At 71.5% G+C, this 112336-nt stretch carries 107 protein-coding genes, 3 tRNA genes and 1 pseudogene (2 of these 111 cut by a window edge); 47 read left to right on the forward strand and 64 right to left on the reverse strand.

Annotated elements, in window-relative coordinates; genetic code table 11:
• Positions 1-2336, forward strand: the 3' portion of a protein-coding gene (locus tag ACF07S_RS07605; RefSeq protein WP_391973671.1) for a S41 family peptidase. Its footprint begins 1081 nt before the window's first position; the window shows 2336 of its 3417 coding nt (coding positions 1082-3417); the start codon falls outside the window, past its left edge; the stop codon is at positions 2334-2336.
• 85 nt (positions 2337-2421) lie between these two features.
• Here ACF07S_RS07605 and ACF07S_RS07610 read toward each other — a convergent pair whose 3' ends face one another.
• The 4 genes from ACF07S_RS07610 to ACF07S_RS07625 form a co-directional block, all read right to left on the reverse strand.
• Positions 2422-2601, reverse strand: a complete 180-nt coding sequence (locus ACF07S_RS07610; RefSeq protein ID WP_391963622.1) for a hypothetical protein — start codon at positions 2599-2601, stop codon at positions 2422-2424.
• A gap of 76 nt (positions 2602-2677) precedes the next feature.
• Positions 2678-3562 (reverse strand): SDR family oxidoreductase, encoded by an 885-nt coding sequence (locus ACF07S_RS07615; RefSeq protein WP_391973672.1) that lies wholly within the window; start codon positions 3560-3562, stop codon positions 2678-2680.
• Positions 3559-4497, reverse strand: a complete 939-nt coding sequence (locus tag ACF07S_RS07620; protein ID WP_391963624.1) for an alpha/beta fold hydrolase — start codon at positions 4495-4497, stop codon at positions 3559-3561. The genes ACF07S_RS07615 and ACF07S_RS07620 overlap by 4 nt, the downstream gene beginning before the upstream one ends.
• Positions 4494-6059, reverse strand: a complete 1566-nt coding sequence (locus ACF07S_RS07625; RefSeq protein WP_391963625.1) for a flavin-containing monooxygenase — start codon at positions 6057-6059, stop codon at positions 4494-4496. Before ACF07S_RS07625 ends, ACF07S_RS07620 begins: the two co-directional genes overlap by 4 nt.
• A 132-nt stretch (positions 6060-6191) precedes the next feature.
• On the opposite strand from ACF07S_RS07625, the gene ACF07S_RS07630 reads away from it, so the two are divergent.
• Positions 6192-6866 carry a MerR family transcriptional regulator gene (locus tag ACF07S_RS07630; RefSeq protein ID WP_391963626.1) on the forward strand — a complete coding sequence of 225 codons (675 nt, stop codon included), beginning with the start codon at positions 6192-6194 and terminating at the stop codon, positions 6864-6866.
• Here ACF07S_RS07630 and ACF07S_RS07635 read toward each other — a convergent pair.
• On the reverse strand, positions 6863-7687 hold the full coding sequence (locus ACF07S_RS07635) for an exodeoxyribonuclease III (RefSeq protein ID WP_391973673.1): 825 nt from the start codon (positions 7685-7687) through the stop codon (positions 6863-6865). The genes ACF07S_RS07630 and ACF07S_RS07635 overlap by 4 nt on opposite strands.
• Positions 7688-7737: 50 nt before the next feature.
• On the opposite strand from ACF07S_RS07635, the gene ACF07S_RS07640 reads away from it, so the two are divergent.
• Positions 7738-8238 carry a GNAT family N-acetyltransferase gene (locus tag ACF07S_RS07640; RefSeq protein ID WP_391963628.1) on the forward strand — a complete coding sequence of 167 codons (501 nt, stop codon included), beginning with the start codon at positions 7738-7740 and terminating at the stop codon, positions 8236-8238.
• 33 nt (positions 8239-8271) lie between these two features.
• Here ACF07S_RS07640 and ACF07S_RS07645 read toward each other — a convergent pair whose 3' ends face one another.
• Complete coding sequence (locus tag ACF07S_RS07645; protein WP_391963629.1) at positions 8272-8868, reverse strand: hypothetical protein; 597 nt, start codon at positions 8866-8868, stop codon at positions 8272-8274.
• 394 nt (positions 8869-9262) lie between these two features.
• On the opposite strand from ACF07S_RS07645, the gene ACF07S_RS07650 reads away from it, so the two are divergent.
• The 4 genes from ACF07S_RS07650 (at position 9263) to ACF07S_RS07665 (ending at position 13003) form a co-directional block, all read left to right on the forward strand.
• Complete coding sequence (locus ACF07S_RS07650; protein WP_391973674.1) at positions 9263-9706, forward strand: hypothetical protein; 444 nt, start codon at positions 9263-9265, stop codon at positions 9704-9706.
• Between the two features lie 9 nt (positions 9707-9715).
• The gene (locus ACF07S_RS07655; RefSeq protein ID WP_391973675.1) at positions 9716-11512 is read left to right on the forward strand and encodes an alpha/beta hydrolase; all 1797 of its coding nucleotides are present in this window, start codon (positions 9716-9718) and stop codon (positions 11510-11512) included.
• A gap of 104 nt (positions 11513-11616) precedes the next feature.
• On the forward strand, positions 11617-12078 hold the full coding sequence (locus tag ACF07S_RS07660; protein ID WP_391973676.1) for a hypothetical protein: 462 nt from the start codon (positions 11617-11619) through the stop codon (positions 12076-12078).
• Between the two features lie 535 nt (positions 12079-12613).
• Positions 12614-13003 carry a hypothetical protein gene (locus tag ACF07S_RS07665; RefSeq protein ID WP_391973807.1) on the forward strand — a complete coding sequence of 130 codons (390 nt, stop codon included), beginning with the start codon at positions 12614-12616 and terminating at the stop codon, positions 13001-13003.
• Between the two features lie 466 nt (positions 13004-13469).
• Here ACF07S_RS07665 and ACF07S_RS07670 read toward each other — a convergent pair whose 3' ends face one another.
• Complete coding sequence (locus ACF07S_RS07670) at positions 13470-14321, reverse strand: LysR family transcriptional regulator (RefSeq protein WP_391963630.1); 852 nt, start codon at positions 14319-14321, stop codon at positions 13470-13472.
• Between the two features lie 81 nt (positions 14322-14402).
• Between ACF07S_RS07670 and ACF07S_RS07675 the strand changes: the two genes are divergently transcribed.
• Both ACF07S_RS07675 and ACF07S_RS07680 read left to right on the forward strand, forming a co-directional pair.
• A complete protein-coding gene (locus ACF07S_RS07675; RefSeq protein ID WP_391963631.1) occupies positions 14403-14909 on the forward strand; it encodes a cupin domain-containing protein in 507 nt (168 codons plus the stop codon).
• Between the two features lie 175 nt (positions 14910-15084).
• Complete coding sequence (locus ACF07S_RS07680) at positions 15085-15444, forward strand: DoxX family protein (protein ID WP_391963632.1); 360 nt, start codon at positions 15085-15087, stop codon at positions 15442-15444.
• 190 nt (positions 15445-15634) lie between these two features.
• Here ACF07S_RS07680 and ACF07S_RS07685 read toward each other — a convergent pair.
• The 7 genes from ACF07S_RS07685 to galU all read right to left on the reverse strand — a co-directional run bounded on the left by ACF07S_RS07685 (position 15635) and on the right by galU (position 21211).
• A tRNA-Ala gene (locus ACF07S_RS07685) sits at positions 15635-15708 on the reverse strand.
• A gap of 69 nt (positions 15709-15777) precedes the next feature.
• A complete protein-coding gene (glpR, locus tag ACF07S_RS07690) occupies positions 15778-16989 on the reverse strand; it encodes a gephyrin-like molybdotransferase receptor GlpR (protein ID WP_391973677.1) in 1212 nt (403 codons plus the stop codon).
• A 212-nt stretch (positions 16990-17201) separates the two neighbouring features.
• A complete protein-coding gene (locus ACF07S_RS07695; protein WP_391963634.1) occupies positions 17202-17816 on the reverse strand; it encodes a GNAT family N-acetyltransferase in 615 nt (204 codons plus the stop codon).
• Between the two features lie 26 nt (positions 17817-17842).
• Positions 17843-18385, reverse strand: a complete 543-nt coding sequence (locus tag ACF07S_RS07700; RefSeq protein WP_391963635.1) for a molybdenum cofactor biosynthesis protein B — start codon at positions 18383-18385, stop codon at positions 17843-17845.
• Positions 18382-18894: a cyclic pyranopterin monophosphate synthase MoaC gene (gene moaC, locus ACF07S_RS07705; RefSeq protein WP_391973678.1), complete on the reverse strand. Its 513-nt coding sequence runs from the start codon at positions 18892-18894 to the stop codon at positions 18382-18384. Before moaC ends, ACF07S_RS07700 begins: the two co-directional genes overlap by 4 nt.
• 86 nt (positions 18895-18980) lie before the next feature.
• Entirely contained in the window at positions 18981-20303 is a 1323-nt protein-coding gene (glp, locus tag ACF07S_RS07710; RefSeq protein WP_391963637.1) for a gephyrin-like molybdotransferase Glp, read from the reverse strand.
• Positions 20300-21211 (reverse strand): UTP--glucose-1-phosphate uridylyltransferase GalU, encoded by a 912-nt coding sequence (galU, locus tag ACF07S_RS07715; RefSeq protein WP_391963638.1) that lies wholly within the window; start codon positions 21209-21211, stop codon positions 20300-20302. Before galU ends, glp begins: the two co-directional genes overlap by 4 nt.
• A gap of 92 nt (positions 21212-21303) precedes the next feature.
• Between galU and ACF07S_RS07720 the strand changes: the two genes are divergently transcribed.
• Positions 21304-21942 (forward strand): 5-formyltetrahydrofolate cyclo-ligase, encoded by a 639-nt coding sequence (locus tag ACF07S_RS07720; protein WP_391963639.1) that lies wholly within the window; start codon positions 21304-21306, stop codon positions 21940-21942.
• Positions 21943-22102: 160 nt separating this feature from the next.
• Here ACF07S_RS07720 and ACF07S_RS07725 read toward each other — a convergent pair whose 3' ends face one another.
• On the reverse strand, positions 22103-24934 hold the full coding sequence (locus tag ACF07S_RS07725) for a penicillin acylase family protein (protein ID WP_391973679.1): 2832 nt from the start codon (positions 24932-24934) through the stop codon (positions 22103-22105).
• A 237-nt stretch (positions 24935-25171) separates the two neighbouring features.
• Here ACF07S_RS07725 and ACF07S_RS07730 point away from each other — a divergent pair, with 237 nt between their 5' ends.
• The 6 genes from ACF07S_RS07730 to ACF07S_RS07755 all read left to right on the forward strand — a co-directional run bounded on the left by ACF07S_RS07730 (position 25172) and on the right by ACF07S_RS07755 (position 31158).
• The gene (locus tag ACF07S_RS07730) at positions 25172-26713 is read left to right on the forward strand and encodes a potassium/proton antiporter (RefSeq protein WP_391963641.1); all 1542 of its coding nucleotides are present in this window, start codon (positions 25172-25174) and stop codon (positions 26711-26713) included.
• A gap of 292 nt (positions 26714-27005) precedes the next feature.
• Positions 27006-28292 carry an MFS transporter gene (locus tag ACF07S_RS07735; RefSeq protein ID WP_391973680.1) on the forward strand — a complete coding sequence of 429 codons (1287 nt, stop codon included), beginning with the start codon at positions 27006-27008 and terminating at the stop codon, positions 28290-28292.
• A gap of 67 nt (positions 28293-28359) precedes the next feature.
• Positions 28360-28704, forward strand: a complete 345-nt coding sequence (locus ACF07S_RS07740) for an FmdB family zinc ribbon protein (RefSeq protein ID WP_391963643.1) — start codon at positions 28360-28362, stop codon at positions 28702-28704.
• A gap of 138 nt (positions 28705-28842) precedes the next feature.
• Positions 28843-29685, forward strand: a complete 843-nt coding sequence (locus ACF07S_RS07745; RefSeq protein WP_391973681.1) for an S-methyl-5'-thioadenosine phosphorylase — start codon at positions 28843-28845, stop codon at positions 29683-29685.
• A gap of 222 nt (positions 29686-29907) precedes the next feature.
• Positions 29908-30495, forward strand: a complete 588-nt coding sequence (locus ACF07S_RS07750) for a hypothetical protein (protein WP_391963645.1) — start codon at positions 29908-29910, stop codon at positions 30493-30495.
• A gap of 195 nt (positions 30496-30690) precedes the next feature.
• A complete protein-coding gene (locus tag ACF07S_RS07755; RefSeq protein WP_391963646.1) occupies positions 30691-31158 on the forward strand; it encodes an MscL family protein in 468 nt (155 codons plus the stop codon).
• 22 nt (positions 31159-31180) lie between these two features.
• Here ACF07S_RS07755 and ACF07S_RS07760 read toward each other — a convergent pair whose 3' ends face one another.
• Positions 31181-31357: a hypothetical protein gene (locus tag ACF07S_RS07760; RefSeq protein ID WP_391973682.1), complete on the reverse strand. Its 177-nt coding sequence runs from the start codon at positions 31355-31357 to the stop codon at positions 31181-31183.
• A gap of 42 nt (positions 31358-31399) precedes the next feature.
• On the opposite strand from ACF07S_RS07760, the gene ACF07S_RS07765 reads away from it, so the two are divergent.
• Complete coding sequence (locus ACF07S_RS07765) at positions 31400-32428, forward strand: P1 family peptidase (RefSeq protein WP_391963647.1); 1029 nt, start codon at positions 31400-31402, stop codon at positions 32426-32428.
• Between the two features lie 160 nt (positions 32429-32588).
• Complete coding sequence (locus tag ACF07S_RS07770; RefSeq protein WP_391963648.1) at positions 32589-33335, forward strand: DUF6227 family protein; 747 nt, start codon at positions 32589-32591, stop codon at positions 33333-33335.
• Positions 33336-33355: 20 nt separating this feature from the next.
• Here the strand turns inward: ACF07S_RS07770 and ACF07S_RS07775 are convergent, their stop codons facing one another.
• The 5 genes from ACF07S_RS07775 to ACF07S_RS07795 form a co-directional block, all read right to left on the reverse strand.
• Positions 33356-33640 carry a hypothetical protein gene (locus ACF07S_RS07775; RefSeq protein WP_391963649.1) on the reverse strand — a complete coding sequence of 95 codons (285 nt, stop codon included), beginning with the start codon at positions 33638-33640 and terminating at the stop codon, positions 33356-33358.
• A 115-nt stretch (positions 33641-33755) separates the two neighbouring features.
• Positions 33756-35957, reverse strand: a complete 2202-nt coding sequence (locus ACF07S_RS07780; protein ID WP_391973683.1) for a fructose-specific PTS transporter subunit EIIC — start codon at positions 35955-35957, stop codon at positions 33756-33758.
• A gap of 132 nt (positions 35958-36089) precedes the next feature.
• Entirely contained in the window at positions 36090-37037 is a 948-nt protein-coding gene (gene pfkB, locus ACF07S_RS07785; protein WP_391963651.1) for a 1-phosphofructokinase, read from the reverse strand.
• Positions 37034-37795, reverse strand: coding sequence for a DeoR/GlpR family DNA-binding transcription regulator (locus ACF07S_RS07790; protein ID WP_391973808.1), 762 nt, complete (start codon positions 37793-37795; stop codon positions 37034-37036). Before ACF07S_RS07790 ends, pfkB begins: the two co-directional genes overlap by 4 nt.
• Positions 37796-38053: 258 nt before the next feature.
• The gene (locus ACF07S_RS07795) at positions 38054-39598 is read right to left on the reverse strand and encodes an MFS transporter (RefSeq protein ID WP_391973684.1); all 1545 of its coding nucleotides are present in this window, start codon (positions 39596-39598) and stop codon (positions 38054-38056) included.
• Between the two features lie 63 nt (positions 39599-39661).
• On the opposite strand from ACF07S_RS07795, the gene ACF07S_RS07800 reads away from it, so the two are divergent.
• The gene (locus ACF07S_RS07800) at positions 39662-40633 is read left to right on the forward strand and encodes a helix-turn-helix transcriptional regulator (protein ID WP_391963654.1); all 972 of its coding nucleotides are present in this window, start codon (positions 39662-39664) and stop codon (positions 40631-40633) included.
• A 175-nt stretch (positions 40634-40808) separates the two neighbouring features.
• Here ACF07S_RS07800 and ACF07S_RS07805 read toward each other — a convergent pair whose 3' ends face one another.
• On the reverse strand, positions 40809-41438 hold the full coding sequence (locus ACF07S_RS07805) for a TetR/AcrR family transcriptional regulator (RefSeq protein ID WP_391973809.1): 630 nt from the start codon (positions 41436-41438) through the stop codon (positions 40809-40811).
• 671 nt (positions 41439-42109) lie between these two features.
• Positions 42110-43108, reverse strand: coding sequence for an RNA polymerase sigma factor RpoD/SigA (locus tag ACF07S_RS07810; protein ID WP_391963655.1), 999 nt, complete (start codon positions 43106-43108; stop codon positions 42110-42112).
• 193 nt (positions 43109-43301) lie between these two features.
• Here ACF07S_RS07810 and ACF07S_RS07815 point away from each other — a divergent pair, with 193 nt between their 5' ends.
• Positions 43302-43820 carry a GNAT family N-acetyltransferase gene (locus ACF07S_RS07815; protein WP_391973685.1) on the forward strand — a complete coding sequence of 173 codons (519 nt, stop codon included), beginning with the start codon at positions 43302-43304 and terminating at the stop codon, positions 43818-43820.
• Positions 43821-43866: 46 nt separating this feature from the next.
• On the opposite strand, the gene ACF07S_RS07820 is transcribed toward ACF07S_RS07815, so the two are convergent.
• Positions 43867-44628 carry a dioxygenase gene (locus tag ACF07S_RS07820; protein ID WP_391973810.1) on the reverse strand — a complete coding sequence of 254 codons (762 nt, stop codon included), beginning with the start codon at positions 44626-44628 and terminating at the stop codon, positions 43867-43869.
• A 154-nt stretch (positions 44629-44782) separates the two neighbouring features.
• On the opposite strand from ACF07S_RS07820, the gene ACF07S_RS07825 reads away from it, so the two are divergent.
• Positions 44783-45298, forward strand: a complete 516-nt coding sequence (locus tag ACF07S_RS07825; RefSeq protein WP_391963657.1) for a MarR family winged helix-turn-helix transcriptional regulator — start codon at positions 44783-44785, stop codon at positions 45296-45298.
• Positions 45299-45557: 259 nt separating this feature from the next.
• On the opposite strand, the gene ACF07S_RS07830 is transcribed toward ACF07S_RS07825, so the two are convergent.
• Together ACF07S_RS07830 and ACF07S_RS07835 are read right to left on the reverse strand one after the other, a co-directional pair.
• Positions 45558-47102 carry an MFS transporter gene (locus ACF07S_RS07830; protein WP_391973686.1) on the reverse strand — a complete coding sequence of 515 codons (1545 nt, stop codon included), beginning with the start codon at positions 47100-47102 and terminating at the stop codon, positions 45558-45560.
• Positions 47103-47324: 222 nt separating this feature from the next.
• Positions 47325-47966, reverse strand: a complete 642-nt coding sequence (locus ACF07S_RS07835; protein ID WP_391963659.1) for a TetR/AcrR family transcriptional regulator — start codon at positions 47964-47966, stop codon at positions 47325-47327.
• A gap of 275 nt (positions 47967-48241) precedes the next feature.
• Between ACF07S_RS07835 and ACF07S_RS07840 the strand changes: the two genes are divergently transcribed.
• Together ACF07S_RS07840 and ACF07S_RS07845 are read left to right on the forward strand one after the other, a co-directional pair.
• Complete coding sequence (locus ACF07S_RS07840; protein WP_391973687.1) at positions 48242-49528, forward strand: M6 family metalloprotease domain-containing protein; 1287 nt, start codon at positions 48242-48244, stop codon at positions 49526-49528.
• A 211-nt stretch (positions 49529-49739) separates the two neighbouring features.
• Positions 49740-49812 (forward strand) — tRNA-Arg (locus ACF07S_RS07845).
• A 108-nt stretch (positions 49813-49920) separates the two neighbouring features.
• Here ACF07S_RS07845 and ACF07S_RS07850 read toward each other — a convergent pair.
• Positions 49921-50272: pseudogene (locus tag ACF07S_RS07850) on the reverse strand (tyrosine-type recombinase/integrase); the annotation flags it as partial.
• Positions 50273-50508: 236 nt separating this feature from the next.
• Between ACF07S_RS07850 and ACF07S_RS07855 the strand changes: the two are divergent.
• Complete coding sequence (locus ACF07S_RS07855; RefSeq protein WP_391973688.1) at positions 50509-51027, forward strand: hypothetical protein; 519 nt, start codon at positions 50509-50511, stop codon at positions 51025-51027.
• 265 nt (positions 51028-51292) lie between these two features.
• Here the strand turns inward: ACF07S_RS07855 and ACF07S_RS07860 are convergent, their stop codons facing one another.
• The 14 genes from ACF07S_RS07860 to ACF07S_RS07925 form a co-directional block, all read right to left on the reverse strand.
• Positions 51293-52423: a tyrosine-type recombinase/integrase gene (locus ACF07S_RS07860; RefSeq protein ID WP_391973689.1), complete on the reverse strand. Its 1131-nt coding sequence runs from the start codon at positions 52421-52423 to the stop codon at positions 51293-51295.
• On the reverse strand, positions 52423-52635 hold the full coding sequence (locus ACF07S_RS07865; RefSeq protein WP_037640101.1) for a helix-turn-helix domain-containing protein: 213 nt from the start codon (positions 52633-52635) through the stop codon (positions 52423-52425). The genes ACF07S_RS07860 and ACF07S_RS07865 overlap by 1 nt, the downstream gene beginning before the upstream one ends.
• The gene (locus ACF07S_RS07870; RefSeq protein WP_391973811.1) at positions 52628-53923 is read right to left on the reverse strand and encodes a replication initiator; all 1296 of its coding nucleotides are present in this window, start codon (positions 53921-53923) and stop codon (positions 52628-52630) included. Before ACF07S_RS07870 ends, ACF07S_RS07865 begins: the two co-directional genes overlap by 8 nt.
• A 152-nt stretch (positions 53924-54075) precedes the next feature.
• Positions 54076-54315: a SpdD protein gene (locus ACF07S_RS07875; RefSeq protein ID WP_391973690.1), complete on the reverse strand. Its 240-nt coding sequence runs from the start codon at positions 54313-54315 to the stop codon at positions 54076-54078.
• 14 nt (positions 54316-54329) lie between these two features.
• Positions 54330-54524 (reverse strand): hypothetical protein, encoded by a 195-nt coding sequence (locus tag ACF07S_RS07880; protein ID WP_391973691.1) that lies wholly within the window; start codon positions 54522-54524, stop codon positions 54330-54332.
• A gap of 10 nt (positions 54525-54534) precedes the next feature.
• Entirely contained in the window at positions 54535-54726 is a 192-nt protein-coding gene (locus tag ACF07S_RS07885) for a mobile element transfer protein (RefSeq protein ID WP_391963664.1), read from the reverse strand.
• On the reverse strand, positions 54726-54926 hold the full coding sequence (locus ACF07S_RS07890; RefSeq protein WP_391963665.1) for a hypothetical protein: 201 nt from the start codon (positions 54924-54926) through the stop codon (positions 54726-54728). Before ACF07S_RS07890 ends, ACF07S_RS07885 begins: the two co-directional genes overlap by 1 nt.
• A gap of 20 nt (positions 54927-54946) precedes the next feature.
• Positions 54947-55570: a DUF2637 domain-containing protein gene (locus tag ACF07S_RS07895; RefSeq protein ID WP_391963666.1), complete on the reverse strand. Its 624-nt coding sequence runs from the start codon at positions 55568-55570 to the stop codon at positions 54947-54949.
• Positions 55570-55740, reverse strand: a complete 171-nt coding sequence (locus ACF07S_RS07900; protein ID WP_391973692.1) for a hypothetical protein — start codon at positions 55738-55740, stop codon at positions 55570-55572. The genes ACF07S_RS07895 and ACF07S_RS07900 overlap by 1 nt, the downstream gene beginning before the upstream one ends.
• Before the next feature lie 114 nt (positions 55741-55854).
• Positions 55855-57186 (reverse strand): FtsK/SpoIIIE domain-containing protein, encoded by a 1332-nt coding sequence (locus ACF07S_RS07905; protein WP_391973693.1) that lies wholly within the window; start codon positions 57184-57186, stop codon positions 55855-55857.
• A gap of 5 nt (positions 57187-57191) precedes the next feature.
• On the reverse strand, positions 57192-57542 hold the full coding sequence (locus ACF07S_RS07910) for a hypothetical protein (protein ID WP_391973694.1): 351 nt from the start codon (positions 57540-57542) through the stop codon (positions 57192-57194).
• Between the two features lie 121 nt (positions 57543-57663).
• Positions 57664-58392, reverse strand: a complete 729-nt coding sequence (locus tag ACF07S_RS07915; protein ID WP_391973695.1) for a GntR family transcriptional regulator — start codon at positions 58390-58392, stop codon at positions 57664-57666.
• Positions 58393-58481: 89 nt separating this feature from the next.
• Complete coding sequence (locus tag ACF07S_RS07920; protein WP_391963671.1) at positions 58482-58919, reverse strand: ATP-binding protein; 438 nt, start codon at positions 58917-58919, stop codon at positions 58482-58484.
• 280 nt (positions 58920-59199) lie between these two features.
• On the reverse strand, positions 59200-59940 hold the full coding sequence (locus tag ACF07S_RS07925) for a GntR family transcriptional regulator (protein ID WP_391963672.1): 741 nt from the start codon (positions 59938-59940) through the stop codon (positions 59200-59202).
• Between the two features lie 81 nt (positions 59941-60021).
• Between ACF07S_RS07925 and ACF07S_RS07930 the strand changes: the two genes are divergently transcribed.
• The gene (locus ACF07S_RS07930) at positions 60022-61116 is read left to right on the forward strand and encodes a DUF1152 domain-containing protein (protein WP_391973696.1); all 1095 of its coding nucleotides are present in this window, start codon (positions 60022-60024) and stop codon (positions 61114-61116) included.
• Between the two features lie 165 nt (positions 61117-61281).
• On the opposite strand, the gene ACF07S_RS07935 is transcribed toward ACF07S_RS07930, so the two are convergent.
• Positions 61282-62334, reverse strand: a complete 1053-nt coding sequence (locus ACF07S_RS07935; RefSeq protein WP_391973697.1) for a hypothetical protein — start codon at positions 62332-62334, stop codon at positions 61282-61284.
• A gap of 482 nt (positions 62335-62816) precedes the next feature.
• The gene (locus tag ACF07S_RS07940) at positions 62817-63131 is read right to left on the reverse strand and encodes a hypothetical protein (protein ID WP_391973698.1); all 315 of its coding nucleotides are present in this window, start codon (positions 63129-63131) and stop codon (positions 62817-62819) included.
• A 65-nt stretch (positions 63132-63196) separates the two neighbouring features.
• Between ACF07S_RS07940 and ACF07S_RS07945 the strand changes: the two genes are divergently transcribed.
• Positions 63197-63385 (forward strand): hypothetical protein, encoded by a 189-nt coding sequence (locus ACF07S_RS07945; RefSeq protein ID WP_391973699.1) that lies wholly within the window; start codon positions 63197-63199, stop codon positions 63383-63385.
• Positions 63386-63609: 224 nt separating this feature from the next.
• Here the strand turns inward: ACF07S_RS07945 and ACF07S_RS07950 are convergent, their stop codons facing one another.
• From ACF07S_RS07950 to ACF07S_RS07965, 4 genes are all read right to left on the reverse strand, one after another.
• A complete protein-coding gene (locus ACF07S_RS07950) occupies positions 63610-64005 on the reverse strand; it encodes a DUF5958 family protein (RefSeq protein WP_391973700.1) in 396 nt (131 codons plus the stop codon).
• Between the two features lie 66 nt (positions 64006-64071).
• A complete protein-coding gene (locus ACF07S_RS07955) occupies positions 64072-64401 on the reverse strand; it encodes a hypothetical protein (protein WP_391973701.1) in 330 nt (109 codons plus the stop codon).
• A gap of 598 nt (positions 64402-64999) precedes the next feature.
• A complete protein-coding gene (locus tag ACF07S_RS07960) occupies positions 65000-65416 on the reverse strand; it encodes a hypothetical protein (RefSeq protein WP_391973702.1) in 417 nt (138 codons plus the stop codon).
• A 302-nt stretch (positions 65417-65718) separates the two neighbouring features.
• Entirely contained in the window at positions 65719-66465 is a 747-nt protein-coding gene (locus ACF07S_RS07965) for a hypothetical protein (protein ID WP_391973703.1), read from the reverse strand.
• A 375-nt stretch (positions 66466-66840) separates the two neighbouring features.
• On the opposite strand from ACF07S_RS07965, the gene ACF07S_RS07970 reads away from it, so the two are divergent.
• Positions 66841-67437 (forward strand): class I SAM-dependent methyltransferase, encoded by a 597-nt coding sequence (locus ACF07S_RS07970; protein WP_391973704.1) that lies wholly within the window; start codon positions 66841-66843, stop codon positions 67435-67437.
• Entirely contained in the window at positions 67437-68450 is a 1014-nt protein-coding gene (locus ACF07S_RS07975; protein ID WP_391973705.1) for an HNH endonuclease, read from the forward strand. Before ACF07S_RS07970 ends, ACF07S_RS07975 begins: the two co-directional genes overlap by 1 nt.
• Before the next feature lie 457 nt (positions 68451-68907).
• Here ACF07S_RS07975 and ACF07S_RS07980 read toward each other — a convergent pair whose 3' ends face one another.
• A complete protein-coding gene (locus tag ACF07S_RS07980; protein ID WP_391973706.1) occupies positions 68908-71976 on the reverse strand; it encodes an FG-GAP-like repeat-containing protein in 3069 nt (1022 codons plus the stop codon).
• A 227-nt stretch (positions 71977-72203) separates the two neighbouring features.
• On the opposite strand from ACF07S_RS07980, the gene ACF07S_RS07985 reads away from it, so the two are divergent.
• A complete protein-coding gene (locus ACF07S_RS07985) occupies positions 72204-72428 on the forward strand; it encodes a cold-shock protein (RefSeq protein ID WP_391973707.1) in 225 nt (74 codons plus the stop codon).
• Between the two features lie 267 nt (positions 72429-72695).
• On the opposite strand, the gene ACF07S_RS07990 is transcribed toward ACF07S_RS07985, so the two are convergent.
• Positions 72696-73163: a type II toxin-antitoxin system VapC family toxin gene (locus ACF07S_RS07990; RefSeq protein WP_391963693.1), complete on the reverse strand. Its 468-nt coding sequence runs from the start codon at positions 73161-73163 to the stop codon at positions 72696-72698.
• Complete coding sequence (locus ACF07S_RS07995; RefSeq protein WP_391973708.1) at positions 73153-73422, reverse strand: type II toxin-antitoxin system Phd/YefM family antitoxin; 270 nt, start codon at positions 73420-73422, stop codon at positions 73153-73155. Before ACF07S_RS07995 ends, ACF07S_RS07990 begins: the two co-directional genes overlap by 11 nt.
• A 343-nt stretch (positions 73423-73765) precedes the next feature.
• On the opposite strand from ACF07S_RS07995, the gene ACF07S_RS08000 reads away from it, so the two are divergent.
• The 5 genes from ACF07S_RS08000 (at position 73766) to ACF07S_RS08020 (ending at position 76856) form a co-directional block, all read left to right on the forward strand.
• A tRNA-OTHER gene (locus ACF07S_RS08000) sits at positions 73766-73851 on the forward strand.
• A gap of 111 nt (positions 73852-73962) precedes the next feature.
• Positions 73963-74109, forward strand: coding sequence for a hypothetical protein (locus tag ACF07S_RS08005; protein WP_391973709.1), 147 nt, complete (start codon positions 73963-73965; stop codon positions 74107-74109).
• The gene (locus ACF07S_RS08010; RefSeq protein WP_391963696.1) at positions 74106-74441 is read left to right on the forward strand and encodes a hypothetical protein; all 336 of its coding nucleotides are present in this window, start codon (positions 74106-74108) and stop codon (positions 74439-74441) included. The genes ACF07S_RS08005 and ACF07S_RS08010 overlap by 4 nt, the downstream gene beginning before the upstream one ends.
• Positions 74442-74925: 484 nt before the next feature.
• On the forward strand, positions 74926-76023 hold the full coding sequence (locus ACF07S_RS08015; RefSeq protein ID WP_391963697.1) for a Gfo/Idh/MocA family protein: 1098 nt from the start codon (positions 74926-74928) through the stop codon (positions 76021-76023).
• Between the two features lie 320 nt (positions 76024-76343).
• Positions 76344-76856 carry a DUF6584 family protein gene (locus ACF07S_RS08020; RefSeq protein ID WP_391973710.1) on the forward strand — a complete coding sequence of 171 codons (513 nt, stop codon included), beginning with the start codon at positions 76344-76346 and terminating at the stop codon, positions 76854-76856.
• A gap of 325 nt (positions 76857-77181) precedes the next feature.
• Here ACF07S_RS08020 and ACF07S_RS08025 read toward each other — a convergent pair whose 3' ends face one another.
• The 3 genes from ACF07S_RS08025 to ACF07S_RS08035 all read right to left on the reverse strand — a co-directional run bounded on the left by ACF07S_RS08025 (position 77182) and on the right by ACF07S_RS08035 (position 79984).
• Positions 77182-77787: a TetR/AcrR family transcriptional regulator gene (locus tag ACF07S_RS08025; RefSeq protein WP_391973711.1), complete on the reverse strand. Its 606-nt coding sequence runs from the start codon at positions 77785-77787 to the stop codon at positions 77182-77184.
• A 48-nt stretch (positions 77788-77835) separates the two neighbouring features.
• Positions 77836-78300, reverse strand: coding sequence for a nuclear transport factor 2 family protein (locus ACF07S_RS08030; protein ID WP_391963700.1), 465 nt, complete (start codon positions 78298-78300; stop codon positions 77836-77838).
• A 481-nt stretch (positions 78301-78781) separates the two neighbouring features.
• The gene (locus tag ACF07S_RS08035) at positions 78782-79984 is read right to left on the reverse strand and encodes an MFS transporter (RefSeq protein ID WP_391973712.1); all 1203 of its coding nucleotides are present in this window, start codon (positions 79982-79984) and stop codon (positions 78782-78784) included.
• Positions 79985-80365: 381 nt separating this feature from the next.
• Between ACF07S_RS08035 and ACF07S_RS08040 the strand changes: the two genes are divergently transcribed.
• A complete protein-coding gene (locus ACF07S_RS08040; RefSeq protein ID WP_391963702.1) occupies positions 80366-81343 on the forward strand; it encodes a Rieske 2Fe-2S domain-containing protein in 978 nt (325 codons plus the stop codon).
• Positions 81327-81869, forward strand: a complete 543-nt coding sequence (locus ACF07S_RS08045; RefSeq protein ID WP_391963703.1) for a DUF1360 domain-containing protein — start codon at positions 81327-81329, stop codon at positions 81867-81869. The genes ACF07S_RS08040 and ACF07S_RS08045 overlap by 17 nt, the downstream gene beginning before the upstream one ends.
• A 251-nt stretch (positions 81870-82120) precedes the next feature.
• Here ACF07S_RS08045 and ACF07S_RS08050 read toward each other — a convergent pair whose 3' ends face one another.
• The gene (locus tag ACF07S_RS08050; RefSeq protein WP_391973713.1) at positions 82121-82558 is read right to left on the reverse strand and encodes an SPW repeat protein; all 438 of its coding nucleotides are present in this window, start codon (positions 82556-82558) and stop codon (positions 82121-82123) included.
• Positions 82559-83004: 446 nt separating this feature from the next.
• Between ACF07S_RS08050 and ACF07S_RS08055 the strand changes: the two genes are divergently transcribed.
• Together ACF07S_RS08055 and ACF07S_RS08060 are read left to right on the forward strand one after the other, a co-directional pair.
• Positions 83005-83790 carry an SAM-dependent methyltransferase gene (locus ACF07S_RS08055; protein WP_391973812.1) on the forward strand — a complete coding sequence of 262 codons (786 nt, stop codon included), beginning with the start codon at positions 83005-83007 and terminating at the stop codon, positions 83788-83790.
• A 114-nt stretch (positions 83791-83904) separates the two neighbouring features.
• Positions 83905-84417 (forward strand): glutathione peroxidase, encoded by a 513-nt coding sequence (locus ACF07S_RS08060; protein WP_391963705.1) that lies wholly within the window; start codon positions 83905-83907, stop codon positions 84415-84417.
• Between the two features lie 200 nt (positions 84418-84617).
• Here the strand turns inward: ACF07S_RS08060 and ACF07S_RS08065 are convergent, their stop codons facing one another.
• The 3 genes from ACF07S_RS08065 to ACF07S_RS08075 form a co-directional block, all read right to left on the reverse strand.
• Positions 84618-84809 (reverse strand): DUF397 domain-containing protein, encoded by a 192-nt coding sequence (locus ACF07S_RS08065; RefSeq protein WP_391963706.1) that lies wholly within the window; start codon positions 84807-84809, stop codon positions 84618-84620.
• A gap of 225 nt (positions 84810-85034) precedes the next feature.
• On the reverse strand, positions 85035-85892 hold the full coding sequence (locus ACF07S_RS08070) for a helix-turn-helix domain-containing protein (RefSeq protein WP_391973714.1): 858 nt from the start codon (positions 85890-85892) through the stop codon (positions 85035-85037).
• Between the two features lie 293 nt (positions 85893-86185).
• Positions 86186-86944 (reverse strand): GPP34 family phosphoprotein, encoded by a 759-nt coding sequence (locus ACF07S_RS08075; protein ID WP_391963708.1) that lies wholly within the window; start codon positions 86942-86944, stop codon positions 86186-86188.
• 222 nt (positions 86945-87166) lie between these two features.
• Here ACF07S_RS08075 and ACF07S_RS08080 point away from each other — a divergent pair, with 222 nt between their 5' ends.
• The 3 genes from ACF07S_RS08080 (at position 87167) to ACF07S_RS08090 (ending at position 93448) form a co-directional block, all read left to right on the forward strand.
• Entirely contained in the window at positions 87167-89608 is a 2442-nt protein-coding gene (locus tag ACF07S_RS08080; RefSeq protein ID WP_391973715.1) for a D-alanyl-D-alanine carboxypeptidase, read from the forward strand.
• A 151-nt stretch (positions 89609-89759) separates the two neighbouring features.
• Complete coding sequence (locus ACF07S_RS08085) at positions 89760-91646, forward strand: MFS transporter (RefSeq protein ID WP_391973716.1); 1887 nt, start codon at positions 89760-89762, stop codon at positions 91644-91646.
• A gap of 227 nt (positions 91647-91873) precedes the next feature.
• Complete coding sequence (locus tag ACF07S_RS08090; protein WP_391963711.1) at positions 91874-93448, forward strand: sodium:solute symporter family protein; 1575 nt, start codon at positions 91874-91876, stop codon at positions 93446-93448.
• Positions 93449-93518: 70 nt separating this feature from the next.
• Here ACF07S_RS08090 and ACF07S_RS08095 read toward each other — a convergent pair whose 3' ends face one another.
• The gene (locus ACF07S_RS08095) at positions 93519-94637 is read right to left on the reverse strand and encodes an ADP-ribosylglycohydrolase family protein (RefSeq protein ID WP_391973717.1); all 1119 of its coding nucleotides are present in this window, start codon (positions 94635-94637) and stop codon (positions 93519-93521) included.
• Between the two features lie 114 nt (positions 94638-94751).
• Positions 94752-97436: a tetratricopeptide repeat protein gene (locus tag ACF07S_RS08100; RefSeq protein ID WP_391973813.1), complete on the reverse strand. Its 2685-nt coding sequence runs from the start codon at positions 97434-97436 to the stop codon at positions 94752-94754.
• Positions 97437-97547: 111 nt separating this feature from the next.
• On the opposite strand from ACF07S_RS08100, the gene ACF07S_RS08105 reads away from it, so the two are divergent.
• Positions 97548-98060, forward strand: a complete 513-nt coding sequence (locus ACF07S_RS08105) for a DUF2165 domain-containing protein (RefSeq protein WP_391963713.1) — start codon at positions 97548-97550, stop codon at positions 98058-98060.
• A gap of 10 nt (positions 98061-98070) precedes the next feature.
• Here the strand turns inward: ACF07S_RS08105 and ACF07S_RS08110 are convergent, their stop codons facing one another.
• From ACF07S_RS08110 to ACF07S_RS08120, 3 genes are all read right to left on the reverse strand, one after another.
• Entirely contained in the window at positions 98071-98637 is a 567-nt protein-coding gene (locus ACF07S_RS08110) for a hypothetical protein (RefSeq protein WP_391963714.1), read from the reverse strand.
• A gap of 83 nt (positions 98638-98720) precedes the next feature.
• Positions 98721-101309, reverse strand: a complete 2589-nt coding sequence (locus tag ACF07S_RS08115; protein ID WP_391963715.1) for a bifunctional FO biosynthesis protein CofGH — start codon at positions 101307-101309, stop codon at positions 98721-98723.
• Between the two features lie 24 nt (positions 101310-101333).
• Positions 101334-102194 carry an LLM class F420-dependent oxidoreductase gene (locus ACF07S_RS08120; protein ID WP_391973814.1) on the reverse strand — a complete coding sequence of 287 codons (861 nt, stop codon included), beginning with the start codon at positions 102192-102194 and terminating at the stop codon, positions 101334-101336.
• Positions 102195-102443: 249 nt separating this feature from the next.
• Here ACF07S_RS08120 and ACF07S_RS08125 point away from each other — a divergent pair, with 249 nt between their 5' ends.
• From ACF07S_RS08125 to ACF07S_RS08135, 3 genes are all read left to right on the forward strand, one after another.
• Entirely contained in the window at positions 102444-103955 is a 1512-nt protein-coding gene (locus ACF07S_RS08125; protein ID WP_391973718.1) for a CehA/McbA family metallohydrolase, read from the forward strand.
• Between the two features lie 280 nt (positions 103956-104235).
• Positions 104236-107193, forward strand: coding sequence for a BTAD domain-containing putative transcriptional regulator (locus tag ACF07S_RS08130; protein ID WP_391973719.1), 2958 nt, complete (start codon positions 104236-104238; stop codon positions 107191-107193).
• A 213-nt stretch (positions 107194-107406) separates the two neighbouring features.
• On the forward strand, positions 107407-107592 hold the full coding sequence (locus ACF07S_RS08135; RefSeq protein WP_391963718.1) for a hypothetical protein: 186 nt from the start codon (positions 107407-107409) through the stop codon (positions 107590-107592).
• A gap of 310 nt (positions 107593-107902) precedes the next feature.
• On the opposite strand, the gene ACF07S_RS08140 is transcribed toward ACF07S_RS08135, so the two are convergent.
• Together ACF07S_RS08140 and ACF07S_RS08145 are read right to left on the reverse strand one after the other, a co-directional pair.
• Positions 107903-110287 (reverse strand): PQQ-binding-like beta-propeller repeat protein, encoded by a 2385-nt coding sequence (locus ACF07S_RS08140; RefSeq protein ID WP_391973720.1) that lies wholly within the window; start codon positions 110285-110287, stop codon positions 107903-107905.
• A gap of 232 nt (positions 110288-110519) precedes the next feature.
• A complete protein-coding gene (locus ACF07S_RS08145; protein ID WP_391973721.1) occupies positions 110520-111242 on the reverse strand; it encodes a VOC family protein in 723 nt (240 codons plus the stop codon).
• A gap of 134 nt (positions 111243-111376) precedes the next feature.
• Here ACF07S_RS08145 and ACF07S_RS08150 point away from each other — a divergent pair, with 134 nt between their 5' ends.
• Both ACF07S_RS08150 and ACF07S_RS08155 read left to right on the forward strand, forming a co-directional pair.
• The gene (locus ACF07S_RS08150) at positions 111377-112012 is read left to right on the forward strand and encodes a TetR family transcriptional regulator (protein WP_391963939.1); all 636 of its coding nucleotides are present in this window, start codon (positions 111377-111379) and stop codon (positions 112010-112012) included.
• A gap of 233 nt (positions 112013-112245) precedes the next feature.
• Positions 112246-112336 carry the 5' portion of a pyridoxamine 5'-phosphate oxidase family protein gene (locus ACF07S_RS08155; protein ID WP_391963940.1) on the forward strand. Its footprint extends 335 nt past the window's final position, so only the first 91 of its 426 coding nucleotides appear in the window; the start codon lies at positions 112246-112248; the stop codon falls past the right edge of the window.

The raw sequence follows: 112336 nt of genomic DNA on the forward strand, positions 1-112336 counted from the left end.
CCCGGGCGACCGGCCAGCGCGCCCCCCGGCGGCTGGCCTCCGGGAAGCTGGGCCGGGTGCTGGAGATGGTGGCCGACCCGGACGGGGAGCGGCTGGCCGTCGCCGCGCACGACGGCCGGCTGCTGCTGGTCGACACCGACGAGGAGGCGGACGGCTCGCGGGACGGGGTCACCGAGCTGATCCGGTCCGTCAACGGGCCGGTGCGCGACCTCGCCTTCTCCCCCGACGGGGCGTGGCTGACCTGGTCCCACCCCGGGATCGGGCGGTCACTGCGGCAGATCAAGCTCGCCCGGATCGAGGGCCGGCTGGTCATCGACGTCACCAACGGCCGTTTCGAGGACGAGAACCCGGTCTTCACCCGGGACGGCCGCTATCTCGCCTTCCTGTCCTGGCGCGGCTTCGACCCGGTGTACGACGTGCACACCGGTGACCTGTCCTTCCCGCTGGGCTGCCGCCCCTACCTGGTGCCGCTGTCCTCCGCGACCCCCTCCCCGTTCGCCCTGAACCCCGAGGGCCGGCCGGCCGCCGGCGGCCTGGACCCGGTGGAGCGCGAGGACGCCGGGGAGGGCGGCGAGGCGGGCGCGGTGACCGTCGAGGCGGAGGGCCTGGAGAACAGGGTCACCCCCTTCCCGGTCGCCGCCTCCAAGTACTCGGGGCTGCACCCGGTCGCGGGCTGCGGACTGGTCTGGCTGCGCTGGCCGATCTCCGGCGCGCTCGGCGAGACCTTCGCCAACCCCGACGACACCAGCGGCAGGCCCACCCTGGAGCACTTCCACATCGGCAAGGCGAAGAAGTCCGAACTCGTCGGGAACCTGGACTTCTTCGCGGTCAGCGGCGACGGCACCCGGCTGGTCGTGGTCGACGAGGGTGAGCTGCGCGCGGTGCCCTCGGCCGAACCCGGCGACAGCGACTCCACGGTGTGGATCGACGCCCGCCGCATCCTGCACGAGGCCGACCCGGCCGCCGAGTGGCGGCAGGCGTACGCGGAGGCCGGGCGGCTGATCCGCGCCCACTTCTGGGAACCCGGCATGTGCGGCATCGACTGGGACGCGGTGCTGGAGCAGTACCGCCCGCTGGTCGAACGGGTCGCCTCCCCCGACGAGTTCGCCGACCTGCTGCGCGAGGTCCTCGGCGAACTCGGCACCTCCCACGCCTATGTCACCGCCGCCCGCCGCAGCGAGGGCCCCCGGCACTACCAGCGCCGCCAGGGCCTCCTCGGCGCCAACCTCGCACCCCGGGAGGGCGGGTGGACGGTCCGGCGCATCCTGCCCGGCGACTCCTCCGACTCCCGCGCACGCTCCCCGCTGGCCGGCACCGGCATCCGCGAGGGCGCGGTCCTCACCCATGTCGACGGCCGCCCGGTGGACCCGGTCGCCGGCCCCTGTCCGCTGCTCGCGGGCGCGGGCGGTACGACGGTGGAGCTGACGTTCCGCCCGCCCCCCGCCGACCACCACCCCCCGGCGGGAGGCCCTCCGGACCCCACCGGCACCACGGACGGCGAGACCCCGGCCCAGCCCGGCACCACGGACGGCGAGCCCCCGGCCGAACCCGGCACCACACACGGCGAGCCCCCGGCCGAACCCGGCACCACGGACGGCGAAGCCCCGGCCCGGCGTGTCGCAGTCGTTCCGCTGATCGACGAGACGCCGCTGCGCTACCAGGACTGGGTGACCAAACGCCGCGCGGTGGTGCGGGAGTTGAGCGGCGGCCGGTGCGGCTATCTGCACATCCCCGACATGGGCGGCTCCGGCTGGGCCCAGTTCAACCGGGACCTGCGCATGGAGATGTCCCGCCCGGCGCTCATCGTCGACGTGCGCGGCAACGCGGGCGGCCACATCAGCGAGCTCGTCGTCGAGAAGCTGACCCGCACCATCATCGGCTGGGACCTCACCCGCGACGCCCAGCCGGTGTCGTACGCCTCCAACGCCCCGCGGGGACCGGTGGTGGCGCTCGCGGACGAGGCGACGAGCTCCGACGGCGACATGATCACGGCGGCGTTCAAGCTGCTCGGGCTGGGCCCGGTCGTGGGCCAGCGCACCTGGGGCGGCGTGGTCGGCATGACCGGCCGGCACCGGCTCGGGGACGGCACGGTGATCACGGTGCCGATGAACGCGGCCTGGTTCGACGCGTACGGCTGGTCCGTGGAGAACGAGGGCGTCGCCCCCGACCTGGAGGCGCTGCGCACCCCGCTGGACTGGGCCGAGGGCCGCTACGCCCAACTCGACGACGCCGTGCGGCTCGCCCTGGACCTGCTGGAGACCGACCCCGCGGCGACTCCCCCGACTTACCGGGACGTCCCCGACCGTTCCCGCCCGGAGCTGCCGCCCAGGACGTGACGGCGGGGCGCCGAGGAGACGGGGAGGCGGGAGCGCGGGAAGGGGTGCCCCTCGACGGGGCACCCCTTCCGCTCGGCGCGCCGGGTCAGGCGTCGTAGTCCTGGTCGATCCGCTCCTCGGACTCGCGTCCGCGCTGCGACTCGTCCATGTCCTCGTCCCGGCGGCGGCCGCGGTTCTGCAGCTGCTCCTTGCCCTGCTGTGCGCGCTGCTTGGCCTGCTGCTGGAACTGCTCGGACTTCTCCTGGAACTGGTCCTTCATACCCATGTGGGTTCACTCCCGTGGTGGGGTGGGGGAACTTGCCCGACCAGATTCACACGGCCCGTCACGCCACGCATGTCGATCAGTCACGGACCGTAGCGCGATGCTGCTCGTCGGCGTTCCCACCGGCCCCGACCAGTCCCGTGCGGATACCGGTGAGCCGGTCCGCGAACCGCCGCATCTCCCGCTGTCCCACGGTCCCGATCACCGCCGGCAGGTAGCCGCGCACGCCCTGCATCCCGCGCAGCCACCACTGCCCGTACACATGGCCGGCGCGCCGCTCGATCCCGGCCACGAGCCGGTCCACCGCGGGCCCCAGCGGATAGGTCTTGTTGGACGGCCAGGGCAGCCGCTGCCGCAACTCCCGCATCACGTCGTCCTGGTCGGCCCCGCGCACCATGTCGGTGTCGGTCCACGACAGATACCCGACGCCCACCTTCACACCCCGGTGGCCGACCTCGGCCCGCAGACTGTGCGCGTACGCCTCCACACCGGACTTGGAGGCGCAGTACGCGGTCATCATCGGCGCGGGGGTGAGCGCGGCGAGGGAGGCGATCTGGAGCAGGTAGCCGCGGCTCCCGGCGAGCAGCGGCAGGAACGCCCGCGCGGTGACCGCCGACCCGATGAGGTTCACCTCGATCACCCGCCGCCAGGACTCCGGATCGGAGTCGGCGAACGGACCGCCCGTCGCCACACCGGCGTTGGCGACCACTATGTCGACCCTGCCGAACCGCTCCTCGACCTCCTCGGCGACCCGGGCCATCGCCTCGTGGTCGGTGACGTCCGCGTACCAGTGGTCGCTGTCGCTGTGCAGCCGCGCGGAGACCTCCTTGAGGGCGTCCGGCTCCAGCCCGACGAGCGCCACCCGCACCCCGCGCGCGGAGAGCTTGCGGGCCAGCAACTCCCCGACCCCGCGCGCCGCTCCGGTGACGACGGCGACCTTTCCTTCGAGACTGACCCTGCTCATGCGCTCTCCTCGGCGGGTACGGCGTGGGTGTGGGCGCTCACCTGCGCCGCGACGAGTGCCCGGATCCTCCCGGTGACCGGGCCGGGCGCCTCGACCGGCGTCATGTGGCCGATCCCGGGCAGCTCGGTGACGCCGAGGCAGTTGGGCAGCGCGGCGGCGAGCGACCGGGCGTGCACGGGCGGGGTGAGCCGGTCGGCGGTCCCGACGACGATCTCGACCGGTATGCGCAACTCCCGTACGCCGTGGTCGAGATCGAGCGTGTCGAGCACGCCCGACCAGGTGTGGCGCACCGCGCGCGGGCAGGCGTGCACGATGCGGGCGCACGCCTCGACCATGTGCGGAGCCGACGCCGGGCCCATGGTCCCGTACCTGAGGATCCGGCGGGCGAGCGGCGTGACGGGTCCGAGCGGTGCGCGGGAGCCGAGGATGTGCCGGGTCAGCCGGGTCCGCAGCCGCCCGGGCCGGAGCGGCAGCACGGTCGACTCGGCGACCAGCCGCGAACTGCCCGTGCTGCACAGCAGGACGGCGGCCGCGTGCTCGCGGAAAGCGGGCCGGCCGGACGCGGCCATCACCGTCATCCCGCCCATGGAGTGCCCGGCGATCACGGCCCGTTCACCGGGGGCGAGGGTGGCGGCGAGCACGGCCTCCAGGTCGTCGGCGAGCGTGTCGGCGCTGCACGCCGGGCTCGCGGGGGACCGTCCGTGGCCGCGCTGGTCGTAGGCGACGACCCGGTGGTCGGCGGCCAGTTCGCGGATCTGCGCCGCCCAGAAGGCGGTCGAGCAGGTCCAGCCGTGGGCGAGGACGACCGCGGGCGCCCCCTCGGGGCCGTGCACCTCGACGTGCAGCCGGGCGCCGTCGGCGGAGCGGACGGTCAGTTCGCGGGCGGCGACGGGCGGGGCGTACGGGCCCGAGGTGACGTGGGCGAGGCGGCTCACGCGGTCGCCCCGGTGTCGACCCGGGCGCCGTCCCGCGCGGCCGGGGTGCTGCGCAGTACGGCGTACTCGGCGAGGTCCACGCGGCGCGTCTCCCGCCGGAACTCGGCCGTCGTGCCGGGCCAGATGGTGGTGTTGCGCCCGCTCTCGTCCATGTACCAGCTGGTGCAGCCGCCGGTGTTCCACACCGTGCGCTTCATCCGCTCCTGCACCCGGTGGTTCCAGGCGCGTACGGCGCCGGGGCGGGCGTCGAGGGCGACCCGGCCTCCCCCAGTGCCTTCAGGGCCTGGGGGGACCCCCAGGACGTCGAGCTGGCGGAGGTAGTCGGCCAGGTAGTTCAGCTGGGACTCGATCATCAGGATCATGGAGGAGTTCCCGAGGCCGGTGTTGGGCCCGATGACCGTCATCCAGTTGGGGAACCCGGCGGCCGAGGCACCGCGCAGTGCCTGCATCCCGTCCGCCCAGGTCTCCGCGAGGGTCCTGCCCTCCGCCCCGACGACCCGCTCGGCGATGGGCATGTCGGTGACGTGGAACCCGGTCCCGAACACGATCGCGTCGACCTCGGCCTCGGTCCCGTCGGCGGCCACGAGGGTCGATCCGCGCACCTCGCTCAGCCCGCTCGCGACGACCTCGGCGTTGGGCTGCGCGAGCGCCGGATAGTAGGTGCTCGACAGCAGGATCCGCTTGCAGCCGATGCGGTAGTCGGGGGTGAGCTTGGCGCGCAGGGCCGGGTCCTTGACGGCGCGGGCCATGTTCCGCTTGGCCAGCTGCTCGACGAAGCCGAGCTGGCCCGGGTGCCTGGTGAACGCCTGGACCTGCAACTCCCGTACGCCCCAGAGCAGTCCGCGGCGCAGCTTGGTGGTGAAGGGCAGCGCGCGGTGCAGTGCGCGCTCGGCGCCGCCGATGGCGCGGTCCATGCGGGGCAGCACCCAGGCGGGCGTGCGCTGGAAGAGGGTCAGCCGCGACACCAGCGGCTGGATGGAGGGCACGATCTGGATCGCCGACGCCCCGGTCCCGACCACGGCGACCCGCTTGCCCCGCAGGTCGTAGTCGTGGTCCCAGCGGGCGGAGTGGAACACCTTGCCGGGGAAGGTGTCGAGCCCCGGTACCTCGGGCAGCCTGGGCTCGGACAGCGGTCCGGTCGCGGACACGACCACGTCCGCGCTGAGGCTGCCGCTGCTCGTCTCGATCTCCCACCGCAGCAGTTCGCCGTCCCACACCATCCGCTTCACCTCCGAGTCGAGGCGGAGGTGCGGGCGCAGCCCGAAGACGTCGGTGACGTGCTCGAGGTAGGCGCGGATGTGCTGCTGGCCGGAGAAGGAGCGGGGCCAGTCGGGGTTGGGCGCGAAGGAGAACGAGTACAGGTGCGACGGCACGTCGCACGCGCACCCGGGGTAGCTGTTGTCGCGCCAGGTGCCGCCGACGCTGCCCGCCCGTTCCAGGACGACGAAGTCGGTGATCCCCTCGCGCCGCAGTCGCACGGCGGCTCCGAGCCCGCCGAACCCGGACCCGATCACCGCCACCCGTACATGCTCGTGCTCACGTTCGTGCTCGTGCTCGGCCATCCCGAAGCCTCCACGCATCGCTCTGAACCATGCCAGTGAACACTGGCGCAATGGGGAGAGTAGAGCAGCGCCGTACTGATGGGTAGGGGTCGTGCGAGGAAAGTTACCGCCGGTACGTCCTAGGCTTCAGACGTGGCAGACGACAGCGGTGAATCCCTGGAACGGCGCGAGTACCGCGTGGAGGAGCTGGCCCGCCTGGCCGGCATCACGGTGCGCACCCTGCGCTTCTACCGCGAGCGCAAGCTGATCCCGCCACCCCGCCGCGAGGGCCGCATCGCCTGGTACGACGACCACCACCTGGCCCGCCTGCGCACGATCACGGCGCTGCTGGAGCGCGGCCACACCCTGAACGGCATAGCGGAACTCGCCGAGGCCTTCGACCACGGCCGTGACGTCGGTGAACTCCTCGGCATGGAGGCCCCCACCGAGGAGACCCCGGTCCGTCTCACCCCCGAGGAACTCGCCGACCGCTTCGCCGGCGAGGTCACCCCCGAGAACCTGGCCGCCGCGCTGGACCTCGGCTACCTCGGCACCGACGGCGAGGAGATCGTCCACATCAGCCACCGCCTGCTGGACGTGTCGTCCGCGCTGGTCCGCGAGGGCATCCCGCTCGCGGAGGTGCTCCGCACCGGCGCCGAGGTCCGCACCCACGCCGACGCCCTGGCCGGCCTCTTCGCCACCCTGATCCTCCGCCACGCCCCGGAGGAGGCCGTCCACCGCCTGCGCCCCCTGGCCCGCAGCGTGGTCGACGCGGAACTCTCCCTGGCCCTGGACCGCCGCCTGAGCAGGCAGCCGGACGAGGGCTAACCGGCAGCGGCCGGCGGCCGGTGCCCGTAGACCACGGTCACCGGGGCGTGGTCCGACCACCGCTCGGCATGCGTGGCCGCGCGCTCGACGTGCGCCTTCACCGCGCGCCCCGCCAGCCCCGGCGTCGCCACCTGGTAGTCGATCCTCCACCCCGTGTCGTTGTCGAAGGCCCGCCCCCGGTACGACCACCACGAGTACGGCCCCTCCACGTCCGGATGCAGCGCCCGCACGACGTCGACGTACCCGCCGTCCGCCGGATCGAGGACCCGGGACAGCCACTCCCGCTCCTCCGGCAGGAAGCCCGAGTTCCTGGTGTTCCCCCGCCAGTTCCTCAGGTCGGCCTTCTCGTGCGCGATGTTCCAGTCCCCGCACACCAGGACCTCCCGCCCGCCGGCGGCGGCCCGCTCCCGCAGCTCCTTGAGGTAGGCGAGGAACTCCCCCATGAAGCGGACCTTCTCCTCCTGCCGCTCCGTGCCGACCTCACCGGAGGGCAGGTAGAGCGAGGCGACCGTCACACCCGGCAGATCCGCTTCCACGTACCGCCCGCTCCCGTCGAACTCGGCCGAACCGAACCCGATCCGCACCCGCTCGGGCTCACGCCGGGTGTACAGCGAGACCCCCGCGCGCCCTTTCGCCGCGGCGGGCGCGTGCACCACGTGCCACCCCTCGGGCGCGCGGACGTCCTCCGGCAGCTGCTTCGCCTCCGCCCGCACCTCCTGCAGGCACAGCACATCGGCGGCGGTCCCGGCCAGCCACTCCACGAAACCCTTTTTGGCGGCGGCACGCAGTCCATTGACGTTGACGGAGGTCACAGTGAGCATCAGGGCACGATACGACACCCCATGCACGGACATGTTCTACGGTATCCAGCATGGACATCCGCCGGGTCCCCTACGACCACCCCGACGCCGTGAAACTGGACGCCGAGGTCCAGGCCGAGTACCACGTCCGCTACGGCGACGGCGGCGACTCCACCCCCATGCGCCCGGCGGACTTCGCGCCTCCGAACGGCATCTACCTGATGGCGTACGACGAGTCCGGTGTCCCCGTCGCCTCCGGCGGCTGGCGCGTCCAGGACGCCAACGGCGAGGGCAACCTCGACGGCGACGCCGAGCTGAAGCGCATGTACGTGATCGAGCAGATGCGCGGCCGGGGCCTGGCCCGCCGCATCCTGGCCGCCCTGGAGGAGGACGCCCGCGCCGCCGGGCGCGTCCGCATGGTCCTGGAGACCGGTACGAAGCAGCCGGAGGCCATAGCCCTGTACACCTCCAGCGGCTACGAGCCCTGCGAGAAGTTCGGCTACTACCGCTTCCACGAGGAGAGCCGCTGCTACGCCAAGGCACTGCGGGAACCCGCTCCGGCCACCGGCTGACACCCCCGCCCCCGGGCCCACGGGGCAGCGCGATCAGTCCAAGGTGACCTGGAAGTACGCCGTCTCGCGGTAGCCGTCGTCCGGCGGGATGACCTCCACGGTGACCGGCGTCCCCCGCTTGTCCGGCCTGACCCGGACCGTGACCTCGCGCGTCTCGTCCTCGCCGAGCGGCGGTGTGAGGGCGAAGGCGCACTCCCGCCAGTTCATCCACGTCAGGTAGTGGCCGACGGCGTGGTCGTCGAGGGGCTCGCCCTCACGGACGGTGAGCGCGGCGCCGACCGCGTCCCCGAGCGTCTCGCCGCCCAGCGACACCTCCTCGTCGGTGTCGTTCTCGTAGGTGACCGTCAAGTCGTACGTGCCGTCGGCCTCCCGGCGAGGAGGACTGACCGTGATCTCCAGGCCGTCCTCGTACCGGGCGGTCGCACCGGGACCGAGGGGGTCCACCACGCTTCCGGACGCGCCGGTCCGCTCCAGCTGCCCGTCCCCGTCCAGCCCCTTCTCGAACTCCTCCAGCGCCCAGGCTCCCAGGGCGATCAGTACCGTCAGCAACAGCATCGCCACCGCGCAGCCGATGAAGCATCCCGGGTTCTCCGCGGTCGGGGCGTCGGTGGGGGCCGGGTCCGTGTCCATGCAGGCATATTGCAACCGGCTCCCCGCACGGTCATGAGCGCGCGTACTCAACATCCGGCCGGGCGGTGTGCCCGGCCACGCGCGTGCGAGAAGAAGGCGCCGGTCGCCTTCCGGCAGCCTCCGCTCACCCACCCCGCCGTCTTTCGGACCACCGATCGCCCAGGTCGGCCCCGGAGGAATGACGATCGGCGCTCCCGTTTCGGTGTCCTGGGCAAGGACGCGCCGCCCCCACCCGGCTCGATGACCGGATTCCGCCTGAGTACGCGTACTCGAACGGCATGGTGGCCGTGACGGATGGATCGGGCTTCAAAGCCTCGCTACCGTGCGAGTCGATCACCACGGCGTCGCGGTCGTACGCCGACGACCGCTCGAAAACGCACGACGGGGGGCACGCATGGCGTGGGACGAGTGGGAGCAACTGAAGACGGCAGCGGCCGAGCAGCACACCGCGCACATGCGGCTGAACCAGCTGCCGGCCGACCAGGGCGGCGGCACGGCCGACCTCATCTCGAACAAGCCCGTCTGGACGAGGGCCGGCACGGACATCGGCTCGCTGCGTGAGGACATCAGCAAGGCGGCGGCAAAGCTGAAGGACGGTCAGACTGGCCTCGGCAGCGACACCGGCTGCCTGACCGCTGCCGCCCAGAAAGATGTCCACGCCTCATGGGAGACCTACGTCAAGAACGTCAGCGGGCGCTGCGAGAAGCTCTCCGGCCTCCTGGTGAAGGCGGGCAACGACCAGGTCCGGACGGACGAGTCGGTCGAGGACGAAATCAAGAAGCTCGACGTGGCGTACGCGGACACGCCGGCCGTCGGCGGCCAGGACAAGGGACGATAACGAGACACCATGGACCTCGCGACGCTCAAGGCCCTCAAGCCGACCGAGTACTCCGAAGCGGCCGACGGATATCGCAGCACCTCCGACATGGCGAGCGCGGTCAAGGACCGCATCGAGAACCAGATCGCCGCGGCCATGAGGAACCACCTGAAGGGCAAGGCATCGACGGCGGCAGGCAAGCAGCTGGCGTCGCTGGGCCAGAACTTCCACTACATCCAGACACAGTGCGGTCTCATCAGTACCGCTCTCGAAGCCTTCTCCTACGAGATGGAAGCGGCCAAGAGGAAACTCGACACCGCCCTCGAGAACGCCAGAGCGGCGAACCTCACCGTGAACACCGACGGCTCGGTCACCTACCCGCCGGGCGGGGAGAAGAGCAAGGACGGCAAGACCCCCGGAGGGGGCACGGTGAGCGGCCTGACGGACGGCACGGCCTCCGCCGTCGGCCGCCAAGCGGCCAACCTCGACCCCAACCCCCACCACCGGCTCGCTCAGGACTGCGCCGACCTGATCGCCACCGCCCTCAAGGAGGCGACCGAAGCCGACGAGAAATGGGCACCCAAACTGCGCGCCCTCAAGGCGGACGACGACCTCAGCGTCTCCGACGCGGACTGGGCCGACACGTCCTCGGACACCAAGGGCGTGACCGACGCCGGCGGGCAGTACCTCAACTCACTGCCACAGCCGCCCAAGGACGGCAGCCCGAAGGAGAACGCGCAGTGGTGGAAGGGTCTCAGTGCGGAGGAGCAGGCCGCATGGGCTGCCATGCGACCCGGCACCGTGGGCGCACTCGACGGACTGCCCTCCACGGTTCGGGACGAGGCCAACCGCATCCTGTTCGACACGACGCGGGGCAGCATGCAGATGGAGCTGAACTCGATCCCGGCGCCACCCGCCAATGAATGGACCTGGATCACCGTTGGGGGCTACCCGTCCAAGGTCCACACCGACGAATGGATGCAGTGGCACAACAAGTACAGCGACCGTTACGACCAGCTCAACAGATCCCTTAAAGGCATGCAGGCGATCCAGAACCGCTTCGACTCGACCGGGAGGAACGGGCTGCCGGAGGCGTACCTGCTGGGATTCGACGCGGAGAAGGACGGCCGCGCGATCGTCGCCAACGGAAATCCCGACACCGCGGATCACACGGCGGTCTATGTGCCGGGCACGGAGTCGGACCTGGAGGGCATCAAGGGAAACATCAACCGGATGGCGAATGTCTGGCGCAAAGCCAATGACGAAGCCGATGGAGAATCCGTTTCCACGATCACGTGGCTCGGTTACGATGCGCCGGACGGCGTCGTGAAGGACGCACCCTTCGAGCACTACGCGTACGACGGCGCACCGGCGTTCCGTAATTTCATGGACGGACTCGACGCATCACGCTCCGGCGATTCACCGGGGCACACCACCGTGATCGCCCACTCGTACGGGACGACTCTTGTCGGCGCGGCGGCACAGACAGGTCATCTCAACGCCGATGAGGTCATCCTCGCGGGCAGCCCTGGCGTCAAGGTGTCCGATGCGGAGGAGCTGGACGTCCCCAAGGGGCACGTGTGGAACGCGGAGGCCGACGGAGACGTTGTTCCGGACATCGGTCGGTGGGGTCACGGCGGGGACGGCTTCGTCATCCCCAGCGACCCGAGCTTCGGCGCCAATCAAATGACCACGGACACCGAAGGGCACAGCGCTTACTGGGAGGAGACGACACAGAGTCTGGCGAACCAGGCCCTGGTCGTCGTCGGCAGAGGGGACGAGGTATCGCTGAAGGCGCCGCCCGACCCGTGGGCGCACGTGAAGTAGACCGCACCCAGTACGACGGAGTAAGGCTCCCTGACGTGAAAATCAAAATGAGCGCTCTTGCGCTCACCATTCCTCTCGTCTTCACTACTCTCACCGGATGCAGCATGACTGACAACAAATCCGAGGGTGTTCCGTCCGCCGGCACGAGCACTTCGCGTGAGGCCTCGGACGCCATGGAGAAGATTTCCAGCGGTATCTACGATCTGATCGGCGTCAAGGGGAAGGCATCCGACAACCGTCCCGGAGTCATGGACTGCTCGGACAAGGACACGGAAACGCACTTTCGAATTTTCCATCCCTGGAGTTTCTACCCGACTTCGGCAAGTGACCTCGAGGTGGCGATGGAACGACTCAAGACAGAGCTGCCGAAGAACGGATGGAAAATCGTCGATTACGGACCGGACACCAGCAAGAACAAGAACATCACCCTGACTGCCGATAACAACGAGAAGAAGGCCGGAATAAAAATCACCCAACGATCAAAGAATGACCCGCCAAAGCTGAGTCTGGACGTCGTGTCCGGTTGTTACAAGATCCCGGACGGCCAAGAGATCGAGCGCTTCTGACGCAGGGCCGAGCATGGGCGGCATATCGGCACGATCACGTCGGCACGTCAGATGCGGCGCCATCACAGTCGGCGCGGCGCAATGGACGGCCGACCGTCAGAATTCGAGCATCCCTACCGAGGAGACCCCGAAGACGAACATGCAGAAAGCCGTCGAACACGCTGACAGAATTCTTGACGACACTTTCGGCACCGGACGGCTGCAACCACCATCTCTCCATAATGCCGGGGCAGCCTCCGCCAAATTTCCGAAGATCACTAGAAATTTGAAGCGGCTGCCCCCTGCGTGGCCAAATCCTCTGCATCAGCGCCGACAACCGACGCAATCGAGCTCAATCACACAGAAAGCTCCCCCCCTGACCCGAACGTGCGCTCCGAGTTCCGGTCGATCAAATCACCGGTTCCCTCCAGGACCTGACTTGGCTAGGCGAACTTGGAAGTTCGTGCGTACTGCCGCCTCCTGCATCCTGCTGGCTGGCTGCTCACAGGGAAGTGAGTCGGCCGATATGAATGTACGCAACGGAGAAACAGTGAAGATGGAGGTCGAACAGGCCTCCAGCCGGATTGGGGAGATAGCGGCTCTCCAGGGGGAGGTGACGGACACCGGCGCCATGACGGTGCGATGCACAAATTATGATTCGGAAGAGAACGTTTACCGCGTACGTCATCCGTGGAGTTTCCACCAGGTTCCTTTAGCGGCCATGGAAGAGGCCATGGAGCGCCTCCGCACAGGCCTCCCCGAGGAGGGTTGGAAGATCGTCAAGGACGGCGTGGACGACAGTCCCGCGCAGAGCCCGCAGATCGTCGCCGAGTCCGAGGGGCAGGAATACGCGGTGGATTTGCGTTTGCTCGACGAGAGAAAGTACGGAGACGATCCGTCACTTATCGAGGTAACGGTTGTATCGGCCTGCTATCGGTCCAAGTGAACGTTTCTCGTCATGACTTGGCGACTTGCTCGAAGACGTGGTTCAGGACGAGATACCGGATATGACCCGGTATGAAACGGTTAGGGCTCCTGCCGTCGATCGCGGGAGTGAGATCACCAGCGCAACGACCAGGAGCCCTACCGCGGCCACCCGCCCGGCACGGCCCGGCATTTCCAGGCCGTCGGCCAGTTGCCGGGCCTTCGCCTCATCGGCAAGCCGTGGGACCCGACCGCCCTCGACGTCGTCGACGCGCGGCCCGTGCGCGTGGACGACGGGCCGGCCTCGCGGCTCAGGCCTTCACACACGGGAGGGGCGGCGGTGCAGGCGTGCGACGGCCCGCAACGATGGGGTCGATCGCCCCCGGAGCGGGACGCGGGTCCGCGCTGCAGTCACCGCCGGAACATCCGACGCGGGGGCCGCAGCGTGCGAATTGTTCACGGGATGCGGCAGCACCGGACGCCGGCCCTCAGCGGCGGTACGCGGCTGTCGCGATCTCGACGAAGGATCGGATCAACGGGTTGGTGTCGCCTTCGTTCCACACCACCACCACTCGGCTCGGTGCCATGTCGGTCAGCGGCACCACGGCCAGTTCTGCGGGCAGGTCGTGTCCGAGCGGGGCCAGGCCGACCGTGCCGTTCCACAGCACGGCCTGCAGGCATTCCTGGACGGCGCGCACCACCGGGCCCTCGCGCGGCCGGCCGCCGTTCCAGTACGACTGCCAGATGGGGTCGGTGCCCTGCGGGAACTGGAACCAGCGGCGGTCGCCCAGCTCGGCCGGCCGCAGCCGGTCGCGACGGGCCAGCGGGTCGTCGGCGCGCAGGACCGCGCCGACCGGATCGGTTCGCAGCGTGCGCACCGTCAGGGCGGTCTCGTCGAACGGCGCCCGGGTGAGGGCGACATCGACCAGTCCCGCGCGCAGCCCGCACGTCGGGTCGGTCAGGTCGGTGTCGCGGATGCGGATGTCGATGCCGGGGTGGTTCCGGCGGTAGGCGGCGGCCAGCCTGGACACTCCGGGGTCGGTGCCATCGCCCAGGATGCCGACCGTGATGGCCGCGACGCCGGCCGCCGCGCTCACGCGCAGCCGGACGCGGTCGGCGTGGTCGAGCAGGGCTCGCGCCTCGTCGAGCAGCACCGTGCCCACCGCGGTGAGCGTGACACCGGTGGGTGAGCGGGCGAAGAGCGGGGCCCCGGCATCGGCCTCCAACTGCCTGATCGCCCGGCTCAGCGGCGGCTGGCTCATGTGCAGTCGGGTGGCGGCCCGGCCGAAGTGGAGTTCCTCGGCGACCGCCACGAAGTAGCGCAAGGTCCGTAGCTCCACGCTGCAACGATACCCACGGGGTATCGGCGTTGCGGAACGGGTCTTGGACACGGGCGGGGTCCCGGCGGTGGACTCGTGAGCATGACCGAGGAAACGAAGACCAGCGAGCCGCAGTCCACCCCCGTCGTATCGGTGGTGGGCCCCGGCGACGGTGAGACGATCCTTCTGGGCACCACGCGCATGCGCGTCCTGGAGGACGGCAGCCACACCGGGCACCGCCTTGCGATCGCCGAGTCCGTCCTGGCCCCGCACACCCAGGGACCACCGCAGCACCGCCACGCCCAACACGACGAAGGCTTCTACATTCTCTCCGGCACCGTGCGGTTCACCGTCGGGGACGAGGAGCACGACGCCACCGCGGGCACGCTCGTGATGGTTCCGCCGGGCACCCCGCACACCTTCGCCAACCCGGCCGGCCAACCTGCCGTCATGCTCAGCACGTTCACCCCCGACCTGTACGTGCAGTACTTCCGGGAACTCCAAGAGGTGTTCGCCGACGGCCGGCCGCTGACGCGACAGGCCAACATCGATGCGATGAGCCGCTACGCGACCGAGCCCGCCACCGACCCCGCCGCCGATCCCGCCTGAAACCGACGGGACGGAACGGCCCGGCCGCCCTTCTTCCGGCCGGTGAGGGCGTAGCGCTGCCGCCTTTGCCGTCCGGCTCTCCCGGACGACCGGACCGGGCCTTCTCCAGGGGCCTCCCTGGGAATCGACGCAATCGACGGGGCCTCCGTGAACCGGCGGCCCATGGACGGGAACGATGAACATCGCCTACTGGATCGTGGCCGGACTGCTCGCCCTCTTCTACTGCTACTCAGGCACGCTGAAGGTGATCCGCAGCCGCGATCGGCTCCGCCCGATGATGGCCTGGGTCGACCGCGTACCCCTGCCCGCCCTCAGGGCGCTGGGGGCGGTCGAGGTACTCGGCGCGGCCGGCCTGGTCCTGCCGCCGCTGACCGGCGTCGCGCCCTCGCTGGCGCCGGCCGCGGCCATCGGTTTCGTCCTCCTGCAGACCGGTGCGATCGCCGTGCACCTGACCGGCGGGGACCGCCGGATCGCGCTCAACGTCGGGCTCACCGCCACCGCCGCCGTGACCGTCTGGCTGGCCGTCAGGCTGTGATCGAGCGCAGTCCTCGACCGGAGGATGCGAATCCAGGGCCGGCCGCCCCACGGCCGCCGAGGACCGCCGCCGTCCACCACCCCGAACAGGGTCGAACAGGCTCCGGAAACGACGAAGATCCCGACCGATCATGAAGATCGGTCGGGATCCCGTCGACCACTCCTGAGCCAGCTCAGGAACAGTCGTGCAGTGGACCTGAGGGGATTCGAACCCCTGGCCCCCTCGATGCGAACGAGGTGCGCTACCGGACTGCGCCACAGGCCCTTGCAACGAGTGAAACTTTAGCATCCCGATCGAGGTGCTCGGAAATCCGTTGGCACCACGGGCTACCCGTTACTCGTTGGCGGCCTTCGGACGGTCCCCGTCCTCGTACTGGTCGAAGAGCGGGGTGCGTCCGCGTTCGCGGGAGCGGCGGGCCGAGGCCGCCCTGCGGGCGTCGCAGCGGTCGCCGTCGGCGGGGGCCGGGTCCGGGTCCGCCTCCTCCGCGGGCGCCGGCGCCTCCTCCGCCGGTACGGCGCTGGAGCGGGCCGAGCTCCAGGTGTCCGGCGCGCCGAGGTCCACGTCGCTGGTGGCGCGCGGGGCGACCGGGGCGGTCACGTACGTGGGCAGCGGCACCGGAACCGGGTCCCAGCTGTCGCCGCCCTGGCCGGGGCGGCGCTGCCGCTCGCGCTGCTGGTCGACCCACTCGGCGTGGTCGGTCTGCTCGACGAGCGCGCGCCGGTCCGCGGCGAGCGCGGTCAGGCCCGGGTCGGTGTCGGCTCCCGCTTCCGGTCCCTCCGGTTCGTCGGGGTCGCTCTCGTCGGCGGAGGGACGGCGGCGCGGCTGGCGCTCGCGCTCCCGCAGCCGCTGCGCCGCGACTTCGGCCTGGCGGCGGTCCATCTGGTACGCGAACCGGTGGCGTTCCTGGGAGCGCAGATACGCGATGTACGCGCTCAGCAGCACGGCCGGCACGCCCGGCGCCCACAGGAACGCGAGTCCGCCGACCGCCGCGACGACCGCGCCGAGCGTGAAGGCGACGAACAGCATCGTGGTGGTGCGCCGACGGCGGGCGAGCACCTTCGTGCGCCGGGCGCGCGCCGCGGCGGCCTGCGCCGCCCGGTCCCGCCGGATGTCCGCGGCCCGGCGGGCGGCGGGAACCCGCGCCCGCGCGGCGGCGGAATCGGGGGCCCGCCGGTCCTCGTGTTCGCGAGAGGGCCGGCCGGCCCGGGCGGGTGCCGGTTCCGGCCGCTCCGCGGGGAGGGACGGTACGGGCGCTTGGGCGTGCGGGCGGGTCTGGGACACGGCGAAGGCCCGGACGTCCACCGAGTCGGTGATCGCGTCCGGGTCGTGGACGCCCTGCTCCCCCTCGCCGGTGGAGCGCGCCCGCAGGTCCTTGGCGTACCGGCGCTCCATGCCCGCCCGTCCGGACAGCAATCGGATGGCGGTGCTGAAGCGTTCCGTCGGACGGGCCTCGTTCAGCTCGTCCTGCCTACGGAGCCACATCGGCACCAAGTAGGCGGCCCAGGCCCCGACGATGACTGCGTAGATGAGGCCGCTGCTGCTCACGCCTCACACGGTAGAGGGGTTTACGCGGGGCCATCCGCCAATTGGGCCGGTGTGTCGCACGATCTGGCTGATATTTCGAGCTTTTTTTGTGACCGACACGATCGGGAGGTGACTGGATCCGGGAATTCCGGGTTCGAAGACGGTCATATCCGACTTGAATTCGAACATTTATTCAATTTCCCGGGTCCCGCGGGATTCCCGGGGCGCGTCGTTCACGTTCCGGGCAGCTGGTGGCCGGACCGCTGCTGAGAGCGTGCCCGGTGCCACCGGGCGAGCAAACCGTCGGCGGCCTCCTCCGCGGTGAGCGCGAAGACGAGATGATCGCGCCAGCCACCGTCGATGTGCAGATATCGCGGCCGCAGCCCCTCCTCGCGGAATCCGAGTTTCTCCACGACCCTGCGGCTCGGCCGGTTCTCCGGGCGAATGCAGATCTCGATGCGGTGCAGTCCCACGGTGCGGAAACAGTGGTCCACGACCATCGCCACGGCCGTCGGCACCACCCCGCGGCCGGCCACCGACTCGTCCACCCAGTAGCCGACGTGCCCCGAGCACATCGAGCCCCAGGTGATCCCGGCGACGGTCAACTGGCCGACCAGGCGCCCCCGGTACTCGATGACGAACGGCAGCATCCGGCCCGCGTTCGCCTCGGACCTGAGGTGGCGGACCATCTGGCGGTAGGTCGGCCGGTGGGTGACCGGACCGCTGGGCGTGGGCGGCGGAATGGTCGCTTCCCAGGGGCGCAGCCACTCGCGGTTGCGCCGGTTGACCTCGCGCCACGCCTTCTGGTCGCGCAGCTTTATCGGCCGGAGGACGATGTCGCCGTCCACCAGCTCGACCGGCCAGTGCGGGCTGTTCAGCTCGCACCCCCGGCACCGGCGTCCGCTCCGGCGTGGTCACCGCCGCGCAGCTGGTCGACGGCGTGCCTCAGCAGCGGCTGGAGGACGGCCAGACCGTCCTTCACCCCGCCGCTGGACCCGGGCAGGTTGACGATCAGCGTCCGGCCCGCGACCCCGGCGAGGCCCCGGGAGAGGGCGGCCGTGGGCACCTTGTCCCGGCCGTACGCGCGGATGGCCTCCGCGATGCCGGGAACCTCGTGGTCGATGACCCGGCGGGTCGCCTCGGGGGTGCGGTCGGTGGGCGAGATGCCGGTGCCGCCGGTGGTCACGACGACGTCGTACCCGGCGTCGGCGCCCGCGCGCAGGGCGGCCTCCACGGGGTCGCCGTCGGGGACCACCCGGGGGCCGTCGACGGCGAAGCCGAGGCGCCGCAGACCGTCCGCGATCAGCGGGCCGCCCCTGTCCTCGTAGACCCCGGCGGCGGCCCGGTTGGACGCGGTGACCACGAGCGCCCTGTACGGCGCGGACAGCGCGTCGCCGGCCGGCCCGTCGTGCGTCATGACCGGCTCCAGTCGCCCGACTTGCCGCCCGTCTTCTCCTCGACCCGCACGTCCGTGATGACCGCCTTCCTGTCGACCGCCTTGACCATGTCGATCACGGTGAGGGCGGCGACGGAGACCGCGGTGAGCGCCTCCATCTCGACGCCCGTGCGGTCCGTCGTCCGCACGGTCGCCGTGATCTCCACGGCGTCGTCCGCGACCGACAGGTCCAGTTTCACACCGGACACCGCCAGGGGGTGGCACAGCGGAATCAGATCGGGCGTGCGTTTGGCGCCCATGATGCCCGCGATCCGGGCGGTGGCCAGGGCGTCGCCCTTGGGGACGCCCTCGCCGCGCAGCAGCTCGATCACGCGCGGCGAGACCAGGACGCGCCCGGTGGCGCGCGCGGTGCGGGCGGTGACGTCCTTGCCGGACACGTCGACCATGCGGGCGGCGCCCGCCTCGTCGAGGTGGGACAGACGGGACTGCTCGGAGGGTCCGGGGGTGTCCCCCCGGGATGGCACGGTCATGATCGTGTGGCGCTCCCGGTCCTGGCCCGTCGCGGTGCGGCGCACGGGCCTGCTGTGCGCGACACGGTACCGCCAACCGGCCGCGCTCAGCCGAGCAGGACCACCTCGACCTCGGTGCCGGGCGCGACGGACTCGGCGTCCTCGGGGAGGACGATCAGCGCGTCGGCCTGCGCGAGGGCCGCCACGAGGTGGGATCCGGCGCCGCCGACGGGCGTCACCGTGCCGTCGGCGTACCGGCCGCGCAGGAACTGGCGGCGGCCCGCCGGCGAGATCAGCTCCCGGTCGGCGGCGAGCCGCGCGCGGGCCCTCGGCCGGTGGACGTCCGGCAGGCCCATCAGGGTGCGGATGGCGGGGCGGACGAACAGCTCGAAGGAGACGTAGGAGGAGACCGGGTTGCCGGGCAGGGCCAGCAGCGGGGTGTGGTCGGGGCCGATGGAGCCGAAGCCCTGGGGCTTGCCCGGCTGCATGGCGAGCTTGCGGAACTCCACGCCGCTGCCGGGCTCGTCCTCGTCGCCGGCGTACGACAGCGCCTCCTTGACGACGTCGTACGCGCCGACGCTCACGCCGCCGCTGGTGACCACCAGGTCGGCGCGCACCAGCTGGTCCTCGATGGTGTCCCGCAGGGTGGCGGCGTCGTCGGCGACGGCGCCCACCCGGTAGGCGATCGCGCCGGCGTCCCGCGCGGCGGCGGTGAGGGCGAAGCTGTTGGAGTCGTAGATCTGACCGGAGCGCAGTTCCTCGCCGGGCTGGACGAGTTCGCTGCCGGTGGAGACCACCACCACGCGCGGGCGCGGATGCACCCGGACCGTGCCGCGGCCGATCGCGGCCAGCAGCGAGATCTGCGGCGGGCCGAGGACCGTGCCCGCCCGCAGGGCGCGGTCCCCGGCCCGGACGTCGCTGCCCTCGGCGCGCACGTGGGCGCGGGGCCCGGCCGGGCGGTGGACGTGGACCTGCCCGGTGGCGCCCTCGGGGGCCAGGCTGCGGGCGCGCATCCCGGTGGCCGGACCCGCGCCGAGTCCGCCGTCGGTCCACTCGACGGGGACGACGGTCTCGGCGCCGGGCGGGAGCGGGGCGCCGGTCATGATGCGGGCGGCCTGGCCGGGGCCGACGTGCAGGAGGTCGGCCTGGCCCGCCGCGACGTCCCCGACGACCTCGAGGGCCGCCGGGTACTGCTCGCTCGCGCCCGCGATGTCCGCGACCCGTACCGCGTACCCGTCCATGGAGCTGTTGTCGAACGGGGGCAGGGACACCGGCACCGTGACGTCCTCGACCAGGACGCAGCCCTGGGCGTCGAGGAGGTTCAGCTCGATGGGCTCGAGGGGCCGGACGGTGGCGAGGATGTCGTCCAGGTGCTCGTCCACCGACCAGAGGTGGTCCGGACCTGCGGTGCGGGGCGCGGCGGTGCTCAACGTTGCTGCATCTCCTCGGTGACGTAACGGCGGAGCCAGGTCCGGAAGTCCGGGCCCAGGTCCTCACGTTCGCACGCGAGTCGGACAATGGCACGCAGGTAGTCCCCGCGGTCCCCGGTGTCATAGCGCCGGCCCTGGAAGACGACGCCGTGCACCGGGCCGCCGATCTTCTCGTCCGCCGCGAGCTGCTGGAGGGCGTCGGTGAGCTGGATCTCGCCGCCGCGGCCGGGCTCGGTCTTGCGCAGTATGCCGAAGACGGCGGGGTCGAGGACATAGCGGCCGATGACGGCGTAGTGGGAGGGCGCGTCCTCGGCGGCGGGCTTCTCGACCAGACCGCCGACCTTGACGACGTCGGCGTCCGCGGTGGCCTCGACGGCGGCGGAGCCGTAGAGGTGGATCTGCTCGGGGGCCACCTCCATCAGCGCGATGACGCTGCCGCCGTGCCGCTCCTGGACTTCGATCATGCGCTGGAGCAGGGGGTCGCGCGGGTCGATCAGGTCGTCGCCGAGGAGGACGGCGAAGGGCTCGTTGCCCACGTGCGGGGCGGCGCACAGCACGGCGTGGCCGAGGCCCTTGGGGTCGCCCTGGCGGACGTAGTGCAGGGTGGCGAGGTCACTGGATTCCTGGACCTTGGCCAGGCGCGCGGCGTCGCCCTTCTTCTGCAGGGCCGACTCCAGCTCGTAATTGCGGTCGAAGTGGTCCTCCAGGGGGCGTTTGTTGCGGCCCGTCACCATGAGGACGTCGTCGAGACCGGCGGCGACGGCCTCTTCGACCACGTACTGGATCGCCGGCTTGTCGACGACCGGCAGCATCTCCTTGGGAGTGGCCTTGGTGGCCGGCAGGAACCGGGTGCCCAGGCCCGCTGCGGGGATGACAGCCTTGCTGATCCGAGGGTGTGACTGAGACATGCCCGCCACCCTATCCGGTGCCTTTGCGAGGAATCTGAGGCTCCGGTTATTTGACTCTCATATGAGCCCATTGGAACGGTACGGGAACGCACGTGGAACACGACGAACGCGCACACGATCCTGACAAGCGGGCGTTGCGTCGGGAAATCCTCACGGTGAGGAACGGGTTGACGGCGGATGACGTGCGGGAATCCGCGACCGCGCTGTCCCGGCGGGCCCTCGGGCTGCCCGAACTGGCGCACGCGCGCACGGTGGCGGCGTACGTCTCCGTCGGGAGTGAACCCGGCACGCTCGCGCTGCTGGACGCGCTGCGCGCACGGGGCGTACGCGTACTGCTGCCCGCCCTGCTGCCCGACAACGACCTGGACTGGGGCGCGTACACCGGGGAGGACTCCCTCGCGCGGGTCCGGCACGGCGGACGCATGACCCTCTCGGAGCCCGCCGGGCAGCGGCTCGGGCCGGACGCCGTGACGGGGGCGGACGCCGTACTGCTGCCCGGTCTGGCCGTGGACGCGCGCGGGATGCGGCTGGGGCGCGGCGGAGGCTCCTACGACCGGGTCCTCGCCCGGCTGGAGCGCGCGGGCGCGCATCCGGCGCTGGTGGTGCTGCTGTACGACTCCGAGATCGTCGAGCGGGTTCCCGAGGAGCCGCACGACCGGCCGGTGCACGCGGTGGTGACTCCGTCCGGGGTACGGCGGTTCGGCCGGACCCCCGCCGCGGGGAACGGCTGAAAGCGGCCTCCGGACGTGCGTGGAAGCGGCCCCGCCGGACGCGGAGGCCGTCCCCTCGGACGCGAGGCGCCTCCCTCGTACGCGGAAGCTCCCCCCGGTACGCGGAAGCGGCCTCCGCGCGTGTGCGTGGAGGCCGCTTCCGACGGCGGGCGGGCCGGGGTCAGGGCCTGAGCAGCAGGGTGTCGCTCGTGCTGTCCTCGACCGCCTTGTCCGAGTAGGCCCACGGCAGCAGCTCGCCCTCGGCCCACTTGTCCGTCTGGTCGACGTAGTGGGAGCTGTAGGCGTGCCCGGAGGCGCCGGTGAGGTTGATCCACCGCGACTTGTCGAGGTCGCCGAGGTTGACCACCATCCGCATGGACGGCACCCACACGACTCCGTAGCCGCCGGCGGCGTTCCAGCCGGTCGCGTTGACCGTGGCCTCGCCGCCGCCGAGCTTCCAGGGGCCGCGGTTGAGGATGTACTGCAGGAAGCCGGGACCGTCGGTGCCGAGCGTCTGGTTCTTCAGGAACAGGCGGTGCAGCCGGCCCCAGCTCCAGGTGTCGATGTCCTTGCCGAGCTTGGCGGTCAGCTCCCAGCGGGCGTCGATCATGGCCCGCTTGAACAGCTCGTCACGGTCGTCCGCGGCCGGACGGGTGCCCCTCTTGGGCGTCGTCCACCACTCGCTGTCCTTGTCCTCCATCAGCTTGCGGACCACCTCGAACCAGCGGTCGCCGCCGTTCGGCTGCGCCTGGTCGGCGTCCCGCTGGCCGCACTCGCGGACCTTGTCCGCCTCGTCGGCGGGCCCGGTGGTGTTGACCGGTTCGACCCACAGGCACTGGCCCTTGACGCGCAGCTCCTTGGGCAGCTTGTGGCCGAAGGCGAGCTTGAGGATGTTGCGCCACACCGCGTTGAAGTAGGCGGCGGCGGCCGAGTCGGCGTCCTGGGTGTAGTCCCAGCCCTCCAGCAGCTTCTGCGCCTCGCGCACGTCCTTGTCACCCGTGTCGATCTTGAGCAGGACGGGCACCAGCAGCTTGGCGATGGAGCTGGAGTTGTCGAGCTGCATCTGCCGCATGTCGTCGGTGGAGACCTTGCCGCCGTCCTTGATCTTCGACTTGATCAGGTCGGTGACGCGCCGGCTGCGGGCGCCGTAGCCCCAGTCCGTGGTCAGCGTGTACGGGTAGTCCTTGCCGACGACGGCCTGGTTGGCCGTGACGATGTAGCCGCGCTCGGGGTCGAACTCGTAGGGCAGCGCGTCCTGCTCCATCCAGCCGGTCCACTCGTAGTCGGGGTCCCAGCCGGGGGCGGGGACGGAACCGTCGTGGTTCTCCGCGCGGATGGGGATCCTCCCGGGCAGCGTGTAGCCGATGTGGCCCTCGGTGTCCGCGTAGACGAGGTTCTGCGAGGGCACCTCGAAGAGGGCGGCCGCCTCCCGGAAGTCGTCCCAGTCCTTCGCGCGGTTCATCGCGAAGACGGAGTCCATGGTGCGGCCCGGCTCCAGCGCGGTCCAGCGCAGCGCGACGCCGTAGCCGTCGCCCCGGTCGGGGGCGGCACTGTCGACGGTGGCCTTCCTGCCGGTCTTCACGAGGTCGGAGGAACGGTCGGACAGCAGGGGCCCGTTGTTGGTCTCACGGACGACGATCTTCCGTGCCGTGCCGCCGGCGACCTCGATGGTCTCCTCGCGGGTCTTGAACGGCACCACCTTGCCGTCGTACTGGTAGCCGTCGCCGGTGATCTTCTCCAGGTAGAGGTCGGTCACGTCGACGCCGGAGTTGGTCAGGCCCCAGGCGACGTCCTGGTTGTGGCCGATTATCACGCCGGGCATGCCCGCGAAGGTGTAGCCGGCGACGTCGTACTGGCACTTGGCGGAGACGCTGCGGCAGTGCAGGCCCATCTGGTACCAGACGGACGGCAGCGCGGCCGACAGGTGCGGGTCGTTGGCGAGCAGCGGCTCGCCGGTGATGGTGTGCTCGCCGGCGACCACCCAGGAGTTGGAGCCGATGCCGTCGCCGTTGACGCCGACGGCGGTGGGGAGGTCCTGCATGACCTCCTGGAGGCCCGTCAGCTGGCCCTCCAGGGCGGACCCGGCGGTGCCGGTGCCGGTCTCGGTCCCCGTGCCGGTTCCCGTGCCCGTCTCCGTGCCCGTGCCGGTTCCCGTCTCCGTGCCCGTGCCGGTTCCCGTCTCGGTGCCGGTTCCGATTCCCGTGCCCGTGCCGCCCGTGCTCCCGCCCTGTTCGTACGCGCCGGTGAGCTCGTTGTACTGGCCCTCCTGGATCACCGCCTTGTTCCGGTCGTACGGGTACGACGGGTACAGGTCGGCGATCTGCTTCGGGCCGAGGCGGCTGGTCATCAGCGCGCGGTCGATCTCGTGCTGCATGTTGCCGCGCAGGTCCCAGGCCATCGCCTTCAGCCAGGCCAGGGAGTCGACCGGGGTCCACTGACCGGGCTTGTAGTCGTTGGTGAAGCCCAGCGCGGCGTACTCCAGGGAGATCTCCTTGCCCTCCTTGCCCGCCAGGTAGGCGTTGACCCCCTTGGCGTAGGCCTGGAGGTGCTTCTTCGTGGCGGGGGAGAGCTTCTTGTCGTACTCCTCCTCGGCGACCCGGTCCCAGCCCAGGGTGCGCAGGAACTCGTCGTTGTCGATCTGGCTCTTGCCGAACATCTCCGACAGGCGCCCGGAGGTCATGTGCCGGCGCACGTCCATCTCGTAGAACCGGTCCTGCGCCTGGACGTAGCCCTGCGCCATGAACAGGTCCTCGTCGGAGGAGGCGTAGATCTGCGGGATGCCGTGGCCGTCACGTCTGACGTCGACGGTGCCCGACAGGCCCTGGAGCGTGATCGAGCCCTTGGTCTGCGGGAAGGAGGCACGCACGGTGCTGACGGACCAGTACCCCCCGTAGGCGACACCGCCGATCAGTGCCAGCACCAGGACGAGCACGACCAGTCGGGCTCTACGCCCCTTCTTCCTGCCGGGCTTGCCGGCCTGCTGACCCGTGGAGGCGGTGGTGTCGGTGGGCATCGCTGTCCTTGCTGTCCTAACGCGAGCGGCAGGTCGGGCTGTGCTTTTAACTGAGCGCTGGAGCAACGATAGGCGCAGGGCCCCGCGGCCCTTGACGCGGAGTCGGGAACCAGCCCGGACGGCCGTTCGATCTTGCCTCGATCCGCGTCAAGAAAGCGTCAAGATTTAGGTAAGGTAACGAAGTAGTTTGCCGTGCAAGCGGTGGAACGCATGCGATGTACGTGAGCTCACGCGCGGGTGCGCATGAGTCAGGGAAGGGAACGGCCGCTGACTGTCCACCACCTCAACCAGCTCCTGCTCGTCTGCTCGATCGTCCTGCTCGTCGCCGTCGCAGCGGTCCGGGTCTCCTCGCGCAGCGGGCTCCCCAGCCTGCTCGTCTACCTGGGCATCGGCATCGCGATGGGCCAGGACGGCATCGGCGGCATCCACTTCGACAACGCCGAACTGACCCAGGTCATCGGCTACGCGGCCCTGGTCGTGATCCTGGCCGAGGGCGGTCTGGGCACCAAGTGGACGGAGGTGGGACCGGCCCTGCCCGGCGCGTCCGCGCTCGCGCTGGCCGGCGTCGCGGTGAGCGTCGGGGTCACGGCGTCGGCCGCGCACTTCCTGATCGGGCTGGAGTGGCGGCAGGCGCTCATCATCGGCGCGGTGGTCTCGTCGACCGACGCGGCGGCCGTCTTCTCGGTGCTGCGGAAAATACCGCTCCCCGCGCGGGTGACGGGCACGCTGGAGGCGGAGTCCGGCTTCAACGACGCCCCCGTCGTCATCCTCGTCGTCGCGTTCTCCACGGCCGGTCCCGTCGAGCACTGGTACGTGCTGCTCGGCGAGATAGCGCTGGAGCTGGTCATCGGTGCCGCCATCGGGATCGCGGTGGGCTGGCTGGGCGCCTGGGGGCTGCGGCATGTGGCGCTGCCCGCGTCCGGCCTCTACCCGATCGCCGTCATGGCCATCGCCGTGGCCGCGTACGCGGCGGGCGCCATCGCCCACGGCAGCGGCTTCCTCGCCGTCTACCTCGCCTCGATGGTGCTGGGCAACGCCAGGCTGCCGCACTGGCCCGCCACGCGCGGGTTCGCCGAAGGGCTCGGCTGGATCGCCCAGATCGGCATGTTCGTCCTGCTCGGCCTGCTGGTCACCCCGCACGAGCTGGGTGGCGTCATCGTGCCCGCGCTGGTCATCGGGCTGGTGCTGACCATGGTGGCCCGCCCGCTGAGCGTGGTGCTGTGCCTGCTGCCGTTCCGGGTGCCCTGGCAGGAACAGGCGCTGATGTCGTGGGCGGGGCTGCGCGGCGCCGTGCCCATCATCCTGGCGACCATCCCGATGGTGCAGGGCGTCGAGTCGAGCGAGGAGATCTTCAACATCGTCTTCGTCCTGGTCGTCGTCTACACCCTCGTCCAGGGGCCGACCCTGCCCTGGCTGGCGCGCACGCTGCGGCTGGGCGGGGACGCCGGGGCCGCCGACCTCGGCATCGAGTCGGCGCCGCTGGAGCGGCTGCGCGGGCATCTGCTGTCGGTCGCCATCCCCGCCGGGTCGCGGATGCACGGCGTGGAGGTCGCGGAGCTGCGGCTGCCCGCGGGGGCCGCCGTCACCCTCGTCGTGCGCGGGGGGAAGTCGTTCGTGCCGCTGCCCTCGACGGTGCTGCGGCGCGGGGACGAACTGCTCGTCGTCGCCACGGACCCGGTACGGGACGCCGCCGAGCGGCGCCTGCGCGCGGTGGGCCGCGGCGGCAAGCTGGCCGGCTGGCTGGGCGGCGACGCATCACAGCCCGGACCGGGACGCTGACGGCACGCCCGTCCTGAACAGCCGGTTCGCTCCCCGGCGGCCCGTCGTCGGCGGCGGCGTGCCCCTCTTCACAGGCGCGCGCCTCTTTGGTCCCCGTTGATCCCTGTATGATGCAGACGACCCCCAGATCGGACCAACTCTGCCTGACGCAGGGCTGGCGCGACCGTATGGCGGCCGGGACGCCCTGAGCTGTGGCGCCGGCATCTACCGCAGTCAGCGCAAGAGGACAGCTCTCGGCGCGCCCGCACGACCCGCGCGGACGCCGCTACCAGGCGGCAGAAAGGCACGGGCCGTGGCATCCACGGTCACCACGTCGAAGGACTCGGCCGCCGCTCCCCGCCCGGGATACGGCCGACTGCTGCGCACCCGCGGCGCGTGGACGTTCCTGCTCCCCGGCTTCGCGGCACGTCAGCCGTTCGCGATGCTCACCCTCTCCATCGTGCTGCTGGTGCAGCACACCACCGGCTCGTACGGCGCGGCCGGCGCCGTCGCCGCCGTCACCGGCGTCTCCATGGCCCTGTTCGCGCCCTGCAGCGGCCGTCTCGCCGACCGTCACGGGCAGCGCGCCGTCCTGGTGCCCGGCGTGCTGGTGCACACGGTGTCCGGACTGGGCCTCACCGCGCTGGCGCTGACCGGCGCCCCCCTGTGGGCGCTGTTCGCCGCCGCCGTGCCCACGGGCGCCTCGGTGCCGCAGATCGGGCCCATGGTGCGGGCCCGCTGGGCAGTGAGGCTCAAGGGCTCCCCGCTGATGACCACCGCGGCGGCGTTCGAGTCCGTCACCGACGAGCTCACCTTCGTCGTCGGACCACTGCTGGCCACGGCCCTGTGCACGGCCGTCGACCCGGCCGCCGGACTGGTCACCGAGGCCGCGCTCACCCTGGTCGGCGGGCTGCTGTTCGCCGCCCGGAAGGGAACGCAGCCCGGGGCGGGCCGCGACGGGCACACGCGCGTGGAGCACGGTTCCGCGCTGCGCGTCCCCGGGGTGCGCGTGCTGATCGCGGCCTTCCTGGGCATCGGGGCCGTCTTCGGCGGCATGCAGGTCTCGCTGGCCGCGTTCAGCCAGTCGATCGGCGAGCCCGGCCTGAACGGCGTCCTCTACGGCGTCTTCGCCGCGGGCAACATGCTCTCCGGCATCGTCTGCGGAGCGATCGTCTGGAGGACCACCCCGCAGCGGCGCCTGGTCGTCGGCTACGCGGCGCTCGCGCTCACCGCCTCCGCCCTGTGGACGGCCGAGTCGGCGCTGCTCCTCGCGGGGCTCGGCCTCCTGGTCGGCATGTGCATCGCGCCGGCCCTGATCACCGGCTACACGCTGGTGGACAGCCTGGTCCCGGCCGGTGCCCGCACCGAGGCCTTCACCTGGCTGACCGGCGCCGTCGCGCTCGGCCAGGCCGCGGCCGTCACGGCCGCCGGGCAGCTGGAGGACCGGCTGTGGGCCGGCGCCGGGTTCCTGGTGCCGATGGCCGGTACGGTGCTCGCCCTCGCGACACTGCTGGCGCTGCGTTCACGGCTGGTGCCGGGGCCGCGCGGACGCACCGTCGCACGTGGCGTGGGTCACCGCGAGCCCGCCGCAGTGGACTGAACGCAGGGAATAGGTCAGTATGGAGCGTCGTTAGCACTCATCGAGTGAGAGTGCCAGGAGGAAGACAGTGCCGACCTACCAGTACCAGTGCACCGCGTGCGGCGAGGGCCTCGAGGCGGTGCAGAAGTTCACCGACGACGCTCTTACCGAGTGTCCCGCCTGCAACGGGCGCCTGAAGAAGGTGTTCTCGGCGGTCGGTATCGTCTTCAAGGGCTCCGGTTTCTACCGCAACGACAGCCGCGGCTCCTCGTCGAGCAGCTCCCCGGCGCCGTCGAAGGCCACAGGCTCCTCCGGTTCTTCCGGCTCCTCCGGTTCCTCCTCGACGGGCTCCTCGTCGTCCTCCGGCTCGGGTTCGGGCTCGTCGTCCGGCTCGTCCGGCTCCGGCAGCTCGACCAGCACCACCGCCGCGTAGGACCGAGGACCGAGGTCCGGCCGGCGGTACCGCCGCGGACGCGGCGGGACGCTTCCTCACGGGACCTTCCCCACCAGACCCTGTCGTCCGCCGGCGACGGGGTCTTCGGTGTTTCCGGGTGCCGTTAGGGTGCGGGGCATGGCGAACATGGCGAAGGCCGGGATCGGCGTGATAGGCGGCTCCGGTTTCTACTCCTTCCTAGACGACGTGACCGAAGTCCAGGTGGACACCCCCTACGGGGCGCCCAGCGACTCCCTGTTCCTCGGCGAGGTGGCCGGCCGGCCGGTCGCCTTCCTCCCCCGGCACGGGCGCGGCCACCATCTGCCGCCGCACCGGATCAACTACCGGGCCAATCTGTGGGCGCTCAGGTCGGTAGGGGTGCGCCAGGTGCTCGGGCCGTGCGCGGTGGGCGGTCTGCGGCCCGAGTACGGACCCGGCACGCTGCTGGTTCCGGACCAGCTCGTGGACCGTACGAAGTCCCGGGTGGGCACCTACTTCGACGGGCTGCCGCTGCCCGACGGCACCGTGCCGAACGTGGTCCATGTGTCACTGGCCGACCCCTACTGCCCCACCGGACGGGCGGCCGCGCTGAAGGCGGCGCGCGTGCGGGACTGGGAGGCGGTGGACGGCGGCACGCTGGTCGTGGTGGAGGGGCCGCGCTTCTCCACCCGCGCGGAATCGTCGTGGCACCAGGCGCAGGGCTGGTCGGTGGTGGGCATGACCGGCCATCCCGAGGCGGTGCTCGCCCGCGAGCTGGAGCTCTGCTACACCTCGCTGACGCTGGTCACCGACCTCGACGCCGGCGCCGAGACCGGCGAGGGGGTCTCCCACGACGAGGTGCTGCGGGTGTTCGCCGCCAACGTGGACCGGCTCCGCGGGGTGCTCTTCGAGACGGTGGCGGCGCTGCCGGCGACGGAGGAACGGGACTGCCTGTGCACATCGGCCCTGGGCGGGACGGATCCGGGGTTCGCGCTGCCGTAAGGGCCCGGGTGGGGTGGGGCGGCTGCCGCCCGGAGGGGCCCGGCTGGAAGGAGCGGCCGGCTGGAAGGAGCGGCCGGTCCGGGGGACGGAGCCGCGGAGCGGCTCGTTCGGGTGGCGGAGTTCTCCACAGGGTCCCGGTGCGTCCACAGGGCTCGGCGGGCCCCGGCGGGAGGCCTCATCGTGGGGGTCGCAAGCCGGTCCCTCGTCACAGGTGGTGGTCCCGTGTCCCGTCCTCCCTCCGCGCTCCGTTCCCCCTCCCCCGCGGGTCCTCGTCCGCCCGCCGCCGACGTCCCCGCCCCGTGCGGGGTGCCGCCCTTCGCCCCGGTGCGGGTGCGCGGCGGTCTGCCGCTGCCGGGCCGGCTCGTCCGGCACCGGAGGCGGGCCGTGGCGGCCGGCCTCGCGGTCACGGCGGCGGCGCTCGTGGCGGCGGGACCACGGGACGCGGACCGCTCCCGCGGCCATCCCGACGGGTCCCCGGCCGCCCGGGCCGCCCCCGCGTCCCCCGGGGCCCCTCCCCTGCGGTCACGGCGGCCGGGCGCGACGGTCACGGCGGCGGTGCGGATCGCCGACGCGGCGACGGTACGGCTGCTGCGGCCGGGCGACCGGGTGGACGTGATCGCCGCCGAGGAGACGGTGTCCGGGGGTGAGGCCCGGGTGGTCGCTCGCGGGGCCCGGGTGACCGAGGTGCCGGACCCGGCGGACGGCGCGCACGACGGCGGGGCCCTGCTGGTGCTGTCGGTACCGCGCGCCACCGCGTCCGGCCTGGCGGGCGCGAGCACCACGGCACGGCTGGCGGTGACCATGTGGTGACCGGTGCGGTGGGGAACGGCACCGCGGGGAACGGTGCGGTGGGGAACGGCACCGCGGGGAACGGCGCGATTTCGAGCTCCGCCCGCACGTCGGGGCCCTCTTTCGAGCGACCCGGCTGGACACGCCGGCACGGCGCTGGCATAGGTTGCGGAGCGTTCGGTTCCGTGCACGGCGCATCTGAGATGGGGGCTCGACTTGAGCGAGAAGAAGGAATCCGTACTGGCGGGCTTCAAGGCCTTCCTGACGCGTGGGAACGTCGTCGAGCTGGCCGTGGCGGTGGTCATCGGCGCCGCCTTCACCAACATCGTGAACGCGGTGGTGAAGGGCGTCATCAACCCGCTGGTGGGTGCGTTCGGCACGAGGAACCTGGACAGCTACAGCTCGTGCCTGAAGGGCCCCTGCGAGGGCACCGGGGACGCCGCGACCGGCGTCCGGATCCTGTGGGGCTCCGTGCTCGGCGCGACCCTCCAGTTCCTGATCACCGCGGCGGTCGTCTACTTCCTGATGGTGCTGCCCATGGCGAAGTACCTGGCCCGGGTGGAGGCCCGCCGGAAGGCGAAGGAGAGCACGCAGGAGGTCGTCGGGGTCACCGAGCTGGAGGTGCTCAAGGAGATCCGCGACACCCTCGTCGCGCAGCGCGGCACGGGCCACGGCGGACGGTAGGGCGCCCCGTGGGCGGAGGGGTTCAGATGTGGTGGGGCGGCTTCTCGTCCAGGAAGCGTTTCAGATCGGACGCGCTGTCGCCGGACGGGCGCTCGCCCCAGCCGCGGTCCGTGTCGTCCGGGGACTGCTGGTCCAGCGGGTCGTCGAAGACCAGCGCGGGCTTCGGCTCGCGCGGCCGGGGGTCGGGGGCGGTGCTCATACGCCCAGGGTACGGCCCCTCCCGGCGGGCAGGACTGATCCCATGACAGCTGACGCTCTGACGGATGTGGCCGGCCTGCGCGTGGGGCACGCGACGCGCACCGGTGACGGCTGGCTCACGGGCACCACCGTCGTGCTCGCGCCCGAGGGCGGGGCCGTGGCCGCGGTGGACGTGCGCGGGGGCGGCCCCGGCACGAAGGAGACCGACGCGCTCGATCCGCGCAACCTGGTGCAGCGGGCCGAGGCGATCGTGCTGACCGGGGGCAGCGCCTACGGGCTGGACGCGGCGTCCGGGGTGATGGCCTGGCTGGAGGAACGGGGGCGCGGGGTGCGGGTCGGCCCGGATCCCGCGCATGTGGTGCCGGTGGTGCCGGCCGCCTGCGTCTTCGACCTGGGCCGGGGCGGCGACTTCCGGGCCCGGCCGGACGCGGCCACCGGTCGTGCCGCGGTCGAGGCCGCGGCGGCGAGCGAGCCGGGCGCACCCGTGCCGCAAGGCTGCGTCGGCGCCGGTACGGGCGCGGTGGCCGGTCAGTTGAAGGGCGGGATCGGCACCGCGAGCACGGTGCTGGAGTCGGGCGTCACGGTGGCCGCGCTGGTGGTGGCCAACGCCGCGGGTTCGGTGGTCGACGGGGAGACGGGGGTGCTCTACGGGGAGTTGTTCCAGGGCCGGGTGCGCTACCCGGACGCGGAGGTGCACCGGGCGGCGCTGCGCCGGCTCGCGCAGGCGGCCGGGCGGAACGCGCCTCCCCCGCTGAACACCACGCTCGCGGTGGTCGCCACCGACGCCGGCCTGTCCAAGGCGCAGGCGCAGAAACTCGCCGGCACCGCCCACGACGGCATCGCGCGGGCGGTGCGGCCGGTGCATCTGCTCAGCGACGGGGACACGGTGTTCACCCTGGCCACCGGGCAGCGCCCGCTCGACGCGGCGGACCCCCTCGCCCTGAACGAGGTGCTCGCCGCGGGCGCGGACCTGGTGACCCGCGCGATCGTGCGAGCGGTGCGCGCCGCGGGACCGGTGGACGGACCGGGCGGATCATGGCCGTCCTACGGGGAGTTGTACGGGGAACGGTGAAGAAGCCGAGCGGTGGCGGCGCCTTCGGACGGCCCGGGAATTTCTCCGGCGGCCCGCCCGTTTTCCAGCCATCTGTTTTCTCGGTTCCTGGACATGACGTCCGACCGAGGAGCTACGGTATGCACCCACAAGGTGACATGCAGCAACGCCGGGAGAAGCCTTGAGCGTTCCGTACGAGACGGCAGCGTACGAACCACCCGACTCACCCGAGTCTCCGGAGGAGTACCTCGCGCGCCTGCTCGGCCGCGCCCTGAACTCCTTCGAACTGCCGGACGAGACGGTCCGGCGGCTGGACTGCGCGCTGGCGCACGACGGTTCGCTGCACTCCGCGCACCACAGCGCGGGGCTGCACCGGGAGACGTACCGGCACACCTGGCTGCTCGCCGACGGCTCGGCGCTCACGCTCTGGGAGCTCGTCCACAACACCGCACCGGGCGCGGAGCCGCAGCACGAGGTGTACGTGGACGAGGAGGAACTGCGCACGGCCACGGCCCGGTTGCCGTTACCGCCGGACGCCCCGGACTTCGAGCTGCCGGTGACGGTGACGTTGTCCCCGGCCCCCGCGCTGGGGCACGTCTACATCGCGGACGGTTCCGCGGACCACGCCCGCCGGCTACTGCGCCGGGCGGAGAACACGGACCGGCCGGGTGCCGAGACGGCCGCGCTGCTGACCACGGCGCACGCGCACCGGATCACCCAGGCTTTCGGCCGGCCGTCCCGCGTGGGGCGTCCGGGACTGTGCTTCTCGCTCTACGAGCACGCGTTCCTGCTGGGCGACGGCGCGGAGTTGTCCCTGTGGGAGGTCGAGCACACGGCGACGCCCGACGGACGGCACATGTGCGAGGTGTACGTCAGCGAGGACGCGGCGCGGGACGCGATGGAACGCCGGGCGGCGCAGGTCTTCTGAGGTCACGGTGGGGGCGGGAGTCAGCCTCCTTCACCGAAGCGCCGTACCAGCCCGGCGAACGCGTCGCGCTCCTCGGCGGTGAGATGTACCGCTTCCGCCCGTGGGCCCGTCCGCCGCTGCCGGGGAATGGCGGCGACACCGTGGGGCGTGTGCCGCCGGACGGCCCCCAAGTGCCCCTGGGCGCCTTCGCGCAGCCGTCCGCGCCGACGCCGCAGGATGCCGGTCAGACCCGCCGCGCAGGCCACGGCCACCAGGGCGAGGACGGTGACGTCCGTCATCCGCGAGATTGCCTCGTGCTCACGCATGCGCCCCAGTACACACCACGGCCCGGGGATTCGACCCCCGGACCGTGATGATCGTGATCTATCTCGCACTAGGCATGAACCACCCACACCTACCCAAACGGACGCATCGCTCGCACTAGGCGGCCACCGGCTGCCTGGCCTCCGCGGAGGGCACCGGGGTGCTCCCTCCGGCCCCCGCGGCGCCCGGGACCGGCTTGCGCAGGCCCTTGAGGATGATCACCAGGGCGGCGGTGACGCAGACGCCCGCGGCGATGGCGACGAGGTAGGGCAACGGGTTGCCGATCAGCGGGACCACGAAGATGCCGCCGTGCGGGGCGCGCAGGGTGGCGCCGAACGCCATGGACAGGGCGCCGGTGACCGCGCCGCCCGCCATCGAGGCGGGGATCACCCGCAGCGGGTCGGCGGCGGCGAACGGGATCGCACCCTCGGAGATGAAGGAGGCGCCCAGGACCCAGGCGGCCTTGCCGTTCTCCCGTTCGGTCCGGTCGAAGAGCTTGCCGCGGACCGTGGTGGCCAGGGCCATCGCCAGCGGCGGCACCATTCCGGCGGCCATCACCGCGGCCATGATCTTCATCGCGGAGTCGCCGGGGCTCGCGACGGCGATGCCGGCGGTGGCGAAGGTGTAGGCGACCTTGTTGACCGGTCCACCGAGGTCGAAGCACATCATCAGGCCGAGCAGGGCGCCGAGCAGCACGGCGTTGGTGCCGGTGAGGCCGTTCAGCCAGTCGGTCATGCCCTTCTGCGCCTCGGCGATGGGCTTGCCGATGACGACGAACATCAGGAAGCCCACGACCGCCGAGGAGATCAGCGGGATCACCACCACCGGCATGATGCCGCGCAGCGCGGTGGGAATGCGCACCTTCTGGATCGCGATGACCACACCACCGGCGATCAGACCGGCGGCGAGGCCGCCGAGGAACCCGGCGTTGACGGTGAGCGAGATCGCGCCGCCGACGAATCCGGGCACGAGGCCGGGCCGGTCCGCCATGCCGTAGGCAATGTAGCCGGCCAGGACCGGGACGAGGAACCCGAAGGCGACGCCGCCGGTCTGGAAGAGCAGGGCGCCCCAGCTGTCCGCCTGCGTCCACACGAAGTGGTCCATCACCGACGGCGCCTTGTTGATCTCGTAGCCGCCGATCGCGAAGCCGAGGGCGATGAGCAGACCGCCCGCCGCGACGAACGGCACCATGTAACTGACGCCGGACATCAGCCACTTGCGCAGCTTGGTGCCGTACCCCTCACCGCTGTCGCCGGTGCGCTCGACGGGCGTAGCGCCGGACGCGTCGGCCGCCCCGGTGACCTCGCCCCGTTCGGCCTTGCCGCGGACCTCGGTGATCAGTGCGGCGGGGCGGTTGACGGCCGCCTTGACGCCGGTGTCGACGGTGGGCTTGCCGGCGAAGCGCTCCTTCTCCCGCACGGGGACGTCGTGGGCGAAGATCACGCCGTCCGCCGCCGCGATCACGGCCGGGTCGAGCCGGGTGAAACCGGCCGAGCCCTGCGTCTCGACGACGACCTCGACGCCCGCCGCCCGGCCGGCGTTCTCCAGCGACTCGGCCGCCATGTAGGTGTGGGCGATGCCGGTGGGGCAGGAGGTGACGGCGACGACGCGGAACGGGCGGTCGCCGGAGGTTCCGGAGGCGGACGACGCGTCGGATGTCCCGGCGGTTCCGGAGGTCTCGGAGGCCTCGGAGGTCTCGGGGGTGCCGGGGGTGCCGGATGTCCCGGCTGTCTCAGAGGTTCCGGAGGTCTCGGCGGTCCCGGCGGTCTCGGGCGTTTCAGGGGTCCCGGCGGTGGCCGTGACCGTGGCGGCTCCGGCGGAGGCCGCCACCGGAGCCGCCACGGGGTCCGCGGGGCCGCTCGCGCCGGCCGTCGGCGGCTCGTCGCCGCGGATGAGCGCCGCCGCTGCCGCCGCGTCGCCCACCGACCGGAGCGCGGTGGTGAACTCGGCGTTCATCAGCTGCCGGGCCAGCGACGACAGGATCGTCAGATGGGCGTCGTCGGCGCCGGCCGGGGCGGCGATCAGGAAGACCAGGTCGGCGGACCCGTCCGCCGCGCCGAAGTCGATCCCGGCGGCGCTGCGTCCGAAGGCCAGCGTCGGTTCGGTGACATGCGTACTGCGGCAGTGCGGGATGCCGATACCGCCGTCGAGGCCGGTCGGCATCTGCGCCTCGCGGGCGGCGACGTCGGCGAGGAAGCCGTCCAGGTCGGTCACCCGGCCCAGGGCCACCATGCGCTCGGCGAGGGCGCGTGCCGCCGCTTCCTTGGTGTCGGCGGACAGGTCGAGATCGACCAGGTCCGCGGTGATCATGTCACTCATCGCGGGCTCCTTCGCACGCGTATCGCCCGTGCGGTGGGGTGGGCGGAAAGGGGGACGGGGGTGAGGGGAGGAAGGGGGAAGGAAGAGGGAGGGGGAGGACCGGGGAGGGCGGAGCCGGTGGCCGTGGGGGACTCATGACGCCGGCTCCCGCAGTGGGCGGTCGACGGGCACCTCGGCCGTGACGGTCACCGCGGCGGGGTCCAGGTCGCCGGGTGCCGGCATCACGCTGCCGGGCAGCTGGACGGCCGCCGCACCGTGCGCGACGGCGGAGGCGAGCGCCCGGGGTCCGCGCCCGCCGGCGACGAGGAAGCCGGCGAGGGAGGAGTCGCCCGCGCCCACGTTGCTGCGGACGGCGGCCACCGGGGCGCTGCCGAACCAGGTGCCGTCGTCGTCCACGAGCAGCTGTCCGTCGGCGCCGAGGCTCGCGAGGACGGTCCGGGCGCCCGTCTCCCGCAGTTCCTCGGCCGCCTTCAGCGCGTCGCCGACGGTGGTCAGGGAACGGCCCACGGCCTGGGCCAGTTCCCCGGCGTTGGGCTTCACCACGTCCGGCCGCTCGCGCAGGGCCGCGAGCAGGGCGGGGCCGGAGGTGTCCAGGGCGATGCGTACGCCGGCGGCGTGCGCCCGGGCGACCAGTTCGGCGTACCAGGAGGGAGCGAGTCCGCGCGGGAGGCTGCCGCAGCAGGCGATCCAGTCGGCGTCCCGGGACTGCCGTCGCACCGTGTCGAGGAGCAGTTCCCGCTCGGCCGCGGTCAGTTCGGGGCCCGGCGCGTTGATCTTCGTCAGGACGCCGTCCGCCTCGGCGAGCGCGATGTTGGAGCGGGTGGCACCGGCGACCGGCACCGGGGCGACCTGGATGCCCTGCGCGTCGAGCAGGTCGGCGACCAGGGCGCCCGGTGCGCCGCCCAGGGGCAGCACGGCCACCGTGCGCCGGCCGGCCGCGGCAACGGCGCGGGAGACGTTGACTCCCTTGCCGCCGGGGTCGACGCGTTCGCCGGTGGCCCGGACGACCTCGCCGCGGTCCAGCGAGGGGACCTCGTAGGTGCGGTCCAGGGAGGGGTTGGGGGTGACGGTGAGGATCATGCGCGTACTACTTCCGTGCCGCCGCGCTCGATGACGGCGGCGTCCTGCGGGCTCAGTCCGGTGTCGGTGATCAGCAGGTCGACGTCGCCCAGGTCACCGAAGCGGGCGAAGTGTTCCTGACCGTGCTTGGAGGAGTCGGCGAGCAGCACCACGCGGCGGGCCGCCGCCACGGCCGCGCGCTTGACGGCGGCCTCGGCGAGGTCGGGGGTGGTCAGACCGTGTTCGGCGGAGAAGCCGTTGGCGGCCACGAACAGGACGTCCGCACGGATCTCGGCGTACGCGCGCAGCGCCCAGGCGTCCACGGCGGCCCGCGTACGGTGCCGTACCCGGCCCCCGACCAGGTGCAGCTGGATGCCGGGGTGGTCGGCAAGGCGGGTCGCGACGGGCAGGCTGTGGGTGACGACGGTGAGGGAGAGCTCCACCGGCAGGAGTCCGGCGAGCCGCGCGGCCGTCGAACCGGCGTCGACGATCACGGCGCCGTCGCCGGGGAGTTCCGCGAGGGCGGCCTGCGCGATGCGGTCCTTCTCGTCGGCCGCGGTCGTCTCCCGCTCGGCGAGGTCCGGCTCGAAGCCGAGGCGTCCGGCGGGGATGGCCCCGCCGTGCACCCTGCGGACCAGACCCGCGCGGTCGAGAGCCTTGAGGTCCCGGCGGATGGTCTCGGCGGTCACCTGGAACTCCTCGGCCAGCGAGACCACGTCCACCCGGCCGCCGTCGCGGGCGAGCCGCAGGATCTCCTGCTGCCGTTCCGGTGCGTACATCGTCCGCCCGCCTCCGCGTCCACTCATGCCCGAACATGTGGTTTCGCTCGGAGATTACGCCCGCACACCAGGGAAGTAAACAGTTATGGGCACGATCGGGCATGGCCGGGTTTCTGTTTGTGCCCGTTTCTCCGGTCGGTGAGAGGTGGCCGGCCGGCCCGTCCGGGAGGAACGGGAGGCCCGGCCGCCCGAAGGCACGGGAAGGGTCCGGCACCCGTGGGTGCCGGACCCTTCCCGTCGGCCCGGAGGCGTGTCCGCTCAGGACACGAGTTCCGGCTCCTTCGTCACGGCGGGCGCGTCCTCGGCCCCCGTCCCCTCCACATGCCCGGCCGGGTGCTTCGGCAGGGCGAACATCAGCAGGAAGATCACGCCCAGCACCGCGGCCACCCAGCCCAGCGCGTGCCGGAAACCGTCCGCGAAGGCCGGCCCCACCTCGGCGGGCGCGAGCCGCTCGTCGATCACGCCGAAGAACACCACCGACACCAGACCGAGCCCCAGCGCGTTGCCCATCTGCTGCACGGTGTTGATCAGCCCCGAGGCCGACCCGGCGTGCTCCCGCGGCACCTCGGACAGCACCGCGTCGGTGAGCGGGGCCACGATCAGACCCATACCGACGCCCATGACCGTCAGCGGGAGCGCCATCTGCCAGGGGGAGATGGACTGGCCGTACCGCGCGGCCTCCCAGATGTAGACCAGCACCCCGGCCGCCATCACCAGCGCGCCCGCCTGGAGCACCTTGCGGCCGTAGCGCGGGACCAGCAACTGCACCGACATCCCGGCCGCCGCCGAGACGGCGAGGGAGAAGGGCACACCGGTCAGCCCCGCCCGCAGCAGACTCCAGCCGAGACCGATCTGCATGTACAGCGTCCACACCAGGAAGAAGACGCCGAGGACGACGCCGAACACGGTCTGCACCGCGACGCCCGCCGCGAAGCTCTTCACCCGGAACAGCGACAGCTCGATCAGCGGGGACCCGTCCCGCGCGCCCTTGTGCCGCTCGTACGCCACCAGTGCCGCGAAGACCACCAGCGCGCCGGCCATCGACACGTACCCCCACACCGGCCAGTCCAGCTCGCGGCCGCGGGTGAGCGGGTAGAGCAGCATCAGCAGGCCCAGCGTCACCAGAGCGACCCCCACGAGGTCCAGTTTCAGGGCGCGCGGCGCCTTCGACTCGCTGATGAAGCGGCTGCCGAGGATCAGTCCGGCGATGCCGACGGGCAGGTTGATCAGGAAGATCGGGCGCCATTCCAGGCCGAACAGGTTCCACTCCGTCAGCAGCGCGCCGAGCAGCGGCCCGGACACCGCGCCCAGGCCGACGATCGCGCCGAACAGCCCGAACACCTTGCCGCGTTCGTGCGCGGGGAAGGTCGCGTGCACGATCGACAGCACCTGCGGCACCATCAGCGCCGCCATGGCGCCCTGCAGGATGCGGGAGGCGACCAGCATCTCGGGGTTCACGGCGAGGCCGCACAGCGCGGAGGCGAGGGTGAAGCCGCCGATACCGATGAGGAAGATCCGCTTACGGCCGTGGATGTCACCGAGCCGGCCGCCGGTGACGAGCCCCGCGGCGAAGGCCAGGGCGTAGCCGGCGGTGATCCACTGGATCTGGCTGAAGGTGGCGCCCTCGTCGCGCTGGATCGACGGGATCGCGATGTTGACGATCGTGACGTCGACGAGGTCCATGAAGGCCGCGGTCATCACGATCGCCAGGGCGAACCAGCGGCGGCGGTCGCCCACCGCGGGCTGCGGGGGACACGGGGGATGTGAGGGATGCGGGGGAAGCGGGGTGCCGGTGGAGGTCATGTCGCCGAAGCTATGACCGCAGTAGGTCGGATGGTGTCCTAGATCTGCGGCACCCTGGTTCCCATGACGACGGACACGCCGGCCCGGCTTCTGACGCTCCTCTCCCTCCTCCAGACACCCCGCGAGTGGCCCGGCGGCGAGCTGGCCGAGCGGCTCGGGGTCTCCCGGCGCACGATCCGGCGGGACATCGACCGGCTGCGGGAGCTCGGCTATCCCGTGCGGGCGACCCTGGGCGCGGACGGCGGCTACCGGCTGGTCGCCGGCAAGGCGATGCCGCCCCTGGTCCTCGACGACGAGGAGGCGGTGGCCATCGCGGTCGGGCTGCGGGCCGGCGCCGGGCACGCCCTGGAGGGCGTGGACGAGGCATCGGTGCGGGCACTGGCCAAACTGGAGCAGGTGCTGCCCGGCAGGCTGCGCCACCGCGTCAGCACGCTCCAGGCCGCGACCACCCCGTTGACCAGCGGCGACGGTCCGACGATCGCTCCCGAGACGCTGATCGTCATGGCTTCCACGGTGGCCGGCCACGAACGGCTGCGGTTCGCCTACCGCGCGGCCGACGGCACCGGGTCCCGGCGGGTGACGGAGCCGTACCGGCTGGTGTCGACCGGGCGGCGCTGGTACCTCGTGGCCTACGACCTCGACCGCGCCGACTGGCGTACGTTCCGCGTCGACCGGGTGAGCGAACCCTTCGCCACCGGCGCGCGGTTCACCCCGAGGGAGCTGCCGACCGGGAACGCGGCGGAGTATCTGCGCCGGTCCATGCACCGGGCGCAGGAGTCGTACGCGCTCGTCGTCACCTTCGCCGCACCGGCCGAGGTGGTCGCGGCCCGCCTCCCGGCCTGGCTGGGCCCGCCCGAGCCACTGGACGGGGGAAGCTGCCGGCTGCGCGCGACGGTGAGCGACGCCAAGGACTGGATGGCGGTACGGCTGGCGATGCTGGGGCACGAGTTCACCGTGCAGGAGCCCGCGGAACTCGTCGAGGCGGTGAGGGAGTTGGGCGCGCGGATGAGCCGGGCGGCGGGCGCCGTGACGTGAGGGGTGTGAGTGGTGTGAGTGACGTGGTGTCACAGCGCTGCACGGCGCGGCACGACACGACCGGCACCGGCACCAGCACGGCACGACTGGCACGGGACGGCACGGCACGACCGGCACGGAACGGCACCCGCGGGACGGGTCCCTCCCGCCGTACGTCACGTCCTCCCGGTGGCCCTCAGCGTGCGCGAGGCGTGGTGAAGTCCTCCCAGGGGAAGTCCCGTAGTGCCGTCAGGTTGTCCACCGCCAGTTCGGCCGGGCCGTGCGGGCCCTCGGAAGGGCCGTCGCCCGCCGCCCAGCTCTCCACGGCCGTGCGCACGGCCGCGCTCGCGACGGCGGCGGCGAAGCACAGCCGGGCGCGGGCGGCAACGTTGTCGGGGTCGTAACCGACGCGACCGGCTCGACCGGCCGTCAGCCGCTCCGTCAGCGCCTCCGCCAGTTGCCGCTCCGACGCCTGGCACGCCTGCGCCCACACCCTGCGCAGGGCCGGGTTCGCCTCCGCCAGCCGGATCAGGGTGCGGACCCAGTTCCAGGAGGCCGCCGACACTCCGACGCCGGGGGTCAGCGTGTGGCGCACGGCGTCCTCCAGTACCTGCGGCAGCGGCACCCCGGCCGGGGCGGCGCGCACCGCCTCCACCCAGCGCTGGGCGCCGGCCGCGTAGATCGGGCCGACGGCCTCCTCCTTGCTGGCGAAGTACCGGTAGAAGGTGCGCGGGGCGATGCCGGCCGCCTGGGCGATGTCCTCGGCACGGCTGGCCCGCAGGCCCTGCCGGACGAAGAGACCGGCCGCGGCACGGGCGATCTCCATACGGGTCTCGGCCTTGCGCCGCTCGGTCAGGGAGACGGCGGGAGGCGGCGGAGGTGACGTCGGGGTGGTGCTCACGCCCGGCAGGCTATGCCCATGTGGCACAATCTGCCATCTGGTGGGCCACCCCGGGGTTCAGGTTCGGGGTGGCCCACCGCTCGGCCGCGGACAGCGCACGGCGCCCTCGGTCATGAGGAAGCCGGGCCCGGCGCCCGGGGGGAAGGGCGCCGAACCCGGCTCTGGGAAGTCCCGCCGCCGGGGGGGTGTGCGTCGGGACGTGGCTCATGCGTCCGGCGGGGCCCGAGGGCCCCACGGACGGAATTCCTGGGCTTGCCAGTCTTGTTCCCGTGGCCCGGCGGGTTGAAGCGGCGGGGAACGGCCATGTTTTGCGCTGTCTTTCGCCACCCGGCGTACGCGGTCGGGCCCGTTACACCACCGGATCGGACCCGCCCGTCACACCACGGGCCGCCCCTCGCGCCGCGCCACCGCCTCGAAGCCGCAGGTCACGCACCACGCGAGCCAGGGCCTCACGCCACCGCGGGGCAACGGCCTCACACCCACGCGAGGACGGTGGCTTCCCACCCACGCGAGGACGGTGACTTCCCGTCACCGCGGGACGAGAGCCTCACACCCACGCGAGGGCAAGGGCCTCACGCCACCGCCGGGTCAGGACCTCACGCCGCCGCGTCGAACCCGGTGTCGCGGGCCAGCTTCTTCAGCTCCAGCAGCGCGTGCTTCTCGATCTGGCGGATGCGCTCGCGGGTCAGACCGTGCTCCTTGCCGACCTCGGTCAGCGTGCGCTCCCGGCCGTCCTCGATGCCGTAGCGCATCTTGATGATGGAGGCGGTGCGCTGGTCGAGGCGGCCGATCAGGTCGTCCAGCTCCTCGCTGCGCAGCAGCGTCAGCACCGACTGCTCCGGCGACACCGCGGAGGTGTCCTCCAGGAGATCGCCGAACTGGGTCTCGCCCTCGTCGTCCACGGGCATGTTCAGCGAGACCGGGTCGCGGGCCCAGTCGAGCACGTCGGTGACGCGCTCCGGCGTGGAGCCGAGCTCGGCGGCGATCTCCGCGGGCTCCGGCTCACGGCCGTGCTCACGGTTGAACTCGCGCTGCACGCGCCGGATCCGGCCCAGCTCCTCCACCAGGTGGACGGGCAGGCGGATGGTGCGCGACTGGTCGGCTATGGAGCGGGTGATGGCCTGACGGATCCACCAGGTGGCGTACGTCGAGAACTTGAAGCCCTTGCGGTAGTCGAACTTCTCGACCGCGCGCACCAGACCGGCGTTGCCCTCCTGGATCAGGTCGAGCAGCGGCAGGCCGCTGCGCGGGTACCGGCGCGCCACGGCGACGACCAGGCGCAGGTTGGAACGGATGAAGACGTCCTTGGCCCGCTCGCTGGCCTCGACCAGGGCATGCAACTCCTCGGCGGAGGCACCGGCCTTGTTCTCCTCGAGACCGTCGAGGATCTGCCGCGCGAACACACCCGCTTCGATGATCTGGGACAGCTCGACCTCCTTGGCGGCGTCGAGCAGCGGTGTGCGCGCGATCTCGTCGAGGTACATGCCGACCAGGTCGCGATCGGCGATCTCGCCGCCATGGGCGCGAACACTGCTTGCCGAGTCGACCGTCTCGCCGGCGGCGGACTGACGACGGGCGACGGCACGGGTTGCCATGCGTGCTCCCTTGCGATGATGAGGTCAGCGGGTGGCCCTGCGGACGCTCGACACGTTCTTCAGGTCTCTGCGGACTCTGCTCGGGTGCCCTGCATCCGTAGGAAACAACGACTGGAATCCGGACAGAATTCCCCGCCCGCACTCCGATTTTTCTGATCATGCAGTACCCTGTCGGCCCACGCGGGGAGGCGCGATGCCGACGGAGTACGCAGAGGTCCAGGTCAGACCGGGGAACGAAGGCGATCTGACATCCCTCACCGACCTCTACAACCACTACGTGCGTGAGACGCCGATCACATTCGACACGGCGCCGTTCACCCCGGAGGAGCGCCGCCCCTGGCTGCTCTCCCACCCTGAAGACGGCCCGTGCCGTCTGATGGTTGCCACGGACACCGGTTCACAGCGGATCCTGGGGTACGCCACCTCGAGCCCCTTCCGCCCCAAGCCCGCCTACGCGACCTCCGTGGAGACGACGGTCTACGTCGCCCCGGACGCCGGCCGGCGCGGCGTCGGCACACTGCTCTACACGGCCCTCTTCGACGCCCTGGCGGGCGAGGACCTGCACCGCGCCTATGCCGGAATCGCCCAGCCGAACGACGCCTCGACACGGCTGCACGAGCGCTTCGGCTTCCGGCACGTCGGCACGTACCGCGAGGTGGGCCGCAAGTTCGGCCGCTGGTGGGACGTGGCCTGGTACGAGAAACCCCTGTAGGGGCCTCCCCCGAGGCCGTCCGCGGCCGTCAGCCGCGTCAGCCGCGTCAGCCGAACTGCACCGACCGCTTGGCCAGCCCCATCCAGAACCCGTCGATCACGGACTTCTGTTCCCCGAGCTCACCGGAGGCGTCCGCGGCACCCATGGTCACGAAGAGCGGTGCGAAGTGCTCGGTGCGCGGGTGGGCGAGCAGACCCGCCGGCGACTTGCGGGTGAAGTCGAGCAGCGCGTCGACGTCCCCGGAGTCCAGCGCCCGGCGGCCCCAGTCGTCGAACTCCGCCGACCAGGCGGGGATGCCGCCCTGCCGCAGTGCGGCCAGGTTGTGGGTGAAGAACCCGGAGCCGATGATCAGTACGCCCTCGTCGCGCAGCGGCGCGAGCCTGCGCCCGATCTCCATCAGCCTCACCGGGTCCAGCGTCGGCATGGACACCTGGAGCACCGGGATGTCGGCCTCGGGGAACATCTCGACCAGCGGGACGTAGGCGCCGTGGTCCAGGCCCCGGTCGGGGACGTCCTGCACGGGGAGGCCGGGGGCACGCAGCAGCTTGCGCACCGAGTCGGCGAGCGCGGGGGCGCCGGGGGCGCCGTAGGTGACCTGGTAGTAGTGCTCGGGGAAGCCCCAGAAGTCGTAGACGAGAGGGACGGCCCCGGTGGCGCCGAGGGCGAGCGGGGCCTCCTCCCAGTGGGCGGAGACGACCAGGATGGCCGTCGGGCGGGGCAGACCGGCCGACCAGGCGGCCAGCTCGCCGGGCCAGAGGGGGTCGTCGGCCAGGGGCGGGGCACCGTGGCTGAGGTAGAGCGCGGGCATGCGCTCCCGGGTGGAGGCGGTCATGACTGAGGCTCCCTTCGGCAAGGCGGCCGGCAGCCTGCTCACCGACGCTTGCTTGAACTCTCAACTTCTATCGTCAACCGTACGCCCCTTTTGTTTAACCTTCAAGGAGACCGGTCGTACAGTGGAGTACATGAAGACGGCACCCACATCGGCACGCGCCGAGGAACCCCGCTGGCTCACGGACGAGGAGCAGCGCGTCTGGCGCTCGTACATCGAGGCCGCCACCCTCCTGGAAGACCACCTCGACCGCCAGCTCCAGCGTGACGCGGGAATGCCGCACGTCTATTACGGCCTGCTCGTCAAACTCGCCGAGTCCCCCCGCCGGCGGCTGCGCATGACGGAGCTGGCGATGTCCGCGAAGATCACCCGCTCCCGTCTCTCGCACGCCGTCGCCCGTCTGGAGAAGAACGGCTGGGTACGCCGCGAGGACTGCCCCTCCGACAAGCGGGGCCAGTTCGCGGTGCTGACCGACGAGGGGGCCGGGGTGCTGCGCCGGCACGCGCCCGGTCATGTGGACGCCGTGCGCCAGGCTGTCTTCGACCGGCTCAGCCCGGAACAGCAGGAGTCCCTCGGCGAGATCATGCGGATCATCGCCGAGGGACTCCAGCCGAGCGAAGCGGGTGCGGACCTGCCCTGGCTCCGCTGACGCGGAAGCCGGGGCAGGTCCGGGGGAGCCGTACGGACGAGGCGTCCCTTCCCCGTCCGTACGGCTGGTCCGAAGGGGTACGGCGGACCGGGGCCGTCAGCGGTCGACGGCGGCGGCCGGGGCCGTCCAGCGCGCCGAGTCGGGCCGGCCGCCGTCGGGCCCGGCGGCCGGCGCGGGCCGGGCCCCTCGGAGTCACCGGTGACCGGCGCGAACCGAGCCGTCCGTCAGAGCCACCGGTGACCGGCGCGGGTCAGGTCCGTCAGTGCGCCAGCACCGGCACGGGGACCTCGTCCTGGGCGGCCTGTCCGGAGGACCCGACGACCGTGGTACCGCCCGGCCGGCCGGCGTTGATGAAGGTCACGGCGATGGCCGCGGCCACCACCAGGATCCCGACGGCGAACCAGATCGCGCTGGTGTAGCCCTGCACCTGCCCCTGGAGCTGGACCAGCTGCTGCTGGGACCGGCTCGTGGCGCCGCCGATGTGATCGGTGATGTAGGACGTGGTGGCCGAGGCCGCGATCGTGTTCAGCAGGGCCGTGCCGATCGCGCCGCCCACCTGCTGCGAGGTGTTGACCATCGCGGAGGCGACACCGGAGTCCCGGGGCTCGACGCCCTGGGTGGCCAGGGACATGGCCGGCATGAACGCCGTACCCATGCCGAGACCCAGCAGCAGCATCCCCGGCAGCAGCACCGCCGCGTACGAGGAGTCGATCTCCAGCCGGGTCAGCACCAGCATGCCGAGCGCGGCGGCCAGGAAGCCGGGGCCCATCAGCAGCCGGGGCGCGACCCTGGTCATCAGCCGGGTGCCGATCTGGGTGGAACCCGCGATCATGCCCGCGATCATCGGCAGGAACGCGAAGCCGGTCTTGACCGGCGAGTAGTCCTTCACGATCTGCAGGTAGTACGTCAGGAAGAGGAACAGGCCGAACATCGCGATGATCGCCAGGCCCAGCGAGAGGTAGATCCCGCCGCGATTGCGCTCGGTGATCACGCGCAGCGGCAGCAGCGGCGCCTTGACCTTGGCCTCGACGGCCACGAAGGCGGCGAGCAGCACGGCGGAGGCGACGAACATGCCGATCGTCAGGGAGTCGCTCCACCCCTCGGACTCCGCGCGGGTGAAGCCGTAGACCAGCGCGACCAGACCCAGGGTCGACAGCACCACGCCGGGGACGTCCAGCGACGAGCGGTTGCGGCTGCCCCCGGGCTCACGGATGACGAAGTACGCGCCGGCCGCGGCGACGACGGCGAACGGGATGTTCACGAAGAACGTCCAGCGCCAGTCCAGGTACTCGGTGAGGAAACCGCCGAGGATCAGACCGACGGCACCACCGCCGCCGGCGATCGCGCCGTAGATGCCGAACGCCTTGGCGCGCTCCTTGCCGTCGGTGAACATCACCGCGAGCAGGGACAGCGCGGCGGGCGCGAGCAGCGCGCCGAACACGCCCTGCAGGGCGCGGGCGCCGAACATCATGGCCTCGTTGGTGGCCGCGCCGCCGAGCGCGGAGGCCGCGGCGAACCCGCCCAGACCGAGCACGAAGGCCCGCTTGCGCCCCCACAGGTCGGCGATCCGGCCGCCGAACAGCAGCAGCCCGCCGAAGGCGAGGGCGTAGGCGGTGACCACCCACTGGCGGTTGCCGTCCGAGATGCCCAGATCCTGCTGGGCGGAGGGCAGGGCGATGTTCACGATGGTGGCGTCCAGGACGACCATCAGCTGGGCGAGCGCGATGAAGACGAGCGCTTTCCAGCGGTTGGCGTCGGGGACGACGCGGACGGCCTTTCCGGCCGTCGCGGCTGTTTGAGACATGGGGGTACCCACTTCGGAACGTATGACGGAAATCAGGACTGTTTCAGAACTGTTTAAGGAAAAATCGGGCGTGCTCGGGAAACGACCCGTCCCGGGCGGACGGCCGCTGTGATCGGTGCCCGTTGCTCCCCGCGAGGACTGCGGCCGCCGTGACCGCGGTCCCCTCGGCCACGGTCTTCGCGACCGGGTGATCAGGACGGGCGATGGATGGTCAGTGATCGTTCAGCGGCGCAGGTCCTCCACGGTCACGGCCGCGCCCGGCAGGACGGTGGGGGCCGGGGCCCGCATCCCGTCCAGGAACAGCTGGAGATGGCGGTGGACGAACCGGTCGGCGTTCAGGCAGCCGGTACCGGCCGGGGGCCGGCTCAGCTGGGCGACGCCCACCATCAGGTCGCCGTACTCCACGTCGGAACGGAGCTGACCGGCCGCCTTGGCGCGGTCCATCAGCTGGGCGACGAGGCTTTCGGCGCGCCGACGCGCCTCCTCGAGGTCGGGATGGTTCTGGTCGAAGGTGCTGGAGATCATCGGGCACAGCGCGCTGATCCGTTCGTCGGCGGCCGTGTGCGCGAAGCGCTCCAGTGCCTCGAAGGCGTCACCCGTCTCGTTGAGCGCCTGCTCGGCCGCCCGCGCCGTACGGTCCATCACGGAGCAGACGACCTCGCGCACCAGCGCGTCACGATCGGGGAAGTTGCGGTACACCGTGGCGTTGCCGACGCCGGCCCGGCGGGCGATCTCGTCGAGCGGCGCATCGGGCCCGAACTCGACGAACATCTCGCGGGCGGCGGTGACGATCCGCTCCCGGTTGCGCAGGGCGTCGGCGCGGGGCCGGGGCGTCCTGCGCGCTACGGGGGTCGCGGTCTGCACGGTGCACTCCTCGGTTGCGGTGGTTCGGGGCAGGCGATCCGGGGAGCAAATCCCCGTTTCGCTTGGACACAGGTCTAAACGGGGAAACGATCCCCGCTTATTTCCCACCACCGAAGCCTTCTCCTGTGACCTGCCTCACACCCTTCTTTCCCCTCCCCTCGCGGGAGACCCACGATCGGCCCTTCCAGCGAGCGCCCCCACACCCGTCGCCGCAGGGTGATCGGGAGGGTGCAGTCGGAGACCGGCGGCTGCCGTGTGGAACGGAGGTTCCCCGCATGCAGCCGAGCCGCAGCCGGATATCCCCGCGCCGCCTGGCCGCCCTCGCATCCGTGATCGCCCTGACCCTCGCGGTCAGCACCTCGGCCGGCAACGGCCACCTCTCCCCCGGCACCTCCGTCGCCGGCGCCGGGCCGAGCGCCCTGTCCCGCACCTCCGCCCACGGCCCCTGCATGATCGGCGGCGGCCGCGAGGTCCAGATGTCCGAGGGCATCCCCACGAGCCCCGGCTACACCCGCTCCACCGGCACGGTCCGCGCCCTCACCCTGATGATCGACTTCCCCGACGCACCCGGCCGGGGCGACGCCCTCGACCGCTACCGGGAGTTCTTCCCGGAGACCCGCGAGTGGTTCGCCACCAGTTCCTACGGCCGCCTCGACTACCGCCCCGAGATCCCCGTCCCCGACTGGCTGCGCATGCCCAGGTCCTTCCGCGCGTACGGCATAGAGCGCGGCGCGCCCTTCGACCCCGGCTACCGCGAACTGGTCCGCGACATCGTGGCCGAGGCCGATCACGAGGTGGACTTCCAGGCGTACGACCTGCTGAACGTACTGGTGACCCCGAACGCGGGCCCCGCCGCCCTCGACACGGTCCTGTCCGTCACCTTCGCGGGCAACGCGCAGGCCCCGACCGCGGACGGCGTCCCCGTCGCCAACGCGTCCTTCGTCTACTCCCGCCAGGACGACGGCTCCGGCTCCTACGACCGCACCGGCTACCGCGTCCTGCCGCACGAGAACGGCCATGTCTTCGGCCTGCCCGACCTCTACACCGCCGAGGGCGGCGGCGCGGTCGGCCACTGGGACATCATGAGCGAGGACTGGGGCGCCAACAACGACCTCCTCGCCTGGCACAAGTGGAAGCTGGGCTGGCTGGACGCGGACCAGGTCGGCTGCGCGGCGGACGCGGGGACGCGGGAGTACCCGCTGACGCCGCTGGCCCGGGCGGGCGGCCCGAAGCTGGTGTTCGTCCCCCTGGACGGCCACTCCGGGTACGCCGTCGAACTGCGCACCCGCGCCGGCAACGACGAGGCCGTGTGCCGCCCCGGCATCCTGGTCTACCGGGTCGACGCGAACGTGGACACCGGCATGGGCCCGATCACCGTCTACGACGCCCGCCGCGACAGCGGGGGGTGCACCCGCACCCCGAACGTCCACGCGGAACTGTCGGACGCCACCTTCGCACCGGGCCAGAGCTTCGTGGACCGCCGGACGGGCATCCGGATCGCGGTGGTGGCGGGGAAGGACGAGAAGTACCGGGTCCGGGTGACCCGCGCGTCGCAGAGCTGAACCACGGGCACACCGGCGGGCGGCGGCGCTCAACGCACGGCCCACCCGGCCCACCGCGCACTCGACGACCACGCCGACCACCTCTTCCCGCCCTCCGCCACACTGGTCGAAACCGGCCCTCACCCGGCGGCCGCCGCCACCTCCTTCACCCACGCCCCCTGACCTGACCCCCCGCACCCTCACGACCGCCATCCGGTACGCTGACGCCAGCGCCTTCGTAGCTCAGGGGATAGAGCACCGCTCTCCTAAAGCGGGTGTCGCAGGTTCGAATCCTGCCGGGGGCACAGAGCAAAGGGCCAGCTCAGGAGGGGTTTCCTCCCAGGCTGGCCCTTTGTCGTGTCCGAGGTCGTGCCACACGCGTGCCACTAGAGTCCACGCGGAGTCCACATCCCCTAGCCGGAGGCCCCTCCCTCACCGTCTCGGATCATGGCCCCGAGCCGGTCGGCGATGGCCCGGTCCCGGTCGCTGGTCATGTGCTGGTAGATCAACGCGGCCCGGGAGCTACTGTGCCCCATCCTCGTCATCAGCTCCCGCGTGCTGGCCCCGGCCGTCGAGGCTAGCGTGTTGCCCGTGTGCCGAAGATCGTGGAAGTGCAGCTCAGCCGTGACGCCCGCAGCCTTCCGGGCCTTGACCCAGTCGTCGCGGAAGTTGCTGCGCCGCAGCTGCCCGCCCTGCGGCCCGACGAAGACGTGCCCCCAAGGCGGGAGCGTCGAAGTGCTCCGGGTGATGGGTGACCGAATCGATGGAAGATGATGACACGGGGTTTCGAAGTGTGTCAGCTTTGACCCGTTGGGCCTATCCAGTAAGGGGGAGGAATGTCTTCTCAGTCGGTCAGTGAACGAGTGAGTGCGTCTGTTGTAATGCTAATTCTAGGCACGATCGCAGACGTAACTGCAGCCGTACTTTTTTTGGTTTCTTCGGATACAAGGAGCTGGCTGCGTGAACATTACATGGGCCTCACTATTTTTAGCCTACTACTAGTGGCCGCGGTGCTGGCACTTTCGAATGTTCTAGTATCCCAGCGAGCGAGGATTTCCGATCTCGAAGCACGTTTGGCAGAGCCATCCGCCCACGACTCCGACATGTTCCAGGCCTTTAATCAGTACGCCTCCCCTCAGAGCAATCTGCTCACCTGGCTACGAAGTGGCTTTCTAGTGACTTCCTATGAAGCTACTCAGCTCAATCTGCTAGATCAGTTCATCGATTTTTACGACAGAGATCCCAGGGGATTCGATGATGCCGAACTGAATGCGATGCATACGGAATTAATCCAGAGATTTCGCACTCTTCGCGATCGGATCGGCCCAAGAATTTTTCCGGTCCCTAATAGCACCCGATACATGATTCCGCCAGAGTGGCGGGATGAACGCCCTGAACTGCATCGCGAGGCAGTTGAGCAGATCACCACTGCACTTGACGAACTTTTGAAGACATACGACGCCTTCATTATTTCGGCTCAACGCAAGCGATTCAAGAGTCACCTGGAGGCTCGCAACTAGCGTGGTAGCGGGTCCGGGTGCGCACCCGCAGGGTCGACTACGTGCCAACTTCGGTATCGCCGAGGAAGCAGTGAAGTGACGGTGGAAAACCAGTGTCACTATTGGCCAGCAAGACGCTCGGATGATCGATTGCAGTGGGCATCACAGGTTCCAATCCTGCCCGGAGAACAGAAAAAGGGCCGGCGCAGGAGGAGTCTCCTCCCAGGCCGACCCATCACCATGTGCCGCGTTGTTCCACTCAAGTCCGCGCCGGAATTCACATCTCCTAGGTGGAGGCCCCTCCCCCGCCATCGCGGATCATGGCCCCGAGCCGGTCAGCGATGGCCCGGTCACGGTCGCTGGTCATGTGCTGATAGATCAACGCGGCCCGGGAACTGCTGTGCCCCATCCGCGTCATCAGCTCCCGCGTACTCGCGCCGGCCGTCGAGGCCAGCGTGTTACCCGTGTGCCGAAGATCGTGGAAGTGCAGCTCGGCCGTGACACCCGCGGCCTTCCGGGCCTTGACCCAGTCGTCGCGGAAGTTGCTGCGCCGCAGCTGCCCGCCCTGCGGCCCGACGAAGACGTGCCCGTCACGGCTGGGAGCGGCGAAGTGCTCCAGGTGGTGCGTGACCGCGTCGAGCAGTTCGGCGGGGAAGGAGACGGAGCGCACCCCGGCCGCGGATTTCGGCGCCTTGTCGAAGAGCCGGCCGTCCTGCAGTTCGGCCTGAGCGCGGCGCACGGTGACGGTCAGCGCCTCCAGGTCGATGTCCCGGCGCCGCAGGGCCGCCAGCTCCCCGAAGCGCAGGGTGGTGAAGGCCGCCAGGAGCACGAGCAGCCGGTAGCGCGGCGCGATGGAGTCGGCGACGGCGAAGACCTCCGCCACCGTGAGGACCGGCCGCTCGGGCACGTCGTAGCGGTCCGCGCCCTTGATGCGGCACGGGTTGCGCCGGATCAGCTCGTCGTCCACGGCCGTGTTCATCAGGGCGCGCAGCAGTTGGTACGCCTTGACCACCGTCGGCTCACCGACGTCGGCCGCGAGGAGCTTGCCGCGCCAGCCACGCACCCGGGCTGTCGTCACGTCGGCCACGCTCCCGGTCCCGAAGGTGGGCAGGATGTGCAGCCGTATCACCGACTCGTTCCGCTCGCGGGTGCGGTCTGCGAGCTTCCGGTCCCGCAGCCACGCGGTGGCGTACTCCTTGAAGTTCACCGCCCCGGCGTCCGGGTCCGACCACTGCCCGCGCGCGATGTCCGACTCGATGTGTGTCAGGGCGACTTGGGCATCGGTCTTGGTCGCGTACGTCTTCTCCGCCGGACGCAGTTGCCCCGTCTCCGGGTCTCGGTAGCGGACCTGCCAACGGCCGGACGGAAGCTGTCGGACCGAGCCGAAGTCCCGGCGCCTCCCCTTCTTGTTCGCCATCAGGCAGCCCTCCGCAGGGAGCTACGGCGGTCGCCGATCGGCTGCACCGTGTTGGCGTCGATGAAGGCGTTCAGTGCGCTCTCCGGGATACGGACGTGTCGGCCGACCTTGACGAACACGATGCGTCGCTCGGCGATCAGGCGGCGCGGAAAGCGTTCCGTGGTGCCGAGGAGTTCGGCCACCTGCGCCACGGTCAGGTAGCGGTCAGCCATGGGTGGGTTCTCCTTCCGTTCCGGGAGCGGGTTCGAGGGTTTCGGTGAGCCAGGCTTCGGCGTCGGTGAGGCCGGTTCCGGCGTAGACCCAGTGCGCGAGGACGAGGGTCGTGTCCGGGTCGGTCTCGGCCGCTTCCAGGGCCTGGGCGCGGCGCCATTCGGCGCGGGCGTCGCGGAGGGCGCCGAGGGTGGTGGAGTAGCGGCGGGACTTGGTGGAGAAGTGGCCGCGGAAGCCGAGCATGTGGGCCCAGGCACGCAGGCGGAGGTGTTCGAGGTCCTTGCGGGCGCCGAGGGTCCATGCGGTGCGAATGAGTCGGCGGGCGTGGTCGCTGATGTCGAGCTGGGCGAGTTCCGCGAGGAACCTCAGCGGCCGGTCCAGAGCTCCCGTCGCGGTCTCGGCGCCCTTGGTGGCGTATTTGGCGATGTACGCGGCGACGGCCCGTTCGGTCAACTCCTGGCCGCCGTCGAAGTCGGCCGAGCGGATGGTGCGCACGTCGAGTTGACGGCCGAAGGCGAAGGCATGGGCCCGGCCGTCGATGGTCGGGCCGTCCACGCGGGCGGCGGTGGCGGCGGCGCGGATGGCGTCGGTCAGTAGTTCGGCGGTGGCCCAGGCGGGTGGTGGGGTGTCGCCGCCCTCGGGGCCGTCGATGCGGATGACGGCGTGGAAGTGGACGGCGCCGCGCTTCTGGTACTCGGCGACCTTGGCGAAGGACACCCGGGCGTACTCGCGGAAGGCCCGCTGGGTGAGGCCGGCGCGCTTGGCGACCTCCCGTCGCAGGTAGATCGAGAAGCGCCGCCACAGCGGACCGGCGTGCGCGTTCCAGAGCACGGCCGCTTCGTAGTCGTAGGTGTCCGGGTCGAGCGGGGTGCCGAGGGCGGGGTCGTCCTGGTCGTGAAGGGCGCCGCAGCGGCAGCGGCGAACCGAGCCGACCGGGCCGGTGGGGCGGTTGTGGACCGGGCCGAAGCCCGGCGCGGTGAACGTGGCGAAGACGCGTGGGTGTGCGGCAACGCGTTCGGAGACGCCCTTGCCGCCACGCAGGCCCGAGGTGATCAGGTGGAAGGTGTCGCAGCGGTACACCTCGGCGCAGGCCGCGCACCGAGTGGTGCGGCGGTTGTTGCAGCGGACCAGGAGGTGACCGGCCGGGAGGTCGGCGGAGTCGAGGTGGCGGAGGGCGGTGCCGATCTCGCCGGTGCGGGTGTCGACGGCGTACTCGGTGCGGTGGCCGTCGAGGCGGATCGGGTGCGTGCAACCGCCCAGGCCGGACAGTTGGCGGGCCAGCTCGGGCAGGTTACCGAGGGCGGCGAGTTGGGAGAGTTCCGCCAGCGGGGGCGGAGTCTGCCGGGTGATGATGGGAGTTCCTCTCGGCTGTTACGGCGGTTGGGAGGGACGGCCCCGGGGCGGCGGGATGCTTGGCGGCTTGTTGCCGCCCCGGCGGCCGGTCAGTGCCTGGTCGCGCCGGTGACGAGGGAGCGCAGGACCACGCCGGCGATGGCCACGGACACGGCCGTGACGGCGACGGCCGCCAGGAGCGCGGTGAGGACGACGCCGACGACGACCACCGCGGCGACCGGGCCCACGTACGGGGCGAGGGCGCGGCCGGTGGAGGGCACCGGGCTGTGGGCGTGGTGGTCGCTGAGCGCGGTCGGGGTCGGGACGTCGGGCAGCTTGGGACGGAACACGGCGTATCTCCTTGTCAGCCGCGGGTGCCGTTGACGATGCCGACGCCGGAGCGGGCGCCGGAGTCGATGAGCGGGGCGAGGACGGTCCGGGAGAGCAGGAAGCCGAACAGGGCGATCACTACGACGATCCAGACGCGGACTCCGAGGAACCGGACCACGCCCCAGGCAATGAGGCCCAGGACCAGGACGAGCGGCAGTGAGACGGTCATGGGAACTCCCTCAGCGGACGCGGCAGCGGTGGGTGCGGGCGGCGAGTTCGGCGGCGGCGCGGCTGTCGTAGTCGGCGGAGAAGCCGCAGCGCGGGGCGGTGCAGGCCGCGGTGTGCTTCTCGCGGCCCCGGCCGTCGTAGTACGTGGCGACCTGTACGGGGCCGATGCGGACGACGCGGCGGAAGCGCGGGTTGCGGGGCATCAGGGCAGCTCCTTCGGGCCCTCGTGGTTCTCCCCGGTGAAGTCGGCGACGTGGTCGAAAAGCCAGCGCCGGATCTCGTCGCCCTCGTACTCGTCGGCGGTGAGGATCACGGGTTCGGCGATGAGCATCGCTTCGGTGAGTCGGTTCTGACGGGTCAGCTCGGCGGCGCGGTTGAGCGTGCGGAGCGTGGACGGGCGCACGGTCGGAGGTCCTCCGTAGATCAGGTGAGGTGGGTGGCGATGGCTTCGGCGAGCGGCATCGGGACACCGAGCCGGGCACGAAGCGTCGAGGTGTCGATGGCCGCACCGGTCCGAGTCCGGTGCTCGTCGGCGACCTTGCGGGCCAGAGCGACGAGGGCCGGCGGAACGGGCGCGGGGGCGGGGACGGGCGCGGTGTGTGGCTCGGGGGTGTTCGGCGCCTCCGATTCCGTCAGCTCTGGCTCCCCGATCGGCACCGCTTCCGGTGCTTCCGGTGCCGGTCGGGCTCCGTGAGCGAGGAGGGTGCCGCCGAGGAAGGCGACCGCGGGCCAGCCGGCGACGAGGATGCGCAGCCAGGCGGGTACGTCGTGCAGGTCGAGGAGGCCGGCGGTCGCGACGTTGGCGCCGAGCGAGGCGACCAGGGCGACGAGGAACCAGCACCAGGCCGCCGCCTTCGCGGCACCGGTACGGAGTCGGTGCCAGGCCGCGACGAGGAGCAGGTCGACGGAGACCGGGTAGGCCCACGCCTTCCATCCGCTCTGTCCGGCAGCGGCGGCGAGGTCGTGAAGGTGGGCGAAGGACAGGGCCCCGGCGATGACCGCCTGGATCAGGACCGCGTCCGGTCGCACGGCGATGGGGCGGGACATCAGGCCGACTCGCCGGGGAAGAGGCCCGGCGGAGGCTCGGGCAGCGACGCGGCCAGGGCAGAGCCGACAACCCCCACGAAGGTCGCGTCAGCGTCGGGCATCTCGGCGTAGGTGGCCAGATGACCCAGTAGCAGGACGGTACGGGCGAAGTCCTCGCAGTCGGGGCACACGGTGGCTGCTCTCCTTTCTTCGGGCATGGCGGGGTAGGGACTCGGCGCGGGACGGCCGCGCCGGCCGGAGGAGGGGTGCGGGACCGCGGGCGGCGCGGTCACGAGCTGGGGCGACTACGCGGGCGCGGGTGAGGCGGACGGTCGGAAGGGGGCGAGCGCCTCTACGTCGGGCGTGAGGTGAGCCGCAGCGCGGCAGGTGGCCGCCGCGTCGGCGAGGGTCAGGTGCGGCGTGCGGATGCGGGACCAGCCGCCGGAGGTGTCGCCCGCGGCGGCGAGACCGGGCCGTTCGGCGGGGATGGAACAGGCCGCGTAGACGGCTTCCGGGGCGATGTCACCGAGGGCCATCTTGGCGGAGGCTTCGTCATTGACACGGTGGCAGACACGGCCGGTGAGCTGGGCCCGCAGCATGGTCGCACCCTTGCCCAGCTCGGCGCCGAAGCGCTGCCCGCACACCTCCAGGTAGATGCCGGCGGCGCGGCCGAGCTGGGCGAGGCGGATGAGCTGGGTGACCATCTCGTCCCGCCGGTCCTCGTCCTTCCGGCTCGCCACGAGGAAGAGTTCGGCCACCTCGTCGATGAAGAGCACGACAGGAGGCGGACGGTCCTCGTCGGACAGTCCCCAGATGTCCGAGGTGATCAGTTCGTCGGGGGTGCCGGGAGCGATGCCCTGCCGGGCCTTGATCAGGTCATAGCGGGCCTCCATCTCGCCCACGAGGACGGGCAGCAGCTCGGCCGCCTGCCGCTGGTCGACGGCGAGAGCGGAGAACCGGGCCGCGAAGGGCGCCAGCTCCACGCCGCGCTTGCAGTCGATGCCGACCAGGACCACGGGCTGAGCCGCCAGTCCGGCGATCAGGTTGCGCAGGTACATGGACTTGCCGGACAGCGTGGCGCCGAGGACGAGTTCATGCGGTACGGCGCGGTAGTCCCGGACGAACGCGATCGCGTCCTCCCGCAGGGCCACCGGCACGCGCAGCAGTCCGCCGCCGCAGCGGCGAGGCATCCGCACCTTGCGCAGCACGTCGAAGCCGACGAGTCGCAGTTCGACGACTCCGGGCTTGATGTCACGTACGTACACGGCGTGGACACCCCAGGCGTGCCGCAGCCGTTCGGCCGAGGCGGCGACGTCGGCCGGTTCCTGTCCGGGAGCGAGCCGCAGCCGCAGCCGCAGACCGGTCGCGGTGGGCCGGATGACTCCCCGGCGAGGCGGTACCGGCCGGATCTCGCGGCGGGTGGTGGCCTTGACCGCCAAGGCCCGCCAGCGAGGCGGTTCCACGGTCAGGCCGCAGGCGTCCATGGTCGAGGAGTACGAGGCCAGCAGTCGGGCCACCGAGGCCGGGAGCCCGACCGTGGACCAGTACGCGGCGGGGTGGGCGTGCCGGGCGTAGGCCGCGCCGCCTATCGCGGCGAGGGACCCGCCCACCTCGGCCACCGTCATCAGGTCGGTCACGTCGGTCAGCCCGCCTGAGCCATCGGGAAGGCGCCGGCGGCAACGGCGGTGGCGCGGTAGGCGATGCCGTGTCGCTGCTGGCCGTTGAACACGCTTTCCCAGGGACGTGCCACCAGGCCGGGCAGGGAGACGGGCGCACCGACGGTCAGACCGTCCGTGACTCCGCTCTCCGGGATGGTGACCTGGATCAGCGACGACTCGCCCTCGTCGATGTAGACGACGCCGACCGTCATCAGTGCCTCGCCGCTCACGGCGTCCTTGGCGATCTCGCCGGTCTGCCGGTCGCGCACCTTCGGCGCCGGCGGCTCGGTGAGCAGGATCGTGGCGGTCGAGGTGTCGATGCGGATCACACGCACAGAGTTCTCCTTCGGAGTCGGGCAACTTGTTACCTGACAAGTTGACTTAGCAAGTTCGAAGCTAGGGATGACAAGTTGACTTGTCAAGTGGCATTCAAGGTGAACGACTCCCGGACCGGGGTCAGTTCAGCCGGTAGGTGTCTTCCAGTTCCTGCCGGTCGGCCGGCAAGAGGACGTCGGAGACCTGCAACGCCTGCCCGGAGGCGTCACAGGCGATCACGAGCACGCTGAGGACGGGCACCCCGTCCGGCAGGTCCAGCAACTCACGTTCCGCGGCCTCGGGCAGTCGTGCGGAGACGCGTTCCGTCACATGATCGAAGCGCACCTTCTTGCGCGTTTCCAGGTGAGCGCGCGTACCGGACTCCAGCACCTCAGTGCTCGCCAGATCGGTGCCTCCGACCAGACCGGCGGGGAAGTAGGAGGAGACCAGTTCGACGGCTTCCCCGTCCTCCTCGACCAGGAGGCGACGCATCAGAGCCTTGGCACGCCTCGGCAGGCCGAGGGCCGAGGCCACGCGGGCCGGCACCGGCACTTCGGCGACCTCCACGAGCCGCCCGCCCGTCTGCGACTCGTCGCGTGTCAACACGTCACGCCCGCGACCCTCCCTCTCCTCGACGCCCGCGGGACGACCGCGCACGATGGTCCCGTACCCCTGCCGGGACTCCAGCCAGCCGTCACGCTTCAGCAGCTCGAGGGCCCGCACGACCGTGGGCCGGGACATCCCGAACGCCTGCACAAGCTGGTTCTCGCTGGGGACACGGGTGCCGGGCGGGTACGTTCCGTCCTCGATGCGACCTTGGAGGGTCTGCGCGAGGCGCACGTATTTGGGAGCCTCCACCTCATATCCCATGAACGCCACCCATCGAGATTGGCCAAGTCAACTGGTCAACCAGACTAGCGACAATCCACAGACAGGTGTAGAAGCGGGGCACGCCTCCCTCAGGAGGGCCAGGCATCAGCCATCACGAAGGAGACCACCGTCCCGCCGAAGCGACTGGGGCCGGAGTTCCACGACTCGGCGATGGAGTCGACGAGGAACAGTCCACGCCCGTGCGCGTCGCTGGCGTCCGGCCGGCGAAGGCATACGTTCGCCGGGAAACCGGGATTATGCACCTCCACACGCAGCGCGGTCCCCTCCCGGAACCACTCCACGCGTACACACCACTCCTCGTCCGCCCGCCCGTACATGATGGCGTTCGTCACCAGCTCGGAGATCATCAGCGTGCAGTCGTCGACCGAGCAGGCCGGGTTGTACGGGGCGATGAACTTCCGGAACCAGCGTCGAGCCCGGGGGACGGACTCCGGAATCGGATGCAGGACCATTGCCCCGAGCCACAGTGATTCCTCGCTGGGGAAGCGGTTGAACCGATAGGCCATCCGCACTCACTCCTTGCCGCTGCCGTCGCAGTCGAGGCAGCGCCGCTTCGATGCGGCACGGGTGTGGTCGTTGACGGTGGCGAGCGCCATCGACGTACGCGAACCGACGCGCTTCCAACCGCGTCCCCGGCATCCTCGGCATGCTGCGCGCGTGCCCCGATCCGGTCGCCGACCTGTCACACCGTGCCCCCTTCCAGTAAGTGGCCTTAGCCACTTACTGGATAGTGGCATTAGCCACTCGCGCCACGCAAGCACTTCACCCAACTGACGATTCGTCAGATCAGATCAGCGGATAGCCCTGCTCGAACGCCCAACGGTGCGGCGGGTACGTCGCCTCGGCGAACTCCAACGGCCGGTCCTGCATGTCGTAGACGACGTGGTGAACGATGAGTACGGCCGAACCCGGTTGCAGCTTCAGGTCAGCGGCCTCTTCCTCGGTGGCGCTCCGAGCGCACATGCGGTCCTCGGCGTAACTCCCTTGCCGCCCGGTCTTGTTCTCGACGTACATCAGGGTCCCCTCCTGAATCCGCCCGGGGTCCGTGAGCTTGGGCGCCCGCTGCCCGACGTCGGGAGCGAACCACGAGGTCGACAGCGTGATGGGCCCGTCCTGGTTGTTGGTCACACGCCGGCGATGCACGGCCCGGCGGTCCTTCACCAACCCGAGAGCCTCGGCGACGTGGTCCGGCGCGTCCATCCACCCAGCCGAAGTGATCACCGCGTACTCGCCCGGCGTGTAGATCTTCCCGGTCTGCCGAGCCCGGCCGTACAACTCCCGCGCTCGACGGTTGACTTCCAGGCTCCGCACGTAGGTGCCGGACCCCTGCCGCTTCTCGACGAGCCCCTGATGACTCAGCGCCTCCAGGGCGCGGGCCGCAGTCGGGCGGGAAACCTTCCAGTCCGCAGCCAACTGCCGCTCCGACGGCACCTCGTCGCCCGCTCGCAGGTCACCCCGAAGGATTTGATCGCGGATGTGGTGAGCGATCTGGAGATACTTCGGCTGCGCCTCCTCGATCTGCGGCACGTCTACTCCTCGTCCAAGTGGCTATGGCCTCTGGCCACTATAGGGTGAGTGGCCAATACCAGAAGCCGTAATGTTGAGCACATGACGCGGTTGATCGTCGCAGCAGGAGGAGGGGGCGACGCAGTCGCCGCCGCAATGCTTCACGCCGCCCTGTACGGCGACGAGGACCAGGCGGTGATACTCACGTACGCGTGGGACCGCCTGTTGATCGACCCGGTACCGGGCCCCCGCAGCGCCCACGACTTCACCGGCCTCGAAGCCGTCACCCGGTCCGTCCGGTCGGTGCCGGCGACCGCCCGCCCGGTCGCTCCCGCAGGGTCGACCCTTCCCCGCCTCGCAGCCGGGCTTCCCCATACCTTCGCCCTTCTCGATCCACATCAGGGAGTCGAAGGCGTGGCACGCCAGATGGAGGAGCTGGTTGCCCACCTGACGCCGGAGTCAATCGACCTCCTGGACGTTGGCGGAGACATCCTCGCCCGCGGCGACGAACCCACGCTCAAGAGCCCGCTTGCCGATGCACTGACACTCGCGGCGTGCTGCCAGGTGGATGCACCTGTCCGGCTCCTGGTGGCCGGCCCCGGTCTGGACGCCGAGTTGTCGGCGGACGAGCTTCGCCCACTGCTGGGCCCGGTCGTTCACACCTTCACGGCAGAGGACGTAGCCCCGGTCAGTGATGTCCTGAAGTGGCACCCGTCCGAAGCCACGGGCATGCTTGCGGCGACAGCCCGAGGAGTGCGCGGCACATGCGAGGTACGCGACGCCGGCCTGCCCGTGCCGCTCACAGATGAGGGCCCACGCGTGCACACAGTCGACCTGGACGAGGCCCTGAACCGCAACAACCTGGCCCGAGTCATCGCGGCGACGACGACCTTGGACGAGGTCGAGGCCCACAGCCGCGAGGTCTGCGGTTTCTCGGAGATCGACTACGAGCGCAACAAGGCCACCTGGTTGAAGGACCAGGCGCCGATGACACTCGACGCCGAAGCGGTGCTGCACCAGCTCGGCCAGTTCGAGTCAGAGGCCCGCGCCCGCGGAGTCACACACACGACGTTCCGCCACCTCACCGAGGTTCTGAATCTCAGCGGCTCTCAGCGCAGCGACCTGCGTCAACTCCTGGTCGCCAGACGCCCGGAGCAGTACGTAGCTCCACTCTGGCGCATCCCAGACGCCACCTGAGTTACAACCTTCTCTACTGGTTCAAGGCGGCTCGCTCCGCTCCCCGCGCGCTCCCCGGCTTACCGCCGGGGCCGACGCTCCTGCCTTCGGCTCGCTCTGGCCCCGGCTACGCCGGTCGCGCGGCCAGAGCAAGCGCCGCAGCAGGGAGGAACCCGCTCAGCCTACCTACTGGGTAGGCAGTGCCAGCATGTTCGAATTTCGCGGGATCGCGCGATAGACAGCAAACGGAATAAGCGAGAACCCTGGATATTGAGGAAGGTCAACAAACCCCAGACCTCCCAGATGTTTCATAAGTGCATTAATCCCTTCCGCGAAAGCACCTCGATTAACCGCCCCATTCGGACGCATGAAGTCCAGGTCCGGCATGTCCGTGTTTTCTGGGCCATAACTGCCAACACTACCGACCACCGTCCATTCCTGAGGCTCTGTTCCATACCGTGCGAACAAAATATCAGGCTCACTGTCTAGATACTGCCGACCTTCCTGAAGGCGAGAACCAATCAAAACTTCCCCTGACTCAACTGGAGAAAGATTAATGTTTAGCCCAGGAGCGAATACACCTCTCGCGATGCGCGTGATGGCGCGAAGGGAATCCCCGTCTACTCCCCCAGGCCCTATGAAGTCAGGGATTGAGTCTTCCAGTTGGCGTTCCCCTTCCCCTGAGCTACGTTTCGGCGACCGAGCTTTTTGCTGAGCCGGTTTACCTTTTCCTGACGAAGATTTCTGCGAAGAACCCAAATCGACTCCGATCCCCTGAAGCCCGATTGCCACAGAAGAAAATGCAGCAAAAACACTCGCACTATATCGGGTATCGAACAGGGAACCGTTAGCCGTAATACGAACAAGTGACCCCGGCGGAGCAATTGATTTTAGATTTCCCGACGTCCACTCAGAAAGATCCATAGCCTCATTTGAAATATCCCGAAGCAGACCCTCGGATTCCAACGCTTCTTCTAGCGTTGGAAAAATTGCATCACCAAGAGATTTTTGCGTGTACGTCTCACTCCCAGTTAGCTGCAAATGTTGGGCCATGCTCCTCGGGCCGACCGTATTCTTCTTCTGACTGCTATTGGTTTCCCGTGACTCCTCTGGCACACCTCCATCAAGCTGCGCAAGCATCGCCCTAACCTTGTCGGTGTCCACATACAAAAACTCACGCAAAATCAATTTTCTGCTCCCGGAATAGAACGAAGGTGAAGAATATCCGACCTTCTCCATTTTGTCAGTCGGTCGTGAAAAATGGCACTCAGTGTCTACCGGGTACGACACCAGGAGCGCACCAAATAACAAGAACCGTCACGGTCAATGGCCAGCATCTGGCCTGGCACCCCCACCTCAAGGCGAACAATATGCGCAGTTCGGACACACTGCGAAGCGTCAACAGTCGGTGTTTTCCCAAGCTGAGAGCTCAGCAGCACGCGCCGGCGTCGTCGCTTGCTCTGGTCGACGACACTGGCAGCGTGGTGAAGGCCATTGGGGGTGCAGCGAGGCATACGCGTGCGTAGGCGGTCGGCGCGCCCGCCGTCGTGGCTGACTTTCGTCGGCTGAGGTTCGTGCCACTACCGTGCCAGATGCAGGGGTCAGTCACGGTCAACACCGGTGTCCCGCGGTCGAGTACCCGCCCCTTTCCTCGGCCGGCGAAGTCGCAGCTCAGGCACCAGATCGCCCGCCCTCTCTCCTAAAGTGGTTGTTCACCCCTGTCACTGAGCCCACACTCGCTGGAACTCTTCGGCCTGGATGGCTTCCAGCGGGTCCTCTTCCAGGTCGATCGCTTGGTCTGTTAGGAAGCCGTGTTCATCCTCCAGGTGCTTCCAGCTGTACCGGTGGAGTCGGCCGGTTGGAGTCAACTCGGCTTGCCTGATGGCGACCAACTCGCCGCGGTCGAGTACGGCCTCGAAGTACCACAAGCCACCCTCCTCGTCGGCGTGGCGGAAGTGGTGCCGCAGGGTGGCCCTCTCATCGAGTGCTCGGTAGTACGCCATGATCTCTGTCGTAATGTGCCCGAGGTCAGTCACGAGGCCATCGTGCCAGCGCGTGCATACGGAAGCAGGGCAGGAACGATGGCGGGAACCGAGGGACTGTGAGCAGGAGACGTTACGTAGCCCGGGGTGTGCCGGGTGGATACCGGATCTGGGACAACCGAGGACGTCGATGGTGGGGGGACCTCTACGAGCTGTGTCCTGACGATCTCGTGGCCGAGCTGAACGGTCAGGCGGATCCTGCACGGCTCACTGCGCTGATGAAGCGCTACAGGGCGCAGAAGCGGTAGGTACGGCCGAAGCGGGGATGACGGTTGCGTGCACCACAAGCGCAGCGAGGGTGCCGGCCGTCAGTCAGGTGCGGCAGGACTGGGCCGTCTCTGGGCCGTCCGAGGCCGCTCGACAGTGGCCGATGACGACCAACCACGACCACCAGGCGCACGATCCCACCGCCCCTGAACTGCGAAAACCCAGCTCACCAAGATCCCCGGCAAGACTCAGGGCAAGAAGACACCTAGATTGCGTCCCGCCGCGGATCCGACAGGTTGTGCCACTCGTGGCCGCACCCATCGGCACAGTGCAGCATCCGCCTGCGGGTATCCGCGATGCTGAAGAGGGCGATGAGCAGGCGGAACGACTTGGTGAGTTCATAGGCTGGGAGTACTTCCATCCCGAAGCGCCACTTCGTGAGCATCACCGCCGGCGTGTGAGTGGGACGAATGCCAGAACGCGCAATGCTCTCTGGCACATCGTCCTCGCAGGCGCGGGCCTGCCCGCAGAACAGCACCAGTGCGTGCAGGACCTTGCGTTGGTCATCCTCCGCGAGACCCTCGAACCACTCGACACCCTCGGCCGTCGGTCTGAGCCCCTGCGCAAGTTCGTTCAGGACCACCTCGTATGCGTACAACATCGCCACCTCCCCGTAATTTCAGACCGACGGTACGCTCGCCAAAGCCCCGACGATTCCCCGAGCCGTTCAGTGCGAAGGCGTGAAGCCGGCGGACTGGTCGAGATGAAACGCGGAACCCAGAGTCGTCGGAGTCCACCCCTCACCCAGGGCAAGCCGAACAACCGCGGCAACACTGGACGGCCGTACAGGCTCAGCCTCGCGCCCCATCCAGTTGCTCGGATGCGGTTGATCGGTGGTAACCACGAGCGTCGTTCCCGGGGTGTCCGCACGCTCGACCGCGAATGTGCACGGCGACCAGGCCAAGCCCTGGAAGTAGGTCGGCCTGCCTCGAAGCCGCCAGCGGTAGGCCGTGCCGTCGACGACGATCCGTCGTGATCCCTTGCGGACCAGCGCCATGACTCCCCCTTCAACAGCGAAGATGCTAGCGAGCCCAACGCCGTCGTCCGTCTCAATTTCCGTCTCATTCAGCGCCGTTCACGACCGTTCGGACAGGACCGGAGGCGGTAACCGCCCAGACGACCGGCCGTCCATGAACGCAGGTGAACGGCCCTGCACTCGGCCCGGGACAGCACCAACACAGTTGGAAAGCGTGCGCCCCTGAGCAACCGCCTTGGGCCACCGTGCACCGCTGCGCGGAGCAGTGCGCCTTCCACAGAAGACATGTGCCCGGCAATCCTGCACTGGTCCGCACGACGGTCGAGACCGGGGGTGGGAAGCGTGGCTCGTACGCAGTCCAGGTGTGGAGCGCTCACGGAGAAGGGCACTCGATGCCGGCGGCTGGCGATGGTCGGTGCGTCGCGATGCAACCTGCACCGTGGCGAGTGGTCGTCGTACACCATCGAGAAGCGCAAGGAAGCCGAACGCAAGGCGAAGACACGCAAGCGTCGCAAGTGACCCAACCGGTGTGAGGTGACATCCATGGCTGACATCAACGACAGCGGACAGGGGCGGCGTCGCGCCCTCTGACGCGGCAGCGGCAGAGTGTCAGCGGGGATCAGTCCTCGCCTACCTGCAGCAACACCACGGTGAAGGACCCGCCGGTCCCCGCAACGACCCCATCGAAGGTATGTCGGGTGACCGGGTTCCACGCTCGCGCTCCGGGCACGAGTTCAGTGATGTTCGTGTACCAGGCGGCCTCATAGCCCAGCAGACGGACAACACGTTCCGCCGCTCTACGGGCGTGGGCGCGGCCTCGGCGTGCTGGGCCCGGGAACACGAGGTCGTAGGTCGCCAGGTAGGTCAAGAGCTCCACTGCGCGCTCAGCGTCGATCTGCAAGAGTGCGTCGTCGATCTCTACTGGTGTGTCCGGGCCGACTGCACCTTCCACTGCGTACTGCTTCCAAGCCTCTTCAGCCTCGGCGGCCACTTGGCGAACGAGTCCCGAAACGGATCCGCCGACCTGGTCGACCACGCGGCCGAAGACCCCGCCTTCTCGCGACAGAGAGCCAGTAAGAGCGCGCAGTTCCGCAGCTACGTCCACCGTGCCATTCTCTACTGGGCCACCCCCGACCCGGCCACGGCTGTCCCGCATCGTGCGATCCGCGGTGAGTGTCTAACTGCGTGACAACGCCGACGGACAGCGGCGGACAAGCACGGACACCCGCGGATCATCGCCGCAGGTGAGAGGCGCACTCGCTGCAGGTCGAGCCTCCGCCCAAGTTGCTTCGGGACGAAGAGGTCATGGGTTCAAACCTCGCCACCCCGACGCGGTTTTCAGCTAGAACTGGCGATGACCTGCCCGATGACGGAGAGGCGCTGCTCGCATTCCGGGCAGATCGCGTCACCGAAGGCATAAGTCAGGGCGCGCGCGACTTCCTTGTGGCCGTCGGCCAGGGCAAGGTCGTAGAGGCGGCGGCCGAGACCTTCCAGGGCGCGGGGGCCGGCCGGATGGAGAGGGAAGGGTTCAATGTCGTCGGAGAGGGCGTAGTCTTCCGCCGCGCTGAAGAAGCCCCGCTCTCCGATGATCACCCACAGCGACGCGCACCCGTCGGGATTGGGGCACTCAAGTTCGTATTCCTCGTTGACGACGCCCCAGATCAAGTCCTGTGCCCAGTGGATGTCGCCCTCCAGGTTCAGGACGGCCTCAAGCAGGTGGCAGTAGTCGTTCCGGTCGGCGGTGACCTGCCGCCACCGGTTTGCGGCGCCCAGTAGGCGTGCGACTTCCGGCGCGTACTGGTGCCGCAGGTTCCGGGTCTCGTACCGCTGGTCGGCCTGGACGAGAAGGGCGCCGGCCAGGTGGAGGGCCGAAGCTGCCATGTCGGCATGGTCGACCTCCGCCAGGTCGGCCAGCGTGTGCAGCACCAGCGGATCGGCGACATCCAGAGAGCCGTTGTGGTAGAGCTCCGTCCAGAGGTCGCTCCAGGCCTGACTGTCCGGGCCCGTGGCGGCACGTTCCAGCAGGGCCCTCAGGCGCTCGGAATCGGCGTCGTCTGCGCGAGGAACAGGAGAACTCGTCGTCACCTCCGGTATCCAAGCAGACTGCCGCAAGCGCACTTTTGCCGACCTGTCGATTGCTGTGGATGCGTGCCGGTCGGCATACCCAGTGGCGCTGGGCCGACCGGCCAGGCGAGCCGTTGCACGTCTGCCCGGTGCTGGAGCTGTTCCGCTGACATCCAACATTGACATCAACGACCACGGACAGCGGTGGCTGCCAACAACCATATGCGGCGCCCGCGCGCATAGGGGACCGCGATCACATCGGTCCCTGATCGAACTCCTAAAGCGGGTGTCACAGGGATGTGGCAGTTTGGGACTGCTCACCGTCATGTGAGGCGTATGGAGCAGGTCGTTTGAACGCGGGGAGGCGCTACAGGCATGGCTCGACCGTGGGGAATCGTGGGCTATGGGGAGGACGCCGAGGCGCTGGCCTGCCGGTACGAGGCAGTGGCGTTCGAGGAGGTGCACGGGTATCTCCTGCCGTGGCTGCCGTCCCTTCCAGGCCGGGTGGCCGACATCGGTGCCGGCAGCGGCCGGGACGCCGCCGCGCTGGCTGCGCGCGGGTATGCGGTGGTGGCGGTGGAGCCCGCCCCGGAGCTGCGGCGGATTGGGCAGCGCCTGCACGCCGACGCGGCGATTGCGTGGGGGGACGTCGCCCTGCCCGCGCTGACCGGTCTGCGCGGATCCTTCGACTTGGTGCTGCTGTCCGCAGTGTGGATGCACCTGGATGAGCAGGAGCGCGTCGAGGCCATGCAGCGAGTGGCCGAGCTGACCGCGCCCGGAGGATGTGTGGCCATGTCGCTGCGGCATGGGCCGGTCCCGGCGGGGCGGCGGATATTCGCGGTATCCGCAGCCGAGACCGTGACCCTGGCCGAACGGTTCGGCTTGACCGTCGCGCACCGCGGGGAGGAACCGGACCAGCTGGGCCGGGCGGATGTGCGCTGGAGCACGCTGGTCTTCCGGGCGCAGCACCGCACCGTCGGGGGGAGGACGTGATGACGGTGGAGTTCTACCGGATCGAGCCGAGCGCTCGGACCTCCTGGCGGCTGGCCGTGCTGATGGGCGCCAACACCCGCACCTATAAGTTCGCCCTCGGCTCCGCTCTGCTGGAACACGCCGCTCAGGACCGCACCGAGGTGACGCTGGACGAACTCGCCGTGCCCTACGCCATGGGCCTGGTCACGCATCTGACCGAAGCATCCCAGGCACCGTCCGGGCCACCGCTGGGCGAGTCGGACTTCCTGTCCGTAGCCCAGCGGGAGGCCGAGGAGTCCACCAGCCTGGGCCACCCCACCGAACGGCTCCTATATGCCGCGGTGCGGTCCATGCCCGCGATGGTGATGCGGAAGTTCCACAACCTGGGCGGCGGAACCGAGACAGCCCACCGCTTCTACGAACTGACCGGCAGCCCGCGCCGACGGATTGTGCGCCTGACTCCCGACCTGCTCCAGGTCGCCCGATCGGAGCAGGCGACTGGACTGCGCACCGAGTTGAGCGCGCGATGGAACATCGTCGAGAGCTCCTTCTCCGCCGGCATCGGCCGCAGCCTCATCACCGAAGGCGTCGCGGTGGACTGGGCCACGCTAAAGCTCACGGACAAGCACCGCCGCCGCTCAGTCACCGGAGTCGCCGAAGCCCTGATCGGCTTCCAGCACGGCCGGTGCCTGATCTGTGCCACCCCCATCGCTCCCGACGACAAGACCGCCGTCGACCACGTCTTCCCTCACTCGCTGATGCGGCGCTTCGGGGCCGTGTCCGGCTGGCAGGGTCCCGACCTGGACGTCATCTGGAACCTCGCCCCCGCCCACGAGACATGCAACAGCACCAAGAGCGACCGCCTCCCCACCCCTAACGAACTGGACCGCCTCGCCCAGCGCAACGAGGCGATCCTGCAGTCCCCCCACCCACTCAAGAAGACTCTGCAGCTCACCCTCCGCAGCGCGGGATACAGCGACAGGCCCGGACAGTGGCCGTACTTCCTGCGCCAGGTTCAGGCCGCCTGTACCTGACCAGGACAGCGGCCGTCTCCCTCGTGCACCGAAGACAGGTGCAGTACAGCAGCGGAGTACAGCAATCGTCGCAACCGCAGGCGACCGCTAAGGCCCATCAGCGACCGACTGACCAGGCCTCCGGCCCACAATGACCTCTCAGCCGAGAGTTCGGGACGAAGAGGTCGTGCCAGACGCGTGCCAGATCGTACGGGGAACCGCGGGGAACACCGGAGAATCAACGGACCCGCCACCAGACGTCGCGACGCCTCCGCCGCAGTTCAGGCCCGGAGAGAACCCGAGATCACCTCAGCTTCCCAAGCTGAGAGCGCGAGTTCGATTCTCGTCACCCGCTCCACGAGGAAGGCCCAGGTCGGAGACCCGGGCCTTCTTGCTGTCCGTCGTCAGTCGTCGGAGTGGTTTCTCCTTCTCGGACACCGAGCTCCGGGGCTCGGTGTCCGAGGAGGCGAGCTACGGCTCAGAACACGCCCTTGTAGCCCTGCCAGCCCGTGGCGATCTTCGTACGGCTGCCGAAGGAGCCCTTGCCGGTGCCGTTGGAGCGCCACAGGTTGCCGGCGGTGTCGCGGGCCACGAGGTCGGCCTTGCCGTCGCCGGTGATGTCGCCCACGCCCACAACCACGTCGTACGACGAGCCCCAGTCGTTGAACAGCTTGACCCGGCTCTTGAACGTGCCCGTCCCGATGCCGTCGTACCGCCACAGTTCGTTCGACTTGTCCTGCGCCAGTAGATCGCCGCGGCCGTCGCCGTTCAGGTCACCGGCGCCAAGGATCTTCTTGTAGCCCGTCCACTTGGACGCGATCTTCACCCGCGCCGAGAGCTTCCCCGTGCTCGTCGCCTTGTAGAGGTAGACGTCCCCGGTCGAGGTCTGACGCGCGATCAAGTCCGCTCGGCCGTCACCGCTGATGTCCCCCGGTGAGGTCAGCACGTCGTACTGGTTCCAGCCCGTGCCCAGCGAGGTGTACGCGGTCGACGGGGTCACCGCCGCCCCGCACGCGGGCCGGTAGGCGCGCAGCGTGCCGCTGCTGTGGCGGACGAGCACGTCGTTGCACCGGTCGCCGTTCAGGTCGCCGTACGGCACGAACTTCGCGCTCGTCGGCCATCCGGAGCCCGTCTTCTTACTGGTGAGGGTCCCGGTGCCGGTGCCGTACTGGTACGTCAGTCCGCCCGAGCCGTTGAGGGTGAGCAGCTCGCCGAAGCCGTCCGAGGTGGCGAAGTCCCGCCGGACCGGGGTCGCGCCGGTGACCTTCACCGTGCCGGTCCTCGTCAGGGCCGCGCCCTGTCCGTCGGCCGGGGCGGCGGTCAGCGTCCAGGTGTACGCGCCGTTGGCGACCAGCTTGCCTGCGCCGTCCTTGCCGTTCCACGACGCCGGGATCACGCCCCGTGCCGTACCGCCGGTGAGGGTGCGCACGGTCGCACCGGTGGCCTTGTTCCTGATGGCCAGCTGCCAGGAGGCAGCCGGCTTCGACAGCCACCACTTGGGGCTCCAGCTCGCGGCGCCGCCCTTCACCTCGGCCGAGCCGGCGACGGCCGAGTCGAGCTGGGTGAGCGCCGGGACGGGGACGCCGCTGGACACCACGTGGGTGTCGCCCTTGGCGTCCACGTACGCGATCAGACCGGTGTACGGGTCGACGTCCCACGGCTGCCCGGACTGGAAGGTACCCGCCGAGTGCGTGACGGGTGTGCCGCTGCGGACGTCGGTGACCTCGAACTGTCCGTCGACGCCGGTGACGACGAACCCGTCACCGAGCTTCGCGGTCTCCCAGGCTCCTTGGGTGAGGGTCAGCTTGGTCTTCGCGACGGTGTCGTAGACGCCCTGGCCCTCCGCCGATCCCACACACGACCACAGCAGCCAGCGCCCGGCCGCCTGGAGGTCCTCCAGCAGACACCCTCGCCCGAACCACACCGATTCGCCGCGCCTGCCTGTGCGGACGTCGACCGGCGCCGCGCTGTCGTTGCCGTCCCGCACCCACATGGTGGTGCCCCACATCGCCGTACCGTTCTCCGGCGAGGTCAGCACCGTGTCACCCGTGTCGAGGTCGATCACCCGCGTCTGCGACGCGGTTTCGTCGGTGTACTCGGTGGCCATCGCGACGTGCCGGCCCCTGGCGTCCCACACGCGGACGTAGTTGTGCTCGGCGTCGACGGGTGTGCCGGGCAGCGAGCCCGTCGGTCCCACGAACCGGGGCACGCGGTCGCCGCCCGAGAGCCCCGTGTTCCAGACCACCGTGCGGCCGTCCCCGGTGCCCACGAGGTAGGGGTTGTCGTCGGTGACGCCCTGGGCTGTGCGTGAGCCGGCGGTGAGGGTGTCACCGGTCGCGTCGATCGTCCGGCCGTACATGTACGTACGGCCCCGGTCCCAGTCGTGTTCCGTCACGGTCAGCCGGCCGCCCGCCAGGGTGAGTTCCTGCACGGGGTCGACCACGGACTTCAGTTCGGCGGCGGCGACCTTCTTGACCACGGGAGTACCGTCGGCGCCCGCGCGGACGAGATTCACTCCCCAGTCAGCGGTGTCGGGACCGCTGCCGGGCACCAGGAGGCCGCCGTCGAGGGTGGGGACGGCGAGGGACAGGCTGCGCGACCGGGCCAGTACGGTCCCCGTCGTCGACCCGTCGGTGGCGAGCGCCTCGACGCGCCAGACGGGCAGGGCGCCGTCCATGGCACCCAGCGAGGAGTCGTAGCGGGAGACCAGAAGCGTGTCGCCGACCATGCCCAGCAGGTGCGTCGGCCCGTCGTTCGCCAGGGGCACGGTACGGACGGCGGTGTTCAGGTCGTCGCGGGAGTAGACGGAGACGGCGGTACCGTCCCACGACAGCAGATGGGTGGCGGTGAGGATCACGTTCCCGCTGCCGTTGCCGCTCGGGTCGTGGGACAGCTCGACGAGCCGTCCCTCGTCGGCGTCGAGCCAGCCGCGCCGGAACGTTCCGTCGGCCTTGTACAGGACCACCATGCCGTGGGCGTCTGCCACGGGCGAGTCGCCGCTGGTCACCGAAGTGACACCCGTCGGGACGCCCGCCACCGTGCGGTCGCGCACCGTGCCGTCGTCCTGGAGGTCGAACAGATGCCACGTCAGGTCGTCGCCCGTACCCGACCAGGCGGTCGTCACGACGGTCCGCCCGAGCGTCCCCTGGTAGGTGTGCCGGTCCGGGAGCGGGATCGTCGTGGCCGTCCCCCCGGCCGCCATGTCCCGCAGCGTCACGGTCCGTGCGTCATCGTCGTAGCGGGCGACGACGTCGGAACCGGCGCCGAACTCCGGCATGCCCCAGACCTCGGCAGCCGAGGAGTCCACCACCGTGTCCTCACCGGTGTAGGTGGTCCATATGTGGCCGCGCCCGGGTTCATGGCGCAGGAACCCCGACGGTCCCGCGCTGAACAGGGCGGTCTGGGGCCGCAGCGACGTCGCCGCCGGAATGACCACCTCGGCGGCCCCGTACGCGTGCGCGTCGAGGGTCAGCGGTCCGAGGCCCAGGGCCAAGGCGAGCGAGGTGGCGGCGGCGACACCACCGCGTATGAGGGCACGTCTGCCCACTCGGTTCCTCCACAGGAGACGGGATCGGAAGGGAGATGAAAGCCAGGAAAGCAAGGAAAACGGAAGACTCGTATGACGGATGGCGCAGCAAGGCCGAACGACAAGACGCTGATGTCCGCTCAGCCATTGGCTCGGATCAGCGCCCGGACCGGCTCCGAATGATCGCAGCTTCCCGAGCTGAGATCCAGGCATGTGCCGGCGCAGACAGCGCTTGTAGGGTTCAGCTCATGGTGGCTGCGACTGTCCGCGAGTGGGACGATGAGGAAGGGTGGGGCGTGCTCGACTGCCCCGAGACTCCTGGCGGCTGTTTCGGCCACTACTCCGACATCCAGGCAACCGGCTTCCGCACGCTGTCACCCGGGCAACAGGTGGACCTCACGTGGGAGGCTCCCGGCTTCAAGCAGGACGGGTACGACTACCGTGCGGTGAGCATCGTGCCCCGGCAAGCCTGACATCCACGTCTGACATCGACGACGGCGAACGCCCACGGTCTCCTGCAGCTCGTCCTGCCCTTGCACCCCTTACCGCGGCATGCAGCGACGCCCCGTTGATCGAACTCCTAAAGCGGGTGTCGCAGGTTCGAATCCTGCCGGGGGCACAGAGAAAAGGGCCAGTCCGGGAGGGGTTCCCCTCCCGGACTGGCCCTTCTGCGTGATCACGTCCGTGCCATGCTCGCACCACGAAGTCCGTTGCGGTCCCGCCGACCTGGCGTCCTGGTATCAGCCTTCGTGGGGCACCTTCGGGCGAGTGACCGGTACGACGGTGAGGAGGTCGTCCAGCCCTTTGAAGTCGTCGGGGTTGGTGGTGAAAAGGGGGAGGTCCTCGGCCACGGCGATGGCGGCGATCATCAGGTCGGCCACCCGGCGGCGCGGCTTGCGGCCCGCGCTGATCACCGCCGCGCAGATGCGGCCGTAGATGCGGGCCGCGTCGGCGCCGAAGGGGATGGGGTCGAACTCGTGCTCGGCGCGTTGGAGGACGTCGAGCCTGCGGGCGCGTTCGACGTGTTCGTCGTAGGCGCTCTGTTCGTCGTTGCGACGGACCTCGTGTGGGCCGGCGGACAGCTCGGCCAGGGTGATGGCGGTGATCGCCATTTCGCCCGGCAGTTCCTCGGGAGCCACCCACCGGCGCAGAATCATGATGTTGGTGTCGAGGAGTCCCTGCTCGTACGTCGGGCGGTCAGCGGGCATAGGGGTCGTCCAGGTAGGTGTCCGCCGTGGTGTCCTGGTCCGCGCGGAACGTGTCGAGGTCGATGTCGGGAGCGATCCTGGACATCGCGGCGAACTCCTGACGGGAGACGAACCGACGGCGTCGACGCAGAGGGACGAGCTGACCGATCGGGTGTCCGTCACGGGTGACGGTGAACGACTGGCCGCCCTGTATGGCGTCCATGATCTCTCGGGACCGGTTGCGCAGATCCCGCTGGGTGATTTCGGGCTGAACGCTCATACCCACCACGGTAGCGGCTGGTGCTATCCGGTGCTACCAGGTAGCACATCGCACCGAAAGCCTGCGTCGGCAAGCCTTCGGCCGTGAACGCAGCGAGTGATCAGGCGGACCGGCGGTCGTCATGGGCTGTCTGAGCACTTCGGCATGCGCACCACATCGGAACCCGGCCCAGACCGTGACATGAGTGGGGCGCTTCTCGCGTCTGCGGTACAGAGCGGGTGGGAGGCCGTCTCGCGGGCAACCCTCGCCGGACAGATCCAACGGCGATTCCAAGGGCCTTTGACATCTGCTTCCGACATCGACGGCGCCGGACGAGGGCATGCACCAGCACCCCGATCCGACTGTCGCTCCAGTCGACGACAGCCGTCGGAGCAGGCCCGTATCGAACTCCTGAAGCGGGTGTCGCAGGTTCGAATCCTGCCGGGGACACAGCGAGAAGGGCCAGCTCAGGAGGGGTTTCCTACCGGGCTGGCCCTTCGCGGTGTCCGAGCACGCGGAGTGTCCGGTCACATCGCGGCCGCCGCCGCTCATCAGGACGCGATGGACCGACTGCGCGAGTTGGCCGGCCGTCTCGAGGAGGAGCACGGCGCCGTGACGGACGACGAGCAGCAGGCAGCGCTGGATCGCATCGCCGCCGTCGACGGCTGGCATGACGAGCAGCGGCCGGCCTCGGGCGAGGCCGTATGAGCCACGCCGTCCGGGCGAAGGTGCCCCGGCCACGGCAGCGCGTCTTCGTGTTCGGCTCCGAGGCTCTCTCCAAGGCGGTTCAGGGCGACCGGGAGATGGCCGCGCTGATCAAGACGGCTCCGCGGCTCGACGTCCCGGTCGTGACCTCGTCGCTCACGACCTTGGAGGCATGGGACCCGCGCGAGGCGCCGGGACAGGCTCTGTGGAACTGGACCCTGTCGCGAATCCGCGTCGTGCACACGGACGACCAGGTGATCGCCATGGCACGCGACATGCTGAGGGCAGCCGGTCCACACGGACCGACTCGGAACGGTTCGCCCAGGGCGAGCTGAGGACGTTCAACGCGTCGTCACGGCCGACAAGTACTCGAGGCTGCCCCACGGGGCGGACCTGGCGATCGCCAAGACCGCGGCTTCTCACAGGCCGGCACTGCCGCTCCTGGCGCCGGTCGTGAGGCCGGTCCGACGGGAGGCATCTCCTCATTCGCCGAACCGCCTGGCGAGGTGGAGCAGCCCCTCGTTCTCGCGGGCGGGGAATCCGTCACGAGGTTCGGCAACACGAACCCGAGCGAGGCGACACGGGAGCGGCCCATCGCGTGTATCGGGCGGTCCGCTCCCGGTTCCCTCAGGCGGGACCGGGATCGGAGATCTCGTGTCCACCGACCACCTCGTCGACCGGGTGCGGGGGGCGGCCGGCGGCTGTGAATTTCCTCCTTCGTGGTGTCTCCCCGGCTCTCGACCTCAAGCACTCTGCTCTCTGCGTTTCCTCGGCGGGAAACCAGCTGTGCAGGAAGGGGGTTCGGAAGAGGATGTCTTCATGCGGGTAGGAGTGGTTGGGCTGAGGATGGGGCTTCACCTGGCGGACTGGTGCCGCAAGGTGGGCATGGAGGTCGTGGCGGCATGTGACCGCGACCCCGAACGCCGCGCCGTGGCGCGGGCGCAGCTGCCCGGCGCGGTGCTGGTGGAACGGTGGCAGGAGCTGCTGGAGCACCGTCTTGACGGGGTCGTGCTGGCCAACGACTTCGACGAGCACGCGCCGTTGGCCATCGCGTTCCTGGACCGTGGGGTGCATGTGCTGTCCGAGTCGGCGGCGTGCGTGGACGCCGCGGAAGGGGAGCGGCTCATCGCGGCGGCGGACAGGTCGTCCGCGACCTACTCCTTCGCCGAGAACTACGTGGCCCATCCGCACGTCCGTCTCATCCGGCAGGCGATCGAGGCCGGGGAGCTGGGCCGGATCAGCCTGATCGAAGCGGACTACCTGCACGGCATGTCCCCGGCCGATGTCGCGGGCCTGATCGGTGACCCGGCGCACTGGCGCGGGCGCATCGCTCCCACGGCGTACTGCACGCACACCCTCTCACCGGTGCTGGCCCTCACGGACGCCCGGCCGGTGGAGGTGTCGGCGTTCCCGGTGGACGAGGCGGACCCGCGCGCCGCGGTCGTCATGGCGGTACGGCTGTCCACCGGGGCGCTGGCCCTCACCCGGCACGGCTTCCTCCAGGGCGAACCCGACAGTCACTGGAGCTGGATCTCCGTACGCGGTACCAAGGCGCTGGCCGAGTCCGTCCGGGCCGCCGGCGAACGGTCCTGGTCGGTCCGTGTCAGAACGGAGGGCTGGGCGACCCCGGAGGGCCACGCCCGTGAGGAGGAACGCACTCCTGTGCCGCTCACTCTCGCCGGGGAACCCGTGGCGCGCGGGGCCGAGGGCACCGTACGGGTACTGCGCGCCTTCCGGGCCACGGTGGAGCGGGGAGAGCCGCCGCTGGTACCGGTACGGCCCGCCGTGGCCGCGTCACTGGTCGGCGTGGCCGGCGCGGAGTCACTGGCCAACGGTTCCCGCCCGGTCCCGGTACCCGTGCTGACGACCGGCCCGCAGTCAGCCACGGGTCAGGCGGATTCCGGCATCCACAGCTGACATCGACGGCACCGGACGGGAAGGTACGCCAGCTTCCCCGTCCGGCCGTCGCACCCGTCACCGGCAACAGCCGCAGCGGCCCCGGACCGAACTCCCGTGAAGCCGTCTCCACCCGGATCCGTCGTGCACTGCTCAGCGAACAATCACGCCATCAGAAGCGGTGTCCGAAGCGGGTGTCGCAGGTTCGGATCCCGCCGGGGCACCAGGCGAGAGGCCCCGGAGCGATCAGGGCGGTTTCCAGGGGCCTTCGACATCCGCTTGGCCCCTCGGCCGGCGAAAAGGAGTCGAGACGTCCTGCCGTCCTGACCGATCATGCATCCATGCCACTGACAGCCACCCTCGCCCGAGTCGACGCGGACCTGGCAGCCGGCCGCGTGCCCCTGGCGCGGCAGCGTCTGCGCGGGCTGGTCTCCTCCTTCCCCAACGACCCGGCGCTCCGCCGTCGCCTGGCCGAGGTGTACCGGCTGTACGGTGAGCCCGCGGAAGCGGGGCGCTGGATGTACCTCGAGGAGGACCGGGAGGCGGACGAGACCTCCGCCTTCGAAGCGAGGTACCGGACTCCTCAGGAGCGCATGAGGGCACTCGCGTGGCGCGGTCCCGAGGCACTCGCCCCCTCCAGCTTCGCTGTGGAACAGCTGACGGCGGTACGGACCGCTTGCTCCGAAGCCCTGGGGCACCCGGTGGACTGGGACTGGACACCTTCCGTCCCCGACGACGAACCGGACGACGGGGCGGGAGGGTTCAGCAGCTTCCTGGCAGGAGCCGGCTGCCTGGCGGTGTTCCTCACGATGCTGGGGATCTGGGTGAACGGACTGATCGCCCTCTTCGACTGACCCGCCCGCCGACAGCCCCGTCGGCGGCCCCTGCAGCCTCTCCGCCTTCGAGGCCGCCGCGGCCGGCGACGGGATCGCCGAATCCGGCATCCGCCTCGCCTGCTTCGTCACCGCCCGGAGGACGACGGGGACGCCGGTTTCAGCCACGCGGCCCACCATGCCCACCAGTTGACGGGGAACGGCGCCGCACGCCGGCTGACCGGCGTCGGCGACCACAACGGATCGGTACGGCAAGCCCTGCCCCGGATCGTCAGGTTCTCCGACGGGTCGGCGGTTCGAGCTCCGCCGCCGCGGTTGCCGGGCGTCGGGCTCGGCCGGCCTGGTGTCAGCCGCTGGTCAGCGACGTGAGGATGATCTCCCGCGCTGACTGGACCGTGCGAGCGAAGGCGGCCGGATCCCGGCCGATGCGTTCGGCGCCGGCACGCATGACGCCGGACAGCAGCTCCACCGCGAGCCGCACGTCGCCGACGTCCCGGAACTCCCCGCCTGCCATGCCGTCCCGGACGACGTTCTCCACCTGCGCCACGACCGCGTGGAACGGCCCGTACGGTCCCTTCGGCACCTCGGCGACCAGAGGACCGGCGCCGGGCAGGAACATCAGCTGCATGGCCTGGTCCGTGCAGGCGTCCAGGACCGCCTCGACGATCTCCCGCATCCGTTCGGCCGCCGGGTCCTGGGCCCGCTCGGCGATCGCGGTCACCCGCTCGAGCATGGGCCGGCTCGCCCGCTCGGCCAGCGCGAGGACCAGCGTGCGCTTGTCGCGCGCGTAGTTGTAGAGCGTGTTGCGAGCGAGCCCCGCCCGAGTCGCGATGTGCCCCATGGTGATCGCGTCGTAGTCGCGCTCGAGCAGCAGCTGCCGCATCGCCTCGGCCAGGTCGGTCCACACCATCTCGTGGTGTTCCTCGATGCTGGCTCCCCGGATCCGTGGCATCCGGTCATTTTCCTCTCACGGCGGCTCTCCCGCGCACCGGACCCGCCGCTAGCCCGCCTGCCCGGCGGCGGCGGCGAGATGCGCGTTCTCCTGGTACTTGGAGGTGAGTTTCACGCGGGTGAGCCGCCAGCCGTCCGCCGTGCGGACCGCCTCGTTGTCGTAGAAGCCGACCACCAGCCAGCGAGTGGGCCCGTCGCCGGCGGCCTCCTCCGGGAGCCAGTGCTCGGCACGGACGTGCGCGTGGATCTTCGCGGTGTCGCCGTCGAGGTCGATGACGTGGCCGCTGATGACGTGGTGGGTCGCCATGAAGGGCGCGAAGGCGCCGCGGAGGATCTCGACGTACTGGCCGACCGGCACGGCCATCGGCGGGATCCCGGTCACCGATTCGAAGTCGAGCGTGATCTCGTCGGTGTAGACGCGGCCGGCCAGCTCACCGAACTGCTTCAGGTCCGCCATGTCGGCGTACCGGCCCATCAGCTCGACGAGCTCGATGCGATCACTGACTGCGTCCATGGACGACCCTCTCGGTCCGAAATTTATGCGACAACCTGTCGCAAAAAAGATTACGACGAACTGTCGCCAAAACCAAACCGGAGGGATCCGGTGCCACGCCCGCACGCCTGCGGCCTTGTCGGGCCGCCGGGGGACCCGGCCCGCTCCCCCGGCGGCCACCGAAGAGGACTCCTCCCGCCGCCGGCAGGGGGGCGTGGTCGATACGCCACCCCCATCGCAGCAAGGCCGCCGCCTTCCGGGGCATGAGGATGCGCCGGGCCCTCTTCCGAGGCCGGGCCCTCTTCCGAGCAGGCGCTGAGCATCGAGCGTCGCGGCCGGTGAGCCTCTGACCGGGTGACGACGCCGACGGACGACGGCGGACGAGCGTGGCCGTCTGCGGATCATCAGCGCAGCTCAGCAGCGCGTCAGCCCGGGGCCGAACGCCTGCCCGAGTTGCTTGAGGCTTTGCCGCACGGTGCGGCGGGCGCGTGGTGGCCGTCCGTCAGGGGGTGCCCTGCGGGGAGGGAGCGGGAGTGGTGGCTCTGCCGAAGGCGCGCATGGCGAGGGCACCGGCAAGGGGGCCGGGCGCCAGAAGGAGGAAGGCGTAACGCCAGCCGATGGCCTCGGCCAGGAGGGGGGTGAGCTGGATGCTGACGACGGTGAGCGCGAACCCGATCGCGGTCTGGCCGGTGAGGGCCGTCCCGATGTAGCGGCGGTCGGCGACCTCGCTCAGCGAGGTCGAGAACACACCCGAGTCCGCGATCACGGCGGCGCCCCACAGCGTGCAGAAGGCGAGCAGGAGGGGCGGCGGAGCGTGGAAGAGGAGCGGGGAGAGGAGGCAGCACAGTCCGCTGAGAAGCAGCGCCGTCAGGGCGGCGGGAGGGCGGCCGAAGCGGTCCGCGCCCCAGCCGCCGAGCAGGCAGCCGGCCGCTCCGCCGATTCCCATGGTGAGGAACACCGTGATCTCCACCGAGCCCGGCAGGTCTTTCGCGGCGTCGGCCGCCAGGAGGAAGGACGGGATCCAGGTCCACAGGGCATAGAGCTCCCACATGTGCCCGAAGTAGCCGAGGTTGGCCAGCCGGGGCCCGCGCTCGGTGAACATGGACAGCGCGTAGCGGGGGTTGCGGACGGGTGCGGCCGGCGCCGCGTGGGGGCCGAGCCGGACGAGGGCCAGCGCGATGACGGAGGCCACGAGTCCGGCTGCCGCCGCGGTGAGCAGGACACCGCGCCAGGGCAGTGATCCCAGCCCGGCGATGAGATGGGGAAGCGTGGAGCCGAGGGTGAGGGCGGCGATGAGGACGCCCATGGTCCTGCCCCGTCCGGCGCTGCCGGCCCAGGAGGCCATGAGCTTCATGCCGGTGGGGTAGACCCCGGCGAGGAACACCCCGGTCAGGAACCGCAGCGGGACGGCGACGGCCGGCCGGTCGGCGGACAGGGCCAGCACCACGGTGCAGACGGCGGCCGCCGCGGCACTGGCGGCGAGCAGGCGCTGGGGCGGGAGGCGGTCCGCGAGGTTCAGGGCGGTCGAGGCCACGGCCCCGGCGACGAAGCCGAACTGTACGGAGGCCGTCAGCCACACCGCGTCGCCGGCCGTGAGCCCCCAGTCGTTCCGCAGGCTGGGCACCACCGCCGACATGGAGAACCACACGGCGAGGCCGAGCACCTGCACGGCGGCGATCGCACCGCGCTGTACACCGACGTTCACAGATGCCCCCCTCGGACCGAGGTCTTGTCCCTCCGGCCTCGCCCGCCCTGGCCGAAGGCCGACCCTAACCCCGGGACCGTGAGCCCGGTGCGCCCCCCTGCTCGGCGGCCGGCCGCCCCGAATGGTGCGGTCGGGGTGGCGCGGACGGAGACGGTGCGGCGAGAGGCCGCGAGTCAGGTGCGGGTGGCCGCGAGGGGGAGAACGGGGTCCGGACGCGCCGGAGACCATCTCCGCTCCGGCCGACGGCGGTACGGCGGTACGGCGGCGGCCGGGTGCCCACCGGGCTCGCCGCCGGGGCCGGGATCCCGGCCCGGCTCCGCGACCGGGCCGAGGACACGGGAGGGGCGGTTTGTCCCTCGTCCGTGGGGGGACCCTGCGCCCATGAGCGAAAAGCCAGGCCGTCGTCGGATGGGGCAGAACCGGATGCTGTCGCTGCTGGACGCCCTGGAGCGTGATCCCAGGGCGGATGCGGCGATCGACGCGCTGACCAGGGGTGTGCGGGCCCTGCCGCTCGGCCGCGTCCGGGACGGGCTGCACGGCAGGTGGCTCGGCCATCCCGTGCACCCCCTGACGGTGCAGGTGCCGATCGGCAGCTGGATGTCCGCCGCGGTGCTCGACCTGTGGCCCGGCCGCTCCCGGGGGGCCGGCCTGCTCGTGGGCGTGGGACTGGCGGCGGCCGGTCCCGCCGCGTTGACGGGCGCGGTCGACTGGTCGGAGCTGCGCAGCCGGCAGAAGCGGGTGGGGCTGGTGCACGCCGTGGCCAACACGACGGCCGTGGCCCTGTACGGCGCCTCGCTCCTGTGCCGCCTCACCGGGCGGGCTGGAGCGGGCCGGGCGACGGGGTTCCTCGGGCTGACCGCGGTCGGGCTGGGAGGCATGCTGGGCGGCCACCTGGCCTACCGGCAGGCCGCCGGTGCCAACCACGCCGAAGAGGTGCCGTACGTCGTCGGGGAGGGCTGGCACCGGATCGGCGGCGTCGACGAGTTCCCCGCCGGGCAGCCCGTGCGGCGCACCGTGGACGACGTGCCGGTCCTGGTGGTGCGCGAACCCGGCGGGACCTTCCACGCGCTGGCCGAGCGGTGCAGCCATCTGGCGGGGCCGCTGTCCGAGGGCACGGTCGCCGACGGGTGTGTCCGCTGTCCCTGGCACGGCAGCGTCTTCCGGCTCTCGGACGGCTGGAACGTCCGCGGCCCCGCCACCGCCCCCCAGCCCGCCTTCGACACCCGCGTCGTCGACGGACATGTGGAGGTCGCCCTGCGCCGGGAGGACGGGACGGAGGAGCCGGCCGGCCGCGGAGCGGACGGGACACCGGCGGGGACGGCGACGGAAGAGGGCAGGGGCCGTGGACACAGCGACTGACGAGCGTTTCGCAGACCGTCTGAAGCGACGGCTGCGCCGCACCGGACGCACCTACGCGGCGGGGGCGGAGCGACCGCTGCGTGGCTATCTGACGGCCATGACCGCCTTCGGCGTGTACACGGCGGCCTGGGCGACGGTCGTGAGGATGCGGGGGCGGCCGCTGCCGGACCGGCCCGTGCCCTGGGACGTGGCGCTGACCGCGGTGGCGACGTTCCGGCTGAGCCGGCTGCTGAGCAAGGCGTCGGTGACCAGTCCGCTGAGGGCGCCCTTCACCACCTTCCACGGTCCGCAGGGGCCGGCCGAGCTGCACGAGGAAGCACGGTCCGAGGACGGCAAGGAAACCGTCGGTGAGCTGCTGACCTGCCCGTTCTGCATGAGCGTCTGGGTGGCCTCGACCCTCACCGCCGGGCAGCTGCTCTGGCCGCGCGCCACCCGCACCACCATGGGGGCACTCACCGCGCTGGCCGGCTCGGACGCGTTGCAGTTGGCCTACGGCGCGTTGGTGGACAAGACGACCGGTGAGTGATCCCGCCCGTCCCGCGCGCCCGGGGAGGGCGGCGCGGGACGGGGAAGGCCCCGACGGTGGGCGTGTCCTGGCGTGCCGGCGGGAGGCAGATGCCGTCCCGCGGCGGTGGCGCGGGCCCGGGGCGGGCGGTCACCGTCCCGGGGCCCGACCGGGCACGGCGGTCCGCGCCCGACCGGGGACAACCGGGCGCAGCCGTCCGCGCCCGTCATGCGGCACGGGGCGCATCATGCGGCACGGGGCGCGCCGGATGCCTACCGTTGGGCGTCGTGCCGTTCCGACAGCTTCAGCATCAGCAGCGAGCAGCCGGCGAGCGCCATCAGAACGATCCCCACGACCACATCGGTCACCTGCGTGCCGTCGAACACCACGGTCTTCTGCAGGCTGAGGGCCCACGGGGAGACGATCATCCATGCGCCGGCCAGCAGCACGACCACGTCCGGCCACTTCCCCGGGTACCACATGAACCGGGCCCCCGCGATCATCAGCACGATCAGCCCGACCCCCAGCTCGTTGCGGTGGGCGTCCTTGGCCGTGGTGGGAACTCCCGCGATCCACGGAGCGATGATCAGCACCAGTGCGCTGAGCAGCATCAGCAGTCCGATGATCTGTTGCCGTTGTGCCCTCATCAACGACGCCCGGGAGCGGGTGAGCCCGGGCTGGGCGGGGTCTGGCTTGTGCACGGCTGTCATGTCGACGACCTCCATCCGGCAGGGAAGCTGCGCCCCGAGTACCCCATCCCCGCGACCGGCACCGCGTGGGCCCCGGCTTCAGTCGCCGTGGCACTCGCCCGTCGCGTCCGGGACCACCGCCATGGCTGCCCGGTCGGCACCGGACGCCGGTTCCCTGCGGGGGCCGCGACCGCTTCGGTCCCGGCGAGGGCGGCCCCGCGGTCGCACCGGTGCCGCCACGATCAGGCCCTCGACGGATCCCTCCCGTACGGAGGAGGAGCGGGAGGCCGTGAAGGCGTCGTGTCCCGTCGTCGGCCCGGGAGCCCGGCTCCCGGACCGTACCGCCCGTGAAGCTCAACTCGGCATCCTCCGGGGCCGGTTCGCATAGGTTGGGGGCATCGGTCACCCCAGCCACAGGAGGCTCAGCCGTGTCGGAGGACATCGCCCAGGACAGCGCCGGCTTCGCGATGCGGGCGCGCATCGACACGACCACACCGCACTCGGCGCGCTTTTGGAACTACTTCGTCGGCGGCAAGGACAACTACGAGGTCGACCGGGAGATAGGGGAGCAGATCAAGGGGATCTTCCCCGGACTCGTCGACGTGGCGCTCACCAGCCGGCAGTTCCTCGGGCGGGCCGTCCGCCATCTCGCCGGCGAGCGGGGGATACGGCAGTTCCTCGACGTCGGCACCGGGCTGCCGACCGCCGACAACACGCACCAGGTGGCGCAGCGCGTCGCCCCCGACGCGCGGATCGTGTACGTGGACAACGACCCGATCGTCCTCACCCACGCCCAGGCCCTGCTCACCAGCACGCCCGAGGGCGCGACGGCGTATCTCGACGCCGATCTGCACGACCCCGAGGCCGTGCTGCGGGCCGCCGCCGGAACGCTCGACCTCTCCCGGCCCGTCGCGCTGATGATCCTCAACACCCTCGGCCATGTCGCCGACTACGCGCAGGCCCGTGACCTGGTGCGCCGGCTCATGGCGGGGCTGGCCCCGGGCAGTCACCTCGTGATCAGTGACAGCACCGCCACCAGTGAGGGCATGATCGCGGCCTCCGACGCGTACAACTCGAGCGGCGCGGTGCCGTACCACGTGCGGGACGTCGCGGAGATCGCCGGGTTCTTCGAGGGCCTGGAACTGGTGGAGCCGGGTGTCGTACGGGTGCCGGAGTGGCGGCCGGACGCGGCGGGGACCGAAGAGGCCGTGGGGGCCGTGGACGCCTACTGCGGGGTGGGGCGCAAGGCCTGAACCCCGGCGCGGGCGACCACCGGGGCATGGCCTCGCCTCCGGCCGGGGCGCCTCGCGTCGCGCGAGGGCGGGCGGGGCGGGGCGGGGCGGGGCGGCGGGCACTAGGGTCGGCTCATGACGACTGCAGAGAACAACGGCGCTCCTTCTCCCCTCGATGTCGAGATCGGCGCCCTGAACGGCGGTTCCGCCGGCCTGGCCCAGTACGCGGGCCGGGCCGTGCTCGTCGTGAACGTGGCCTCCAAGTGCGGGCTGACCCCGCAGTACACCGGCCTGGAGCGGCTGCACGAGCGGTACGCCGAGCGGGGGCTCACCGTGCTCGGCGTACCCTGCAACCAGTTCCTCGGGCAGGAGCCGGGCAGCGCCGAGGAGATCGCCGAGTTCTGTTCGGCGACGTACGGCGTGACCTTCCCGATGACCGAGAAGGTGGAGGTCAACGGGGAGGGGCGGCACGCGCTGTACGAGCGGCTGGTCGGCTTCGCCGACGGTGAGGGGCACAGCGGGGACGTCCGCTGGAACTTCGAGAAGTTCCTGATCGGGCGGGACGGGGAGGTCGTGGCCCGCTTCTCGCCGCAGACCGAGCCGGAGTCGGCGGAGGTCGTGGCGGCGGTGGAGCGCGCCCTCGCCTGACGCCCGCCGCTGACCGTGTCCCCGGGGCGGGGGTGAGCCTCTTTGTCGCCGGGCGGAAGGGCCGTCCGGCGACGGGCCCCGGTGGGCCGAGCCGGGAGGCCGCGGGACGAGGGGCGGAGGACCGGGGACGAGCCCTCTCGGCTAGGACGGCGATCTGGTCGAGAGGGCCCCGTCGGCGCCGGTGACGGCAGCCGGTCCGGTCAGTCCTTGACCAAGGCCACGAAGGCGCTCCAGGCGTCCGCGGGGAAGGCCAGCTTCGGCCCCTCGGGGATCTTGGTGTCCCCGAGCTCCAGCGCTTCCCCGGTGGTCGACCTGACCATCACGCACGCGCCGTTGTTGTTGGTGTAGGAGGACGTCGTCCACGTTTCCGTGGCGCCCAGACGAATTGCCATGTTCGCTCCGTAGCCAGATGCTGAGTTGCTGTCACCGGCCTGCGCATTCCGGCATGGACCCGCAGAACGGATTACGCCAACCCCCGCTGGCGGTTGGCGTGATCGACGTTACTCGCCGACATCCGTTTCCGGAGCAGTCGTTCACTCGACCGGATGGCATATTCCAGAAGGGTCTTCCAGTCAGTCATGACAGGGGTGTACCATCCCGCCTTCACTCGACCGGGTTCAGCGTGCGTAGTCCTTGGCGAGGCGTTCGACGAGCTGCCGGGACTGTTCCACGTTCAGCGACTGGGCCCTCAAGTGCTCGTACATCACCGTGTACTTCTGCACGTCGTGCGGCTTCTCCAGGTACAGGTCGCTGGTCACGCCCTCGATGTAGACCACGCTGGAGTCGGCGGCGTCGGCGAACTCCAGGATGGAGTACTGGCCGTTGATGCCGGCGTGCGCGCCGACCTCGAACGGCAGCACCTGCACGGTGATGTGCGGCAGCTGGGACAACTCCATGACGCGCTCGAGCTGTTCCCGCATGACCTGCCGGCTGCCGACCACCCGGTGCAGCGAGGCCTCGTCCAGCACCACCCAGAGCCGCAGCGGGTCCTTCTCGGCGGTGATGCGGCTCTGGCGGCGCAGCCGCACCTCGACCCGCTTGTCGTTGTCCTGCTCCGACGACTCCGGCGAGCCGCCCCGGATGATGGCCTCGGCGTACGCGCGGGTCTGCAACAGGCCGGTGATGATCTGCGGTTCGTAGACCCGCAGCGACTCCGCGTCCGTCTCCAGGCCGATGTAGACGCTGTACGGGATGTCACCGAAGGCGTGCCACCAGCCCTGCTGGCGCGAGTCCTTGGCCATCTGCATCAGCGAGTCGACGATCCGCTGGTCCTCGACCTCGTAGACCCCGCACAGGTCGCGGACGTCGCGCTGGCTGATGCTGCGCCGGCCGTTCTCCAGGCGGCTGATCTTCGACTGCGACACCAGCAGCCGCTCCGCCACCTCCTCGGCCGTCATGCCCTTCAGCTCGCGGAGTCGGCGCAGCTCCTGGCCCAGCCGGCGCCGCCGGACGGTGGGATTGACATTGGACGCCACGGGACGTGCACCTCCGGCTGCGTGCCTCGTACTTGCCACTTTGCGTGTCTGCTGTCGAGCAGACTGCCACCAAGGTGCTTCCTACCGCTGGGAAACGGTGGATATACGACGGGTACACGCCAGTTCACGGCTCCGCGGCGGGTACCGGCACCCGTCGCGGGCGCGCCGAGCGGGGCGGGGAGAGCCCGTGTGCTCCCTCCGCCCCGCTCGGACTGCGGCTCCCGTGACCGGGTCTGTGGTGCCGTGGATCCGTGAGGTGCCGTGCCGTGCCACCGGCCCCGGGGACGTGGGGCTCAGTGGGCCACGGCGCGTGCCATGGATCCGTGGTGCGATTGCGCCGGAACGCCACGGACGGGTTCCGGTGCGTCCCTGCCGCCGGGGGAGGCCTGACGGCCGGCCGGCGGGACAGGGCTGCGTCGCGGCTGGACCGCCACGCCGTTCTGGACGTCCATCACGGCGTGCGCGACGAGTCCGCCCATGGGGTCGTGCCTGATCAGATCCCGCAACCGGGAACGCGAGGAGCGTCCCTCGTTCCCCGGGTACAGGTGCTTGCCGAGGCCGACCGCGTGCGCCAGTGCGGCGAGCGCCGCGGTCCGCGGGTCCGGCGGGACGCCGGTGCGGATCGCGGAGTCCAGCCGGGCCCTGATCTCCCGGCTGATCTCGGTGTCCGTCGCCTGGTAGCGAGTCGTCGGCAGCACCCCGCACATCTGTCCCGCCACGGCATGCACCATGCCGCACCGCTCCAGATGCGAGAGGTAGGTCTGGCGGAGCCCGAGACGCGGCCCGCCGATCCAGTGGACCGCCCGCACGGGAGCGCCACGCCTTCGCAGCAACTCCAACGCGCAGTCCAGTGTTGGGTCTCCAGTCGGCCGTGGCACGACCACGGCGATACGATCCCCGTCTGGGGCTATCCGTCCGGCCAGCGCCAGCTCCACTAGCTGTGCTCCGGCCAGACCGAGGTCGAGCGACTGCGGCTGTGCAGTGGTACCCGTGGTCGGGTCCAGTGCCAGCAGCAGAAGCTCTTCCGGAAGTGTTCTGCGGCTCCTGCCCATCCATGCCTCCCCGCGTGGATGAATGACAGGGTGACCCCTCTCACATTGGTCTGTCGAGGGTGCGTGACCAGTTCGTAAGGGAACCGGTAGGTATGTCGTTCTCGTCTACCACCCGGGGCAAGCCCGCACACAGGACACTGGTACATGGTTCGGACAGCGCTGCGGAGCGTTGTCGCGGGCGGCGGTTCACGGTTCGGTTGGCCCACGCGAGGCGTGGGGCGCATGGAGGAGGCATCGGTGGCGGGCGAGTTCCCCGACAGGTCGAAGCAGCGCGAGTCGTCGGCGGAACCGACGTCGGGGAGCGCGGGCACGGTTCCCGGGAAGCGGGATCCCCGATTGGCGGTGGCCCGCGGGGAGACGTCCGCGAAGAGCCGCGGGAGCGCCGACACGGCCACTCGGGTGCTCTCGGTGCGCGAGGCGGCGGAGGACGCGGCGGAGACCGGGAACGAATCCTCCGTCAGGCGTGACGATTCCGCGCCGGAGGGTGACGGACCGTTGCCCGCGGCGGTGGCCTCGTGGGCGCGCCCGGCGGACTCCGGCAAGGACACGGACGCGGGGGCTGACGCGGGGACTGAGGCGGAGGACGCCTCCGCCGAGGACGAGGCACGGAAGGCCGGGGACGGGGGGCGGAAGGCCCCGGAGACCGCCACGGACGGCGCGAGCCCCGACGCGGGCGACGAGACCCGTACGGACGCGCAGGACGCCCCCGGGGAGACGCCTGCCACCGAGGGGACGACGAAGACCGAGGACGCCCGTACGGACGCGGGAGGCGACTCCGGGCAGGGGGCCACCGGCTCCGGGAAGCCCGAGACCGTGAGCGCTCCGGACGACGGCACCCCGGACGCGCAGGCGTCCCCCGGGGAGGATGACGGTCCCGGAGAGGACAGCGGCCCCGGAGAGGGCGGGTCCGGCGTCAAGGCCAAGGGCCCCGTCGACCAGCCCACCGCCGTCTTCAGGACGGGGCGTCCCTCCGCGCCGGCCGTCGATCAGCCCACCACCATGCTCAAGCTGGGGGACGCGAGGGCCGAGGCCGAGCCGGAGCCCGAGGCCCAACCCGAGGCCGAGCCGAAGTCCGAAGCCAAGCCGAAGCCCGAAGCCAAGCCGAAGCCCGAAGCCAAAACCAAGACCGAGCCGAAGCCCGAAGCCAAGCCGAAGCCCGAAGCCAAACCCAAGACCGAGTCAGGGTCCGGATCTGAGGCCGACTCCGAGGCCGACTCCGAAACCGAGACCGAGTCCGAGTCCGAGGCCGAGCGGACCAGCAGGTTCGTGGCGCTGAAGGCGCTGGACGAGCCCGGTGTCCGCACGCCGCCGCGCGGCGCGGACGCCGCCACGAGCGCCGTCCCGCAGATCGGGCCGGAGCGGACGACGCAGCAGCCGCTGCCGCCCAGGCCGCCGCTGGACCTGCTGGCCGAGCTGACCAACACCCCGCCGCCGCCGCAGACCCCCCTGCGGACCGCCGTGCGGCGGGTCAAGATCTGGACGCCGCTGGTCCTGCTGCTGCTGGTCGTCTTCGCGGTCGCGCAGAGTTTCCGCCCGCTCCCGACGCCCACCCTGGAGCTCACCGCCCAGGACGGCTACACCTTCGAGGGCGGCAAGCCCGACATCCCCTGGCCGGCCGAGGGACAGGCCGCGCTGGACGTCGACGGCATCGGCAGCTTCGGTTCCTCCGGTGAGCAGAAGCCCGTGCCGATCGCCAGTGTCGCCAAGGTCATGACGGCCTACCTGGTCCTGCGCGACCACCCGCTCAAGAGCGGCGCCGAGGGTCCGATGATCGAGATCGACCCCACCGCCGAGAAGCAGTCCGACGCCGGCCAGGAGTCGACCGTCAACGTCACCGCCGGTGACGAGATCTCCCAGCGGGAGGCGATCGAGAGCATCCTGATCGCGTCCGCGAACAACGTGGCGCGGTTGCTCGCCCGCTGGGACGCGGGGTCCGAGAAGGCGTTCGTCGAGAAGATGAACGACGCCGCGAAGGACCTCGGCATGACCAACACGACGTACACCGACCCCTCGGGCCTGAACGACACCACCGTGAGCACCGCCGTGGACCAGGTGAAGCTGGCCAGGGCCGCGATGAAGCAGCCCGCGTTCCGCGAGGTGGCCGCGATGATGTCGTACGACGACTACAAGGGCGTCAACCACTCCAACTGGAACCAGCTGGTCGGCAGCAACGGCGTCGTCGGCATCAAGACCGGCACCACCACCTCCGCGCTCGGCAACCTCGTCTTCGCGGCGAAGAAGGAGATCGGCGGTGAGACGCGGACCGTCGTCGGTGCCGTCGTGCGCCAGCCCGCGGGCGGCGACGACAACACCATCCTGTCCGCCGCCCTCACGGCGGGCGACGACCTGATCCGGGCCGCGCAGGGGGCCCTGGAGTCGGCGACGCTCCTGAAGAAGGGCACCGTCGTCGGGTACGCGGACGACGGCCTCGGCGGCCGTACGCCCGTCGTCGTCACCGAGGACGTCAAGGCCGTCGGCTGGGCGGGGCTGTCGGTGAAGCTGACGTTCGCCGGGGACGAGCTGCCGCACAGCGCGGCGGCCGGTACGAAGGTGGGCACGCTCACCGTGGGCGACGGCAGCAGCAGCGCCGTCAAGGTTCCGGTGGCCCTCCAGCAGGACCTCGTGGAGCCCGGCTTCACGGACAAGCTGACGCGCATCACCTGATCCGGAGCCGGCGCGGAGCCGGTACGACGGGCGGACGCACGCGCACCCCGTCGGTCGTCGCCCCACCCGGGCGCCGGCCGGCGGGGTGCGTGCTAGCGTCGCGAAACGGACAGGAAACGGTCGGGGAACGGGACACGGGGAGTGCCTTCAGGTGGCCACAGCGGAGCCGAGACGCGCCGACGACGCCGATCCGGGTCCGGGACCCGGCCCGCGAATAACCGTGCCCGGGACATCGCGCCCTCCCGAGGCCCCGGGGGGCGCTGAGGACCCCGGAGGCACCGGGGACCGCGCCGGGGGCGCCCCGGGCACCGTCAGGGCCGCCGTCCTCGCCGTGCGCGCCCGCATGCTGCGGCACCCCGTGCTGTCCGTCACCGGTCTCGCCGGCCTGCTGCACATCGTCTGGTTCTTCACGTTCGCCAACAGCGGCGGCGATCTCGCGGCGCAGGACGCGTGGGCCGAGTTCGTCGGCCGGCACCCGGACTCCGCGTACAACCTGGCCTGGTACGGCGGCATGCACCCGGTGTCGTACAGCGTGGTGTCCCCGTACCTGATGTCGCTGCTCGGGGTGCGGACCACGATGATGATCGCGGGGACGGTGTCGGCCGGGCTGCTGACGCTGGTGCTCATGCGCGGCCGTGCCGTGCGCAATCCCCTGTGGGCGGCGCTCGCGGGCGTGTTCGCGCTGCTGTGCAACGCGGCCTCGGGGCGGGTGACGTACGGCCTGGGCACGATGTTCGCGCTCGGCGCGGTCGCCGTCGTCTTCTGCTGGCCCTACCGGTGGCGGTACAAGCGCTGGGCGAAGGCGCTGTGCGCGGCCCCGCTGGCGGCGCTGGCCACGATGGCCTCGCCGGTGGCGGGACTGTTCGTGGGCCTGGTGGCGGTGGCGCTGTTCCTGCAGAAGCGCCTGCCGGGCGCGTGGGCGCTGGGGCTGGCGCCCGCCGCGGTGGTGGCGGTGTCGGCCTGGCTGTTCCCGTTCTCGGGGACGCAGCCGATGGGCTTCGGCTCGGTGATCCTGCCGCTGGTGTACTCGGTGCTGGTGTACGTCCTGGTGCCGCGGGAGTGGAGGACCGTACGGATCACGGCCGCCGTGTACGGGCTCGGGGTGGTGCTGGTCTGGGTGATCAGTTCGCAGATCGGCTCGAACATGACGCGGCTGGCGATGCTGTTCGGCGGGGTGGTGCTGGTGGCCGCGCTGCCGTTCGCGGTGCCGAGGTCCCGCAAGTGGTACGCGATCGTCGTCGCCTTCGCCGGTTTCACCGGCTGGATCGGCTTCAAGTCGGTCGACGACGTCGTGCACACCACGCCGACCGCGTCCTGGGCGCGTGAACTGGCGCCGCTGGTGAACGAGCTGCAGGAGGTCGGCGCCGAGCGGGGCCGGGTGGAGGTCGTCCCGGCGCGCTCGCACCGCGAGGCGTCCGCGCTGGCCCCGTACGTCAACCTGGCCCGCGGCTGGAACCGGCAGGCCGACATGAAGCGCAACCCGCTCTTCTACGACGACACCCTCAACTCGGCGAACTACCACGAGTGGCTCAAGCGCTGGGCCGTGCACTTCGTGGTGCTGCCGAAGGACGAGCCGGACGGCGACGGCGGCCAGCGGGAGCGGGAGCTGGTCCAGCGGGGGCTGCCGTACCTGAAGCAGATCTGGGGCGACGCCAACTGGCAGCTGTTCGAGGTCACCGAGCCGGCCCCGCTGGCGGAGCCGGACACGGTCGTGGAGCGGGCCGAGCAGGGCGAGCTGACGATACGGGTGGAGAAGGCGGGCCGGATCCTGATCCGCGTCCCCTACTCGCCGTGGCTGGGCCTGGTCGACGCCGAGGGCAACGCGCTCGAGCCGCCCCAGGAGACGCGGGAGTCCCGCAACCGCCCGGACGACGAGCCGAACACCTACGAGAACGTCAACGGCTGTCTGATGGAGACGGAGGAGGACGCGCACGGCGACCGGTGGACGATGCTGCTCGCGCCGTCGCCGGGGACGTACCGGCTGGGCGCCCCGTACCAGTGGGACCGGGGCACGCCCTGCCCGGAGGAGCTGCGCTGACCCGTCGGCCGGGCCCGCCGGCCACTCCTCCACTCCGTTCATGGACGTGAACATAAGTCAGCGATCCGAACATTTTACGTGCTCTTGACCTGACGCTCGCTTGTCGTGCTCGCGCCAACCCGCCCAGGATGAGCGGGCACTTCGCACCCTTCCCCGTCCCTACCCCGCTCAGGCGAAGTGCCAACCAGCTGAGTGGAGTTCACAAGGCGGACCCTGGAAGGGGGGACATGAACAGTCTCGACTGGGCGGTGCTCATCGGCTACTTCGCCGTGATGGTCGGCATCGGAGTCTGGTCGCACAAGCGGGTGGACAACGTCAGCGACTTCTTCACGGCCGGCGGCAAGATGCCGTGGTGGCTCTCCGGTATCTCGCACCACATGTCGGGGTACAGCGCGGTGATGTTCACCGGCTACGCCGGCATCGCCTACACCTACGGCGTGACGTCCTTCGTCACCTGGTCCTTCCCCATCGCCCTCGGTATCGCCATCGGGTCCAAGCTGTTCGCCCCGCGCATCAACCGGCTGCGCTCCCGGCTCCACGTGGCCTCACCGCTGGAGTACCTGAAGAACCGCTACGACCTGAAGACCCAGCAGGCGCTGGCCTGGTCCGGCATGCTGCTGAAGATCGTGGACGTGGGCGCGAAGTGGGCGGCGATCGCCACCCTGCTGTCCGTGTTCACCGGTGTCTCGCTCAACCAGGGCATCCTCATCACGGGCGTGGTGACGGCGGTCTACTGCACCATCGGCGGCCTGTGGGCGGACGCGCTGACCGAACTCGGCCAGTTCGTCATCCAGTTGCTGGCCGGTCTCGCGATGTTCTTCGCCGTGCTGGCCGAACTCGGCGACCACGGCGGCTTCTTCGGGGTCTGGGACCAGCCGGAACTCCAGGGCCACGGGAAGCCGCTGGTCGGGCCGTACGGCACGGTCTTCCTGCTGGCGTTCCTGTTCATCAAGCTGTTCGAGTACAACGGCGGCATGCTCAACCAGGCCCAGCGCTACATGGCCACCCCCAACGCCCGCGAGGCGGAGCGCTCGGCACGGCTGTCGGCGGTGCTGTGGCTGGTCTGGCCGCTGGTGCTGTTCTTCCCGATGTGGATGTCGCCGCTGCTGGTGGAGTCGCAGAAGGGGGACGGCTCCGACTCCTACGCCCTGATGACCGAGCAGCTGCTGCCGCACGGCCTGCTGGGGCTGGTCATCGTCGGCTTCTTCTCGCACACGATGGCCATGTGCTCCTCGGACGCCAACGCCATCGCGGCCGTCTTCACCCGGGACGTCGCGCCGGTGCTGTCGGCGAAGGCCCGGATGTGGGGAGAGCGTTCGGGTCTGATCGCGGCCCGCGTCACCACGGTGGTCTTCCTCGGCCTGTCCATGGCGGTCGCGACCCAGGTCAACTCGCCGGCCTTCAAGGACATCATCACGGTCGTCATCAAGTGGGTGGCCGGACTGATGGGGCCGATCGCCATCCCGATGATGCTGGGGCTGCTGCGGCCGTTCCGCCGCTCCGGCCCGACGGCGGCGATCACCAGCTGGGGCATGGGCCTGCTGGCCTTCTGGCTGGTGAACTACCCGATCCACTGGGCCGTCGACGGCGGTGTGCCGCTGGAGTACCAGGTCTCCATCCCGCTGGCGGTCTCGCTGGTCCTGTACGTCCTGATCGGCTTCGTGAAGCCGGAGGACACCCCGGAGCGGCTGGCGGTCATCGACCGCGTCAACACCGACGGCGACGACGACCCGGCCGCGGCGGCGGTGCCGGACCGGACGGAGGAGGCACCGGGCGGCACACGGGCCCCGGTGAAGGACTAGCGGGCCCCGGCGAAGCGCTGGACGGCCCCCGGCCCGCCCGGACCGGGTACCGGGCGGGCCGGGGGCCGTCTCAGGCGCCGCGCGGATACCGCGCCAGCCATGCCGGGGACGAGCCCGCGGGTCCGTGCAGGGAGGGCCCCTGGGTCATCTCCATGGCGAAGTCGTCGGCGAGTTCCAGGATCGTGGGACGGCCCTCCAGCTCGGCCAGCCAGGCCGGCGGCAGGGCCGTCTCGCCGTGCAGCGCCCCGAGCAGCCCGCCGGTCAGCGCCCCCGCGGCGGCGCTCGGCCCGTCCTGGTTGACCGCCAGGCACAGCCCGTGGCGTACGTCCTCCCCGACCAGCGCGCAGTACACGGCGGCGGCGAGCAGCCCCTCGGCGGTGGCGTCCCCGGTCAGCTCCGTCACCCGTTCGGAGGTGGGCATCCCCTGCCGTACGGCACCCAGCGCGCGCTGGAGCGCGTCCGACACCGGCTGGTGTTCCGGCCGGGCGGCCAGCAGCGCGAGCGCCCGCTGCACCGCGGTGTCCAGGCTCTCGCCCCGGGCCAGCGCGTGCACGATCACCGCGTACGCGCCCGCCGTGAGGCAGGCGACCGGGTGGCCGTGGGTCTGCGCCGCGCACTCCACGGCGAGCTGGGCGACGAGCTGCGGCTCCCAGCCGACGAGCAGTCCGAAGGGCGCGGAACGCGCGGCGGCCTCCGGCCCGGCCGCGCCGGGGTTCTTGGGCGCCGCCGGTGTGCCCATGGTCTCGTCGCCGAGCCCGAGCAGCAGCGCGCGGTCCGGGTCCCGGCGGGCGTAGAGCCATTCCTCCCGGGCCAGCCACCCGTCCTCCGCGCGCCGCTCGTCCGGGCCCCAGTCGCGCTGGGTGGTGGCCCAGCGCAGATACGCCCGGTGCAGATCGGTGGGCGGGTGCCAGGCCCCGATGTCGCGCCGCACCTGGGCGCGGATCAGGCCGTCCACGGAGAAGAGGGTGAGCTGGGTGTGGCGGGTGACGGCTCCGCGCCGCCCGTGGGCGGGGGCGAGGTCGGCGACGCCCGCCGCGCCGTACGCCTCCCGGATCCCGTCGATCCGCATCCCGTCGACGGGCGCGCCCAGCGCGTCCCCGACGGCCACCCCGAGGAGGGTCCCGCGCACCCGGCTGCGGAAGTCCTGCTGTTCACGACGCCCCCACACGGGCCCGGCAGTACCAGCCACCAAGACCTCCCGGGCAGCGTCCGTACGTACGACGCCCAGCACTGTAATCGACCGGGACGGTCACTTCAGGGGGTGGAACGGTATGCGGAGTGTGACCGGACTGATCGGAAGTGGTCAGGTATCGGCCACGCCGGGTGACATGGCATGGGCGACCGCGTCCCGCTGGGCGCGTGCCCACGCGTAGGACGGGTTGAGTTCCAGGGCGCGGTCCAGGGCGGCCAGCGCCTCCGCGGGGCGGCCGAGGCCGAACAGCGAGGCGCCCCTGCTGGCGTACGCCGACGCGTACTCGGCGTCCAGGGCCAGGGCCCGGTCGTAGTGGGCCAGCGCCTCCTCGTCGCGGCCCGCGGCGCGCAGCGCGTCGCCGCGCTCGCAGTGGGCCCAGGGCGAGTCGGGCTGCAGGGCGACGGCACGGTCCAGGTCGGCCAGCCGGCGCCCGGGATCGTCGAGCGCGCGCCACACCCGGGCCCGGCGGATCAGCGCCCACGGGTAGTCCGGCTTGAGTTCGAGCGCCCGGTCGAGGGCGGTGCGCGCGGCGGCCGCCTCGCCCCGGGCGAGGCGGGCGGCGCCGAGGGAGGCCCACGCGTAGTCGTGGCCGGGGTCGAGGGCCACGGCACGCTCCAGGTCGCGCACGGCCTCGTCGTTGCGGCGCAGGGTACGCAGGCACTCTCCGCGCAGGCCGAGGCTCTGGGCGTCGTCCGGTGCCAGCTCGAGGGCCTTGGTCAGATCGGCGACGGCGGCCTCGTAGTCGCCCCGCACGAGCCGGGCCACGGCCAGGCCGCGGCGGGCCCGCGCCGCCAGGCCGGGGGGCAGCGCGAGGTCCCGGCCCCCGGCGCCCGGCGTCCGCGGCCGGTAGGAGGCACCGGGCTCCGTACGGGGGCCGTGGCCGTGGTCCGCCGGCGTCGGCGTCGGCGCACCGTCGTCATCGTCCGGGAGAGGCGCGCCCACGCGATCGTCCGGGGACGGCGCGTCGCCGCGCTCACCCGGCACGGGCGTGCCCTCGCGGTCGTCCGGCACCGGGCGGCGGCGGACGCGGTTCCCGGGGCCGCCGCCGGGCACGACGACGCCCGTGTTCCCCCGCCCCCCGGCCACCACGACGTCCGGCGGCGCCCCGACCGTGTACCACTGCCCCGCCCCGACGGCCGCCGCCCCCGCGGCTCCCTCCGGCGGCGCCACCGGCGGCCGCCAGTCGCCGCCCAGCAGCACTTCCAGGACGGCCTCCGTGCCGCCCCCGGTGAGCACGGTCGACAGCCGGCTCCCCCACACCGCCTCGGCGGGCAGGCCGGCGTCCCGCCCCGCGTCCTCCAGGACCCGCACCCACCGCCCCGCGACGGCCCCGCCCCGGTCGCACGCCTCCACGAGGTCGCGCAGCACCTCGGGGAGCGCGTCCCGGTCCCCCGCGCACAGCCGGTGGTACGACTCCGCGAGCCGTAGTTCGCGCCACCGCTCGTCCGCCCACAGCTGCCCGGTGTCCCGCCCGGCCCCGCACTCCGTACGCCATTGCCCGAACACCTCCGCCAGCCGGCGCTGGCGCTGCGCCCAGCCGCGCGGGGAGCGCCCGCGCTGCAGCCGCAGCATCGGGGCCCGTACGACGTCGTGGTAGCGCAGGCGGGCCGCCCGCTCGTCGGTGAAGGGCAGGCCGCACACCCAGGCGTACAGCTCGTCGAGCTGCTCCTCGGAGCAGTCGGCCGCCGCGCGGAACACGTCCGCGTCCAGCCAGCGCGGCAGCGCGCCCGCGAGGGCGGCGGACCTGCGCACGGCGTCCTGCTCCCACTTCAGGAACCGTTCCACGGCGGTCGCGCTCGGGTCGTGCACGTCGTCGGGGCCGGCCGGCCGGGTCCCGGCGAGGGTGGAGACGAGGACGGGGAGTCCGCCGGTGAGCCGCAGGACCTCGGTGACGACCGGTTCCGCCGTGACGCCCCGGGCGGCGAGCAGACCCCGCGCCTCCGCCTCGGTGAACGGTTCGAGCGGCACCGCCGTCATGAAGTCGGCGAAACCGCCCCAGTGGGCGGGGTCGAGGGGGCGCTGCCCGGCGGTGACCACGACGACCGTCGCGGGGAGGGTGCCGTGCCGGTCCGTGGTCATGACGTCGTGCAGCCAGGCGTCGAGGTACCGGCCGGTGCGCTCGTAGGTGTCGAAGAACAGGACGATCCAGGGCGCCGCGGTGGCGGCCTCGGTGAGTTCGCTCGTCAGCGCGGGGGTGAGGGCGCTCTCCGGGTCGAGGACGAGCTGCACGTCCTCGTGGCTGCGGAAGCGCGCGCCGAGCCCGGCGCGCAACCTGTCGGCCCCCTGGGCGAGTTGGGCGGGGTCGAGGACCGCGGTGAAGGCACCGGCGCCCGGTATCAGCCCGAGACCGGCGAGTCCGGCCCGCGCGACCGCCATGCTGCCGGCGGACGGGGCGGCGGGGCCGGTGGGCGATCCCGTGCCCGGCTCGGGTTCCAGCGCGGCGAGGACGGCCAGCTCCGCCTCGTGGCGGCGCTCGCGGTGGGCGGCCAGCTGCCGGTCCAGTTCCTTCAACCGGCGCCCCTGCGCCGTGAACTGACGACATATCACCGCCAGCGCCTCCGGCACGCTGCCCGCGCTCTCGTCGACGTACGCCGTCAACGCGCCGCGCTCCCGGGCGATCTGCTCGAACTCCCGCAGCAGGAAGGACTTCCCGACGCCCGCGTTGCCGTGCACGTGGAACAGGAAGCGGTGGCGTCCGTCCTCGGGCGGGGTGTCGAGGTTCGCCCGGAACAGCTCGCGTTCGACGCTGCGGGCCACCAGCCCGGCGCGCCGGCGCCGTTGGACGAGCTGCTGCATCGACAGCCGTTCCTGCGCCACGCGCCCCACTCCCCACCCGTGTTCCGACCGGCCCCCATTCTGGCCCACCCCGCGCGGGATACGGGCCGTCGTACGGGGAAGGGAACCGCCATGGCCGACACCACCGCACGCGGGGCGTTACCCCTCACCGCCACCCTCCTCACCGCATCCGTCGCCCTCTACATGGCGCTCGTCGCCCTCGGCAACATCACGGACTTCGGCACGAACCAGGAATTCGTCCGCCATGTCCTGGCCATGGACACCACGTTCAAGGACGAGGACCTGATGTGGCGGGCGATCACGAACGAGGGCGTGCAGGACGCCGCGTACGTCGCGATCATCGTGTGGGAGACCGCCGCCGCGCTGGTCCTGGTCCACGGCACCTGGCTCTGGGCCCGCCACGACCACGCGCGCGCCCGCCTCGTCTCCACCTACGGCCTGCTGATGGTGATGCTCCTCTTCGGCGCCGGCTTCCTCGCGATCGGCGGCGAGTGGTTCGCGATGTGGCAGTCGCGGGACTGGAACGGCCTGGACGCGGCGACCCGGGTCCTCGTCCTCAGCGGCGTGGTCCTGCTGGCCAACCACCTGCCGGGGACGCACGGCGGGGGAAGGGACGCCCCCTGACCCGGCGGTCCTACTCGACCACCCGTACCGGTGTGCCCGCCGTGCCGAAGGTCCACAGGGCCCGGCCGTCGTTCTTGGAGACACGGATGCCGCCGGTCCGCGTGGCCGGTTCCGGGGGCGGGGGCGAGGAGCCGTCGACCGCGTTGGAGAAGGCGACGAAGACGTCCGCCTTCGCGGCGAAGTACATGATGTGCTCGATCGCCACGCCGTCGCTGCCGGTCGTGGCCTCGGTGCGGGTGCCGATCTCGTAGGCGCCGGGATCCGGGGACACCGTGCCCGGCCAGACCGCGAAGGAGCGGCGGGGCGCGTCACTGGCGTCGACCAGCCACACGCGCTTCTGCCCCAGGGAGTAGACGATCCGGCGACCCGTGCCCGAGTCGGCCGGCACCGCCGCCGGCTTCGTCTCCCGCGGCTTCGCGGACGGCTTCGCGTCCGCGGTCGCCGACGCGCTCGGCCGGCCGGTGGCGGCGGTGGGCTTCGTCCCCTGGTCCGCCTGGACGGCCAGGACGGCCACCACGGCTATCGCCCCCGTGGTCAGCCCGGTCACCCAGGCCCACGAAGGAAGACGGGCAGACACCGGTACGCATCTCCTCAGCTACGGATCCCAGAGACCATGGGTCGGATCATCCTACTGCCCGTCCCGTCCGGTCCCCGCCCGTCTCAGTCCAGCACCGGCAGCAGGTCCGGCAGGTGTCCGTCGGAGGCCTCCGCGGCGCGGCGGCGCTCCTCGGGGACCTCGCCGTACAGGGTCGTGCGCGGCTTCGCCGGGCGGCCCGCCGCCTCCGCGACCGCGACGAGGTCCCGGACCGACTTGTACGAGCCGTAGGAGGAGCCCGCCATGCGGGAGATCGTCTCCTCCATCAGCGTGCCGCCCAGGTCGTTCGCCCCGGAGCGCAGCATCTCCGCCGCGCCGTCCGCGCCCAGCTTCACCCAGCTCGTCTGGATGTTCGGGATCCAGGGGTGCAGCAGCAGCCGCGCCATCGCCGTGACCGCGCGGTTGTCGCGGACCGTCGGGCCGGGGCGGGCGATGCCGGCCAGGTAGACCGGGGCGTTGGTGTGCACGAAGGGGAGGGTGACGAACTCGGTGAAGCCGCCGGTGCGCTGCTGGATGCCGGCCAGGGTGCGCAGATGGCCCAGCCAGTGGCGGGGCTGGTCGACATGGCCGTACATCATCGTCGAGGACGAGCGGATGCCCAGCTCGTGGGCCGTGGTGACCACCTCGGTCCAGGTCGCCGCCGGCAGCTTGCCCTTGGTCAGGATCCAGCGGACCTCGTCGTCGAGGATCTCCGCCGCCGTGCCGGGGATGGTGTCCAGGCCGGCTTCCCCGGCCGCCGTCAGCCACTCCCGGATCGACAGGCCCGTCCGGGTGGCGCCGTTGACCACCTCCATCGGGGAGAAGGCGTGCACGTGCAGGCCCGGGACGCGTTCCTTCACCGCCCTCGCGATGTCGAAGTACGCCGTCCCCGGCAGGTCGGGATGGATGCCGCCCTGCATGCAGACCTCCACCGCGCCCACGTCCCACGCCTGCTGCGCCCGGTCGGCCACCTGCTCCAGCGAGAGCGTGTACGCGTCGGCGTCCGTGCGGCGCTGCGCGAAGGCGCAGAAGCGGCAGCCGGTGTAGCAGACGTTGGTGAAGTTGATGTTGCGGGTGACGATGTAGGTGACCTCGTCGCCGACCGCCGACCTGCGCACGTCGTCGGCCACCCGGCACAGGGCGTCCAGCGCGGGGCCGTCCGCGTGCAGCAGGGCGAGCGCCTCCGCGTCGGTGAGCCGCGTCGGGTCGTCGGCGGCCGTGCGCAGGGCCGCGCGCACGTCGGTGTCGATGCGCTCCGGGACCATGCCGGGGGCGGCGGCCTCGCGCAGGGCGTCCCAGTCGCCGTACACCTCGTCGAAGTCGTCGCGGCGGTCGGCGGTGCGGCCCTCGGTGTCGATGGTGCGGTGCAGGTCGGTGCGGCCCCTCGCGGTGAACGCCTCGTCGGGCTCCTGCCAGGGGCGGCCCTCGACCACGGCGTCCGGGAGGGCGAGGCCCGTGGCCGGGTCGGCGAGCGCGGCCACGTGCGGGCGCAGCCGCGGGTCCAGCCAGGGTTCGCCGCGCCGCACGAACTCCGGGTAGACGCAGAGGCGTTCACGCAGCTCGAACCCGGCCGCCCGGGACCGCTCGGCGAGTTCGTCGATCTGCGGCCAGGGGCGCTCGGGGTTGACGTGGTCGATGGTGAGCGGGGAGACCCCGCCCCAGTCGTCGATGCCGGCCGCGATCAGCCGCTCGTACTCGGCGTCGACCAGGTTCGGCGGCGCCTGGAGGCAGGCGGACGGGCCGAGCACGTGCCGGGCGACGGCGACCGCGGCGAGGAGTTCGTCGAGTTCCGCGTCCGGCATGCCGCGCATCGCGGTGTCCGGCTTGGCGCGGAAGTTCTGGATGATCAGTTCCTGGATGCCGTGGTGGGCGCGGGAGACCTTGCGGAGGGCGAACAGCGACTCCGCCCGCTCCTCGTACGTCTCGCCGATGCCGATGAGGAGGCCCGAGGTGAAGGGGACGGAGGAGCGTCCGGCGTCCTCCAGGACCCGCAGGCGGACCGCCGGCTCCTTGTCCGGGGAGCCGTGGTGGGGGCCGCCCGGCTCGGACCACAGGCGGGTCGCGGTGGTCTCCAGCATCATCCCCATGGAGGGCGCGACGGGCTTGAGCCGCTGGAAGTCGGTCCAGGTCAGCACGCCGGGGTTGAGGTGCGGGAGGAGTCCGGTCTCCTCCAGGATGCGGATGGAGACGGCGCGGACGTAGGCGATCGTGTCGTCGTAGCCGTGCGCGTCGAGCCACTCGCGCGCCTGTGGCCAGCGGTCCTCGGGCTTGTCGCCGAGGGTGATGAGGGCCTCCTTGCAGCCGAGGGCGGCGCCCCTGCGGGCGATGTCCAGCACCTCGTCCGGCGACATGAACATCCCGTGCCCGGCGCGGCGCAGCTTGCCGGGCACGGTGACGAACGTGCAGTAGTGGCACGTGTCCCGGCACAGCCGGGTCAGCGGGACGAAGACGCTCTTGGAGTACGTGATGACACCGGGCCGGCCCGCCGCCTCGAGCCCCGCGTCCCTGACCCGGGCGGCCGAGGCGGCGAGGTCCTGAAGGTGCTCACCGCGCGCCTGGAGCAGGACCGCCGCCTCGGAGACGTCCAGGGAGACGCCGTCCCGGGCGCGTCTGAGAGCGCGTCGCAGGGCGTTCTCGGTCGGGCCGCCGGTTCCGTGGGTCGCGGAAGTCGTCATCCCCTGAGCATACGTTCGAGGTGATCAGGCCCCCTCCCGGCGGACGAACGACTGGTACCCGTCCAGGGCCCGCAGCACCTCCGCCTCCCCGGCGGGCGGCAGCTGCAGCACGACCTCCTCGATGCCGAGCTCGGCGTAATGGGCCAGCTTCCCCGCGCTGGGGCGGACGGCGTACGGAACGACCTGGAGGGCGCCGGGGTCGCGGCCCGCGTCGGCCCAGGCGGCGCGCAGCACGGGCAGCGACTCCGACAGGCCGCGCCCGCCGATGGGCAGCCAGCCGTCGGCGTACTCGCAGATGTGCGCGAACAGCTTCGGGCCGGCCGCGCCGCCGACCAGCGTGCGCGGTCCGACGACCGGGCCGCGCGGCTTCTGCACCGGCTTGGGGTGGGCGAAACTGGCCCGCACGCTGCCGAACTCCCCCTCGTACGCGGTCGGTTCCTCCGCCCACAGCGCCCGCATCAGGCCCATCCGGTCCCGCACCAGCGCGCGCCGGGTGCGCCACCGCACTCCGTGGTCGTCGGCCTCCTCCGCGTTCCAGCCGAAGCCCAGCCCGAGGGTGAAGCGGCCGCCGGAGAGGTGGTCCAGGGTGGCGACCTGCTTGGCCAGGTCGATCGGGTCGTGCTGCGCGGCGAGCGTGATGCCGGTGCCGACGCCGAGGCGCTCGGTGACGGCCGCCGCCTGCCCGAGCGCGACGAAGGGGTCCAGGGTGCGGCCGTACTCGCGGGGCAGTTCCCCGCCCGCCGGGTAGGGGCTGGTCCGCTCGACGGGGATGTGCGTGTGCTCGGGCAGGTACAGCCCGGCGAAGCCCCGCTGCTCCAGCTCACGGGCGAGCCGGATGGGGGTGATCGTCTCGTCGGTGAGGAAGATCGTGACGGCGATGCGCATGGCGGCCTTTCGTTTCACGGACGAGGACTCCTCGCTGCCGGCGGGACCTCATCAATACCGGGACGCACCCCGCCTGTCCATACCGACCGGTCGGCACCACCCGGACCGCGCCTCGTCGAAATCTGCCGACTCCCTTCCCTTGCCGGGGAGTTCACCGCTCAATACAAGGGTTGCACCGCACCACCCCCGCATCACCCACCCCCGCATCACCCACGCCCTGTCATCACCCGACACCCCGGGAGCAGCAGCATGTGCGAGGAGCAGCACAGCGGGATCGGACGGCGCGCCGTGTTCCTGACCGGCGCCGCCGCCGCGCTGACGTCGGCGGGCGTGACCTCCGCCGCCGCGGCGGACCGTGACGGCCGGGAGACGAGGACGGTGCGCGGCACCCTCCCGCCGGGCGCCCCCGACTTCGTGTACGTCCCCGTCGAGGTGCCGGCCGGCGTCCGCGAGATCAAGGTCGCCTACACCTACGACAGGCCCTCCGTGCCGGCCGGCACCGCCGGCAACGCCCTCGACATCGGCATCTTCGACGAACGCGGCACCGAGCTGGGCGGCCGGGGCTTCCGCGGCTGGTCGGGCGGGGCGCGCACGGAGTTCTTCCTGCGCGCCGACGACGCCACCCCCGGCTACCTCCCCGGCCCCGTGCGCGAGGGCACCTGGCACATCGTGCTGGGCCCGTACACCGTGGCCCCGCAGGGGCTGTCGTACGAGATCACCGTGACGCTGACCCACGGGGAGCCCGGCGGGACGGTGCGGCCGGTGTACCCGCCGGAGCGGGCCAGGGGGCGGGGGCGGGCCTGGTACCGGGGCGACTGCCATCTGCACTCCTGGTACTCCGACGGCCGCCGCGCCCCCGCCGAGATCGCCGCGCTCGCCCGCGCGGCCGGGCTGGACTTCATCAACAGCTCCGAGCACAACACGCACTCCGCGCACGCCCACTGGGCCGAGGCCGCCGGGGACGACCTGCTGGTGCTGCTGGGCGAGGAGGTCACCACCCGCAACGGGCATGTGGTGGCGCTCGGCACGGACCCCGGCACCTTCGTCGACTGGCGCTACCGCGCCCGCGACGACCGCTTCGGCCGGTTCGCCCGGCAGATCCGCCGCGCCGGGGGCCTGGTCGTCCCGGCCCACCCGCACGCCACCTGCGTCGGCTGCGCCTGGAAGTTCGGCTTCGGCGAGGCGGACGCCGTGGAGGTGTGGAACGGCCCCTGGACGCCCGACGACGAGGTGGCGCTCGCCGACTGGGACGGCATGCTGGTGGCGTCCGTGCGCGAGGGCCGGGGCTGGATCCCGGCGATGGGCAGCAGCGACGCCCACCGCGACCCGGACGTGGTCGGCCGCCCGCAGACCGTGGTCCTCGCCGACGACCTGACCCGGCGGGCGATCCAGGACGGCATCCGCGCGGGGCGTTCCTACGTCGCCGAGTCCGCGGGCGTCTCCCTCGCCTTCACCGCCTCCGGCGGGCGCGGCCACCACGCCGGCATCGGCGAACGGCTGGCGGTGGACCGGGACACCCCGGTCACCGTCCGCCTGGAGGTCGCCGGCGCCCCGCGCTGCACCGTCCGGTTCGTGACCGACCAGGGCGTGCTGCACACCGGCGCCCCGCTGCCGGTGTCCGGGGCGGGGGTGGTGGAGTGGCGCACCACCCCGTCGTACGCCGCCTACGTACGGGCCGAGCTGCGGCACGAGACGGCCGCCGGACCGCTGCCCGGGGCCCTGGCCGCCTTCACCAACCCCGTTTTCCTGGGCCGCCGGTAGGCTCGTCGCACCATGACGTCCCGCGCCGAACGCACGTACCGGGCCGCCACCGTCCTCCGGCGCCGGACCGGCGATCCGCCCCCGCGCCGGCCGCCGTGGCGGCGCTGCCGCGGGCCGGGCCCCGCTGACGGCGCGGGTGGGTCCGGACGGCCGAGGACGAGGACGTGCGGGCTCGGTGGCGGCCCGCCGCCGCCCGTGTGACCGCCGTCTCGCACGGCTGACGCATCCGCCCCGGAGAAGGCAGACTGGCGTGGTTGTCGAGGATGCACAGGGAGACTGCATGGACGGTGTGCCGCGAGTACCGGAGCAGCGGCGTCCCGGCTCCCCGACGGAGCCGCGGGCACTGCGCTTCAGCCTGCTCGGCCCGGTGCGTGCCTGGCGCGACGGCGAACCGGTCGCCACCGGCAGCCCGCAGCAACGCGCCCTGCTCGCCGCCCTGCTGCTGCGCGAGGGCCGTACGGCCACGGCGGCCGAGCTGATCGACGCGCTGTGGGGCGAGGAGCCGCCGTCCCAGGCACTGGCGGCGGTCCGCACCTACGCCTCCCGGCTGCGGAAGGTGCTGGACCCCGGGGTCCTGGTGACCGAGTCCGGCGGGTACGCGGTGCGCGGGCTCGGCGAGGGGGCGCTGGACCTCGCGGCGGCGCAGGAGCTGGCCGCGGAGGCGGAGAAGGCGCGGAACACCGGGGACCTGTGCCACGCCCGCGAGGTGCTGAACCGGGCCCTGGCCCTGTGGGACGGCGAGACGCTGGCCGGGGTGCCCGGGCCGTACGCGGAGGCCCAGCGGGTCCGGCTGGAGGAGTGGCGGGTCCAACTGCTCGAGTCCCGCCTGGACATGGACCTGGAGCAGGGCTGCCACGCGGAGGCGGTCTCGGAGCTGACGGCCCTGACGGCGGCGCATCCGCTGCGGGAGCGGTTGCGCGAACTGCTGATGCTGGCGCTGTACCGCAGCGGACGCCAGGCGGAGGCGCTCGCCGTGTACGCGGACACCCGGCGGCTGCTCGCCGACGAACTGGGCGTGGACCCGCGCCCCGGCCTGCAGGAACTCCAGCAGCGCATCCTGCGGGCCGACCCGGGACTGGCGGAACCCTCGGCGCCGGTGGCCGAACCGGTCGCGGTACCGGTGCGCCCCGCCCAACTCCCGGCTACGGTGCCGGACTTCACGGGCCGCGCGGCCTTCGTGCGCGAGCTGAGCGACGTCCTGGCGTCGGCGTCCGCCGCCGAGGGCCGGGTGATGGCGGTCTCCGCGCTGGCCGGCATCGGCGGCGTCGGCAAGACGACCCTCGCCGTGCACGTCGCCCACGAGGCCCGGTCCGCCTTCCCCGACGGCCAGCTGTACGTCGACCTCCAGGGCGCCGGCGCGCGGGCGGCCGAACCGGAGACGGTCCTGGGCTCCTTCCTGCGCGCCCTGGGCACGGCGGACTCGGCGGTCCCGGACTCCCTGGAGGAGCGGGCGGCGCTGTACCGCTCGCTCCTGGACGGCCGCAAGGTCCTGGTGCTCCTGGACAACGCCCGCGACGCCGCGCAGGTACGCCCGCTGCTCCCCGGGACGGCGGGCTGCGCGGCGCTGGTGACCGCCCGGGTCCGGATGGTGGACCTGGCCGGCGCCCACCTGGTCGACCTCGACGTGATGTCGCCGGACGAGGCGCTGGCGCTGTTCACGAAGATCGTGGGCGAGGAACGGGTGGGATCGGAGCGCGAGGCGGCCCTGGACGTGGTGGCGGCCTGCGGCTTCCTGCCGCTGGCGATCCGCATCGCCGCGTCCCGCCTGGCGGCGCGCCGCACCTGGACGGTCTCGGTCCTGGCCGCCAAGCTGGCGGACGAACGCCGCCGCCTGGACGAACTCCAGGCGGGCGACCTGGCGGTGAAGGCGACGTTCGAGCTGGGCTACGGGCAGCTGGAACCGGCGCAGGCACGCGCCTTCCGCCTGCTCGGCCTGGCCGACGGCCCGGACATCTCCCTGGCGGCGGCGGCCGCCGTACTGGACCTGCCGGCGGAGGACACCGAGGACCTCCTGGAGTCCCTGGTGGACACCTCGCTGCTGGAGTCGGCGGCGCCGGGCCGCTACCGCCTGCACGACCTGGTGCGCCTCTACGCGCGCGCGTGCGCGGAACGGGACGAGCAGCCGCCCGGCGAGCGGGACGGCGCGATGTCGCGGCTGCTCGACTTCTACCTGGCCACGGCGGCCGGGGTGTACGCCATCGAGCGGCCCGGGGACCGGCTGGTGGACGACCTGGAACCCACCGAGTACCCGGGACTGCGCTTCACGGACGGGTCCGCGGCGCTGGACTGGCTGTACAGCGAGGCCTCGCCCCTGCTGGCCTGCGTGCGGCAGGCGGCGGGCACCGGCCGGCTGAGGCGGGCGGTCGACCTGCTCTGGGCGGCCAAGGACCTGACCGAGTCGGGGGCCAACTCGCGCCAGTACGAGACGACGGCCAGGGCCATGTGCGACGCGGCCCGGGACTGCGGCGACGCCCGCGCGGAGGGCAGGGCGCGGACCACCCTCACCAACGTCCTGCTGGTGTACGGCCGTATCCAGCAGGCCGAGGAGGAGGCGCACCGGGCCATGGAGCTGGCGGCCTCCGCGCGGGACGCGACCGCGGTCAGCTGGGCCGCCAACGACCGGGGCCTGATCTGCCTGCACCAGGGCCGCTACGCCGCCGGCGAGTCCTTCTTCAACCAGGCGATCGAGGAACACCGCCTCGCCGGCAACCGGCTCGGCGAGGCCGTCACGCTCGCCAACCTCTCCCGGGCCTACCTGGGTTCGGGCAACGTCTCCACGGCCGTCTCCATCGCCCGGCACAGCCTCGCCGTCCACTCGGAGCTGGGCCGGCCGATGCGGCGCGCCAGCGCGCACTTCGCCCTCGGTCTGGCACTGGCCAAGGCCGGCCGTCACGCCGAGGCGCTGAGCCAGTTCGTCGACGCCCGGGACATCTTCACCGAGCACCGGCAGCGGCTCTGGGTGGGCAACACCCACTTCCGCATGGCCGAGGTGCATCTCGGTGCCGCCCGTCCCGCGCCCGCCGCGCAACACGCCGAGCAGGCCCTTGCGCTGGGCTGTGTCGGTGGCGACAGGATGCGGGGGAACGTGGTGGCCCTCCTCGGCCGGGCCCTGTCCGAACTGGGCCAGGCCGACCGGGCGAAGGCCTGCTGGCAGGAGGCCCTCAGCCTCTACGAACAGTGCGGCGCCGCCGAGGCCGCCGAGGTCCGCGCCCTGCTGAACGGCGCGCCGGCCGCCTGAGGGCGCCGCCTTCCCGCGCCGCGCGCGGGCGTTCAGCATTCGTTTATCGGGGCCCGTCACTCTCGAACCAGTCGGACCGTCGCGTCGGGGGGCAGGCGGTCCAACGGGAGCCGGACCGGTTAGTGTGCGGCTTCGAACGCCCGTCCGGTAGCCCTCGGGGGAGCTACCGGACGGGCCTTTCCGACTCGTCACGACTCACAGGAAGCCACGTCGATGAGCGACACGAAGAAGGACGCGGACGCCACCACCCAGGACAACAGCATGCCCACGCCGCCGGCGGACGGGAAGGTCACGACGCAGGACAACAGCATGCCGAGTGAACCGGCCACGGGCGAGGCCATCACCACGCTGGACAACAGCATGCCCGCCCCGCCCGCCCTGGACCTCGGCGGCAGGTAGCCGTCCTTCCCGCACGGGGATCGGCCGCGGTGGCGCGGAGGGGGAGCCACCGCGGCCGAGGCATGTCCGCACGGCGTCGCCGGTGCCGTGGCCGTCATCGGACGGGCGAGCCTGCCGTCACGGGGCATGCCACTGCCTGGCGGCCGTCGCGTACCCGGCGTAGCGTCTGCGGTGGGGGCGGCGGACCGCCGCTCCCCGCAGCGACGGCCGCCGTCCGACGCCCCTTCCGCGACCCGGCGCGACGGCCGTCCGCGGTGCGCGCCCCGCCGGACGCGGCCCGCGCGGTGTGCGCCGTCCCGGTCCGCGCGGCCTACGCCGTGCGCGCCGTCCCGGTTCCCTTCTCCGCGTCGAGCGCGTAGACGCAGCGGTCCTTGCTGCACGCGTACACCACGCCGTCCCGCACCACCGGGGATCCGGTGATCTCGCCGCCGGTCGCCAGTTTCCATCTCAGGCGGCCGTCGTCGGCCTTCAGCGTGTACAGCAGGTGGTCGCTGGAGCCGAAGTGGATGCGGCCCTCGGCGACCACGGGGGCGCCCACGATGTCGCCGCCCGACTGGAAGCGCCACTTGGGCGTGCCGGTGACCGCGTCCAGGGTGTACAGGCCCCTGCCGCTGCCCACGTGGACGTGGCCGGCGGCGGCCAGCACCGGTTCGACGGAGGCGCGGGACTCGGTGGCGATGCGCCAGCGGTCGCGGCCGTCGGTGGCGTCGAGGGCGTAGACCGTGCCGAGGTAGTCGGCGAGGTAGACGCCGCCGCCGGTGACCGCCGGTCCGGGGACGAAGGCGGGCGGGGCGAGGAAGACCGCCGGGGCCTCGAAGTGCCAGCGGACGTGGCCGCCGGTGACGTCCAGGGCGAGCACGCGGGTGCCGGCACAGACGTAGACGTAGCCGTCGGGGGCGGGGGTGAGACGGATCGGGACGCCGCCGCAGGAGGCCGCGTCGCCGATCGGGTACGACCAGCGCTCGTCGCCGGTGCGGGCGTCCAGGGCGCGCAGCCGGGCGTCCTGCCACACGTAGACGGTGCCGTCGTGGACGGCGGGGCCGGCCTCCGGGGACTCGAAGTCGGTCTGGCAGCCGGTGATCTCCCACAGCTTCCGGCCGGTGGACGCCTCCCAGGCCTGCACGCCGCCGCCGCGCGTGCCGGTGACGACGGTGCCGCGGTCGGCTTTGAGGGAGTAGACCCAGGCGTCCGTGGACAGCCGCCACAGGTCACCGCCCTCGCGGGCGTCCAGGGCGAAGAGGGTGGGTCCGTCGGAGGCGTGGATACGGCCGTCGGCGACCGCCATCGACCAGGCGACGTCCCGGGTCTTGAAACGGCGCCGGCCGGTGGCGACGTCGAGGGCGTGCACCTCGAAGGAGGTGACGTAGACGAGGTCGCCGTCGACGGCCGGGGTGCCCCAGACGTCGTTGGACATGCGGAAGCGCCACGGGCGCCAGCCACCGGGCTGCTCCGGCGGCGCGGCGGGCGCGGCGGGCGCCGGTACGGCCGGGTCGGCGCCGTTGACGCCGGGGCGGGGCTTGGACCAGACGGCGGCCAGGGCGGCTTCCGGCGGGGGTGCCTTGACGGCGGCCGCGCGCGTGTCGGCGACGCGCGGGCCGGGACCGATGGGCACCGCCGCGCCCGCCAGCCGTACGGGGCCGGTGTCGGGGGCGCCCGCCGGCGCGCCCACGGGCGCGGGCATGGGTGCGGGCATGGGCGGGGGCGGCGGCGGGACGACGGGGTCGTGCGGGGGCGGGGGCGGCACCTGCGGGCGGGCGCCGCCGGCGCTGCGGCCCGTGCTCGCGGGCCTGACCGCCGGGCGGCCGCCGCGGCGCGCCTCGATCAGGCCCACGGCCCGCTCGGGCAGCCAGGCCGAGGCCGTACCGCTGTCGTCCGATCCCGAGCCGAAGAGGTGCGGGGCGAGCTGGGCCTGGAGGTCGGCGGGGTTGGGCCGGGCCGTGGCCTCCATCTGCATGCAGGCCTCGATGAGCGGGCGCAGCTCGTCCGGGAGGCCGTCGAGGTCCGGGCCCTCGCGCAGCAGCATGAAGACGGTCTCGACGGGGTTGGCGCCGTGGAAGGGCGGGTGTCCCGTGGCGGCGAAGACCAGCATCGAGCCCAGCGAGAAGACGTCGCTCGCGCCGGTGACGCTGCGGGAGTCCTTGGCCTGCTCGGGGGACATGTAGGCGGGGGTGCCGACGGCGACGTTGGTCATCGTCAGCCGGGTGTTCGACACACCGGAGGCGATACCGAAGTCGATCACCCGGGGGCCGTCCTCGACGACCAGGACGTTGGAGGGCTTCAGGTCGCGGTGGACCAGCCCCGCGCCGTGGATCGACTGGAGCGCCTCCGCGACGCCCGCCGCGAGCCAGCGCACCGCCTGGGCCGGGAGCGGCCCGCACTCGTTCACTATCTCCTCGAGGGAGGGCGCGGGGACGTACGCGGTGGCCAGCCACGGCACGGCGGCGCGCGGATCGGCGTCCACGACGGCCGCCGTGTAGAAGCCGGAGACCGCGCGGGCGGCCTCCACCTCGCGCGTGAAGCGGACCCGGAACAGCTGGTCCTCGGCCAGTTCGGTACGGACGGTCTTGATCGCCACGCGCCGGCCGGACGCCGAACGCGCGAGATAGACCAGCCCCATGCCGCCGGCTCCCAGCCGTCCCAGCACCTCGAACGGCCCGATACGCCGCGGATCGTGCTGCGTCAGCTGATCCACCACTTGCCTGCCACCTCCCCGTACGAGTCGCGCCACCACGTGTGCACGCGACCGAAGTGCAGCGTCTCACCACCGCACCGCCGTGACGCCACGCACCCCGATTCTTCCTGGCCGGGCCCCTGGTTGCGAACCGACCGACAAATAGGGTGTCCAGGTTTACATACGACACAAAGGTCGGACCGGTGGGTCCGGGGCCCTTCGGTGCGCAGGTCCGCGGGTGCCCCGGTGCGCCGGTTCAGCGGCGCAGCAGGCCGAAGGACGCACCCTGATCGTCGGTGACCACGGCCGCGGTGCCGTAGGACGTCCTGAAGGGCGGGACCTGCACCCGGCCGCCGAGCCGGGTCACCTCGCGCGTCCCGGCCCCGGGGTCCTCGACGGCGAAGTGGACGAGGAAGTGCGGCGGCATCTCGGCGGCGAAGACCTCCCGGACCGGTGTGCGGCCGAAGTCGGGGTCGGCGTCCGGACCGAACAGCGCGTCGTGGAAGAGGCCGCCGTAGAAGGTGTTCGCCAACTCGGTGTCCCGGGTGTACAGCTGGACCCAGGCGAAGGTGCCCGGCTCGTGACGGCGGCCGAAGCCGGGGCTCTGCGCGGCCTGCCAGAGGGAGAACACGGCGCCCTCGGGATCGGTGACGAGCGCGGTGGCGCCCAGGTCGCCGAAGGGGGCCGGCGGGGAGACGACGTGCCCGCCGCCCGTGCGGATCCGCCGGCACAGCGCCCCGGCGTCCGGGGTGGCGAAGGACACCGTCCACACCGTGGGCAGCCGGCCGTCCGTCTTGTGTGCGAGGGAGGCGACGGGCTCCCCGTCCTTCAGTGCGAGGACGGTCCCCTGGGGCTGGTCCTCGAAGTCCCACCCGAAGAGCCCGCCGTAGAACCGCTTGCCCGCCTCCACGTCGGGAAGCTGCGCGTCCGCCCAGCAGGGGGTGCCCTCCGGGTGCTGCGATGCCCTGTTTTCGGCCATGCCGCCAAAGTAACCGCGTCGTCCGCACCCCGCAGACCAGGCACGCCAGCCCTCGGGAACCCGCACACCCCATTTGCAGTCGGCCGAATCGCGCTCCGATCGCCCGTCGGTAAGCTGACGGCATGACAGGACAAGTGCGTACCGTCGACGGCCGGGTGGCCGGCCGGCGTGGGCAGGCGACCCGGCAGAAGCTGCTCGACTGCCTCAGCGAGATGCTCGGCTCGTCCCCCTACCGGGATGTCAAGGTCATCGACGTCGCCCGCCGGGCCGGGACTTCGCCGGCCACCTTCTACCAGTACTTCCCGGACGTCGAGGGCGCCGTCCTGGAGCTCGCGGAGCACATGGCCGCCGAGGGCGCCGGGTTGGCCGAGGTGCTGGAGGGCCGCTCCTGGGCCGGGAAGGCCGGCTGGCAGACCGCACAGGAACTCGTCGACGGTTTCCTGGAGTTCTGGCGGAAGAACGACGCCATCCTGCGCGTCGTGGACCTCGGCGCCGCCGAGGGCGATAAACGTTTCTCCAAGATCCGTTCGAAGATCCTGAACTCCGTGAACAGCTCGCTGGCGAACTCCGTCGCCGAGCTGCAGTCCAAGGGGCGGATCGACAAGGACGTGAACCCGGCGGCGATCGCCGGTTCGCTGGTCGCGATGCTCGCGGCGGTGGCCTCGCACCAGAAGGCCGTCTCCTCCTGGGGCGTGAAGCAGGCCGAACTCAAGCCCGGTCTCGCGTTGTTGGTGCACCTGGGGGTCACCGGCCGCAAGCCCGCGAAGTAGCCGCCCGGCGGCACCGCCGCGCGACGGTCCCTCCAAGTCCTGTCATATGGGCGGCGGTCCACCCCGGTGGACCGCCGCCCGTCGCGTGGCACCGGGGCGTGGCAGCCGGCCGGGGCGGGCCCGTACCCACGGCACGGGGAACACCCCACCATCCGGCCGGTGTTGTACCCCGGGGCGAGCCGGACGCGCGCCCCGGACGAACACCGACGCCGATGTCGCAGGAGGTACCCGCGATGGCCCTGACCCGCGAAGAGCGCGAACAGTTCCTGGCCGAACCCCGCATCGCCGCCCTGGCGGTCGACGCGGAGGAGGGCCGCGCCCCGC

The sequence above is a fragment of the Streptomyces sp. NPDC016640 genome (assembly GCF_043076215.1).
Classification (GTDB): domain Bacteria; phylum Actinomycetota; class Actinomycetes; order Streptomycetales; family Streptomycetaceae; genus Streptomyces.

Coding starts and splice junctions, on each gene's coding strand:
- ACF07S_RS07610 (WP_391963622.1), bottom strand. CDS start 2,601: ATGGGTATGAAGGACCAGTTCCAGGAGAAGTCCGAGCAGTTCCAGCAG.
- ACF07S_RS08100 (WP_391973813.1), bottom strand. CDS start 97,436: ATGCAGCAGCTCGTCCAACGGCGCCGGCGCGCCGGGCTGGTGGCCCGC.
- ACF07S_RS07615 (WP_391973672.1), bottom strand. CDS start 3,562: ATGAGCAGGGTCAGTCTCGAAGGAAAGGTCGCCGTCGTCACCGGAGCG.
- ACF07S_RS07955 (WP_391973701.1), bottom strand. CDS start 64,401: ATGGCGCTGGTCCGCAAGGGATCACGACGGATCGTCGTCGACGGCACG.
- ACF07S_RS07745 (WP_391973681.1), top strand. CDS start 28,843: ATGGCGAACATGGCGAAGGCCGGGATCGGCGTGATAGGCGGCTCCGGT.
- ACF07S_RS07895 (WP_391963666.1), bottom strand. CDS start 55,570: ATGTCCCGCCCCATCGCCGTGCGACCGGACGCGGTCCTGATCCAGGCG.
- ACF07S_RS07975 (WP_391973705.1), top strand. CDS start 67,437: ATGACGGTGGAGTTCTACCGGATCGAGCCGAGCGCTCGGACCTCCTGG.
- ACF07S_RS07655 (WP_391973675.1), top strand. CDS start 9,716: ATGGACCTCGCGACGCTCAAGGCCCTCAAGCCGACCGAGTACTCCGAA.
- ACF07S_RS07725 (WP_391973679.1), bottom strand. CDS start 24,934: ATGCCCACCGACACCACCGCCTCCACGGGTCAGCAGGCCGGCAAGCCC.
- ACF07S_RS07660 (WP_391973676.1), top strand. CDS start 11,617: ATGACTGACAACAAATCCGAGGGTGTTCCGTCCGCCGGCACGAGCACT.
- ACF07S_RS08015 (WP_391963697.1), top strand. CDS start 74,926: ATGCGGGTAGGAGTGGTTGGGCTGAGGATGGGGCTTCACCTGGCGGAC.
- ACF07S_RS08060 (WP_391963705.1), top strand. CDS start 83,905: ATGACGACTGCAGAGAACAACGGCGCTCCTTCTCCCCTCGATGTCGAG.
- ACF07S_RS07840 (WP_391973687.1), top strand. CDS start 48,242: ATGCAGCCGAGCCGCAGCCGGATATCCCCGCGCCGCCTGGCCGCCCTC.
- ACF07S_RS08040 (WP_391963702.1), top strand. CDS start 80,366: ATGAGCGAAAAGCCAGGCCGTCGTCGGATGGGGCAGAACCGGATGCTG.
- ACF07S_RS07665 (WP_391973807.1), top strand. CDS start 12,614: ATGGAGGTCGAACAGGCCTCCAGCCGGATTGGGGAGATAGCGGCTCTC.
- ACF07S_RS08125 (WP_391973718.1), top strand. CDS start 102,444: ATGTGCGAGGAGCAGCACAGCGGGATCGGACGGCGCGCCGTGTTCCTG.
- ACF07S_RS08135 (WP_391963718.1), top strand. CDS start 107,407: ATGAGCGACACGAAGAAGGACGCGGACGCCACCACCCAGGACAACAGC.
- ACF07S_RS07625 (WP_391963625.1), bottom strand. CDS start 6,059: ATGGCCGAGCACGAGCACGAACGTGAGCACGAGCATGTACGGGTGGCG.
- ACF07S_RS07995 (WP_391973708.1), bottom strand. CDS start 73,422: ATGAGCGTTCAGCCCGAAATCACCCAGCGGGATCTGCGCAACCGGTCC.
- ACF07S_RS08115 (WP_391963715.1), bottom strand. CDS start 101,309: ATGACGACTTCCGCGACCCACGGAACCGGCGGCCCGACCGAGAACGCC.
- ACF07S_RS08105 (WP_391963713.1), top strand. CDS start 97,548: ATGGCCGACACCACCGCACGCGGGGCGTTACCCCTCACCGCCACCCTC.
- ACF07S_RS08120 (WP_391973814.1), bottom strand. CDS start 102,194: ATGCGCATCGCCGTCACGATCTTCCTCACCGACGAGACGATCACCCCC.
- ACF07S_RS07990 (WP_391963693.1), bottom strand. CDS start 73,163: ATGCCCGCTGACCGCCCGACGTACGAGCAGGGACTCCTCGACACCAAC.
- ACF07S_RS08020 (WP_391973710.1), top strand. CDS start 76,344: ATGCCACTGACAGCCACCCTCGCCCGAGTCGACGCGGACCTGGCAGCC.
- ACF07S_RS08145 (WP_391973721.1), bottom strand. CDS start 111,242: ATGGCCGAAAACAGGGCATCGCAGCACCCGGAGGGCACCCCCTGCTGG.
- ACF07S_RS07635 (WP_391973673.1), bottom strand. CDS start 7,687: ATGCTCACTGTGACCTCCGTCAACGTCAATGGACTGCGTGCCGCCGCC.
- ACF07S_RS07780 (WP_391973683.1), bottom strand. CDS start 35,957: ATGAGTGACATGATCACCGCGGACCTGGTCGATCTCGACCTGTCCGCC.
- ACF07S_RS07915 (WP_391973695.1), bottom strand. CDS start 58,392: ATGGGATATGAGGTGGAGGCTCCCAAATACGTGCGCCTCGCGCAGACC.
- ACF07S_RS08025 (WP_391973711.1), bottom strand. CDS start 77,787: ATGCCACGGATCCGGGGAGCCAGCATCGAGGAACACCACGAGATGGTG.
- ACF07S_RS07760 (WP_391973682.1), bottom strand. CDS start 31,357: ATGAGCACCGCCCCCGACCCCCGGCCGCGCGAGCCGAAGCCCGCGCTG.
- ACF07S_RS07830 (WP_391973686.1), bottom strand. CDS start 47,102: ATGTCTCAAACAGCCGCGACGGCCGGAAAGGCCGTCCGCGTCGTCCCC.
- ACF07S_RS08030 (WP_391963700.1), bottom strand. CDS start 78,300: ATGGACGCAGTCAGTGATCGCATCGAGCTCGTCGAGCTGATGGGCCGG.
- ACF07S_RS08065 (WP_391963706.1), bottom strand. CDS start 84,809: ATGGCAATTCGTCTGGGCGCCACGGAAACGTGGACGACGTCCTCCTAC.
- ACF07S_RS07790 (WP_391973808.1), bottom strand. CDS start 37,795: ATGTACGCACCGGAACGGCAGCAGGAGATCCTGCGGCTCGCCCGCGAC.
- ACF07S_RS07805 (WP_391973809.1), bottom strand. CDS start 41,438: ATGGAGATCGCCCGTGCCGCGGCCGGTCTCTTCGTCCGGCAGGGCCTG.
- ACF07S_RS07810 (WP_391963655.1), bottom strand. CDS start 43,108: ATGGCAACCCGTGCCGTCGCCCGTCGTCAGTCCGCCGCCGGCGAGACG.
- pfkB (WP_391963651.1), bottom strand. CDS start 37,037: ATGATCCTCACCGTCACCCCCAACCCCTCCCTGGACCGCACCTACGAG.
- ACF07S_RS07920 (WP_391963671.1), bottom strand. CDS start 58,919: ATGGCCTATCGGTTCAACCGCTTCCCCAGCGAGGAATCACTGTGGCTC.
- ACF07S_RS07650 (WP_391973674.1), top strand. CDS start 9,263: ATGGCGTGGGACGAGTGGGAGCAACTGAAGACGGCAGCGGCCGAGCAG.
- ACF07S_RS07680 (WP_391963632.1), top strand. CDS start 15,085: ATGAACATCGCCTACTGGATCGTGGCCGGACTGCTCGCCCTCTTCTAC.
- ACF07S_RS07675 (WP_391963631.1), top strand. CDS start 14,403: ATGACCGAGGAAACGAAGACCAGCGAGCCGCAGTCCACCCCCGTCGTA.
- ACF07S_RS08090 (WP_391963711.1), top strand. CDS start 91,874: ATGAACAGTCTCGACTGGGCGGTGCTCATCGGCTACTTCGCCGTGATG.
- ACF07S_RS07700 (WP_391963635.1), bottom strand. CDS start 18,385: ATGACGCACGACGGGCCGGCCGGCGACGCGCTGTCCGCGCCGTACAGG.
- galU (WP_391963638.1), bottom strand. CDS start 21,211: ATGTCTCAGTCACACCCTCGGATCAGCAAGGCTGTCATCCCCGCAGCG.
- ACF07S_RS07930 (WP_391973696.1), top strand. CDS start 60,022: ATGACGCGGTTGATCGTCGCAGCAGGAGGAGGGGGCGACGCAGTCGCC.
- ACF07S_RS07935 (WP_391973697.1), bottom strand. CDS start 62,334: ATGGAGAAGGTCGGATATTCTTCACCTTCGTTCTATTCCGGGAGCAGA.
- ACF07S_RS07985 (WP_391973707.1), top strand. CDS start 72,204: ATGGTGGCTGCGACTGTCCGCGAGTGGGACGATGAGGAAGGGTGGGGC.
- ACF07S_RS07885 (WP_391963664.1), bottom strand. CDS start 54,726: ATGCCCCGCAACCCGCGCTTCCGCCGCGTCGTCCGCATCGGCCCCGTA.
- ACF07S_RS08005 (WP_391973709.1), top strand. CDS start 73,963: ATGGACCGACTGCGCGAGTTGGCCGGCCGTCTCGAGGAGGAGCACGGC.
- ACF07S_RS07645 (WP_391963629.1), bottom strand. CDS start 8,868: ATGGACACGGACCCGGCCCCCACCGACGCCCCGACCGCGGAGAACCCG.
- ACF07S_RS08010 (WP_391963696.1), top strand. CDS start 74,106: ATGAGCCACGCCGTCCGGGCGAAGGTGCCCCGGCCACGGCAGCGCGTC.
- moaC (WP_391973678.1), bottom strand. CDS start 18,894: ATGACCGTGCCATCCCGGGGGGACACCCCCGGACCCTCCGAGCAGTCC.
- ACF07S_RS08080 (WP_391973715.1), top strand. CDS start 87,167: ATGGAGGAGGCATCGGTGGCGGGCGAGTTCCCCGACAGGTCGAAGCAG.
- ACF07S_RS07950 (WP_391973700.1), bottom strand. CDS start 64,005: ATGTTGTACGCATACGAGGTGGTCCTGAACGAACTTGCGCAGGGGCTC.
- ACF07S_RS07640 (WP_391963628.1), top strand. CDS start 7,738: ATGGACATCCGCCGGGTCCCCTACGACCACCCCGACGCCGTGAAACTG.
- ACF07S_RS08130 (WP_391973719.1), top strand. CDS start 104,236: ATGGACGGTGTGCCGCGAGTACCGGAGCAGCGGCGTCCCGGCTCCCCG.
- ACF07S_RS07860 (WP_391973689.1), bottom strand. CDS start 52,423: ATGGCGAACAAGAAGGGGAGGCGCCGGGACTTCGGCTCGGTCCGACAG.
- ACF07S_RS07865 (WP_037640101.1), bottom strand. CDS start 52,635: ATGGCTGACCGCTACCTGACCGTGGCGCAGGTGGCCGAACTCCTCGGC.
- ACF07S_RS08075 (WP_391963708.1), bottom strand. CDS start 86,944: ATGGGCAGGAGCCGCAGAACACTTCCGGAAGAGCTTCTGCTGCTGGCA.
- ACF07S_RS07775 (WP_391963649.1), bottom strand. CDS start 33,640: ATGCGTGAGCACGAGGCAATCTCGCGGATGACGGACGTCACCGTCCTC.
- ACF07S_RS07820 (WP_391973810.1), bottom strand. CDS start 44,628: ATGCCCGCGCTCTACCTCAGCCACGGTGCCCCGCCCCTGGCCGACGAC.
- ACF07S_RS08050 (WP_391973713.1), bottom strand. CDS start 82,558: ATGACAGCCGTGCACAAGCCAGACCCCGCCCAGCCCGGGCTCACCCGC.
- ACF07S_RS08055 (WP_391973812.1), top strand. CDS start 83,005: ATGCGGGCGCGCATCGACACGACCACACCGCACTCGGCGCGCTTTTGG.
- ACF07S_RS07880 (WP_391973691.1), bottom strand. CDS start 54,524: ATGACCGTCTCACTGCCGCTCGTCCTGGTCCTGGGCCTCATTGCCTGG.
- ACF07S_RS07825 (WP_391963657.1), top strand. CDS start 44,783: ATGAAGACGGCACCCACATCGGCACGCGCCGAGGAACCCCGCTGGCTC.
- ACF07S_RS07795 (WP_391973684.1), bottom strand. CDS start 39,598: ATGACCTCCACCGGCACCCCGCTTCCCCCGCATCCCTCACATCCCCCG.
- ACF07S_RS07765 (WP_391963647.1), top strand. CDS start 31,400: ATGACAGCTGACGCTCTGACGGATGTGGCCGGCCTGCGCGTGGGGCAC.
- ACF07S_RS07815 (WP_391973685.1), top strand. CDS start 43,302: ATGCCGACGGAGTACGCAGAGGTCCAGGTCAGACCGGGGAACGAAGGC.
- ACF07S_RS07800 (WP_391963654.1), top strand. CDS start 39,662: ATGACGACGGACACGCCGGCCCGGCTTCTGACGCTCCTCTCCCTCCTC.